Below are 111,520 nucleotides of genomic sequence, written 5' to 3' on the forward strand. Positions count from 1 at the left end.
CGCAGACAGTAGGGTCGCCTTTTCTTTGCTTACTTTCTTTTGGCGAAGCAAAAGAAAGTGAGTCCGCCGCCGGGCGGATATCCCGGCCTCGGAAAGCAAACAAGCCCAATTGCTACCATCGTCCCCAAATCCGAGCAAAGCCGAACAAAGATGCCCTCATACCCCTTCGACGCCATCCTCTTCGACTGCGACGGCGTCCTAGTAGATTCCGAACCCATCACCAACCGCGTCCTCGCCGAAATGCTCGGCGAACTCGGCTGGCATCTCACCACCGAAGAGTCGATGAACACCTTCACTGGCAAGGCCGTGAAGGACGAAACCGCGCTCATCGAATCCAAGACCGGCGTCAGGATCACCGAAGAGTGGCTCAAGGCATTCAGGGGTCGCCGCAACGAAGCTCTCGAGCGCGACCTGGAGGCCATTCCCCACGCCCCCGCGGCCATCCGCGAAATACACGCCGCGCTCGAGGGCCGCATTGCCTGCGCCTCAGGCGCCGATCGCCACAAGGTCGAGCTGCAACTGGCGAAGGTCGGCTTGCTCGACTGCTTCGAGGGCCGCATCTTCAGCGGGCACGAAATGCCGCGCTCCAAACCTCACCCCGATGTGTACCTGGCCGCGGCCGCCGCGCTCGGCGTCGATCCGAAGCGCTGCGCGGTGATCGAGGACACGGTCACCGGCGCAATGGCCGGCGTGGCCGCGGGTGCCACGGTGTTCGGCTACAGCACCGGCGAATCGGGCCACAGCGGCCCCGAGGCGCTGCGCAGCGTCGGTGCGCTGCAGGTGTTCAGCGACATGAAGCAACTGCCCGCGCTGTTGGCGGCTCATGGCTTACAGCCGGCCTGAAAAAAGAACGATAAAAAACCAAGCCCCTGTCGCGAGCAAGCCTGCCGGGTTTCTGCTGCAATGACAGCAAAGCAAGTCCACAAGGAGCCAGATCTCATGACTTCCGAGTACAAGACCGAGCAGCCCGACCGCGCCGAGATCGATGCGCTTGCGGGCCCCGCCGTGGTCGAGTTCGGCACCAACTGGTGCGGCATCTGCAAGGCTGCGCAGCCGAGCATCGCGCAGGCCTTTGCCAAGTACCCCCACATCAAACGCATCAAGGTCGAAGACGGCAGCGGACGTCCGCTAGGCCGTTCGTTCAACGTGCGGCTGTGGCCCACGCTGGTGTTCATGCGCGACGGCAAGCAGGTGGCCAAGCTGGTGCGGCCGGAAGACAGCCAATCCATCGCCGAGGCGCTCGCGCTCATCGACGCGCCCACCGCCTGACCGCGGCGGCTACTTTCCCTGCTGCCGAAAATCGCGCGGTGCGTACCCGGTCCATTGCAGGAAGGCGCGCGAAAAACTCTTCTCGTTCCTGAAGCCGACCGACAGCGCCACCTGCTTGATGGGGCGCGTGGTCCGGCGCAGCAGGTCCACCGCCATCTCGTGGCGCACCTCGTTCTTCAGCGTCTGCATCGACGTGCCTTCCTCGTGCAACTGGCGGTGCAGCGTGCGGTTCGACACGTTGAGCAGCGTGGCCAAGGCCTCCGCAGTGGTGGCCTCGCTGGCGCGTGAGCGCAGCAGTTCGCGCACGCGCTGACCGAGCAAGCGGTCGCGCCGGTACTGCAGCACGGTGAGCGGCAGCGCGCGCTTGAGCATGGTGCGCAGCGCACGTTCGTCGCGCTGCAGCGGCAGAGCAAGGTAGCGCTCGTCGAAGCTGAAGCTGGCCTCGGGCGCATCGAAGCGCACATCGGCCGTGAACATCAGCGGGTAGGCGTCGTGGTGCAGCGGCGCCGCGAACGGAAACGCGGCGTCGCGCAGCGGAATGCGCGAGTCGATGGCCCAGCAGACGTACCCGTGCAGGAAGCGCAGGGTGGTCACCAGGCAGAACTCGCGAAACGCGTCGTCCAGCGGGCGGTTCTCGGTAATGCGCAGCGTGGCCACGCCGCCGGACACTTCCAGTGCCAGCGTGATGTCGTCGGTCAGCAGGCGGTGGTGGCGGCACCAGCGCTTGATGGCCACTCCCAAGTCGGGCGAGGTCAGCGAGGCGCGGCACAGCATGCCGTAGCTGCCCCATGGCAGCCGCCGGGAGAACCAGCCCAGGGCCTCGTCGTCGAGTTCCTGCATCGCGTGGCCCGACAGGGCCTCGAACTGCCCGGCCGTCACGCGCGCGTCCGGTCGGGTCAGTTCACGCGGCGTGATCTGTGCCGCATGCAGGGCCCCCGCCGGATCGGCGCCGTAGCGCTCGTAGCCCCGCACGATGGCTCTCACAAAGGCCATCGGCGTGGCAGCGCGGGCAGGTCGGAGGACGGCGGGCGAAGTCATGGATGGGCGGATAAGACGTGGCGCAATATGCAACCATTGTGGCGCCAATTGCGGCGCCGCGAGGCGTAAGCTGCGTTTCTACCAAGCGCCAATCCGCGTGGGACAGCCTGCGCGCCGACCCCCTCAGAGGAGACAAGACACATGCACGATCCCGGCCTGAACTTCGACCTGGGCGAGACCATCGATTCGCTGCGCAGCGCCATCCAGGACTTTGCTGCCAACGAAATCGCTCCGCGCGCCGCGGACATCGACCGCGACAACCTGTTTCCGCACGACCTGTGGCAGAAGCTCGGCGAGCTCGGTCTGCACGGCATGACGGTGAAGGAAGAGTTCGGCGGTACCGAGCTGGGCTACCTGGCGCACATCGTGGCCATGGAAGAAGTCTCGCGCGCCTCGGCGTCGGTGGGCCTCTCTTACGGCGCGCATTCCAACCTGTGCGTGAATCAGATCCATCGCAATGGCAGCGACGCGCAAAAGAAAAAGTACCTGCCCAAGCTGGTGAGCGGCGAACACGTGGGCGCGCTGGCCATGAGCGAGCCCAACGCCGGCTCCGACGTGGTGAGCATGAAGCTCAAGGCCGAGAAGAAGAGCGGCTACTACGTGCTCAACGGCGGCAAGATGTGGATCACCAACGGCGGCGACGCCGACACGCTGGTGATCTACGCCAAGACCGAACCCGAGATGGGCGCGCGCGGCATGACGGCCTTCATCGTCGAGAAGGGCTTCAAGGGCTTTTCGGCCGGCACCAAGCTCGACAAGCTCGGCATGCGCGGCTCCAACACCTACCCGCTGTTCTTCGACAACTGCGAAGTGCCCGAAGAGAACGTGCTCGGCGGCGAAGGCATGGGCGCCAAGGTGCTGATGAGCGGCCTCGACTACGAGCGCGCGGTGCTCTCGGGCGGCCCCTTGGGCATCATGGCCGCCTGCATGGACGCGGTGCTGCCCTTCGTCCACGAGCGCAAGCAGTTCGGCCAGAGCATTGGCGAGTTCCAACTGATGCAGGGCAAGCTGGCGGACATGTATTCGACGTGGCAGGCCACGCGCGCCTATGTGTACGCCGTGGGCAAGGCCTGCGACCGCAACGACCACGCGCGCACCTTCCGCAAGGACGCCGCCGGCGCGATTCTCTATTCGGCCGAGAAGGCGACGTGGATGGCCGGCGAGGCGATCCAGGCGCTGGGCGGCGTGGGCTACACCAAGGACTTTCCGGTCGAGCGGCTGTGGCGCGATGCCAAGCTGTACGAGATTGGCGCGGGGACGAGCGAAATTCGCCGGATGCTGATCGGGCGCGAGTTGTTCGCGGAAACTGCGTAAGCTGTTTTTCTCCCTCCCCGGAGGGGGGGGGCAGGGGGGGGCAGGCGGCGTTCAAAGAAGCATTGCGCCGAACCAGCGCCGCTTGCCCCCATCCCCACCTTCCCCCAGAGGGGGAAGGAGCAAGACGAAACGGAGACAAGGACATGGATATGCAGAGCTACGACAAAGGCGCCACCAACGTCCCCCTCATCGAACAAACCATTGGCGACTTCTTCGACGACATGGTCGCGAAGCATCCCGATCGCGAGGCCCTCATCAGCCGCCATGAAGGCAAGCGCTTCACTTACCGCGAGCTGCAGGCCGAGTCCGGCAAGCTCGCCAGCGCATTGCTGAGCCTGGGCCTCGAGCCCGGCGACCGTGTCGGCATCTGGTCGCACAACAACGCACCCTGGGTGCTGATGCAAATCGCGACGGCCAAGGCCGGCCTCGTTCTCGTCAACATCAACCCGGCCTATCGCACGTCGGAGCTCGAATACGCACTGAACAAGGTCGGCTGCAAGGTGCTGGTGACCATGGCGCAGTTCAAGACCAGCGACTACCTCGGCATGCTGCGCGAACTCGGACCGAAGCGCTTGCCGCAGTTGCAGCACACCTTCTGGATCGACGGCAAGGCCGCGGCCGATGTCGAAGAGCCCGGCATGCAGCGTTTCAGCCAATTGCTCGCGAGCGGCGATGCGGCCGATCCGCGCGTGGCGCAGGTGCAGAAGACGCTCAAGGCCACCGACCCGATCAACATCCAGTTCACCAGCGGCACCACGGGCTTTCCGAAGGGCGCGACGCTCACGCACCGCAACATTCTGAACAATGGCTTCTTCATCGGCAAGTGCATGAAGCTCTCGCCGGCCGACAAGCTGTGCATTCCGGTGCCGCTGTACCACTGCTTCGGCATGGTGCTCGGCAACCTGGCCTGCCTCACGCACGGCGCGGCCATCGTGTACCCGAACGATGGGTTCGACCCGCTCACCGTGCTGGAGACCGTGCAGGCCGAGAAGTGCACCGGCCTGCATGGCGTGCCCACCATGTTCATTGCCGAGCTCGACCATCCGCGCTTCAAGGAGTTCGATCTTTCCACGCTGCGCACCGGCATCATGGCCGGCTCACCGTGCCCCATCGAGGTGATGAAGCGCGTGGTGAACGAGATGCACCTGAGCGAAATCACCATCGCCTACGGCATGACCGAGACCAGCCCGGTGAGCTGCCAGAGCAGCACCGACACGCCGCTGGACAAGCGCGTGTCCACAGTGGGTACGGTGCAGCCGCACCTGGAGATCAAGATCATCGATCCCGAGACCGGCGCCATCGTGCCGCGCGGCACGTCCGGCGAGTTCTGCACGCGCGGCTACTCGGTGATGCACGGCTACTGGCAAGACGAAGAGAAAACCCGCGAAGCCATCGACGCCGAGCACTGGATGCACACCGGCGACCTCGCCACCATGGACGCCGAGGGCTACGTCAACATCGTCGGCCGCATCAAGGACCTGGTAATTCGGGGCGGCGAGAACATCTACCCGCGCGAGATCGAAGAGTTCCTGTATCGCCATCCCAAGGTGCAGGACGTGCAGGTGGTCGGCTTGCCCGACAAGAAGTACGGCGAAGAGCTTTGCGCCTGGATCATCGTGAAGCCGGGCCAGACCGCGACCGAAGACGAGATCCGCGATTTCTGCAAGGGCCAGATCGCGCACTACAAGGTGCCGAGGTACATCCAGTTCGTCAGCGCGTTCCCCATGACGGTGACCGGCAAGATCCAGAAATTCAAGATCCGCGAAGCGATGGCGGAACAACTCGGCCTCGAACAAGAAAAGACAGCATGAGCAAACTCGAAACGAAATTGAATGCACGGTCGGCGGACTTTCAAGCCAACGCCGCCGCCATGCGCGCGCTGGTCGACGACCTGTACAAGCAGTTCGCGAAAGTGGAGCAGGGCGGCGGCGAGGCTGCGCGTGCCAAACACACGGCACGCGGCAAGCTGCTGCCGCGCGACCGCGTGGACGAGCTGCTCGACCCCGGCACGCCGTTCCTGGAGATTGCGCCGCTGGCTGCGCATGCGATGTACCTGGACAAGAGCGGCGCTGAGTCGGCACCGGGCGCAGGCCTCATCGCCGGCATCGGCCGCGTGAACGGCGTCGACTGCATGATCGTCTGCAACGACGCGACGGTGAAGGGCGGCACCTACTATCCGATGACGGTGAAGAAGCATCTGCGCGCGCAGGAGATTGCCGAGCAGAACCGCTTGCCCTGCATCTACCTCGTCGACTCGGGCGGCGCCAACCTGCCGAATCAGGACGAGGTGTTTCCCGACCGCGACCACTTCGGCCGCATCTTCTACAACCAGGCCAACATGAGCGCCCAGGGCATTCCGCAGATCGCGGTGGTCATGGGCTCGTGCACGGCAGGCGGCGCGTATGTGCCGGCGATGAGCGACGAGTCGATCATCGTGAAGAACCAGGGCACCATTTTCCTGGGCGGCCCGCCGCTCGTTAAGGCGGCCACCGGCGAGGTGGTCACGGCCGAAGACCTGGGTGGTGGCGACGTGCACACGCGTCTCTCGGGCGTGGTGGACCACCTGGCGCAGAACGACCTGCACGCTTTGGCGCTGGCACGTTCGGCGGTGGCCAATCTCAACGCAGCGGGAGCGGCGCAAGGCACTGAGAAGACCGAGGTGCACCCGCCCGCGTTCCCTCGCGAAGAACTCTACGGCGTGATCCCGACCGACACGCGCAAGCCCTTCGACGTGCGCGAGATCATCGCGCGCATCGTCGACGGCAGCGAATTCCACGAGTTCAAGGCCCGCTTCGGCGCCACGCTGGTCTGCGGCTTTGCCGAGATCGAGGGCATGCCGGTGGGCATCATCGCCAACAACGGCATCCTGTTCAGCGAATCGGCGCAGAAGGGCGCGCACTTCATCGAGCTGTGCTGCCACCGCAAGATCCCGCTGGTGTTCCTGCAGAACATCACGGGCTTCATGGTGGGCCGCAAGTACGAGAACGAAGGCATCGCGCGCCACGGCGCCAAGATGGTGACGGCCGTGGCTACGGCCAACGTGCCCAAGTTCACCATCATCATCGGCGGCAGCTTCGGCGCCGGCAACTACGGCATGTGCGGCCGTGCCTACAGCCCGCGCTTCCTCTGGATGTGGCCCAACGCGCGCATCAGCGTGATGGGCGGCGAGCAGGCCGCGAGCGTGCTGGCCACGGTGAAGCGCGACGGCATCGAGCTCAAGGGCGGCAGCTGGAGCAAGGAAGAGGAAGAGGCCTTCAAGGCGCCGATCCGCCAGCAGTACGAAGACCAGGGCCATCCCTACTACGCGACGGCGCGGCTGTGGGACGACGGCATCATCGATCCGGCGGATACGCGGCGCGTGCTGGCGCTGGGCCTGGCGGCTGCGCGCAACGCACCCATTCCAGAGCCGAAGTTCGGCATCTTCCGCATGTGACGAGGGACGCGGCATGAGCACTTTCACCAAGCTGAACCTCACGATCGAAGGCGCCATCGCACGCATTTGGCTCGATCAGCCCGATGCGAGGAATGCTTTCGACGATGTCGTGATCGCCGAGCTGACGCAGGCCTTCACCGAAGCCGGCGCCGCGCCGCAGGTGAAAGCCATCGTGCTCGGCGCCAACGGCCCGGCCTTCTGCGCGGGAGCGAACCTCAACTGGATGCGCCGCATGGCCGACTACACCCGCGACGAGAACGTCGCCGATGCGGGCAAGCTGGCCGAGATGTTGCGCACCATTGCCGAGTGCCCCAAGCCCACCATCGCGCGCGTGCAGGGCGATGTGTATGCCGGCGGCATGGGGCTTGTCGCCGCCTGCGACATGGCGGTGAGCGCCGACTCGGCGTGGTACTGCCTCAGCGAAGTCAAGATCGGCCTCGTGCCTGCGACCATCAGTCCGTATGTCTTGCGTGCGATGGGCACGCGCGCGTCGCAGCGCTACTTTCTCACGGCCGAGCGCTTCAGCGCGTCGGAGGCACATCGGATCGGCTTTGTGCATGAGGTGGTCGCTGCCGATGCGCTCGATGCCAAGGTCGAAGAGTTGCTGAAAGCACTCACCGGCGCCAGCCCGGCCGCGGTACGCGCGTGCAAGCAGCTGATTGCCGATGTGAATGGCCGCGAGATCGACGACGCGCTGATCGCCAAGACCGTGGAGGGCATCGCGGACATTCGCGCCAGCGATGAAGGCCGCGAAGGCGTTCAGGCTTTCCTGCAGAAGCGCAAGCCATCCTGGCTGGGCCACTGAGCGCATGCGATGAACGCGCTCGACATGCCCCAACTGCTCGCCCTGGCCGCGGCCATCGGCTGGGCCAGCGGCGTGCGGCTGTACCTCGTCGTGCTCCTGACGGGGCTCGCCGGCTACTTCGGATGGGTGCCGTTGCCGAGCGGCTTGCAGCTGCTCGCGCATCCGGTGGTCATCGCGGCCAGCGGGTTCATGGTGTTCATCGAGTTTTTCGCCGACAAGATTCCCGGCCTCGATTCCCTGTGGGATGTGGTGCACACCGCCATCCGCATTCCCGCCGGTGCGGCGCTCGCGGCCAGCGTGTTCGGCGCTGACCATGGCGTGATGGCCGTCGTGGCCGCACTCCTGGGCGGCGGCTTTGCGGCCACCGCGCATGCGGCCAAGGCCACGACGCGTGCGGCCATCAACACCTCGCCCGAGCCGTTTTCCAACGTGGGCGCATCGCTGGTCGAAGACAGCATGGTGCCCGCCGGGCTGTGGCTCGCGGTGGCGCATCCGCTGGTCTTTCTCGCGCTGTTCATCCTCGTGCTGGTGCTCAGCGTATGGCTCATCCGCAAGAGCTGGCGCTTTCTCAAGGCGCTGTTCACCCGCGTGGCCCGCATCTTCAGCGGCCGTCCCGATCCGGGCGTCACGCCTGCGTTTCAACTGAAAAAGAATCCTCCGGGAGACACTCCGAATGTTTAAAAAGATCCTGATTGCGAATCGCGGTGACCAGCCGCAAAGCGGCGCAGCGGCGAAGCCAAATCGCATGGCACGCGCAGCGTGCTCTGGCAATTTCACCGCGAAAGTCCACCATGTTTAAGAAGATCCTGATTGCGAATCGCGGTGAAATCGCTTGCCGTGTTGCCGCAACCGCGAGACGCATGGCGATCCGCACCGTGGCCGTCTACTCCGACGCAGATGCGCACGCCAACCATGTGCGCGCCTGCGACGAGTCGGTGCACCTTGGCGGCAGCGCGCCCAAAGACAGCTACCTGCGCTGGGAAAAGATCCTGGAAGCCGCCAAGGCCACGGGCGCCGAAGCGGTGCACCCGGGCTACGGCTTCCTGAGCGAGAACGAAGAGTTCGCGCAGGCCTGCGCCGACGCGGGCCTGGTCTTCATCGGCCCGCCGCCTTCGGCCATTAAGGCGATGGGCCTCAAGGCTGAATCGAAGCAGCTGATGGAAAAGGCCGGCGTGCCGCTGGTGCCCGGCTACCACGGCCATGACCAAAACCCCGCGCTGCTGCAGCGCGAGGCCGACCGCATCGGCTACCCGGTGCTCATCAAGGCCAGCGCGGGCGGCGGTGGCAAGGGCATGCGCGCTGTCGACCGTGCGGAAGACTTCGCGGCCGCACTCGCTTCATGCCAGCGCGAGGCGATCAACAGCTTTGGTGACGACGCGGTGCTGATCGAAAAGTACGTTCAGCGCCCGCGCCACATCGAGATCCAGGTGTTCGGCGACACGCACGGCAACTACATCTACCTGTTCGAGCGCGACTGCTCGGTGCAGCGGCGCCACCAGAAGGTGCTCGAAGAAGCGCCCGCACCCGGCATGACCGAGGCGATGCGCAAGCAGATGGGCGAAGCCGCCGTGGCTGCCGCGCGTGCCGTGAACTACGTGGGTGCGGGCACGGTCGAGTTCATCGTCGAGCAGCGTGAAGGCGGAGAGATGAACTTCTTCTTCATGGAGATGAACACTCGGCTGCAGGTGGAGCACCCGGTGACCGAGGCCATCACAGGTCTCGACTTGGTGGAGTGGCAACTGCGCGTGGCATCGGGCGAGACGCTTCCGGCAAAGCAGCAAGAGCTGCAGATCCACGGCCACGCCATCGAAGCGCGAATCTGCGCTGAGAACCCCGACAACAACTTTTTGCCCGCCACCGGCACGCTGCGCGTGTACCGCAAGCCGCAAGCCACGGCGTTCCAGCGCAGCCGCGTGCGCATCGACGATGGCGTGCGAGAAGGCGGCGAGATCTCGCCCTTCTACGACTCGATGATCGCCAAGCTGATCGTGCACGGCAGCACGCGCGCCGAGGCGCTGGCGCGGCTCGACGCGGCGTTGGCGCAGGTGCAGATCGTGGGCGTTTCGACCAACGTGCAGTTCCTGCGCGGCATTCTCGCGACGGAGTCGTTCTCGAAGGCCAACCTCGATACGGCGCTGATCGAGCGCGAGCGCGACGTGCTGTTCGACCGCGAAGCGCTGGGCCTGCCGCTGGCCGCCGCGGCCGCCATCACGCGCACGCTGATCACCGAACGGCCGACCGGCGCGCCCGATCCATTCGAGCGGCGCGACGGCTGGCGCTCCCATGGCGAATACCGGCGCCACTTCGACTTCGAGTTTCGCGGTGCCGAGCAGACCGCCTTGCTGACCTACAAGCGCGACGGCAGCCTGTGGCTCGAGGCGGGCGGCGTCCAAGGCCTGCTGACGGTTGGCCAATTTCCGTCGGGCGAGTTCGAGGTCGAATTTGCCGGCACGCGGCAGACCGTGGACGTGCATCTGGACGGTGCTACGGCCCATGTGTTCGCGTCGAAGGGCGCCACGAAGATCATCGCCATCGACCGCCTGGCCCACGCGGGCGACACCCATGCCGAAGGCGGCCGGCTCACGGCGCCGATGCCGGGCAAGGTGGTGTCTTTTGCGGTCAAGGCCGGCGACAAGGTCAGCTGCGGCCAGCCCTTGGCGGTGATGGAGGCCATGAAAATGGAGCACACCATTGCAGCGCCGGCCGACGGCACGGTGGAAGAACTGATGTTCTCGCCCGGCGAGCAGGTGACCGAGGGCGACGAGTTGCTGCGGATGGCCGCGGCGGCTTGACCGTATTGCGGGTCAGCCCACCACCACTTCGCTGATCTGCATCACGGGTGCGATATCGGTGTAGTTCTTGATGTCGCCAAGGATTTCCTTGGCATGCGGGCCGAATGCGGTTTGAAACGCCTCGGCCGAGTCGCAGAACACGTGGCACATGCCGACGTAGGTCGGCGGGGTTCCGGGCGCGCCGCCGGCCAACCCCTTGTCGATGGTGTACGACTTGCAGGCGTCGCCCATGCGCGCCTTCAAAAGCGGCATGTGCTTGTCGCGGTAGTAGGCGTGGTCGAACCTCGCGCCGTCGGTGTAGGGGTACATCACGCTGACTTTGATCATGCTTCGGTCTCCTGGTGTGCCTGGTCTTGGATGCTGGCGCACGAGCATAGAAGAAGGAACACAGTGCGACAAGCTGCGGGCCGTTCCGCGGCCCTAATAAGATTCGATTCATGAAAATCATCGTCTCTCTCACCGACAACCGCCCCGAACCGTGGATCGAAGGCCTCAAGGCCGAGCTGCCCGAAGCACAGGTCGAGGCCTGGCAGCCGGGCGCGGCCCAGGCCGACCATGCAGTCGTGTGGGTGCCGCCCCAGCAGCTGCTCGACGAGCAGCCGGGCCTGCGCGGCCTGTTCAACATCGGTGCCGGCGTTGACGCGCTGCTCAAGCTCAATGTGCCGGCGCACACGCGCATCGTTCGGCTCGACGATGCGGGCATGTCGGTGCAGATGGCGGAGTACGTCTGCCACACGCTGATCCGCCACTTTCGGGATTTCGATGCCTACGAAGCCGATGCGCGCGAAGGCCGCTGGAGCTATCGCAAGCCGAAGCTGCGGCGCGACTTTCCGGTCGGCATCATGGGGCTGGGCGTGCTCGGCGAACGGGTCGCGAAAGCCGTTGCGCAGTTCGAGTTTCCGGTGCTGGGCTGGAGCCGCTCGCCCAAGGCGATCGATGGCGTGAAGGTGTTCAGCGGCGAGGCGCAGTTCGACGAGTTCCTGTCGTCCACGCGCGTGCTCGTCAACCTGCTGCCGCTGACCGAAGCCACGCGCGGCATCCTCAACCGCCATACGCTCGGCAAGCTCAAGCCGGGCGGTTACCTCATCAGCATCGCGCGTGGCGCGCACATGGTCGAAGACGACCTGATCCCGATGCTCGACGCAGGTCAGCTCGCTGGCGCCACGCTCGACGTGTTCCAGGTCGAGCCGCTGCCGGCCGATCACCCGTTCTGGCGCCATCCAAAAATTGTCGTCACGCCGCACGCTTCGGCGCGCACGCTGCGGGAAGAATCCATCAGCCAGATCGCCGGGAAGATCCGCGCGATGGAGCAGGGCCTGCCGGTCAGCGGCGTGGTTGATCCGATCCGGGGCTACTGAAAGCGCGCTGGAACCGCCCACCTCGCACCGATGTTGCCATTGCCATGAATCCACCCGCCGTCACCCGCCATCTCGTCGTCCGCGGCCTCGTGCAGGGCGTGGGCTATCGCTGGTCAATGGTGCAGGCCGCACGGCGCCTGGGCGTGCGCGGCTGGGTGCGCAATCGGCGCGACGGCAGCGTGGAGGCGCTGGCCTGCGGACCGGCCTCGGCGGTCGAGTCGCTGATGGCGTGGGCCCGCAGCGGTCCGGACGGCGCGCAGGTGAGTGCATTGGAGGTGACTGAGGTCCCCGCGCCGGCCGAGCCGCCATCGGATTTCGTGCAGCGCGAAACGGCGTGAGCCGCGCCGCCAAGCACGCCGCGCGCAGACGGCCGACAATTGAAAGACGGCTTTTTTCTTTTCCGTGAAAACTCAGACACAGAGACATGCCATGAAGCTCCCCACCAAAGTCAAGATCGTCGACGTCGGCCCGCGCGACGGACTGCAGAACGAAAAGCAGCCGGTCTCGGCTGAAGTGAAGATCGGCCTCGTGCACCGCCTGCAGGACGCCGGCCTGAAAGAGATCGAGGTCACCAGCTTCGTGTCGCCCAAGTGGGTGCCGCAGATGGCCGACAACGCCGAGGTGATGCACGGCATCCAACGCAAGCCCGGCGTGCGCTACTCGGTGCTCACGCCCAACATGAAGGGCTTCGAGGCCGCCATTGCCGCGCCGCGCGAAGAATGGCCCGACGAGATCGTGGTGTTCGGCGCCGCGAGCGAGGCTTTCAGCCAGAAGAACATCAACTGCTCGATTGCCGAGAGCATCGAGCGCTTCGCACCTGTGGTGGCGGCGGCGCGCGAAAAAGGCATCGACGTGCGCGGCGCCATGTCGTGCACCGTCGGCTGCCCGTACGAAGGCGAGGTTGCACCTGAGCGCGTGGGCATGCTGGCGAAGCTGATGAAGGACATCGGCGTGCAGCGCGTTGACGTGGCCGACACGATCGGCGTGGGCACGCCGCGCAAGGTGCGGGCCGCCATCGAGGCCACGCTGGCGCACTTCGGCGTGGACCACATCTCAGGCCACTTCCACGACACCTACGGCCAGGCGCTGGTCAACACGCTGGCCTCGCTGGAGCTGGGGGTCTGGAACTTCCAGTCGTCCTCCGCCGGCCTCGGGGGCTGCCCCTACGCCAAGGGCGCGACGGGCAACGTGGCGACTGAAGACGTGGTTTACATGCTGCACGGCATGGGCATCGAGACTGGCATCGACCTGGACAAACTGATCGACGCGGGCGTGTACATCAGCGAGGCGCTGGGGCGCGAGCCGAACTCGCGGGCGTCGAAGGCGATCCGCACGAAGAGGGCTGGCTGATGAGCACGCTGACAACCGTGGGAGCCATGTGATGTGCGGCGCTGAACTTCATTCGCTGCCCGAAGGTGTGCAGCGTGTCTCGCGCATGCTGCAGGACGCTGGCCACCCCCATTCGCCGCGCATGCTCGACGATGCCTGCCGCACCGCGCAGCAGGCGGCGGACGCGCTCGGCATCCTGGTCGGGCAGATCGCAAAGAGCATCATCTTCCGGCGCAAGAGCGACGACGCGGCGGTGCTGGTCATCACCTCCGGCGACAAGCGCGTCGACGAGAAAAAGGTGGACGCGCTGGTCGGCAAGACCGGCCGCGCCGATGCCGAATTCGTGAAGGCGCGCACCGGCTTCACCATTGGCGGCGTGTCGCCGGTGGCGCATGCCACGCCACCCGTGGTGCTGATCGACCGCGAGCTGTTCCGTTTCGAGGAGATATGGGCCGCCGCGGGCCATCCGCACGCGGTGTTCCAGCTGCGCCCGCAAGACCTCGAGCAACTGACCGGTGCACCCGTGGCGGACGTGGTGTGAATTTCGATGCGGCGGAAACCCTGGCCGAGCGCGCTGTTGCCGTGCAGCGCGCAGCCGGCGACGTGCCATCGCCCTGCACCTCAGTCTGCCGCATGGACCGCCTGAGCGGTTTTTGCGAAGGGTGCCTGCGCACCATTCCGGAGATCGCGGGCTGGAGCAAGATGGAAGACGAGGCGCGGCGCGGCGTGTGGCACGCGATAGAGTTGCGGGCACGTGCCGGCATTTGGCGCGTCACCGAGGAATCAGGAGACACGCACGCATGAAGCACATCGACTTCTACCTGGACTTCATCTCGCCCTATGCGCACCTTGCCTTCGAGCATCTGCCCGAGGCGCTCGAAGGCCTGAGCTACAGCGTGGCCTACAAGCCGGTTCTGCTCGGTGCAATCCTCAAGCACCACGGGCAGCTTGGCCCGGCCGAGATTCCGGCCAAGCGCAGCTGGACCTACCGCCACGTGCTCTGGCTCGGCCATGCCAACGGCGTGCAGATTGAAATGCCTGCCTCGCATCCCTACAACCCGCTTCCGCACCTGCGACTTGCGCTCTCGACTTCGGAAGACGGCAGCATCAGCCGCCATGTGGCCGAGAACATCTTTCGCCACGTGTGGCGCGGCGGTGAAGAAGCAGGCGATGCCAGCCGACTGGCCGCTCTGGCCGCGCAGCTGACGCCCAAGCGCGACATGAACGGCGACGAGAACAAGGCGCTGCTCAAGCGCAATACCGATACGGCCCTACAACTGGGCGTGTTCGGCACCCCCACCTGCGTGGTCGACGGCCGGCTGTTCTGGGGCTTCGACGGGCTGGCGATGATGCGTGCCTACCTGCACGGCGACACGTGGTTCGATGGTCCGGCGTGGACCGGCGCCGATCAGCGCCCGTCCTTGCTGCGAAGCAGCAAAAACTGAGCAACCGGCCGATTTCTTACAAGCTGAAACGAGCCCCGCGGGTTTCACCTTAATTCGTAAGCGTCGGTTCAGTTTCGCGAAAGGCTCGGGTCAGTCGCGCCTCCAAGAATGCTTCACGGTCCCGAATGCCGGGACCGACACGAACGCATACACAGGAGACGACGCATATGGCAGCAACACTGGATTCGAGGGGGATGCCTCACCCGGCCCCCCGGCCCATGTCCGCGGAGGAAAAGAAGGTCATCTTCGCTTCCTCCCTTGGCACGGTGTTCGAGTGGTACGACTTCTACCTTTACGGATCGCTCGCTGCGATCATCGCGAAGCAGTTCTTCAGCGGCCTGGATGCCGGCGCGGCCTTCATCTTTGCACTGCTGGCGTTTGCCGCAGGCTTCCTGGTGCGGCCGTTCGGCGCCATCGTGTTCGGCCGGCTCGGCGACATGATCGGGCGCAAGTACACCTTCCTGGTCACGATCCTGATCATGGGCTTGTCGACGTTCATCGTCGGCCTGTTGCCCAGCTACGCGACCATTGGCGTTGCGGCGCCGGTGATCCTGATCGCACTGCGCATGCTGCAGGGCCTGGCACTCGGCGGTGAGTACGGCGGTGCTGCCACCTACGTGGCCGAGCACTCGCCGCACGGCAAGCGCGGCGCCTACACCTCGTGGATCCAGACCACCGCCACGCTCGGCCTGTTCCTGAGCCTGCTGGTGATCCTGGGTGTGCGCACCTGGCTCGGCGAACAGGCGTTCGGCGAGTGGGGCTGGCGCGTGCCGTTCCTGGTGTCGATCGCGCTGCTGGGCATCTCGGTGTGGATTCGCCTTTCGCTGAGCGAGTCGCCCGCGTTCCAGAAGATGAAGGCCGAGGGCAAGACCTCGAAGGCGCCGCTGTCCGAATCCTTCGGCCAGTGGAAGAACCTCAAGATCGTGATCCTGGCGCTGGTCGGCCTGACCGCCGGCCAGGCCGTGGTCTGGTACACGGGGCAGTTCTACGCGCTGTTCTTCCTGACGCAGCAGCTCAAGGTCGACCCCACGACCGCCAACCTGATGATCGCCGCCTCGCTGCTGATCGGTACGCCGTTCTTCGTGGTCTTCGGTACGCTGTCCGACAAGATCGGCCGCAAGCCGATCATCATGGCCGGCTGCCTCTTGGCCGTGGTGACCTACTTCCCGGTCTTCAAGATGATCACGGCCTACGCCAACCCCGACCTCGCCAAGGCGCAAGCCACGGCTGGCGTCACGGTGACGGCGGATCCCAAGTCTTGCTCGTTCCAGGGCAACCCTGTGGCCCGCGAGATCGACTTCCGCAGCTCTTGCGACATTGCCAAGCGCTACCTGGTGCAGAACTCGGTGAGCTATGACAACGTCGAAGGCGCGCCTGGTTCCAAGGCCATCGTCAAGATCGGCGACAAGACCATCGAAGCGCCGATCGGCAACGTGGTGAACCTGAAGTTCGACGAAGCCTCCGCCAAGGAGATCGCCGCCTTCAAGAAGGGCGTGGCCGAGGACCTGAAGGTGGCGGGCTATCCGGCCAAGGCCGACCCCGCGAAGATGAACAAGGTGATGGTCGTCGCGCTGCTGTTCTGGCTGGTGCTGCTGGTCACGATGGTCTACGGCCCCATTGCCGCGATGCTGGTCGAACTGTTCCCGACGCGCATCCGCTACACCTCGATGAGCCTGCCGTACCACATCGGCAACGGCTGGTTCGGCGGCCTGCTGCCGACCACCGCCTTCGCGATCGTGGCGACCACCGGCAACATGTACAACGGCCTCTGGTATCCGATCATCATCGCGGCAATGACGCTGGTCATCGGCACGCTGTTCATCCGGGAAACCAAGGACGTCGACATCTACGCGAACGACTGAACGCAGGTCCAGAAGGAGGGTGGCGCAAGCCGGCCCTCCGTTCAACAAAGGGGCTTCATGCCGTCGGCATGAGGCCCTTTTCTTGAACCCTCACATCCTCATCTTCAGGAGACAAACCAAATGTGGAAACTCGTAGTCGGCTTCGTCGTCTTTGCCGCCGTTGCTCTGTTCGTCATTTCCAAGGCCGGAGACAAGATCGACATGTCGGGCGAGAAGCACGGGGGCGATGCGGTGCACGAGCCTGCACCTGCACCCGCACCTGCGCCCGCCGCCGCACCCAAGTAAGCAACAGCGCAAGGCGCGGCGGGGCGCCAGCGCGGTCTTAGCGCTTGAACCGTCCGTCGCTGATGATCGCCAGGTCGGCGAAATCGATGCCCGAATGGTCCTGGGGGGAATAGCTCACCTCAAGCCCGCCAAGGTCGTAGGCGCGAAGGCTTTCGAGCGCCGCGAGCACCTTGGCGCGTGTCGGCTTGGGCCCGGCGCGGCGCAGCGCTTCGACCAGCACCTTGGCCGCGGCAAAGCCTTCGAGCGTGGCCGGTGAGAGTTCCGCGTGGCCCTTGGCCTGCGCCAGCGCAAGGGCCTCTTTGACCATGGGGTAGCTGATGGAGCGCTCGTTCGGGAACACCTGCGTCACGATCACGCCCTTGCTTGCATCCCCCAATTGCTTGATGAACCCCGAAGCGGCGTTGTTCGACAAGGTGACCACCTGCGCGGCCGACCCCGAGGCGCGCAGCGCCTTGATGCCGTCGACCACGGCCGCGCCCGAGCCGATCCACAGCACGGCCTGCGCATTGGCTTCCTTGATGGTCGGCACGATGGTCTTGTAGTCGGGCTTTTCGCGGTCCGCCGGCACGGTCACCACGGGCTTGGCCTGCGCCTTGGCAAAGCCGGTCATCGCGCCTTCCAGCGCGTCCTGCCCGAAAGAGTCGGTCACGTGCACCACCGCGATGCGGGCGATGCCGGTGGTGAGCAGGTGCTGGATGGCCTTCTCGGCCTCTCGCTGGTAGGTGGCGCGCACGTTGAACACGTGCTTTTGCACCGGCTTGTGCAGCACCATCGCGCCGGTGGAAGGGCCGATCAGGGCCACGTCGTATTTGTCGAGCCAAGGGATGATGGCTTGCGAATGCGGCGTGCCGCGGCTCATGAAGAGGGCCAGCACCTTTTTATCTTCGATCAGCACGCGGGCGTTCTCGCTGGCGCGCTTGACGTCGAAGGTGTCGTCCATGCGGAGAACCTCGATCTTTTCGCCATGGATGCCGCCTTGCGCGTTCACGGCGTCGATCACCAGTTGGGAACCGGCGATGGTTTCATTCACGCCCGCGGCCACCGAGCCGGTCAGGCCGGCAGTCTGGCCAATCAGGATCTGGGCGGGAGCGGCCGTCGTGGCCAGTGCCAGCAGGGCGGCGCAAAGCACATGCAGCTTGTTCATGGACATCTTCCAATGCAGTGAGACGTAAACAAAGGTGCTATTTGTTACATAAAGTGTCTTAAACGGAATCCGTACAAACCCCTGCGCGGCCGCAGACCATGTGACGGAGTGCACGAATACGTCACCAAGCTCTCCCTAGAATGTTTGCCCCACCCCCAAGGCACTCATGACACAGGGCTCCATTCGGATTCGCGGCGCACGCCAGCACAACCTCCAGAACCTCGACCTCGACATCCGCACTGGCGAGATGACCGTGGTCACCGGGCCCAGCGGCTCGGGCAAGTCGAGCCTCGTGTTCGACACCCTCTATGCCGAGGGCCAGCGGCGCTATGTGGAGACCTTCTCCGCTTATGCGCGCCAGTTCCTGGACCGCATGGACAAGCCGGCGGTCGACAAGGTGGAGGGCGTGCCGCCCGCCATCGCCATCGACCAGACCAACCCGGTGCGCTCCTCGCGCTCCACCGTCGGCACGATGACCGAGCTGAACGACCACCTGAAGCTGCTCTACGCGCGCGCGGCCCAGCTGTTCGACCGCGAGACCGCGCTGCTGGTGCGCCACGATTCGCCCGACAGCATCTATGCCGAAATTGCCGAGCGGGCGGCTGCGGCGGGCGATCCGCGGCTGGTCGTAACCTTTCCGGTCGAACTGCCGGCGGGCACCTCGGCGGAAGAAGTGACGCAGTGGCTATCGGCCAGCGGCTTCACGCGCGTGCAGTCGGAGCGCGAGGTGGCTACGCCCACCGGACCGCGCAAGGTGCTCGACGTGGTGGCCGACCGCTTCCGCATCTCGAGCGCCGAGCGTTCGCGCGTGGTCGAAGCGATCGAGGTCGCACTCAAGCGCGGCAGCGGGCGGGTCACGGTGCATGCGCTGGCACCCGATGAGGCCGCGCCGGCCGAAGTGTGGAAATTCTCCACCGGCCTGCACTGCCCCGAAAGCGACATTCGCTACGCCGACCCGATCCCGTCGATGTTCTCGTTCAACTCGGCCGTCGGCGCGTGCGACACCTGCCGCGGCTTCGGCCGCGTGATCGGCGTCGATCTGGGGCTGGTGATTCCGAACGACAAGCTGACCTTGCGCGCCGGCGCGATCAAGACCATCCAGACTCCTGCGTGGAAGGAGGCGCAGGACGACCTCATGCGCCACGCCGAGGCAGCCGGCATTCCGCGCGACACGCCCTGGAACAAGCTCACCGATGAGCAGAAGCACTGGGTGATCGAGGGCACGCCCAACTACAAGGAAGGCAACTGGAACAAGCAGTGGTATGGCGTGCGGCGCTTCTTCGGCTACCTGGAGAGCAAGGCCTACAAGATGCACATCCGCGTGCTCTTGTCCAAGTACCGCAGCTATACGCCATGCCCGGTGTGCAGTGGTGCGCGCCTGAAGCTTGACAGTTTGTTGTGGCGTATCGGCAGCAAGGAAGATGCGGATGCGGTGCTGGAGCCCGCCAAGCGCTTCATGCCGACAGGGGCCAAATGGACGCGGGCGCAGCTCGAATCACTGCCCGGCCTGTGCCTGCACGACCTGATGCTGCTGCCCATCGAGCGGCTGCGCCGCTTCTTCGACCGCGTGGGTATGACTCCCTCCCCCGCTGGGGGAGGGCAGGGGTGGGGGCAAGCGGCGCCCGCGAGCCTCGCCAGCTCGAAAGAGGCCGCGAGCCCCCATCCCAACCTTGCCCCGGAGGGGGAAGGAGCAAGAAGCGGGGAAGCGCAGGCCCTCAAGCTCCTCTTCGAAGAAATCACAACCCGCCTGCGCTACCTGCACGACGTCGGCATCGGCTACCTCACGCTCGACCGCCAGAGCCGCACGCTCTCGGGCGGCGAGGTGCAGCGCATCAATCTCACGACCGCGCTCGGCACCTCGCTTGTCAACACGTTGTTCGTGCTGGACGAGCCCAGCATCGGCCTGCATCCGCGCGACATGAACCGCATCACCGAGGCCATGCTTCGCTTGCGCGATGCCGGCAACACGCTGGTGGTGGTGGAGCACGACCCGGCCGTGATGCTCGCCGCCGACCGCGTGATCGACATGGGTCCCGGCCCCGGCATCCGTGGCGGGCAGATCGTGTTCGACGGCACGACGGATCAATTGCGCGACGCCGACACGCTCACCGGCCAGTACCTGGGCGGGCGCAAGAAGATCGGCATGGGTTTCAAGCGGCTGGTGAGCGAGAACACGCACCGGCTCATCCTGGAGGGCGTGCGCGAGCACAACCTCAAGAGCATCACGGTCGACTTTCCGCTCGCGCGCCTCGTGTGCGTGACCGGCGTCAGCGGCTCGGGCAAGTCCACGCTGATTCAGGACGTGCTGGCGCCCGCGCTCATGCGCCACTTCGGAAAGGCCACCGAAACGCCGGGCGCGCACGACCGCATGCTGGGCGCCGATCACCTCGGCGACGTGGTCTTCGTCGACCAGTCGCCCATCGGCAAGACGGCGCGTTCCAATCCCGCGAGCTACGTGGGTGCGTGGGACGCCATCCGCGAGATCTTCGCCACCGCTGCGCTGTCGCGCCAGCGCGGCTACACCGCGAGCAAGTTCAGCTTCAACTCCGGCGACGGGCGCTGCCCGACCTGCGGCGGCTCGGGCTTCGAGCACGTGGAGATGCAGTTTTTGTCGGACGTGTACCTGCGCTGCCCCGATTGCGACGGCAAGCGCTACCGGCCCGAGATCCTCGAAGTGAAGGTCGAGCGCAAGGGCAAGAGCTACAACGTGGCCGACGTGCTCGACCTCACTGTGGCGGAGGCAGCGGCGGTGTTCGAGGCTGACCGCGACGTGCTGCGCGTGCTGCAGCCGATCTCCGACGTGGGGCTCGACTACGTGAAGCTCGGCCAGCCCGTGCCCACGCTGAGCGGCGGCGAGGCGCAGCGCCTCAAACTCGCGGGCTTTCTGGCCGAAGCGGCGAAGAGCGCGACGGCGAGCAAGCAGTCGGTGGCGCGCCGGGGCACGCTCTTCCTGTTCGACGAGCCGACCACCGGGCTGCATTTCGACGACATCGCGCGACTGATGCGCGCGCTGCGCAAGCTGCTCGACGCGGGCCATTCGCTGATCGTGATCGAGCACAACCTCGACGTGATTCGGGCCAGCGACTGGTGCATCGATCTCGGCCCCGAAGGCGGCGAGGGCGGCGGCATGGTGGTGGCCGAGGGCACGCCCGAGCAGCTGCGCGAGAACCGCGCCTCGCTCACCGGCGCGGCCCTGGCCGACTACGAACTGGCCATCGGCCCCGAGGCCTACAAGGTGGCCGAACGCGCGGCGCGGCGATACATCGCCAACGCCAGGACGGCGCCCGGCAGCAACGCCATCGAGATCGTCAACGCGCGCGAGCACAACCTGAAGAACCTCAGCGTGAACATCCCGCGCGGCAAGTTCAGCGTGGTGACGGGCGTCAGCGGTTCGGGCAAATCGACGCTGGCCTTCGACATCCTGTTCAACGAGGGACAGCGCCGCTACCTCGAGTCGCTCAATGCCTATGCGCGCAGCATCGTGCAGCCGGCAGGCCGGCCCGAGGTCGACGCTGTCTACGGCATTCCGCCCACGGTCGCCATCGAGCAGCGCTTGTCGCGCGGCGGCCGCAAGAGCACGGTGGGTACCACCACCGAGGTCTGGCACTTCCTGCGGCTTCTGTACGTGAAGCTGGGCATCCAGCATTGCACGCACGACGGCGCGGCCGTGCAGCCGCAGACGCCCGACAGCATCGCTGCACAGCTGATGCGCAACTTCAAGGGCCAGCACATCGGCCTGCTCGCGCCGCTGGTGAGCAACCGCAAGGGCGTGTACACCGAGCTGGCCGACTGGGCGCGGCCGCGCGGATTTACCCACCTGCGTGTGGACGGCGAGTTTTTGCCGACCACGGGCTTCCCGCGCATCGACCGCTTCAAGGAACACAGCATCGAGCTGCCGGTGGCCAGCCTCGACGTGCTGCCCTCGAAGGAGAACGAACTGCGCGAGGCGCTGACCAAGGCGCTCGAACACGGCAAGGGCGTGGTGCACGTGCTGAGCCAGCTCGACGGCCTGAAGGCCGCGATGATGGCCGGCGTGTCGGCGAACGGCATCGGCCGCGTGAACGTGTTCTCCACGCTGCGCGCCTGCCCGGTCTGCAGCACCAGCTATGCCGAGCTCGACCCGCGCCTGTTCAGCTACAACAGCAAGCACGGCTGGTGCCCCGACTGCGTGGGCACGGGCGTCAAGCTCAGCAAGGACCAGCGCAAGGTCTTCGATGACTCAATTCGCGACGACGACAGCAAGGGCCGCGAGCAGACCTTTGCCGAGCCCGAAGTGGAAGACCTGGCCGACGTGGCGTGTCCGACCTGCGAAGGCACGCGGCTCAACGCGACGGCTCGCGCGGTGAGCTTCGGCGCCTCGCTGGCGGACGGCATGGGCGGCATCGGCATTACCGAGCTCGCACGCATGAGCGTGACCGAGGTGCGGCAGTGGTTCGAGGGGCTCGCGCTGACAGGCCGCGAAGCGGAGATTGCGCGCGACCTGGTGCCCGAGATCAAGAGCCGCCTCGAATTTCTCGAAGAGGTGGGCTTGGGCTACCTCACGCTCGACCGCGGCGCGCCGACTTTGAGCGGCGGCGAGGCGCAGCGCATCCGCCTGGCGGCGCAGCTTGGCAGCAACCTGCAGGGCGTTTGCTACGTGCTCGACGAGCCGACCATCGGCCTGCACGCGCGCGACAACCAGATATTGCTCAACGCGCTGCATAAGCTGGGCGACAAGGGCAACACGCTGGTGGTGGTGGAGCACGACGAAGACACCATCCGCCGCGCCGACCACATCATCGACATCGGCCCGAGCGCCGGCAAGCGGGGCGGCCGCCTCGTGGCGGAGGGCTCGGTGGCCGACATCCAGGCGGCGAGCGATTCGCAGACTGGCCGCTACCTGCGCGATGCCATCAAGCACCCCTTGCAAGCACGGCGTCTTGTCCCTCTGCCTCCCCTTCCGGGGGAGGGCCGGGGAGGGGGCACGACGGCCTCCAACAAGGCCTCTGGCCGTGCAAGCGCCGCCAGCCCCCACCCCAACCCTCCCCCGGGAGGGGAGGGAGCCAATGCCTGGCTCACCGTGCATGGCGCCGACCTGCACAACCTGCAGGACGTGACCGCCACGCTGCCGCTGCACCGCCTGGTGGTGGTCACTGGCGTGAGCGGCTCGGGCAAGTCCACGCTTGCGCGCGACGTGCTGCTGGCCAGCGTGCATGCCGTGGTGGTGCAGCGCATGACCAAGGCCGGCCGCGACGCCGACGCCGCGGGCAAGCGCCCCGCATGGTCTGGCTGCGATCGCGTCGAGGGCTACGAAACCATCGACCGCGTGCTCGAGGTCGACCAGACCCCCATCGGCAAGACGCCGCGCAGCTGTCCGGCCACCTATATCGGCTTCTGGGACACCGTCCGCAAGCTGTTTGCCGACACGCTCGAGGCCAAGGCGCGTGGTTACGGCCCGGCGCGCTTCAGCTTCAACACCGGCGAAGGACGCTGCCCCGGCTGCGATGGCGCCGGCGTGCGCACCATCGAGATGAGCTTTCTGCCCGACGTGAAGGTGCCTTGCGAGGTGTGCCACGGCGCGCGTTTCAACCCCGAGACGCTGGCCGTGAGCTGGCGCGGCAAGAGCATCGGCGATGTGCTTCAGATGGAGGTGGACGAGGCGGTCGAGTTCTTTGCCGCCATGCCCAACATCAGCCATCCGCTGCAATTGCTGAAGGACGTGGGGCTGGGCTACCTCACGCTGGGCCAGCCGTCGCCCACGCTCTCGGGCGGCGAGGCGCAGCGCATCAAGCTGGTGACCGAACTCAGCAAGGTGCGCGACGACGTCACGCGGCGCGGCCAGAAGGCGCCGCACACGCTCTACGTGCTCGACGAGCCGACCGTCGGCCTGCACATGGCCGACGTCGAGAAGCTGATCCACGTGCTGCACCGGCTGGTGAACGGCGGCCACAGCGTGGTGGTGATCGAGCACGACCTCGACCTGATCGCCGAGGCCGACTGGATCATCGACCTTGGCCCTGAAGGCGGCAACGCTGGCGGGCGCATCGTTGCGGCGGCTCCGCCGGAAGAGGTGGTGCGGCTGGGTACGCATACCGGTGTGGCCTTGGCCCAGGTGCTGGCGCGTTGATGCAGGCGGGCGCACAATGGCTTCGACCCCTGGCGCAGGCGCATCCTGAATCAGCCATGGTGGAGTAAACATGTGAGGGGATGAAGCGCCGTGCCGGGCTACGCAAGGAGCCATGTCATGACCCGCTTCATCGATGTTCACAGCCTGGTTCGCCTGGTGGACGAAACCGGCGTACCTGAATTTCTCGCGGCGCTGGCCGACGCGCTGCGCGACGACTTCATGCGATGGCGCGAGTTCGACAAGAAGGCGCGCGTCGCCAGCCACTCTCACCTTGGCGTGATCGAGTTGATGCCCGTGGCCGACGATGGCGCCTACGCCTTCAAATACGTGAACGGGCATCCGCACAACACGGCGGTCGGGCTGCCCACGGTGATGGCCTTTGGTGTTCTGGCCGAGGTCGATACCGGCTACCCAGTGCTGCTGTCGGAGCTCACGCTCACCACCGCGCTGCGCACCGCGGCCACCTCGGCCATGGCGGCACAGGCGTTGGCGCGGCCCGGTTCGCGCAGCCTGGCGCTGATCGGCAATGGTTCGCAAAGCGAGTTCCAGGCCTTGGCCTTTCATGCGCTGCTGGGCATCGAGGAGGTGCGCGTGTTCGACATCGATCCGCACGCCACCGACAAACTGGTGCGCCACCTGTCCGCCTGTACTTCGCTCGAAGTGGTGCGCGCCCATTCGATTGCCGAGGCCGTGCGCGGCGCGGACATCGTCACCACGGTCACGGCGCACCAGGGCCACGAGATCGTGCTTGCGCCTGAGATGATCGAGCCGGGCATGCACATCAACGCGGTGGGAGGCGATTCGCCCGGCAAGACCGAGCTGCATCCTGACGTGCTGCGCCTGGCGCGCGTCTTCGTCGAGTACGAACCGCAGACCCGCGTCGAGGGCGAGATTCAGCAGCTGCCGGCCGACTTTCCGGTGCACGAACTCTGGGAGGTGCTGCTCGGCAAGGTGCCCGGACGCGAGAGCGCGGACCAGGTCACGGTGTTTGATTCGGTCGGCTTCGCACTGGAGGATTACACCGCGCTGCGCTACATCCACCAGCTGGCCATCGAGCGCGGCATTGGCCAGCGGATTGCGTTGGTGCCCGAGCTCGATGACCCGAAGGATCTGTTCGGCATGACCGCTTCCGGCCGGCGCCGGGCGGTGCTGCGGCGTGCGGCATGATGGCGGCATGCTCACCATTTACAACGACCAGCACGCACTGCATCAAGGCAAATTCGAAATGTTCCGCGGCGAACTGGTGCCGTGTTTCGAGGTGCCCGCGCGCGTCGACCATGTGAAGCATGAGTTGGAGCGCCGCGGCCTGGGCGCGCTGCAAAGGCCTGAAGCTTTCGACGAGGCGCTGCTGGCCAAGGTGCATGCGCCGCGCTACCTGGATTTCATCGCCCATGCCTGGGACGAGTGGGTGGCACTCGATCCATCCAACGTGTCGCGCGATGCATTGCCTTCTTACTGGCCCGTGCGCGGCATGCGCACCGATGTGCTGCCCAAGAGCTTCCCCGCGCGCATGGGGCTGTTCGCGTTCGATGCGGGCACACCGCTCATGGCCGGCAGCTGGGCCGCCGCGCGCCACGGCGCGGCCTGTGCGTGGACCGCGGCGCAGCGCGTCATCAGCGGCCAGCGCGCCGCCTTTGCGCTCACGCGCCCGCCGGGCCACCATGCGGGCGCCGATTTCTTCGGCGGCTACTGCTTCATCAACAACGCCGCGGTGGCTGCACAGGCGCTGCGCGACGCGGGCGTGGAACGCGTTGCGGTGCTCGATGTGGACTACCACCACGGCAACGGCACGCAGGCCATCTTCTACGAGCGCAGCGACATTCATTTTGCGAGCCTGCATGGCGATCCGATGACCGACTACCCGTACTACCTGGGCCACGCCGACGAGCGCGGCGCCGGCGCGGGGCTCGGCTTCAACCACAACCTGCCGCTCGCGCGCGGCACCGACTTTGCCGCTTGGCGCGCGGCGCTGAAGACCGCGCTCGACGGCATCGCCGCGGTGCGCGCGGGCGCGCTGGTCGTGTCGCTTGGCGTCGACACGTTCGAGGGCGATCCGGTCGCGGGCTTTCGCCTCAAGAGCGACGACTACCTGCGCATGGGCGAAGACCTGGCGCGCGCCGGCTTGCCGACGGTGTTCGTTTTCGAAGGCGGCTATGCGGTGGCAGAGGTGGGTGTGAACGCGGTCAACGTGCTGGAAGGTTTCGGCCAGACCGCCGGCTGAGCCGCCTCGGCGACAGCAGTCGGGTGAGCACCGATTGCCGCAACGGGCGGGGCAGGGCCCAATGCGCGCTTTGTCCATGTTTCAGGAGTCAGTCATGTCCCGCCGTTCCCTTCTCTGTGCCGCCACGCTCGCCGCGTGCGGCCTTGCTTCTCCGCTGACGGCGTTGGCGCAGACCTTTCCCAGCAAGCCGATCAAGCTCGTCATCGCCTTTCCCGCAGGCGGCCCGACCGACATCACGATGCGCCAGCTCGCCGACAACGCGAGCAAGATCATCGGCCAGCCCGTGATCATCGACAACAAGCCCGGCGCCGGCGGCACGCTCCCCGCGCAGGCGCTGCAGACCGCACAGCCCGACGGCTACACCGTCGCGCAGATCCCGCTCGGCGTGTTCCGCCTCGGCTACACCACCAAGATCAACTGGGACCCGTTGAAGGACATCACGTACGTCCTCAACGTCACGGGTTATGCCTTCGGCATCGTGGTACCGGCCAACAGCCCGTTCAAGACCTGGGCCGACTTCGTGGCCTACGCCAAGGCCAACCCCGGCAAGCTCACTTACGGCTCGACCGGCAACCTGACCAGTCCGCACCTCACAACGGAAATCATTGCGCAGAAGGCCGGCATCGAGCTGCAGCATGTGCCCTACAAGGGCAGCGCGGACCTGATGCTCGCTGTGGTCAGCGGCCAGCTGATGGCTGCGGCCGACAGCACCGGCTTCGCGCCGCAGGTCGAGGCCGGCAAGCTGCGCGTGCTCAACACCTGGGGCGAGAAGCGCCTGGCCAAATTCCCCGACGCACCGACGCTGAAGGAACTGGGCTACGACATCGTGCAGAACTCGCCCTTCGGCATCGGCGCACCCAAAGGCACGCCGCCCGAGGTGGTGAAGAAGCTGCACGACGCGTTCAAGCAGGCGATGGAAGAGCCGAGTTATGTGGCTTCGCTGGGGCGCTACGACATGCTGCCGAACTACATGAGCTCGGCGACCTACACCAAGTTTGCGCAGGACACGGTGGTGAAGGAGAAGGTGGTTATCGAGAAGCTAGGGTTGGCGAAGGAACAGCCGAAGACGAACTGATCGCAAACAACTCCCCCACCAGCCGCTCCGCCAACTCCGGCTTCACGGGATCGGCGCCGAACACCAGCCGAAACACGATCGGTGCAATCAGGTGGTCGATCACCTGCTGCGCCTCGGGCGCGTGATCGCCGCGGGCGTGCGCCTGCTCGACCAGCGTCAGCGCTTCCTTGCGGCGGTTGCGCAGGCAATCGGTGTCCGAGTCGCCGTTGGCCAGCGCGGCCGCGGCTTTCAGCAGCGAGGTGTTGCAAGGGTTCGCGAGGTGCATGATGAGTTCCTTGGCCCAGGCGGTCAGGTCTTTGCGCAGCGAGCCCGTATCGGGCAGCGGCCGGTTGGGGTCCAGCCGGTGCGTGGCCGTTTCGGCCAACAGCCCCGACAGATCGCCCCATCGGCGGTAAATGCTGGAAGCGCTGACGCCAGCGCGCTCGGCCACGGCAGGCACCGTGACGCGTTCTCGCCCCTGTTCGGCCACCAACTCTTCGAGGGCGGTGCGCACCAGCGCCTGCACCTGCGCGCTGCGGCCGCCGGGCCGCTTGTTGGGAAGGACGACATCGTTCATGGTAAGGACTCTAACGCAAAGATATTTGCTTTAAAAGCGTGCAGGCATAGAATTGCAAAAGCAAAAATCGTTGCGTTAAGGATTGCAATGCCCTCCTCTTGTCCTGAACTTGCCGCTGCCACGGCCGGCGTTGCCGCCCGTTCCAAGCCGTGGCGCCTGCCGGTCGCCGTCGGTTTTCCGCTGTTGGCCACGGTGCTCTTCGCCTTCTTCTTCGCGGCGGCCGCGCCGTCGCCGCTGTTCGTGGTGTTCCAGCATGCCTGGGGCTTTTCGTCGTCGATGCTCACGGTCGCTTTTGCGATATATGCGATTGCGCTGCTGATCTCGCTGCTGGTGGCGGGTTCGCTGTCGGACCATGTCGGGCGCCGCCCGGTGGTGCTGGGGGCGTTGGTGCTCCAGGCGGTGGCGATGGGCTTGTTCCTGCTGGCGCATGACATCGGCGGGCTGATCGTCGCGCGTGTCGTCCAGGGCGTGGCCACGGGGGTCGCGAGCGGTGCGCTGAGCGCGGCCGTGGTCGAGGCCGCGCCGGCCTCGCGCAAGCGGTTGGGCGCGCTGATCACGAGCGTATCGCCGCTGGCGGGGCTCGCCGCGGGTGCGCTCTTGACGGGTATGGCGATACGCTTCACCGGGTATCCGGTGGCACTGGTGTTCGGTGTGCTGGCCGTGGTGTTCGCGCTGGGCGCGGCCGTGGTGCTGTGGATGCCGGAGACCGTCACACAGCGTGCAGGTGCGCTGGCTTCGCTGGTGCCGCGCATTTCGATCCCGCAGCAGGCCAGGGCCGAGTTCGTGCGCGGCTTGCCGGTGTTCATCGTGGTGTGGGCGATGGGTGGGCTGTATCTCTCGCTGGCGCCGTCGCTCATGCTGCATGTGTTCGGCATCGACAGCGGCGTGGTCAACGGCCTTACGGTGGCCGTGCTCTCCGGTGTCGGCGCCGTTGCGCCCACCTTGCTTGGGCGCTTCGCGGCGCCACGGCCGACCATCATCGGCATGGCCAGCATCACGGTCGGGGTGGGGCTGCTGCTGGCGTCGCTGCACACACGATCAGTGGCGCTGTTCTTCGTGGGCACGGCGGTAGTGGGCATGGGCTTCGGCGGCGCGTTCTCGGCGCTGGTGCAAACGCTGGCGCCGCTTGCCAGATCGCACGAACGCGGCGAGCTGTTCGCGGCCATCTTCGTGGTGAGCTACCTCGCGTTCAGCCTGCCCGCGATGCTGGCCGGCTTCCTGGTGGCACCGCTGGGGCTGCTGGCTACCGCCGAGGGCTATGCAGCGGTGCTGCTGTTGATCGCAGCCTTCGGCACCTGGAGCCAGTGGGCGGCGCTGCGGCGTCCCACGCGCAGCCTGCCGGTCAGCGAGTAGCGCGGGCCGAGAGAATGGCGCGCACCGCTTCGGCGAACCCCGCGCCGCGCTCGCCCTCGGTCACGTAGCGCGGCAGGTGCTCAAGCTGCTGCACGAAGCGCGCCACGTTCGCCACGCCGATGCTGTGGGCGAAGGTGCGGAACATCAGCTGGTCGTTGGTGGAGTCGCCCACGTAGGCCCAGCGGTCGATCTCGTCGTCGAGCGTGCGGCCCCAGAGTTCGCGCACGATCCAGCGCGCGCCCTCGAGCTTGTCGTTGTCGCCATACCAGCCGTTGATGTGGATGCTGCTCACGGTGGCGTGCATGCCTTCGCTGCGCATCAAGGCCACGACGTGGGCGATGGTCTCTTCGCTCAACTGCACGAACTCGCTGTGGTCGATGGCGATGTCGGTCTCGCGGCCCGGCGAGTCGGTGGCGCGCCGGGCGCCCGGAATCTCGCGCTCGATGCCCGCCAGCACCTGCTGCATCCGATCGAAATTGGCAGCGCGGGTTGCCGCGTCCTGCTGGTAGCGTTTTTGCAGCTTGCCGCCGGGCACGGGCAGCAGGGCGACGGCGCCGTTCTCCGCCACGATGGAGTCGACGGGCCATGCGGAAACGAAGGGCACGCTCCAGCCCACCGGGCGGCCGGTGATGGCCACGACGTGAAGGCCGGCCGCTTTCAGGTCGCCCAGCGCCTTCAGCGCATCGGGCGTGATGGCGCCTTCGGTGGTGAGCGTGTCGTCGATGTCGGTGAACACGCCGATCAGGTTGCTGCGCGCTGCCGCCGCCCACTGCGCCAGAGGCAGCAGATGATGGGGCGAAGAGGGCAGGGAGATCGGCTGGCGCATGCCTGGCTCAGCCGGCACTCTGCAGCGCCAACCCCGCATGCTCCCGCAGCGGATGGAAATGGATCTTGGGAAACCGCTCTTGCGCCAGCCGCACGTCGTAAGGCGAGGTGCACAGGAAGGCCAGGGTATCGGCCGCGTCTTTTGCCATGCGCTGCGGGTACGCGTGGACGAACTCGCGCAACTCGGCCGGCGAATCGGCCGTGATCCAGCGTGCACCGGTGTACTGGCAGCCTTCGAGCCGCACGTCGGCGTCGTACTCGGCCTTCAGCCGGTGCTGCACCACTTCGAACTGCAGTTGCCCGACGGCGCCCAGCAACATCGGCCCGCCGATCTCTGGGCGAAAAACCTGGATCGCGCCTTCTTCGCCAAGCTGGGCCAGGCCCTGCTGCAGCTGCTTGGTGCGCAGCGGGTTCTTCAGGATCACGGTCATGAAGAGTTCGGGCGCGAAGAACGGCAGGCCGGTGAACTGCAGGCTCGCACCGTCGGTGATGGTGTCGCCCAGCTGCACTCCGCCGTGCGTGGTGAAGCCCACGATGTCGCCTGCGTAAGCCTCTTCGACGGCCTCGCGCCGCTGGCTCATGAACGTGACCACGCTGGTGGGCCGCAGCTCCTTGGAGGTGCGCTGCACCTTGAGCTTCATGCCCGGCGTGTACTTGCCCGAGGCCATGCGCACGAAGGCGATGCGGTCCCGGTGATTGGCGTCCATGTTGGCCTGCACCTTGAACACCACGCCCGCGAAGTCCTTGTCCTCGGGCTGGATCTCCTTCACCACGGGCTGGCGGTTGACCATCGTGGTGCTGGTGCGCGACTGCGGCGAAGGCGCGAGGTCGACCAGCGCATCGAGCACTTCCATCACGCCGAAGTTGTTCACGCCGGAGCCGAAGAACACCGGCGTCTGCTTGCCGGCTAGAAAGGCCTCGCGGTCCCAGGTGGGCGAGGCGCCGGTGGCCAGCTCCATGCTGTCCATGGCGGATTCGAAATCGGCGCCGAAGCGCTTGGTGAGCGTGTCGCGTTCCGACAGCGGAATCGTCTCGAAGTCGTGCGGCAGCCGCTCGCTGCCCGACTCGAACACCGTCATTGCCTGCGTGCGCAGGTTCATGATCCCGCGGAACGACTTGCCCTGGCCCACGGGCCACGTCATTGGCACGCAGGGCATGCCCAGCTCGCGCTCCACCTCGTCCAGGATGTCGAGCGGCTCGCGCACTTCGCGGTCCATCTTGTTGACGAAGGTGATGATGGGCGTGTCGCGCTGGCGGCAAACCTCGATCAGCCGGCGCGTCTGCGATTCCACGCCGTTTGCGGCGTCGATCACCATCAGCGCCGAGTCCACGGCGGTGAGCACGCGGTAGGTGTCTTCCGAAAAGTCCTTGTGGCCGGGCGTGTCGAGCAGGTTGATCACGTGGTCGCGGTACAGCATCTGCATGACCGACGAGGCGACCGAGATGCCGCGCTGCTTCTCGATTTCCATCCAGTCGGAGGTGGCATGGCGCGAGGCCTTGCGCGCCTTCACCGAGCCGGCGATCTGGATCGCGCCGGAGAAAAGCAGCAGCTTTTCGGTCAGCGTGGTCTTGCCGGCGTCAGGGTGGGAAATGATCGCGAAGGTGCGGCGGCGGCGGGTTTCGGCAAGAAAAGACAAGGTGGGCAATCTGCAGGGGAATGCCCGATTTTAGAAGGGCGGTCCCGGGCCGCCCGCCCGAGCCGCCGAAAACGCCTTACTTGCGCTTGAGCATCTTGGTCACTTCGTCCACATTGGACTGGATGCGCTGGCGCACCAGTTCGAAGGCATCGGCCTGCGACTTGGCGGCGAGGTTGGCCAGTTCCTTGATGTCGTCGATGGCGCGCTGGAACGACTGGCGGCCGAGCTCGTCGAGCTTGGCGAGGTTGGCGAGGTTGGCCTTGGGGTCCTTGCCGGGCATCTCCTTGGCGGCGGTCTGCCACTCGGCGATGGCGCTCTTGATCATCTCGGTCTGCCGCTGCACCACGGTCTGCAGGCCCTGGTAGGACTTTTCGTTGGCCTGCATCAGCGCCTGGAGGTCCTTCTGGCCGCTCTCGAGCAGCTTGCTCGCGCCGCCGGTCAGGTTGAGCTCCTGCAGCCGGTCGGTCATGGCCTTGAGATTCTTCATTGGATTGAGCATGTCGGCGGCACCAGGGGCCTCCGTCTCGGTGCTGCTGTCAGTGGTTTTCTTCGCGGCGGCTTTCTTGGCAGTGGCCATGGTGCGGTATCTCCTGTGTCGGGTGGACGGGGGAATGACGAGGACCGGCCGGATGGCAAAAGTCCCTCGCCACGATACGCCGCACCGGCTCGGCCGCGGTGCCCGCGGCGACAAATTCGCCTGCGGGATTTCCCTTGGGCTACATCGGGGGCGCAAAGCCGTTGCGCCCCGCGGTCACGCGCAGCGCCGTGGGCGTGCCGTTCTTTTCCTGTGCATTGACCAGCACCTTGGCGCCGGGCACCAGCAGCGACTCTGTGCCGGGGCGGAAAGTCACGACAGGCACATCGGGCGGGACGACCACGGTCTTCTCGCCGCCCTTGTAGGTCAGCCGAAGCTGCTGCCCGCCGCGCACCGACTTTGGCGCCGCGGCCAGGTCGGCGACGGTGGCGTTGGTCATGGTGCTCTGTGGCAGCAGGTCCCATGGACGGTGGCCTTCGCCGGTACCGCGCGCGGCCTCCGGGAACACCACCACCTCGAGCGCTTTCTGCGTGCCATCGGCCTGCGGCATGGCGGCGGTGCCGATGAAGCTGCCCTGCTTGATGTCGCTCAGCTTGATGGGATAGACCTCCGACACCGTCATGTCGGCCGGCCGCGCGAGGCTGACGACCTCACCGCCGCGGTCTTGCACGACGAGGGTCTTTGCATCGACGCGAACGATGGTGCCGCGAATGCGCACCGGGTCGGACGCCGCCTGTGCGGAGGTGAGGACCGGCGCGCCGGCGGCCAGAAGGGCCGCCGAGGCCAGCAGGGCGGGGGAGATTCTTCTGAAGCGCATGAATGTAATTTCCGTGGTTTGAGGGCAAATCAATGTACGCCCCAGTGCCGAAAGGCGCTTTCCGGGATGCGGGATATCCGAGCGATTGGCTCGTTTTGCCCGCCCCGTCTACAATTCGCGGTTCCGAGGAGCGTTGCAGCGCCATCAGGCGTGAGGCTCGGACCACATCGCAACCACGCTCACCCGCTGTTCTCGCGGTGAGTCTTTTCCCCGAACGCAGTGGCACCTTTCAAACTAGCTTTGTTGGAGTTCTCATGAGCGCTGTTCTCAAGCCCACCCCCGTTTCCACCGCCGACCAGGCGATTGCCGACCTGTCGCTGGCCGCCTGGGGCCGGAAGGAAATCCGCATCGCGGAAACCGAGATGCCCGGCCTGATGGCCATTCGCGAAGAGTTCTCGAAGGCGCAGCCGCTCAAGGGCGCGCGCATCACGGGCTCGCTGCACATGACGATCCAGACCGCCGTGCTGATCGAGACGCTGCAGGCGCTCGGCGCCACCGTGCGCTGGGCTTCGTGCAACATCTTCTCGACGCAGGACCACGCCGCCGCCGCCATTGCCGCCGCCGGCACGCCGGTGTTCGCGATCAAGGGCGAGTCGCTGAAGGACTACTGGGACTACACCCACGCCATCTTCGACTTCGGACCCAAGGGTTCGAACGGCGAAGGCCCGAACATGATCCTGGACGACGGCGGCGACGCCACGCTGCTGATGCATCTGGGCCAGCGCGCCGAAAAAGACCTGGGCGTGCTCGCCAACCCGACCAGCGAGGAAGAACGCATTCTCTACGCGGCCATCAAGGCCAAGCTCGCTGTGGATGCGACCTGGTACACCCGCAAGTCGGCCGAGATCATCGGCGTGACCGAGGAAACGACGACCGGCGTGCACCGCCTGAACGAGATGAGCGCCAAGGGCACGCTGCTGTTCCGCGCCATCAACGTGAATGACTCGGTCACCAAGAGCAAGTTCGACAACCTCTACGGCTGCCGCGAATCGCTGGTAGACGGCATCAAGCGCGCCACCGACGTGATGATTGCCGGCAAAGTGGCCTGCGTGGCCGGTTACGGCGACGTGGGCAAGGGCTCGGCCCAGGCGCTGCGCGCGCTGTCGGCACAAGTCTGGGTCACCGAGATCGACCCGATCAACGCCCTGCAGGCCGCGATGGAAGGCTACAAGGTCGTGACGATGGAATACGCCGCCGACAAGGCCGACATCTTCGTGACCACCACCGGCAACAAGGACGTGATCCGCCACGAACACATGGTTGCGATGAAGGACCAGGCGATCGTCTGCAACATCGGCCACTTCGACAACGAGATCGACGTGGCGTCGATCGAGAAGTACGAGTGGGAAGAGATCAAGCCGCAGGTCGACCACATCAAGTTCCCCGACGGCAAGAAGATCATCCTCTTGGCCAAGGGCCGCCTCGTGAACCTGGGCTGCGGCACGGGCCATCCGAGCTTCGTGATGTCGTCGTCGTTCGCGAACCAGACCATCGCCCAGATCGAGCTCTTCACCAAGCCCGATGCCTACCAGGCCGGCAAGGTCTACGTGCTGCCCAAGCACCTGGACGAGAAGGTTGCGCGGCTGCACCTGAAGAAGGTTGGCGCCATGCTCACCGAGCTGACCGACGAGCAAGCTGCCTATATCGGCGTCGACAAGGCGGGTCCGTACAAGGCGGACACGTACCGGTACTGATGCGCGCTGATCAATTGCTCGTGGAACGCGGCTTTGCCGCTTCGCGCTCACAGGCCGTGCGGCTGATTGCCGGCGGCATGCGTTGGCGCGACGCGGGCACGGGCGACGCCTGGCGCTCGGTCGTGAAGAATCGCGACGAAGTGCCCGAATCGGCCGAAGTCGAACTCGACGACGCTGCGGAGGCCCGCTACGTCTCGCGCGGCGGACTCAAGCTCGAAGGCGCGCTGGCGGCCAGCGGCGTGGACCCATCGGGCAAGCTGTGCCTTGACGTCGGCCAGTCGACCGGCGGTTTTACCGATTGCCTGCTGCAGCGCGGAGCCGCAAAGGTGGTTGGCGTGGACGTGGGCCACGGGCAGTTGCATGCGCGGTTGCGCGAGGACGAGCGTGTTGTCGCCATCGAGGGCGTCAATGCGCGTGCGTTGTCGCCGGACGATTTGCAAGAGGAGGGCGAAGAGCCATCCGAGCTGCGCTTCGACCTGATCGTCGGCGATCTGTCGTTCATCTCGCAGACGCTGGTGCTGCCTGCCGTGGTGCCTTTCCTGGCCGGCGACGGACACCTGCTGATGCTGGTCAAGCCGCAGTTCGAACTGCAGCCGGGGCAGGTCGGCAAGGGCGGCATCGTGCGCGACGAGTCGATGTATGCGGTGGTCGAAAAGCGCTTGCGCGATGCCTGCGAGGCGCTCGACCTGCGGGTGCTGCAGTGGTTCGACAGCCCCATTGCCGGCGGTGATGGCAACCGCGAGTTTTTCATTCACGCCGTGCGCGCAGTTGGCGCGAACGGCTCTTGAGGAGACGCAGGTGCGCCTTCCACTCAGTTTCGAATTCTTTCCGACCAAGACGCCCGAAGGCGCGGTCAAGCTGCGCGCGGTGCGCCAGCAGCTGTATGCGCGCAAGCCCGAGTTCTGCTCGGTCACCTACGGCGCGGGCGGCTCCACGCACCAGGGCACTTTCGGTGCGGTGCGCGAGATCCTGTCCGAAGGCGTAGATGCCGCGAGCCACTTCTCGTGCATCGGTGCCACGCGGGCCACGGTGCGCGAGCAACTCGCCGAGCTCAAGGCCATGGGTGTGAAGCGCCTCGTGGCATTGCGCGGCGACCTGCCGAGCGGTTACGGCATCGGTGGCGAATTCCTGCATGCGAGCGACCTCGTGGCTTTCATCCGCGAAGAAACCGGCCGCGATTTCCACATCGAGGTGGCGTGCTACCCCGAGGTGCATCCGCAGGCGCGTTCGCCTGAAGCCGACATGCAGGCCTTCGCCGCCAAGGTGAAGGCCGGGGCCGACTCGGCGATCACGCAGTATTTCTTCAGTCCCGAGGCCTACTTTCGCTTTGTCGACGAGGCCCGCAAGCTGGGGCTCGACACGCCCATCGTGCCCGGCATCATGCCGATCACCAGCTCGACGCAGCTCATGCGCTTTTCGGATGCCTGCGGCGCCGAGATCCCGCGCTGGATCCGGCTGCGGCTGCAGGGCTTCGGCGATGACACGGCATCCATCAAGGCTTTCGGCCTCGACGTGGTGACCGAGCTTTGCGCGCGTCTGCGAGACGGCGGCGCACCGGCGCTGCATTTCTACACGATGAACCAGTCAACCGCGACGCTGGCTGTTTTGGAGCGCCTCGATTGAGGGAGGCGCGCGCAGGAGCAGCAAGTTCGCTGCGCGCGGCGTTTCGCGTCGCGCTTGTGGTGGCGACCTGCGCCATGGCCGGCTGTGCCATGCCTCCCGCAACCGAGGGCGGCCAGCCGGAGAAGGACGCCAAGCTCCTGCCGCTGCCGCGCCAGTTGGCTGTGCCGCCGGGCGCGCCGGCTCGATCGAGCGTGCCGTCGGTGCGCTACGACCTGGCCGTGTCGGGTAGCGGCGAGCTGGGGCCGGACGACGGCGTGCCTGGCGACGGGCCCCGCGAGATCTTCGAGCGCGGCGGGGCGTCCTGGTACGGCATTCCGTTCCACCAGCGCAAGACCGCGAGCGGCGAGCGCTTCGACATGATGGCCATGACCGCGGCCCACAAGACCTTGCCGTTCAATACCCGTGTCTGCGTGCGCAGCCTGGTCAACGGCAGCGAGGTGCTAGTGCGCATCACCGATCGTGGGCCGTATGCGCAGGGCCGCATCATCGACCTGAGCCGGGGCGCCGCCGAGCGCATTGGGCTGATCGGGCTTGGAATCAAGCAGGTTGCGCTGACGATCGTCGACCACGAGGGCATGCGCTGCGGGGGTGCCGAGGTCGAGGTGGCGGACGCGCAGGCGCCAGTGGCCTCCCCCTCACCTGGACGCCGCCAGGCGAAAGTGCCGCCGCGCGGCCGCCGATAAGCCCTGAAGAAGACCCGCAAGGGAGAGGCTAGCCCCCAGCGTCGAGCGAGAAGGCGGCGTGCCGATCCTGGGCCAGCCGCTCCACCAGCTGGGGCAGGGCGGCGGCCAGCAGCGGCTTCAGCGTATAGGGCGGATTGATCAGGAACATGCCGCTGGCCGGAAGGCCTGGGCGCTGCGTTTCGCCCGTGGGCGTGGTGGTCAGCTTGCTCGACTTGACCGTGAGCGTGGCGTGCAGCCAGGGCTTGCCGGCTTTGGTGGCCAGCGTTTTGAGCCGCCGCGGCAGGTCGTGCGCCTCGGGCCGCGGAATGATCGGGTACCAGATGGCGTAGGTGCCGGTTGCAAAGCGCTTGAGCGCCTCGGCCGCGAAGTCGAGCACGCGGCCGTAGTCGCTTTTGATCTCGTAGCTCGGGTCCATCAGCACCAGCGCACGGCGCGAAGGCGGCGGCAGGAACTTGGTGGCGCTGCCGAAGCCGTCTTCGCGCAGCACCGCGATCTGGCGACCCGCCTCAAGTTGCGCGATGTTCGCGTCCAGCGTGCGGGCATCGGTCGGGTGTAGCTCGAACAGCTTGAGCTTGTCGTGGTCGCGCAGCAGATGCTGCACGATAAAAGGCGAGCCGGGGTAGATGCGGGCGCCGCCCTTGGGGTTGAAGTCGTGGATCACGCTCAGGTAGCGCGCAATCGCATCGGCCAAGGGGGCTTCGGCTTCAGGTGTTGCTACCTTTTTGGTAGCTGACTTTGCAGCCGGAGCAGGGGCGGCAGGTGCTTTCTTCTCGGAAAGCAGGCGCAATATGCCTTCGGCCGCTTCGCCGCTAGTGCCGGCGTAGTCCCCGTCGAGCCGGTACAGGCCGGCGCCGGCGTGGGTATCGACCACGGTCAGCGCTGCTTCTTTTTCGAGCAGGTGGTCGAGTGTGGCAATCAGCACCGTGTGCTTGAGCACGTCGGCGTGGTTGCCGGCATGGAACGCGTGGCGGTAACTGAACATAGGGTCGATGGTAACGGCTTGGGCGGGTGGCGCGCTCAATTTGCCCGGATTGGCCGATTCTTCGTATAATCGCGGGCTTCGCAGCGTTTTTGTAGCCCCGCGGCGAAGATCAACTTCCCACCTAAGAGATTCCCGTCAGAGGAACGCCGACCGTGGAAAAGGGCTCGCCAAACCCTCTTTTCAAGAGAAAAACTCATGACCAAAACGTTCAGCGCCAAGCCCGCTGACGTGACGCACGAGTGGTTTGTGATTGACGCGACCGACAAGGTCCTCGGACGAGTAGCCAGCGAAGTTGCTCTCCGTTTGCGCGGCAAACACAAGGCCATTTACACGCCTCACGTCGATACCGGTGACTTCATCGTCATCATCAACGCCGCGCAACTGCGCGTCACCGGCGCCAAGTCGATCGACAAGGTGTACTACCGTCATTCGGGCTATCCCGGCGGTATCACGGCGACCAACTTCCGCGACATGCAATCCAAGCACCCGGGCCGCGCCCTGGAAAAGGCTGTCAAGGGCATGCTGCCCAAGGGCCCGCTTGGTTACGCGATGATCAAGAAACTCAAGGTGTACGGTGGCGCTGAGCACCCGCATACCGCCCAACAGCCCAAAGTGCTGGAACTGTAAGGAGCCTTGAGAATGATTGGTGAATGGAACAATGGCACCGGCCGTCGCAAATCGAGCGTCGCCCGTGTGTTTCTGAAAAAGGGCTCGGGCAAGATCACGGTCAACGGCAAGGACATCCAAGAGTTCTTCGGCCGCGAAACCTCGATCATGATCGCGAAGCAACCCCTGGTGCTGACCAACAACACCGAAACGTTCGACGTCATGGTCAACGTGGCTGGTGGCGGTGAATCGGGCCAAGCCGGCGCAACGCGCCACGGCATCACCCGTGCGCTGATCGACTACGACGCGAGCCTCAAGCCGGTGCTGAGCCAGGCTGGCTACGTCACGCGCGATGCACGTGAAGTCGAGCGTAAGAAGGTCGGTTTGCACTCTGCACGCCGCCGCAAGCAGTTCAGCAAGCGCTGATACTGTTCGCTACGGACAAGAGCCGCCTTCGGGCGGCTTTTTCATTGCAGCACCTTGGTAGTGGTGTGTTCGACCCCACTTTCCATGGGTGCTCGCTGCCGTCGTCCAGCCAGGAATGCGGCATTGCAGTAGCATTGGTTCATTGGCCGCATGTCCGGCCCCCCAAGGAGTTACCCCACATGAGCGCTGTTGCCGAAAACATCCAGACCCAGATGCCCGAACCGATTGTCTTCACCGACAGCGCGGCCGCCAAGGTGGCCGACCTGATCGCGGAAGAAGGCAACCCCGATCTCAAGCTGCGCGTATTCGTGCAGGGCGGTGGGTGCTCGGGCTTTCAGTATGGTTTCACCTTCGATGAAATCACGAATGAAGACGACACCACCATGACCAAGAACGGTGTGTCGCTGCTGATCGACGCCATGAGCTACCAGTACCTGGTCGGCGCTGAGATCGACTACAAGGAAGATCTGCAGGGCGCCCAGTTCGTGATCAAGAACCCGAACGCCACCAGCACCTGCGGCTGCGGATCGAGCTTCTCGGCCTGAGCCGGTCGTCCTTGCGTTCTTTGAAGAGCCGCCTTTGGGCGGCTTTTTGCTGGGCGCAGGGCCCACTCGCTCGGCTCAAGCGGGATAGATCGCGCCTAGGACGCGAGCGCCGAGCGCTCCCGTGACGCTGGCAAGGTTCCCTGCCTCGCGCCGCACAGTGCTGCGCGCCAGCCAGGCAAACGCCGCGGCCTCGACCTGCTGCGGCGGCAGGCCGTGCTTCGAGGAGGGGTCCACTTCAACGCCCGGCAGCAGCGCGCGCAAGCGAGCAAGCAGGTGGTCGTTCAAGGCGCCGCCGCCGCAAACAATCAGCACCTTGCTATTGTTTCCGTAGCTCAGGAGGTCGGCCGCGCACACGCTGGCAGTGAATTCGGCCAAGGTGGCCTGCACGTCGGCGGCCGCGGCGTTTGCCGCTGTGCCGAGGCACGCGGAAAGCCAGCTGGGGTTGAACAGGTCGCGTCCCGTGCTTTTGGGCGGCAGCTTCGCGAAAAAAGGCTCGGCCCGCAGCCGTGCGAGCAGTTCGGGAAGCACCTGTCCGCTGGCCGCCCATTGGCCGGCGTCGTCGAAGGGCTGGCCAGTGTGAAGCTGGCACCAGTGATCCATCAGGGCATTGCCAGGCCCGCAATCGAAGCCAAGCACGGCAGGATCTCCCGGCGCATCGGCGGGTGGCAGCAGGCTCAGGTTGGAAATGCCGCCGATGTTCAGCACCGCCACGGATTGGCCGGCCCGCGCGAAGAGTGCGCGGTGAAAGGCCGGCACCAGCGGGGCACCCTGGCCGCCGGCCGCGAGGTCGCGGCTGCGGAAGTCCGCCACCACCTCGATACCGGTCAACTCGGCCAACAGCGAGGGATTGTTGAGTTGCAGCGTGTAACCGACGCCATCGAATTCGGTGGGCCGGTGGCGCACCGTCTGACCGTGGGCGCCGAGAGCAGCGATCTTGCTGCCTGAAGTGCCGCCGTCCGCCAGGAGTTGGCCCACCACGCCGGCATAGATCCGGGCGAGGCCATTGCCGGCCAAGGCTGCGCGATGCAGTTCGTTGTCGCCGGGCGTGTTCAGAGCCAGCAGCTCGGCTCGCAGCGCGTCAGGAAAGGGGGCGGTGGCGTAGGCCTGCACGGACATGCGGCCGTGCGAGAAGTCGGCCAGTACGCCATCGACCCCGTCGAGCGACGTGCCGGACATCAGGCCGATGAACAGTTCGCCGGCGGCCATTGCTGAATAAGAGGGCGATCGCGACGAACGCCGTGCGCTGCGACTCAGTCCGCGCTGGCCTGGATGACCGAGAACGCGGCAGCCAGTTCGGTGCGGGCACCCACGGCGATGCGCTCGAAGGCGGGCCGCAAGGCCGCGGTGATGGGGGCGCCGCCCTCTTGGGCAATCGAGGCCGGATCCTGGTATTCGCCGTTCACGCGGAACTCGAAATGCAGGTGGGGGCCCGTCGCCCAGCCGGTGGAGCCCACTGCACCGATCGTCTGGCCCTGGCTGATGCTTTCGCCGGCCTTGACGTCGACCCGGCTCAGGTGGGCGTAAGCCGTCTGCTGGTTGTTGCGGTGCTTGATGATGACGATGTTGCCGTAGCCGTTCTGCGTGCCGGCGAAATCGACCGTGCCATCGCCGACGCTGCGAACCGCGGTGCCCGTTGGCGCCGCAAAGTCGATGCCGTTGTGCTGGCGCCAGCTGTTGAGAATCGGGTGCATGCGCATCGCGAAGCCGCTGGACACGCGCGAGAACTCGACCGGCGAGCTCAGGTAGGCCTTGCGCAGGCTGTCGCCGTTCGGGCGGTAGTAGCTGCCCTTCTGGCCCTGCGGCTGGAACCACACGGCCTGGTGCACCTTGCCGCCGCTCTCGAACTCGGCCGAGAGTACGCGGCCGCTGCGCAGCGCCTGGCCGTCGGCCTCGAAGGTTTCATAGACCACGGCAAAGCGGTCGCCCTTGCGCAGCGAGCGCACGTCGACGTCGCCCGCGAAGATGTCTGCCAGCTGGCTTGCCACGGCATCGGGAATGCGCGCGTCGTCGGTGGCCGCGAAAAGCGATGTGCGGATGCTGCCGCTGGCCAGGCGCGAACCCGGCGTCAGGGTGTCGCGCTCCGTGATGGCGGCAAAGCCGGTCGGCGTGCGCTCGATGACAAAGCGCTTGAAGCCGCCGTCACCATCGGGAATCCAGCGGGCACTCAGCTTCTTGAGCTGGTTTTCTTGCGTGGCTTCGGCCGTGATGGTGCGCCCAGCGCGCGCGAACAGCGCATTGCGGGCTTCGCTGCTTCCGCGCACGAACGCGGTGGCGGCGGGGTCGGAAATGCCCAGGCGCTTCAACAGGGCCTCGGCCGTGTCGCTGGACCGCGTGATGTCGGTGCGAAACAGCGTGAAGCTGAAGTTCTCGAGCGATTGGCTCTGTTCTGCGAAAGACAGCGGAGCGGTCGCTTCGAGGACCTGTTGGACCGGGAGGTCGGATGCATCGGGGCCCAGGGAGGCCACCGCCAGGGTTCCGGCGCTCAGCAGGACCGCCGCAATGGCCGCGGTGATCTGCTTGGGGTAGGTACGGAACGTATAGGCCACGCGAGAAGCGAGGAGCTCCTCGGCGGCAAGAATGCCGTTGATCAAACTTTGAATTCCAGCTCAGGTTCTGCAAATCCGCGCTGCAAAGCCCAGGATGGTCAGGGCGGCAGGACGGTGCGGAAAAAGCGCCGCTTAGAATCCGGCGCTTGAATAGTCGGGCTGAGTATAGCTTCGGCAACCTGAAAATCAGCCAAAAAGCCTATGAATCCCGAATCTGTTACATCCAATGGCCTGTCCGATGGTGTAAGACGAGCGCTCGAAATATCCCTCCGCGGTGCCGACGAGCTCCTGCCCCAGGACGAGTGGGTGCGCAAGCTGCAGCACTCCGAAGCCACCGGAACGCCGTTGCGTATCAAGCTGGGGCTGGACCCCACCGCGCCGGATATCCACATTGGCCATACGGTTGTCCTCAACAAGATGCGGCAGCTTCAGGACCTGGGGCACCGGGTCATCTTCCTGATCGGCGACTTCACGACCACCATTGGCGACCCGTCGGGCCGCAACAGCACCCGCCCGCCGCTGACGCGCGAGCAGATCGAAGCCAACGCCCAGACCTACTACCGGCAGGCCAGCCTGGTGCTGGACCCCGAAAAGACCGAGATCCGCTACAACTCCGAGTGGAGCGACCCCCTGGGCGCTCGCGGCATGATCCAGCTGGCGGCCAAGTACACGGTGGCGCGGATGATGGAGCGTGACGACTTCAGCAAGCGCTTCAAGGCCGGCCAGTCGATCTCGGTGCACGAATTCCTCTACCCGCTCATGCAAGGCTACGACTCCGTGGCGCTCAAAAGCGACCTTGAGCTGGGCGGGACCGACCAGAAGTTCAATCTGCTCGTTGGCCGGCATCTCCAGCAGGAATACGGTCAAGAGCCGCAGTGCATACTCACTATGCCGCTGCTGGAGGGGCTTGATGGCGTCGAAAAGATGTCCAAGAGCAAGAACAACTACATCGGAATCAGCGAAGACGCCAACACCATGTTCGCCAAGGTGCTGTCGATCTCCGATGAGCTGATGTGGCGCTGGTACACGCTGCTGAGCTTCCAGTCGCTGGCGCAGATCGAGGCGCTCAGGGCGGAGATCGCGGGCGGGCGCAACCCGAAGGATGCGAAGGTGGCGCTGGCCAAGGAAATCACTGCGCGCTTCCACAGCGCGGCGGCGGCCGATGCGGCCGAGCAGGATTTCATCAACCGCAGCAAGGGCGGTGTGCCCGACGACATTCCCGAGGTGTCGCTGCAAGGCGCCCCGCTGGGCATTGCGCAACTGCTCAAGCAAGCGGGATTGGCTCCTTCGACCTCGGAGGGTAATCGGCTGATCGACGGAGGGGGCGTGCGCGTGGACTCCGTGGTGATCAGCGACAAAGCGCTCAAGCTGGCCGCGGGCCGCTATGTGGTGCAGGTCGGCAAGCGCAAGTTTGCGCGCGTGACGGTCGGCTGACGGACGGGGGAGCGGCGCCAGGCAGCGCCGCGGACCTCATCGGACCTCGATGGTGACGCGCCGGTTGCGCGGTTCGTCCACCTCGTCGGCGGTGGGAACGGCGAGTTCGCGCTCGCCGCGGCCCACAGCCTCGATGCGCTTCGCAGGGAACTGCCGCTCCACGAAGATCTGCGCCACTTCTTGTGCGCGGCGCTGCGAGAGCATGTCGTTCTGCTCGAGCGCGCCCTTGGTGTCGGTATGCCCGGTCACCACGATGTCGCTGCCGCTGCGGGTCTGCGCTGCAGCCAATGCTTCGTTCACGATTTGCTGCGACGTTGGCGTGAGCCGGGTGCCGCCCACGTCGAAATACAACGTGTAGCGCTGGGGCGGGGGTGGCTGCATGTCGAACAGGAACTTGTTCTCGGCATGCACCTTGGCCGGGTCGACCTGGTCGACTACCGGAGCGCCGGACGCGCCGACCGAGGCGGTGGCGCGCTGGTAGGGCTTGGAAAGAATCTCTTCGCCGTCCTTGACGCGTACCGCCACGGCAGAAGGCTTACCGTCCGCCTGGGGCAGCAGCACCACGCGGGTACCCGGTGCCGCACAAGCGGCGAGCAACGCCGTGATCGCCACGGCAAGAGAGGAGAGGGCGCGGGTCTTCAACACATTCATGGCTGGCCGTCGGCCTGGACGATGAAATCGGTGCCGCGGATGCCGATCGTGGCGGTTTGCGTTTCCACGCGGATCGCGTCGGGATTGGTCTTGCCGATGAGGCCGGTGATCATGCGCATCGAACCGCGCAGCAGCGAAACGAGCACGCCACCTTCATGCGTCGTGGAATTGAAATGGAATTCCTTCAAGTCCAATCGAGAAGACGGCCCGACCATCAGGGTGGTGTCGTCGCGCAGGACCACCGAGGCGGATGAGTCCGGACCCGTCACGATACGATCGACGGCGGCCAGTGCATCGCCCGCGCTGGCCGTTCGGCTCGTGCCGGCGGCGCTCAGTAGTTGAACGTTGCCGCGTACCGACTTAACGAATCCCGCCTGGGGCTCGGCGACGGGCTTGGCAACTGGCGGGCTCGAAGGACTCTGTGCTTGGGCGAACGCCGCTGCGCCACACAAGGCGAGCCCTCCCATGACGCTCGAGAATTTTTTCATCACATCACCCTCTCTGCGAATGTCTCGCGGTGAGACAAATATTAAAACGCGTGCGTACGCATAGAGCCTACCCCAGATAATCCAACAGCCAGATGTGGCCTTTTGCCTCATTTTTGCTGTCTTTATCGCTTGACGATTTTCGCCGCGCATGATCCTTACGCCCAAGACGCTGCTTCGCGTTTCCGTTGCCGTTGCCCTCGTCACGATTCTGCTCAAGGGACTGGCGGGCTACCTGACCAACTCGATGGGCTTGATCTCGGATGCCATGGAGTCGTTCGTCAATCTTGCCAGCGCCATGTTCGCGCTGGCCATGGTGACCATTGCCGCTCGGCCTGCTGACGAAGACCATCCCTATGGCCACCACAAGGCCGAATATTTCTCCTCGGGTTTCGAAGGCATCCTGATCGTCGGCGCTGCGGCGGCCATTCTCTGGGTTTCGGTGCAACGCCTGCTTTCTCCCGAGCCCCTCGAACAGCTGGGTTGGGGCTTGAGTCTTTCGGTCGTCAGTTCGGGCTTCAATGCGGCCCTTGCCTTCGCGCTGTTTCGCGCAGCTCGGTCGCACCGGTCAATTGCACTGGAGGCCGATGCGCGGCATCTCATGACCGACGTATGGACCTCGGCGGGGGTGGTGATCGGCATCGTGGCCGTGCACTTCAGCGGCTGGCTCTGGCTCGACCCGCTGCTGGCCATCGGCGTGGCGCTCAACATCGTGCGTGAAGGCGTCAAGCTGGTGTGGCGCTCATCGCAAGGGCTGATGGACGAAGCTCTCGACCCCGAGACCATCGCCACGCTGCGCACCACGCTCGACCAGTTCGCCGCCCGCCTGCCCGAAGGCGCGCGCGTGCGCTTCGACGACATGGTGACGCGGCGCGCAGGCCAGCGCCGCTTTGCCGACCTGCACATGCACGTGCCTGGCGATTGGACCCTGCAGCACGCAGCCGCCCTGCGCGACGAACTCGAGCAGACGCTGATGGATGCCGTGCCCGGATTGCGCGTGACCATCCAGTTGCTGCCGCTGGGCATGGAAGCCCGCGCCACCCAGATGGAGGGACAGGCATGAAGGCCGTGGTCCAGCGCGTGGCCAGCGCGCGTGTCGACATTGCCGGCCAGACCGTGGGTGCCATCGACGGCGGCCTGCTGGTCCTGCTCTGTGCCGAGCGCGGCGATGTGGATGTGCTGGCCGATCGCATGCTCGCAAAGCTGTTGAAGCTGCGCATCTTTTCAGATGACGCCGGCAAGATGAACCGCAGCGTGCAGGACATCGGCGGCGGCCTTCTCGTGGTGAGCCAGTTCACGCTGGCGGCCGACGTGAGTGGCGGCAACCGACCCAGCTTCACGCAGGCAGCGGCGCCCGACGAAGGGCGGCGGCTCTACGAGTACTTTGTGGCCAAGGCCCGCGCTGCGCACCCGGTGGTGGCCACGGGCGAATTCGGCGCCGACATGCAGGTTCACTTGGTCAACGACGGACCCGTGACCATTCCGCTGCAGATGCTGGCGTAGCGCTGCCCTCAGGTGCGCTCGAGCACGGCTTCCCAGAGCACCTTCGGCTCTTGGTAGCGGTGCACCGTGAGTTCCTCCAGATGCAGCATGCGCCAGCCGTGGGCAAAGAGCCGTTCCACCGCGGTGCGGTCGAAGAATCGCTTGGGTACGCCGTCCACCAGATAAAAGGAATCCTTTCCGTCGGGCGGAGGCCCGCTGGCGCCATGGCGGAAGTCGTTCACCGAATTCAGCCTGCAGAGCAGCACGCCGCCCGGGCGAAGCACGCGGTGGATCCGCCTTTCCAGGGCGAGCGTCTCGTCCCAGGCGAAGTAATGCAGCGAGAGGCTCGCGACCACCACGCCCACGCTGCCTTCCGCGTCCCCCGCGGGTAGCGGGAAGGGCGCCTCACGGAAGTCGCCGCAGTGGAACTCCGCGCCTTGCGGCACTCGAATCCGCGCGGCCGCCACGGATTCGGCCGACAGCTCGATGCCGACCACCCGCAAACCTGCGCCGACCAGCACGGCGCTGTCGGGGCCAGTGCCGCAACCCAGTTCGAGCACCGGGTCCGGTCCCGCGCGCTCGGCGACCAGCGGAAGCCAGCGCTGCAGCCACGGGTCGTTGGGCGCCGCAGCCGCAGTCATCTACCGCCCGTACGGATTGCGGATGCCGAGGCCCGCCAGGATTTCGATCTCGCGCGCTTCCATTTCCTCGGCGTCGGCTTCGCCGGTTTCGTGGTCCCAGCCCTGCGCGTGCAGCGTGCCGTGAACCAGCAGGTGCGCGTAGTGCGCGGACAGCGTTTTGCGCAGTTCTTTCGCCTCGCTGGCGACCACCGGCGCGCACAGCACCAGGTCGGCCATCACCATCGGGCTTTGCGCATAGTCGAAGGTCAGCACGTTGGTGGCGTAGTCCTTGCCGCGGAATTCGCGGTTCAGGCGCTGGCCCTCCTCGGCGTCGACGATGCGTACCGTGATCTCGCCGTCCACCTCCAGCGCATGGCGGATCCAGCGTGCCACGCTGTGGCGCGGCAACGCGGCGCGGTGCCGCTCGATCCCCTTGAAGCGCGGCGCGAATTGCAGCGAGAGAGAAAGCTGGGCCAGTGCCATGTCAGTGCGCTCCCGCACGTTTGCGCTGCCCGTCGTAGGCATCGACGATCTTGGCGACCAGCGGATGCCGCACCACGTCGGCACTGGTGAAGTGCGTGATCGCGATGCCGTTCACGCGCCGCAGCACGCGCTCGGCGTCGATCAGCCCGCTCAGTTGCTGCTTGGGCAGGTCGATCTGGCTCACGTCGCCGGTCACCACCGCCTTGGCGCCAAAACCAATGCGCGTGAGAAACATCTTCATCTGCTCGACCGTGGTGTTCTGCGCCTCGTCCAGGATCACGAAGGCGTTGTTCAGCGTGCGCCCGCGCATGAAAGCCAGAGGTGCAATTTCGAGCGCGTTGCGTTCGAAGGCCTTCTGAACTTTGTCGTAGCCCATGAGGTCGTAGAGCGCGTCGTACAGCGGGCGCAGATAGGGGTCGACCTTCTGCGTCAGGTCGCCCGGCAGAAAGCCGAGCCGCTCGCCGGCCTCCACCGCCGGGCGCGTAAGCACGATGCGCTGCACCGCGGCGCGCTCCAGCGCGTCCACGGCGCAGGCCACGGCGAGATAGGTCTTGCCGGTGCCAGCCGGTCCGATGCCGAAGGTGATGTCGTGCTTGGCGATGTTGTCGAGATACAAGGCCTGCGTGGGCGTGCGCGCGCGCAGGTCGGCGCGGCGCGTGACCAGCATCGCCGCATCCTCGTCGCCGTCGATCATCGTGCCGTCGCCTGCGAGCGTCAGCTGCACCACGGCGGGGTCGATGGAGCGCTGGGCAATTTCGTACAGTGCCTGCAGCACGTCCATTGCTCGCTGCGCAGGGGCCTTGGGCCCCTCGACCTTGAACTGTTCGTGGCGGTGCGCAATCTTCACGCCCAGCGCTTCCTCGATGCGGCGCAGGTGCGCGTCCAGAGGTCCGCACAAGTGGCCGAGGCGCGAATTGTTCAGTGGGGTAAAGGTGTGTCGCAGAATCACGCGGTATCCATTTCCATCTTTTTGGCAGCCCTATGCAAGACCAGCCATGCTCGAAAAAACGCAATCCAAAGCGGGGAACACCGCGGAACCGGCTTTGCCGGGCCGCCGGTGTTGCCCCTTTGAGGGGGGAGGCGGCTACACGAAGTGAGCAAGCAACGGGGGTGGGCCAATGATAGGCAAACTCACCGGCGTACTGGCCGAACGCAACCCGCCGCAGGTGGTGGTGGACTGCAACGGCGTCGGCTACGAGGTCGATGTGCCGATGAGCACGTTCTACAACCTGCCTGGCACCGGAGAGCGTGTTTCACTGCTCACTCACTTCGTGGTGCGCGAGGACGCGCAGATTCTCTACGGTTTCGGCACCGCCGAGGAGCGTGCGGCTTTTCGCCAGCTCATCAAGATCACCGGCGTGGGTCCGCGCACGGCGCTCGGCCTGCTCTCGGGCATGAGCGTGGGCGAGCTGTCGCAGGCCATTACCACGCAGGAGCTCGGCCGGCTCGTGAAGATCCCGGGCATCGGCAAGAAGACCGCCGAGCGCCTGCTGCTCGAACTCAAGGGCAAGCTCGGCGCCGACATCGGCCTGCCCGCGCATGCCGCCTCCGACGCGCAGGCCGACATCCTCCAGGCGCTCATTTCGCTGGGCTACAGCGACAAGGAAGCCGCACTCGCGCTGAAGGCATTGCCCAAGGATGCGACGGTGAGCGAGGGCATCAAGCTGGCGCTGAAGGCGCTGGCGAAGTAGGTCGAAGGCGCGGGAGCCGGTCATGCCCAATTGCGATTTTTATGCGACGAAGGAAGACCACGAAGGCTTGCTCACGTGGCTTTTCGCGGAAGAGAGCTGCGACGTGTATGAACTTGCGTCCGACTTCGAGCAGCCACTGAAGTGCTTCCGCTCTGCGGCGGAGGTGCTGGCGCAATTCGAGCGCAGCTACGCCAACGGCAGAAAGTGGCGCTCCGTGCACCTGCAGCTGTATGTGCGGGGCGCGGGACCCGTCTTCATGCCCCGACGCGTGGCGCTGGACCCGCAGGCTTGTGGCGGCGCCACCTTCCGCTACAACGCCGATGGATGGGGCCTGGTGCAGCTTTACCTGAGCTCCGCTTCCGCGGGTGACGTGCGGCTGGAAGACTCGCACACCAATCACAACTCGCTCACGCGCGCGCAATTGTGGGCGGACACAGCGGACGGTCTGGGCGCGATCGAGGATTGGGACTTCGCAAAGATCACGTCCTTTTCATCCAGGTTCAATCGCGAGATCCGGAAACGCGGTGTCGCCAAGGTCGGTAGCCGGGCCGTGTTCCCGGGCGCGCTGAAGCTGTGGGACATCGGCGCGGCCATGGGGCCGTACAAGCCCGGCGAGTACACGCTCCAGCGAGCGGAAACGTAGCGCCCGCGGCGGTACTCAGGGGTGGATCTTCTCGCCCCTGGCGAGCATTTCGACGAACTGCGAAATACGCCGCGCCCGGGTCTCGGGCTTCTTTGCGCCCTGCGTGCGGAACAGCACCGAATAGCGGTTGCGTGAATCGAGCTTGGCAAAGAAGGCTGCGGCCTTGGGATTTGCGTCGAGGGCGGCCTGCAGGTCCGGTGGCACGGTAGCGACGCTCTGGGCGTCGTAGGCCACATCCCAGCGGCCGTCGGCGCGGGCGCGGTCAACCTCGGCCAGGCCGGCAGGCTGCATCCGGCCTTCCTGGATCAGCTTCAGCGCCTTGTCGCGGTTGATCTTCGACCAGGTGCTGCGCAACGTGCGCGGGGTGAAGCGCTGCAGAAAGTGCTTGTCGTCTTCCGCCTTGCGCTGCCCGTCGATCCAGCCGTAGCACAGCGCAACCTCGAGTGCCTCTGCGTGGTTGACCGACGCGATGCCGCTGTCCTTCCTGGCCATTCGCAGCCATACGCCGGCTGCGGCGGCATGGTGTCGCTTGAGCCACCGCTCCCATGAGGCGGCGGTGGTGCATTCGACGGGCGTGTCGTGCGGAACGCGCTCGGCCGCCATCGCTTTCTTTGCCCTTGTACTTGCGCGTGCCGTGCTCACGGCACCCACCAGTAGCGCAGCGCATGAAAGTAGATCGGCGCCGCGAAGATCACCGAGTCGAGCCGGTCGAGCATGCCGCCATGGCCTTCGATCATCGAGCCCCAGTCTTTCACGCCGCGGTCGCGCTTGATGGCCGACATCACCAGACCGCCGAAGAAGCCCATGAGGCAGATGGTGAGCGCCATCAGCGCGGCCTGCCAGGGGTTGAACGGCGTGGCCCAGTAGAGCGCGGCGCCCAGGGCGGTGGCGCTGGCCACGCCGCCGACCAGGCCTTCCCAGGTCTTGGAGGGCGAGAGTTCGGGCGCCACCTTGCGTTTGCCGAAGAGCTTGCCCCACACGTACTGCAGCACGTCGCTGCCCTGAACCACGATCACGAGAAATGCAATCAGCAGCAGGTTGCGGCCTTCGAAACCGGGGATCTGCAGCGTGAGAAGCGCGGGTACGTGGCTGATGCAGAACACGCAGATCATCAGGCCCCACTGGATCTTCGAGGTGCGTTCCAGAAAGCGCTGCGTGTCGCCGCCCACCGCTGCAAGAATCGGCAGCACGAGAAAAGCGTAGACCGGAATGAAGATCGAATAGAGCCCGTACCAGTCGATCCACACCAGGAAATATTGCACCGGCAGCCCGATGTAGAAGGCCGCAGCAATCGCATGATGGTCGCCGCGCCGCGTGTAGGCCAGGCTGATGAACTCGCGCAGCGCGTAGAAGGAGATCAGGTAGAAGAGCACGATTACGCCGCCCTTGCCGAAAGCGAAGGCAACGCCGATCACCGCCACCATCAGCCACCACGCGTTCACTCGCGCATTGAGGTTGTCGATCACCGAGTTGGGCTGGCCTTGCGCCACGCGCCACTTGAGCAGCGCGCCAATGGTCGAGGCAAGAATCAGCACGCCGGCAACACCGCCGAACAATTGCAGCGTGGTCTGGGTCGAGGGCGAGATGTTCATGGCGTCGTGGTGGCTGCTTTTTCTTGTTCCGGCACGCGGTCGTATTCGGGGCGCAGGTCGAGCATGGCGGCGCGTGCGCGCGCGATGAAGCTGGCCTTGTCTTCGCCCTCGGCCAGCTGGATGGGCGCGCCGAAGCGGACCGTGCAGGCGAGTGGAATCGGCACCAGCGTGCCCTTGGGCAGCACACGCTTCAGGTTCTCGATCCACACCGGCACCAGACGCACGTTGGGGCAGGCGCGCGCCAGGTGATAGAGGCCGCTCTTGAGCGGCAGCAGGATCTCGTCGCCGGTGTTGCGCGTGCCTTCGGGAAACATGATGAGCGAGTCGCCGCCCTCCAGCGCCTCCTTCATCTGATCGACCGGGTTGCCGCCCTGGCCCGAGCCGTCGCGCCGGATCATGAGTGCGTTGAACACGTCCGCGCCGATGAACTGCCGTACCTTGGAAGCCATCCAGTAGTCCTGCCCGGCCACGGGCCGCGTCAGTGCGCGTAGGTCGGGCGGCAGCGTGGCCCACAGCAGCACGAAGTCGCCATGGCTCGTGTGGTTGGCGAAGTACAGCGTCTGCTCGGCCTTGGGCGTGGTGCCGCTCCAGATGGCGCGCACGCCGGTCAGCAGGCCGGCCGCGCCGATGATCAGCTTGCCTGCGACGATGGCGAGCGCGCGGCGCAGCGCCGTGCTTTCGGGCGGCCGCTCTTTTTCGTTGATGTTGTTGTTTTCTTCAGTCACGACAGGTCCTGTGTCATCAAGGCAAGGAGAAACATCGCGCTCTGGCAAACCACGACGATGGCATGGCGCTGCATGAGCTGCCGGGTGCCTTGCACGCGGTCATCGAGGGGGCGGAGGGCAGCGGGCGTGTTTGCGTTGCGCAGGCCGAGCCGCTCGAGCGCGCTGTCGAGCGCATCCAGCGAAACGATGGCGCCGCGTGCTAGGTCGCCGAACAGGGTCTGGTCGAGCCGCAGCCTGAACGCGAAATAGCGCTCGAGTGCGCCCAGCACCGCCACCGCGCCAAAGCTCATGGCGGCGGTGGTCGAGAGCGAGCGCATTGTGAGCGCAAGCACCAGCGCTGCAATGCACATGAGTGCAAAACCCCATACTGCCAGCACCGCTGCGGCGCGCAGCAGCCCGGCCAGCGCCGCGCAGGTGGCGCGTTCGTTGTCAGTCATGTGGCGGCGCTCCTGGCACAGTGGTGGCCAGCGGCTCGAGCGAGACCCGCCAGGCCGGGCGCAGCACGATTTGCGGCCGGGCGAGGCGTACCGTGTCCTCGGCTTGCGCCAGACCGCCCGCCGAGCCGTAGCGTCCCAGCCATGCAATGACCGCCGCGGCGCTGCGCGAAAAGCCCAGCGCGCAGCACACCCATACCGGTGCGCCTTCGGGATTGAGGCGCTGGCCTTCGATGACCGCCGCGGCACGTTGCAGCCGCACGGTCGGCGGCACCGTCAGGTCGAGGATCGGCACACAGCGCGCATGCGGCACACCTGCGGTCGTCTGCAGCTCGGCGCAAAGGCTCACGAGCCGGGGCTTGCCGGCAGCGATCCATTCCGCCGTCGTCGGCAAGCGGCCAAGACGCAGGCCCGGCACCACTTCAACCGATGCTGGCAGCTTGTGCGTCCAAAGCCACGCATTGACGGCCGCGCCCAGCCGGTAGGGCGCAAAGAGCCAGCGCGCAGCCCAGCCCATGCGGCCGCAGCTGTTCATCTGGAAACCTCGGGCGCCTAAGCCGATGTAGTTGAGCGCCACCAGCGCCAGAGAAGCCGCGGGCCAGGCGAGCCACAGCCACACACCGCCGCCATACAAGGCAGCCGCAAGAATCAGCGCCGCGCCGGCGGCATAGAAACCCGCGAGCTTCAAGCGCTGCGCATCGCGCGTGCATTGCCAGGCGCGCCGCATCGATACCGTACGCGCGAGCGGCCACAGCCAGACACAGAACACGCCGAGTAGCGCGCCCGTGGGAATGTCGATGAAATGGTGCTGCCAGGTCGTGAGTACCGAGGCACAGATGGCGAACGCCCACACGTGCAGCACCAGCCTTGCCCAGGCGGCGCGAACGAATTGCCGGTACCAGTCCCACAGAATGACCGCCAGCGCAATATGCAGCGAAGGCGCCTGGTTGTAGGGCTGGTCGAAGCCGCGCAAGGCATTGAAAAGGAATGCCGGTGCGCCTTCCACCGCCGGCTGTCCGAAGCTGAAATGCAGCGGCCAAAGGACGAAGCAGGTGCAGGCGATGAGCGTGGCGCTCACCAGCCGCAGCGCATGCCGGTCGAGCGTGTGCTTGCTGCGCGCAAGAAAGAGCGAGAGCGCGTAGAAGACGTTGATCGTCCAGTACGGAAAAATGGTCCAGGCCCAGAAGGGCAGCTGCCGCTCCCATTCGAAGGCCATCGAAGGCACCTGCGCGCGCGTGGTGGCCCACCAGTTGGCAAGGCCGTAGGTCGCATAGAAGAGCGGCCCCAGGAACACCAGCCACGGGGCGGCCCGCTTCCAGGGGCGCTGCGCCAGCCACTCCTTCATTTCGCGCCAAGCCCCGAGGTCATGCCACCCGCACCGCAAGCGAGACGGTGAAGATGCCCCACTCGTCGACGCGCTGGTCGATCTTGCGGAAACCGGCTTCTTCCACCAACTGGTCCATCTCGGCCTGCGTGCGGCGGCGCATCACCCAGGCCTCACCCTGGCGGTGGCTGGTGAGCGCGCGCGCAATCATCTCGAGCTGCGGATGCCAGGGCTGGCCGGTGTAGACCAGGTAGCCGCGGTCTTCCACCGCGTCGCCCACGCCCGCAAGCGAGCGCCGCACCATCTCGTTGTCGGGGAACAGCTCGTAGAGGCCCGACACCACGGCCAACGTGGGGCGCGGCGTCACGGTGGCCAGGCTGATGCGGTCGAAGGCATCGGCCTGCACGAACTGCGCCACGTCTTCCAGTCCTTTCTCGGCGATCAGCGCGCGGCCGTCGCGCACGTTGATGTCGCTGTAGTCGCGCAGCAGGATCGAGCTGGCCTTCACGGGGCTCGCAGCCACCGCGTCGAGCACGTAGCGGCCATGGCCGGCCGCGATGTCCATCACGCGCACCTCGCGGTGCATTTCGGCCAGGCGTTCCATTGCGATGCGGATCAGCTCCTCGACATGGATCTTGCGCTGCCGGATGCCGCGCCACCCGATCGAGTTCAGGTAGGTGTTGTCGATGGAGCGGCCCAGCGGGCCCTTGCCTTGCGGGTGGTTGCGGTAGACATAGTCGAGCGTGCTGCCCGAATCGAAACCGGTGGCATGGCCCAGCGCGACGCCGCTCGACAGCTTGCCGCCGATGCGCAGGCCGGCGCGCGTCATGGCCCAGTAGGCGCCGCGCGGCGACATTGGCGCCAGCGGCTCCGCCAGCGCGCGAGACTCGTCCGCGGTGTTGCCGCTGAGGTGCGCCGCGCGCAGGTCGACCGGCGTGGGCGGCTGGTCGAACAGCTGCAGAATGAATTCCCGAATCGCTTGCACCGCCGGTGCGCGGTCCTTCTCGCCCAGCGTGTCGTGAAAGAAGCCCGGCAGTTCCATCTTGGTCTTGATGGCGCTGCCCAGCCGCTCGAAGAACTGGTGCTGTGGCTTGTGGTGCACCACCCAGTCCGCGCCCGAGATCAGCAGCTGCACCGGCAAGGTGATGGCATTGGCATCGGCCACCACGCGGTCGGCCGCTTCATAGAGGCCGAGCAGGATGTTGACGGCAATCGGGCGCGAGATCAGCGGATCGCTCTCGTAGCTGGCGATGCGCTCCGGGTCGTGCGTGAGGAACTTCGCCTTCACATAGCTGTTGACGAAGAACAGGCCGCGCAGCTTGTGCATCAGGCCCAGCCCAGCGCGCGCGAACGGCACGTAGAGCTTGACCTTGAAGGCGGGCGAGGCCAGCGTGAGCCCGCGCACCTTGGGCGCGTAGTCATGCGCCCAGGTGGAGACCAGCACGGCTCCCACGCTTTGCGCAATCACGTGGACGTCGTGCTCCGCCACGCCGTGCGCGCTGCCGATGTGCTGGACGAAGGTCTGCACGTCGCGCACGGAGGTCGCAAAGCTCGGGCTGTAGCCGCGCTGGCCCGGCGAGCGCCCGTGGCCGCGCGCGTCCCAGGCAAAGAAGTCGAAATCGGGCAGGTCGAGTTCGTCGACGAGGTGCGCCATGCGCGCACCATGCTCGTGGCCGCGGTGGAACAGAACGATGGCGCCGCGGCGCGCTTTGCCGGTGGCCGGCCAGTGCCGGTAGAAGAGCGATTCGCCGTCGTGCGTGCGGAACTGGCGCTCTTGCGGAATGCGTGGGTTGGTGTTGGTGTTTGTGTCGGTCATCGAATCCCTGTCGCTATTGGCTATTGTTTTGTTCGTTGTATTCAGGTTTATGCGGCCTCGGCCAGCGCGCGCCGGATGCGGTTGACCACCGTCCAGGCCACCAGCACGGCAAGAAGGGGCATCAGCCACGCCGACCAATCCGGCAGGGGCCAGCCCAGCGCCACATAGAGGCCAAGCGCGCCGAAAACGAAGGCGCGGTCGCTCTTGCCGAGCGGCCCGTCGTAGCGGCGCGAAGCCCCCACCGTGAGGCCCAGCGCGCCGGCGAATTCGCTCAAACCCGCGAGCACGATCACCGTGCCGACCCAGAACGGGCTGAACGGCTGCACAAGCGCAAACGGCAGGTACAGCGCGGCGTCGGAGACCACGTCGGTCAGTTCGTTGAGGAAGGCGCCGAGCTTGCTTTGCTGCCCATGCTCGCGCGCCAGCATGCCGTCGATGGCGTTGAAAGCCATGCGCACGAACATCCAAGCCGGAATCAGCGCGAAGGCAGCCAGCGAGGGAGCGGCAAAGAACAGCCAGAGCCCGAGTGCGACCGACACCGCGCACGCGGCCAGGGTGACCTGGTTCGCTGTGATGCCCATGGCATGCAGGCGGCCGACGAGCGGCCGCAGCAGCGCCTGGAACCGAGGCTTCAGTTCGTAGATCGACACCCTTGGCTTCCCCTCGTTTGTTATATGGCCGAAGCATTCTGCCAGTGAGCAGGCACTAAACTCACAAACGCAAAACCCTCTCCCATGACCATTCAGACTGACGACTTCGCGCCCGCGCCCCCACGCGTGGTGTCCGCCGCCCCCGCTTCGCCCCAGGAAGAGGCCATCGAGCGGGCGCTGCGTCCCAAGCTGCTCGATGAATACGTCGGGCAGGCCAAGGTGCGCGAGCAGCTCGAAATCTTCATTGGCGCCGCCCGCAAGCGCAAGGAAGCGCTCGATCACGTGCTGCTCTTCGGCCCGCCCGGCCTCGGCAAGACCACGCTGTCGCACATCATCGCGGCCGAGCTGGGCGTGAACCTGCGCCAGACGTCCGGCCCGGTGCTCGAAAAGCCCAAGGACCTGGCGGCGCTTTTGACCAACCTCGAGCCGAACGACGTGCTCTTCATCGACGAGATCCATCGCTTGAGCCCGGTGGTCGAGGAAATCCTCTATCCCGCGCTAGAGGACTACCAGATCGACATCATGATCGGCGAAGGCCCCGCGGCGCGCAGCATCAAGCTCGATTTGCAGCCCTTCACGCTGGTGGGCGCCACCACCCGCGCCGGCATGCTCACCAATCCGCTGCGCGACCGCTTCGGCATCGTGGCGCGGCTGGAGTTCTACACGCCGGAAGAACTGGCGCTCATCGTGCGTCGCAGCGCCGGGCTGCTCAAGGTGGAGACCGACACGGCTGGCGGCTTCGAGATTGCGCGCCGTTCGCGCGGCACGCCCCGCATCGCCAACCGCCTGCTGCGGCGCGTACGCGACTACGCCGAGGTGAAGGGCAACGGGCGCATCACCGAAGAGATCGCCCACAAGGCGCTCGCCATGCTCGACGTCGATCCGCAAGGCTTCGACCTGATGGACCGCAAGCTGCTGGAGGCCGTGATCCACCGCTTCGACGGCGGCCCCGTGGGGCTGGACAACGTGGCGGCCAGCATCGGCGAGGAGCCGGGCACCATCGAGGACGTGATCGAGCCCTACCTCATTCAGCAGGGCTACCTGCAGCGCACGCCGCGCGGCCGCATCGCCACATTGGCGGCCTACCGCCATCTCGGTGTGGCGCCGCCCTCGAGCCGCTCCGACGGCCAAGACCTATTTGGAGTTTGAAACCATGCACACGCATGATCTGAGTGCTTGGCAGCACGACCACCACTTTGGCGCAGGCAACGAATCGGCCGAGCGCAGCACCCGCCACGTGATGTGGATCACCATCGCCGCGATGGTGGTCGAGATCGGCGCCGGCTGGTGGTTCAACTCCATGGCCCTGCTGGCCGACGGCTGGCACATGAGTTCGCACGCGCTGGCCATCGGTTTGAGCGCTTTCGCCTATGCGGCCGCGAGGCGCTACGCACGCGATCCGCGGTTCGCCTTCGGCACCTGGAAGATCGAGGTACTGGGCGGCTTTGCCAGCGCGCTGATGCTGCTGGGCGTTGCGGCGCTGATGGTGGTGGGCTCCATCGAGCGGCTTCTCTCGCCCTCGGCCATCCACTACCGCGAAGCCGTGGCGGTGGCCGTGCTCGGGCTGGTGGTCAACCTGGTCTGTGCGCGGCTGCTGGGATCGGCGCACCATCACGGGCATGGTCACGACCATGGGCACGGGCACGGCCATGCGCACCACGATCACGGCCATGGCCACGACCTGAACCTGCGCTCCGCCTACCTGCACGTGGTGGCCGATGCCGCCACCTCGGTGCTCGCCATTGCCGCGCTTCTCGGCGGCTGGTTCTTCGGCTGGGCCTGGCTCGACCCGGCCATGGGCATCGTCGGCGCGGTGCTGGTGGCCGTCTGGGCCAAAGGCCTGCTCAAGGAAACCGGCCGCGTGCTGCTCGACCGCGAGATGGACCACCCCGTCACGGCCGAGATCCGCGAAGGCGTGGAAACCATGCTGGCCGATTCGGAAACCCGCGTGGCCGACCTGCACGTGTGGCGCGTGGGCCGCGAGGCCTATGCCTGCGCGCTCACGGTGGTGACGCATTCCGCCACGCTCTCGGCCGACGAGGTGCGCGCCTGCTTTTCGATGCACGAGGAAATTCGCCACTCGACCGTGGAAATCCAGCGCTGCGCCCCTTGAGTCGGTTGCAGCGCATTGCCTCCGGGCCACGCGTCACCGGAATGTCACTGGAACGCCATCGCGCCGTCATGCATTGGTGGGAGCCTACCCGTCCATGCAACGCGACGATGCTTTCCTCCGCGCATGGCGCGACACCGCGACCCGGGCTTCTGATCCGGAGGACGATGATCTTGCGCGGCCGCCGCTGCGCTTTCGCACCCTCTGGATCTCCGACCTGCACCTGGGCACCCCCGGCTGCCAGGCTCGCGCGCTGCTCGATTTCCTGAAGCACACCGAGTGCGAAACGCTGTTCCTGGTCGGCGACATCATCGACGGCTGGCAGCTCAAGCGCCACTGGTACTGGCCGCAAGCGCACAACGACGTGATCCAGAAGCTGCTGCGCAAGGCACGCAAGGGCACCCGCGTGATCTTCATTCCGGGGAACCATGACGAGTTCGCGCGCAAGTACCTGCACCACAACTTCGGCGGCATCGACGTGGCCGAAGAGTGGATCCACGAGACCGCCGACGGCCGCAAGCTCTGGATCATTCACGGCGACCTGTTCGACGGTGTGATCCAGTGCGCCAAGTGGCTCGCGCATGTGGGCGATTCGCTCTATGAATTCACGCTCAAGCTCAACCGCCACCTCAATTCGCTGCGAGCGCGCATGGGGCTGCCGTACTGGTCGCTTTCAAAGTACCTCAAGGGCAAGGTCAAGCGCGCCGTGAGCTACGTGGGCGACTTTGAAAACGCCGTCGCGCGCGAGGCCCGCAAGCGCGGTGTGCAGGGCGTGGTCTGCGGCCACATCCACCATGCCGAGATGCGCGATATCGACGGCATCCTCTATTGCAACGACGGCGACTGGGTCGAAAGCCTCACGGCGTTGGCCGAGCATGCCGACGGCACGCTGGAGATCATCGACTGGGCGCAGCATATGCCGGTGCCCGCGAAGACGGGTGCGCCACGCGAAGCCGTGGCCGCCTGAGCGGTCGAGGCCGCTGCGGCGCCAAGGCGCCTGGGACATGAGAAGCGCCGCATCTCCCCTCGCGCAATTTCGCGGTGGTGGTCCGCCGCTCACCGACGTGTCGTGTCGAGTAATGTCACGGGCGGGCTGTCGTTGCCCCATGCGCCGCGAATGAAGGTGAGCACCGCGGCTACGTCGGCCGCGTCGAGCGCCTGCCCGAAGGGCGGCATGCCGTAGGGGCGCGGATTGCCTTGGGTGGAGGGCAGGTAGCCGCCGTGCGCAATCACCTGGATCAGGTTGGCCGTTTGCGCCATGTTCACGGCCCGGTTGCCCGCCAGTGGCGGAAAGGCGCCCGGCTCGCCCTGGCCCTGGTCCCCGTGGCAATAGGCGCAGCGCTGGTCATAGATCTTCTGGCCGCGGGCCATGGTGCCGGCATCGCGGCGCGTGGCGTTGGTGACGGTGCGCATCACCGGTTGCGCCGTTACACCGGGCAGGTCTTTCAGGTAGCTGGCTATCGCGCCCAGGTCGGCGTCGCTCAGGTATTGCGTGCTGCGAAACACGACCTCGGCCATCGGTCCCATGACCGCACCGCGTGGCGCGACGCCGGTCTTCAGCAGCGCGACCACGTCGGCCGTGGGCCAGTCGGACACGCCGGCCTCGTGCGGGTCGGCGAGCGAGGGCGCGTACCAGTTCTGCACCGCGATCAGCCCGCCCGAGAGGCCCAGGTTCGCCTGCGTGGCGCCCAGTGAATCGCGGCTGCCGTGGCAGGCGATGCAGTGGCCCAATCCGCCGACCAAGTAGGCGCCGCGGTTCCATTCGGCCGGCTTGCCCGCATTGGCGACGAAAGTCTCGGGCTTGAAAGAGAGGGCCCGCCACACCGCCAGCGCGGCCTGCGTGTCGTAGGGAAAACGCAGCCGGTGCGAGAGGTTGGGCGTCGGGGCCGGCGGCACGCTGCGCAGGTAGGCGTAAATGGCATCGGAGTCTTCGCGCGTCACCTGCGTGAAATTCGGATACGGGAACGCGGGGTAGAGCAGGCGGCCATCCTTGCTGCGGCCGTTGTGCATGGCGCGCCAGAAATGCGCACTGCTCCAGCTGCCGATGCCGGCTTTGGCATCTGGCGTCAGGTTGCTCGAATAAACCGTGCCGAAGGGCGTCTCGATCGGCAATCCTCCCGCATAGGCCTGTCCGCCGCGCGTGGTGTGGCAACCGGCGCAGTTGCCGGCCAGCGCGAGGTAGCGCCCGCGCTCGATCAGCTGGGGCGTGGCATTGAAGGCTTCCGGCTGCTCCGGCAGCGGATCTTCGCCGCGCAGGTTGAGCGCGACGATTCCCGCCGCCGCGGCGCCGAGCAAAAGGACCAATGCAAGCAGCGTCCAGCCGAGGTAGCGCATCTTCCGCATCTTCCTCATGGCCGCCTCACTTCGGCATGCCGCCGCACGACATCGGCAGCGCAGCGGGCAGGGACGTGGCGGGCTTCGGGTCCGCAGGCATGGGCTGCACCGCAAGCCAGCTGGCCACGGCATTGATGTCGGCCGTGGTCATGCGGCGGCCGATGTCTGCCATGCAGTCGGGAGCGAGTGCATGCCGCTCGCTGGTGAGCCAGGCGCCGAGTTGCGAAGACACATAGAGCCGGGGTAGGCCGAGCAGGCCCGGAATCGCTGGCTGCACGCCGGTGAGCGCGGCGCCGTGGCATTCCACGCAGGCCGGAATGCGGCGGGTGGCATCGCCTTCGAGCGCCAGCTGGCGGCCGCGCGCCAGCTGCGCGGGCGGTGCGTCGTTCACGGGCGGCACGGGCGGGTAGGGCAGGTTCAGGCCCGCGAAGTACTCGGCCATTTCCATCAGGTAGGCATCGGAGAGGTGCTGCACCATGTAGGTCATGTCGGTGTTGAAGCGCCGCCCGTCGCGAAAGCTCCGCAGCTGATTGAAAAGGTAGCCCGCGGGCTTGCCGGACAGGCGCGGAAAGTAGCCCGCGTTGGTGGTCGCGCCTTCTCGCCCGTGGCAGGCGATGCAGGCGGCCACGCGACGCTCGATGTCGCCGCGGGAAGATGGGGCAGGCGCGGGTGGCGTCGCCGCGATGGCAGCGATCCCGTGGCCGAGCAGCAGGAGCAGCGCCATGACTGCAATGCGGTGGACGGACTTCCTCATGTGCCGGCCGCGAAATGCGCGAGTGCCAGCAGCCCCGCAATGAGCAGCAGCACCACGGCCAGCGCGACGCCGATCAGTGGCAGCACGCCGATTTGTTCGGTGCGCCGGTCGGCATCCGCGCGGCGGCCGCCAAGCCCGATGAAACTCCAGAGAACGGCCCGCAGTGCGCGCAAGAAATTGGACATGCACCGACTGTGCCGCAACCGGGCCGGAAAAAACAGATGCAGATCCGAGCCGAATCATCGGAGCAGATAAAGTCTCCCCCGAATGAGGTACGTCCTGAAATGAAGCGCTACGAAGCCTTGGCCGCCGACATCGAGGCGTCGATCCGCCACGGTACGCTGAAGCCGGGCGATCGCTTGCCTTCAGTGCGGCATACCGGCGAGAGCCGGGGTGTGAGCCCATCCACGGTGTTCCAGGCCTACTACCTGCTGGAAGCCCGCGGCCTGGTGCGCGCGCGGGACCGCTCGGGCTACTACGTCACGGGCGGCGCGCTGCGCGATGCGCCGCCCGAGGCCAACATCGTCTCGCGCCCGGCGGAGGGGCCCAAGTCTCTGGACGTGAGCGACCACGTGTTCGGCATCCTCGAGGCCAGCATGTCGCGCAAGGTGGTGCCCTTCGGCTCGGCTTTTCCGAGCCCCCTGCTGTTTCCGCTTGCGCGGCTGGGCCAGTTCATGGCCGCGAGCTCCAAGTCGCTCGATCCATGGAGCACCGTGGACGACCTCACGCCAGGCAGCGCGGCACTGCGCAGGCAGATCGCGCTGCGCTACCTCGGCGACGGCATGCAGGTGCCGGCCGATGAAATCGTCATCACCAACGGCGCGATGGAGGCGCTCAACCTGTGCCTCGCCGCGGTCACTCGCCCGGGTGATTCGGTGATCGTCGAGTCGCCCACCTTCTACGCGGCCCTGCAGGCGCTCGAGCGCATGGGCCTGCGCGCCATCGAAGTGCCGACGCATCCCGGCGAAGGCATCGACCTGGCTGCGCTGGAACTCGCCATTGCAGCGCACCGGCCCAAGGCCTGCTGGCTGATGACCACGTTCCAGAACCCGCTCGGCAGCCTGATGCCTGTCGCCAAGAAGAAGGCACTGGTGGAACTGTTGGCGCGCCACATGTTGCCGCTGATCGAGGACGACGTGTACGCAGAGCTCTACTTCGGCGACCGGCGCCCGCCGCCGGCCAAGGCCTTCGACACGCAGGGGCTCGTGCTGCATTGCTCTTCATTTTCGAAGTGCCTGGCACCGGGCTACCGCATCGGATGGGCATCGCCTGGGCGCTTCACACGCAACGTGGCACGGCTGAAGCTGACGACCACGCTCAGCACCTCGGTCCCTGCGCAGCTGGCCCTGGCGACCTACCTGGAGAAGGGCGGCCTCGACAAGCACCTGCGCAAGCTGCGCCAGCAACTGGCGGTGCAGCAGGCGGTTTTCGCGCAGGCGGTGGGCCATTACTTTCCGGCGGGCACGCGCGCCACGCGGCCGTTGGGCGGGTATTTCTTGTGGGTCGAGTTGCCGGCGCATGTGAATGCGCTCGAAATCCATGCCCAGGCACTGGAACTCGGCATCAGCGTGGCGCCAGGACCGATCTTTTCGGCCACGCGCGGCTTTGGGCATTGCCTGCGGCTGAACTATGGGCATGCCTGGGACGGGCATGCCGAAAAGGCGGTGCAGACGTTGGGGCGACTGGTGGCTGCGGCGGCCGCCGATGGCCCGGCGCGCGAGAAAATCGTTGCGTGACGCTCGATCTTTTTTCCGATGCCGAACTGCCGCGGGGTAACGAGGCGATCGGCCCTGGTGCATTTGTGCTGCGTGGCTTTGCGCTGCCCTTCGTGGACGATCTTCTGCCCGCGTTGCATGAGGTCGAACAGCGCGCAGCCTTTCGGCATCTCGTGACCCCCGGCGGCCTCACCATGTCGGTGGCGATGACCAACTGCGGCCGCCTGGGCTGGATCTCGGACCGGCGGGGCTATCGCTATGCCGAGCTCGATCCCGAAACGGGCCGGCCGTGGCCTCCGATGCCGGCGGTGTTCGAGCGTCTGGCACAAGCTTCTGCTGCCGAAGCGGGATTCGAGGGGTTCGAGCCCGATGCATGCCTGGTCAACCGCTACGAGCCCGGCACGCGCCTGTCGCTGCATCAGGACAAGGACGAGCGGGACTACGGCGCGCCCATCGTCTCGGTATCGCTCGGCATGCCGGCCACCTTTCTTTTCGGTGGGCTCGCGCGCAGCGACAAGGCCGCGCGCATTCCGCTGGTGCACGGCGATGTCGTGGTGTGGGGCGGCCCCGACAGGCTGCGCTATCACGGCGTGTTGCCGCTCGAGGACAGGCCGCATGCGCTGCTGGGCCGGCGCCGCATCAACCTCACTTTCCGCAAGGCAGGTTGAGCAGGACGGCCTACATTTCGCTCAAGTCAAGCGGATGACTTGTCCTGCTTTTCTGTGCACAACTCTGTGGGTTGTCTGAGGACCCGGGTCGCCAAAGCGAGCAACGGCGCGGGTTCGCACCACATTGCCTGCTGAATGGGCACTGGCCTTTTTGGCGCAAAAAATCGGCTGGCAGAGACTGGAAAATTGGGCGCCGGGAAAACAAAAAAGCCTTGCAAGTCATTGACTCGCAAGGCTTTTTGATGATGTTGGTGGCTCTTCACGGACTCGAACCGCGGACCTGTGGATTATGATTCCATCGCTCTAACCGACTGAGCTAAAGAGCCGTTCGGGCAGTTTTGCTCCGAGCCCAAGATTATAGCGCAGGCCGCGGGGCCCCAATCAAGTCCGGCAGGTCCAATGCGGTGTCTTTTTGCGACGCTCAACCCCGAAGCAGGCCGCCATCCGTACAAGCACGGGTGAAAATCCGCCGATGTCTGCGCTCCCCCGCGCCCCTTCCACCAAAGCCGCCACCGAGCGCGACGCCATGCCCGACGACCAGCTGATGCTGGCGTACGCGCAGGGCGACGGCGCGGCGTTCGATGTGCTTTATGCGCGCCACGAGGGCGGGCTGTTTCGCTTCGTCAAGCGGCTGCTCGGCGCCAAGCTCGCCGCGCAGGCCGACGAAGTGTTCCAGGACACCTGGGTGCGCATCATCTCCGCGCGCGACAGCTTCTCGCCCCAGGGTGCCGCGTGGCGCACCTGGGCCTTCACCATCGCGCACAACCTGGCCATGGACCGGCTGCGCGTGAGCGGGCGCGAAGTGGCGCTCGACGCGCATCCCGACGACGGCGACGCCGCGGTCCCCGCGCTCGACCGCGGCGTGCGCGGCGCGGCTCTCGATGCAGCGGCGCATCCTTCGGCTGAAGAGCTTGCGTTCTGGCGCGCCGCCGGCCGGCGCCTCTTGGCCTGCCTCGACGAATTGCCGGCCGAGCAGCGCGCCGCCTTCCTGCTGCACCATGAAGACGGGTTGACCGTCGAGGCGCTTGCGGCCAGCCTGGGGATCGGCTTCGAGACCGTGCGCAGCCGCTTGCGCTACGGGCTGCAGAAATTGCGCGGTTGCATGGAACGTTATCTATCGGTGCTGGAGCAGCGCGCATGAGCAGCGACGACAACAAAACTGCGCAGTCGGCTGGAGACGACGGCGCGCTGCGCGACCCCATGTTGCGCCGTGCGTTGGATCATGCGCCGGACCATGACGCGCTGCCCGATCCGCGCACGCGCGACGCGATCCGGAAGATGGCGCACAACCTCGCGACCGTGCCCGCGACACCGCCCGCGGCGGCCGCGCCGTGGTGGCGCCGGCTTTTCGGTGGTGGCGGTGAAACGCATGCCCGCATGCCGTGGAATGCCGCCTTTGCCACCGTGCTCGTGGCCACTTTCGTCACCGTGCTCTGGCACCGCGAGCCGGTGCCTGATGCGCGGCTCGACGGAGAAGCCAGGGTTGCCTCCGCGCCTCCTGCCGCGTCCGTTTCGGCGCCGGCCGCTGTTCCTCCTGCGCCAGCCCCGGCTCCGGCTCCGGCGCAGCCTCCGACCGAAGCGGCGCGAGACGCGGTGAGCGGGGGGGCGCCCCAGCGAAGAGAGGACCCGGTGCGCCGAACGGCGCCAGCACCAGTGCCCTCCGACAAGCCGACCGCGCCTGCACCGGTCATTGCGGCTGCACCTCCGCCTCCGTCGGCTCCCGCAGTCGTGCAGCCATCGCCAGCTCCGATGGCGGAGCAATCCGCACCCGCGCCACGCGCGTTTCCGCGCACCGAGGAGCGACACGAAGAAAGCGAACCGGAAAACCGGCAGCGAAGAAGCCGCGATGCCGCAGGCGCGCCGCCGGCTGCGGCCATGGCACCAGCCGCTCCCCCGTCGCCTCGCGAGTCGGCCGACAGCAGCGCTTCTCCGGCGCTATCAGCCGCTCAGCGCAGCGCCAACTCCAGTACCGAGGCTTCCGGCGCCTTGCGCCAGGCGCCCGCTGCCCGCGCGCCCGCACCCGCTTCCGCCGCGGCCAAGGCCAAGGCCAGCGCGGACGACGCATCGGCGTTCTCCGCGCTGGACCAATGGACCTCGTTGAACCTGACGCGTGCCGGGCAGGGCTCGCGACAGGCGCGCGGCGATACGGAGGGGCTTGCGGCACTGGTGAACGCCGTCGCACGCTCGGCCACGGCGCCGGGCGCCGAACTGGCCGCGCCCGTCGAGGCGCGGCTGGAGCTATACCGGGGCGCCACGCTGCTCGCGGTGCTCGAGATCTCCGGCGACCAGGTGCGCTGGACACCACAAGCGGGGACGGGTGGCGGTGCATCGGTCGGCACGCCGCCGGCGTCGACCCTCGCCGCGTTGCGGGCGCTGCTCGTGCGCCAGTAGCGCCTCGGCGGGTGCGCTGCGCCCGCCTTCACACGAAGCGATCAGGCGTTCTTGAAATCCGGCGGGCGCTTGGCCAGGAAGGCGTCCATGCCTTCCTTCTGGTCGGCCGTGGCAAACAGCGCATGGAACAGCCGGCGCTCGAACATCACGCCGTCGGAGAGTCCGCTTTCGAAAGCGCGGTTCACCGACTCCTTGGCCGCCATCACCGCGATCTGCGAGTAGCCGGCAATGATCAGCGCCGCGCCGAGCGCCTCGTCGGCCAGCTTTTCGAAAGGCACCACGCGGCTCACGAGGCCCGCGCGCTCGGCCTCGGCCGCATCCATTATGCGGGCGGTGAGCGCCATGTCCATGGCCTTGCTCTTGCCCACCGCGCGCGGCAGGCGCTGCGTGCCGCCGGCGCCGGGTATCACACCGATCTTGATTTCGGGCTGGCCGAACTTGGCGTTGTCGGCCGCGATGATGAAGTCGCACATCATCGCGAGCTCGCAGCCGCCGCCCAGCGCAAAGCCGCTCACGGCCGCGATCACCGGCTTGCGGATCGAGCGGATGGTTTCCCAGTTGCGCGTGATGTAGTCGCCCTTGTAGGTGTCGATGAAGCTGTACTTGGCCATCGCCGCAATGTCGGCGCCGGCCGCAAACGCGCGTTCGCTGCCCGTCAGGATGATGCAGCCGATCGCGTCGTCAGCATCGAAGGCCTTGAGCGCGGTGCCCAATTCCGTCATGAGCGCATCGTTCAGCGCGTTGAGCGCCTTGGGGCGGTTGAGGGTGATGATGCCGACCTTGCCTGCTTCGGTCCGCACTTCGATGTTTTCGTAGCTCATGGGTGTCTCCGGGAGAAGAAAAAAACGCGGTTCACTATACCCAGCCTGGGCGGGACACGCAGCTCAGCGCCGTGCGCCCGGCATGAGCCAGCCCGCGACCTTCGCCGCGTCGTGCAGGAACAGCCGCCAGGTGGTGGCGCCTTCGGGGCGCACCAGCGGCAGCCGGAGCAGCTTGCGGTCGCGTGCCACCAGCGCGGTGCAGCGCGCGGCGTCGCCGAGATAAAGCGCCAGGTCGTCGAGCTTGGCGATGCGCCAAGCCTGAGCAGGCCTTTGCTGGCCTTTCTTGCCGACCGCCGGCAACTCCACGCCGATCCATTCGTCGTGTGCCGAGAAGCCCGCCTTTTCGGCCGCGCCGCCGCGCAGCACCACCTTGACCTGGACGCTGCCGTTGGCCTCCGCCACACGCAAGCCCAGGGCCTGCGCCGGTTGCGAAGGGTCTTCGAGCGCTGCAACGCCGTGCGCGCGCAGCAGCTCGGAGAGCGGCAGCTCGTCGGTCGAATGAACCCACTGCGCCAGCTCATCCGCATACGATCGGCCGCCAACGGCTTCGAGCGCGGCTGCCACGTCGGCCTCGCTGATGGGGCCGCCGCCGCTTTGCATCCACAGCTGGCGCATTACATCGTCGAGCGTGCCATTGCCTTCGCGGCGCAGCGTGAGGTCGAAGCACAGCGCCACCAGCGCGCCCTTGGTGTAGTAGCTGACGGTGCTGTTGGGCGTCTGCTCGTCCTGCCGGTAGTACTTGACCCACGCGTCGAAGCTCGCGTCGGCCACCGGCTGCACCAGCCGGCCCGGCGTCTGCAGCACCTGGTTGATGGTCTTGTTGAGCAGGCGCAGATAGCCCGCGTCGTCGATGCGCCCGGCGCGGCGCAGCAGCAGGTCGTCGTAGTAGCTGGTGAAGCCCTCGAAGAACCACAGCATGTGCGTGTAGTTCTCGCGGCCGTAATCGTAGTGCGCAAACTCCGCGGGCCGCATGCGCTTGACGTTCCAGGTGTGGAAGTACTCGTGGCTGATGAGTCCCATCAGCGTGGTGTAGCCCTCGGGCTGCTTCTTGGCGCTGAGCTGCGGCAGGTCGCGCCGGTTGCAGATGAGCGCGGTGGAATGTCGGTGCTCGAGCCCGCCGTAGCCGTCGTCCACTGCGTTGAGCATGAACACGTAGCGGTCGATCGGCGGCTTGGGGCCGCCGCGCTTGCCGACTTTGTCGCCGTGCCAGAAGCGGATCTCGGCTTCGCAGATAGCCTGCGTGTCGGCGATCAGGCGCTCGCCGTCGAAAGAGGCCGCGGCTCCTGCGATGACGAAGCGGTGCGGCACGCCGCATGCTTCGAATTCGGCGCTCCAGAAGGCGCCCATCTCGACCGGGCTGTCGGCCAGCTCGTCGTAGCCGGCAGCCAGGTAGCGGCCGAAGCCGTGCTTGTCGGTTTTTGAAGGCACCAGAGCGGTGGCGCAGGACCAGCGCGTGCCGTCGGCCGAAAACGAAGGCGCAATGATCTCCAGCGCGTGCGGCGCGTCCGTCTGGCCTTCGACCCGCAGGCAGAGGCTCGTGCCATTGAAGAAGCCGCGCTCGGCGTCGAGCCAGGCGGTGCGCACGGAGTTGTCGTAGGCGCAGACCTGGTAATGCAGCACCAGCGGCTGGCCCGGTACGCAATCGATCTGCCAGCTGCACTTGTCGAGTTGAGTCAGCGCGGGCTTGCGGCGCCCCTGCGTGGCACGCAGGCCCTGCAGGTTCTTGGCGAACTCGCGCACCAGGTAGCTGCCCGGAATCCACACCGGAAGCGCCACGCGCTGCTGGGCGGAGGGCGACTCGATGGTCAGGGTGACGGTGAAGAGGTGCGCGTGCAGGTCCGCGCATTCGACGCGATAGCGCACTGCGGCGGCCGGCGCAGACACTGCGCGCCGCGAGACGGCTGGGGCGGCCATCAGTTCTTGGAAGCGGTGAGTTGCTTCTCGACCTGCTCCGCGGGAATGGCGCCCGGGGCGCGGGTGCCGTCGCTGAAGATCAGCGTGGGCGTGCCGGTGATGTTGTACTTGCGGCCGAACTCCACGTTGCGCTGCAGCGCGGCCACGTCGCAGCTGGCGGCCGCAGTGGCGGGCTTGGCGCTGGTTTCCATCCAGTCGCCCCAGGCCTTGCCCTTGTCCTTGCTGCACCAGATGTCGCGCGACTTAACGGCCGAATCGGGCCCGAGCACGGGGTACAGGAACAGATACACGGTCACGTTGTCGACCGTCTTCATGTCTTTTTCGAAGCGCTTGCAGTAGCCGCAGTTCGGGTCTTCGAACACCGCCAGCTTGCGCTTGCCGTTGCCGCGCACGATCTTGATGGCGTCGTTCACGGGCAGCTTGTCGAAAGAGACTTCGCTGAGCTTCTCGATGCGCTCCTCGGTCAGGTTCTTGCGCGCCTTCACGTCGATGAGATTGCCTTGCAGCAGGTAGTTGCCCTGCTCGTCGGTGTAGTAGATCTGAAAGCCGTTCACGCGCACTTCATAGAGGCCCGGCAGCGGTGACTTGGTGACCTCGTCGATGGCCGGGAACTGCGGAATGCGAGCCGGAAGGTTCTTGCGGATCTCGGCTTCGCCGGCCAGGGCCGTGGCGGCCGCGCCCAGCGTGCAGGCGGCGAGAAGAAGGTTGCGTGCGAGTTTCATGGAAAGTCCGGTCGATGGATTCAAGCCTTCAAGCCCATCGCCTGGTTGGCGATCCAATGCTTGAGGAGGCGCGTGCGGTCGAAGCCGCGCATGCCCCAGTTGCGCAGCGCAGGCAGCGGACCCATGCTGTGCGAAAAAAGTTGCTGCAGGCCGTCGGTAGCGAGGCTCATCTGAAGCACGTCGGCGCGGCGCGCACGCTCGTAGCGTCGCAGCAGACGCGGGTCGCCCACGCTGCGCCAGTATTCGCGCTGCTTGATGACGTCGGCCAGCATGGCTGCGTCGGCGAGGCCCAGGTTGAGGCCCTGACCCGCAAGTGGATGCACCGTGTGCGCGGCATCGCCGGCCAGCGCCCAGGTTTGCGATTGAGCTGTACCCTTGATCTGCGGCATGGTGCCCGTCCAGCGGTCGGCGATGGCGCGCGACAGCGGCCAGGCGGCGCGCTCGCTCGTGAGCTGAAGCGGGCCCAGCACGCCGTGGCTGGCTTCGCTCACGGCTGCGTTGAATTCATCGGCACTCTGCGCCAGCAGCGCGGGGGCGCGAAGCTGGTCGACGGACCACACCAGCGCGACCGAACGGCTCTGCAGGCCGCCCATCGGCAGCAGCGCGAGCACCTCGCCCTTGTCGTTGAACCACTGGTGCGCAACGCCGTCGTGCGACTGCGCCGCTTCGAGCCGCGCCGCAATCGCGTGCTGCGGATAACGGGTGACGGCGTAGCTCACGCCGAGCGCGTCGCGCGTGGCGCTGGCCTTGCCCTCGCACACCACCGTGAGCGGCGCGGCAACGGGTTCGGACACCACCTCGACCTGGGGCTGGAAGCGGACGGCATCGGCCAGCTGCTGCTCGAGCGCCGGCACGTCGACGATCCAGGCGAGTGCGTCGACCTTCTGGCGCACGGCGCTGAACTGCACGCGTCCGCCTTCGTCGCCGTTCACGAGCATTTCGCGCACGGGCGTGGCATGCGCCGCATCGGGCCAGGCACGCAGCGATTCGAGCAGGGTGCGAGAGGCGGTGTTGAGCGCATAGGCCCGGATGTCTTCCTTGGCGGCCGCGGCGGGCGGAACCACCAGCGCAACCCGCACGCGCTCGCGCGCCAGCAGCAGGGCCAACGTGCGGCCGACGATGCCGGCGCCGCGTATGCAAACTTCAGGGGAAAGGGCCATCGGGCCATTGTAAGAACTCTGCCCACCACCAGGACGATGCGGGACAATCGCTGCCGAATTCCAAGGAACCCCACGTGCCACAGCCAGTTTTCGACCTCCTAGCGACCATTGCGCGCCTGTTCGTCTACCCCGTCAAATCGTGCGCTGGGGTCGAGCTCCCCGAGGCGCTGCTGACCGAAACCGGCCTGGAGTTCGACCGCGCCTGGATGGTGGTCGACGCAAAGGGCGAGTTCGTCACCCAGCGGCAGCTGCCCCGCATGGCGCTCATCCGGCCGCAGATGAAGCACATGGAAGTCGTGCTCCGCGCGCCGGGGATGCTGGCCCTGCACCTGGCATTCGACCGGGTCGAGGAGCCGGTGCGCGTTCGCGTCTGGAAAGACGAAGTGGCCGCCTACGACATGGGCGACATTGCCGCCCAGTGGTTCAGCGACTTCCTGTCCGAGCCGGGCAAGCCGCAGGCACTGCGGCTGGTGCGCTTCGATCCCGAGCAAAAGCGCCTGTCGAATCTGCAATGGACCGGCGGCGTGGAGGCGGAGAACCAGTTCTCCGACGGCTATCCGCTGCTGGTGGCCAGCGAGGGCTCGCTGGCCGAACTCAACGAGCGGCTGGCCGCCGCGGGCCACGACGCGGTCGGCATCGAGCGCTTCCGGCCGAACATCGTGCTGGCCGGTATCGAGTCGCACGACGAGGACCGGGTCGATGCGCTGCACGTCACGACGAACGAAGGCGAGGCCGAGCTCAAGCCGGTCAAGCCTTGCACCCGCTGCCCGGTTCCCGACATCGACCCGGCCACGGCCGTGAGCAGCCCCGAGGTCGGCGACATGCTGCGCACCTACCGCGCCGATGCGCGCGTCGACGGGCGCATCACCTTCGGCATGAACTGCGTCGTGCTGAAGGGCGTGGAGCACATGCTCAAGGTCGGGCAGGCCGTGGGCGCAAACTACCGCTTCGAATAGGCGGGAAAGGCGCGGCGCCTCAGAAGCTCACGCCAGCAATCAGCATGATGTTGGCGTAAGGGGTGCATTCGCCGGTTCGCACGATGGCGCGCGCCGTTGCGCTGCGGCGCTTGAACTCCTCGTGCGAAACAGTCTTCGGAGCGATGCCGAGCGACTGCGGATACCAGGCGGGCAGGGCTTTTGCGCCGCTCAGCGCCTCGTCGGCCACCACCACGCCTTCGACCTGCATCTCGGACAGCACGGCCTGCAACACGTCGGTGAGCAGCGGCACGCCGCGCGTCACGGCCAGGTCGATGCGCCGCGGTCCGTCGGGAATCGGCAAGCCGGCATCGCCGATCACCAGCACGTCGCCATGGCCCATCGAGGCGATGACCTGCGAGAGGTCGGAGTTGAGCAAGGCGGTACGTTTCACAGCGCGATCCAGTCGGGAGGCATGGGGCTCTGCAGCACGGCATCGCGCTGTGGAATGGAGGGTTGGGCGCCGGGTTGCTGGATGCACAGCGCAGCCGCTCGAATGCCCAGGCGAACGGCTTCGTCGAATGGCTGACCTTCGCCGAGTGCAACCGCCAGCGCGCCCAGGAAGGTATCGCCGGCAGCGGTGGTGTCGACTGCCTGCACTTTGGGCGCTGGATGGTGGCGCGCGCCATTTGCATCGATGGCCACCGCGCCGCGCGCGCCCAGCGTAACAACCACGCGCGCAATGCCCTTGGCGCGCAGGGCCTGGCCGGCCAGTGCTGCTTCCTGCGGGCTGTCGGCCGCCTGACCGCACAGCGCGTGGGCCTCGATCTCATTGACGACCAGCGTGTCGATGCGTGGCCACAGCGGCTCGGCGATGGGTTGCACGGGCGACGGGTTGAGCAGCACCTTGCAGCCTGCGCCATGTGCCACCGAGATGGCGCGCGTCACCTGGTCCATCGGCGTTTCGAACTGCGTCACCAGGAAGGCCGCGCCCTGCAGGTGCTGCCGCAGCGCAGCCTCGTCGATCTCGATCTGCGCATTGGCGCCGGGGACTATCACGATGCGGTTCTGGCCGCTGTCTTCCACCAGGATCAGCGCCGTGCCCGTGGGTTCGGCGCTGGCGGTGCGCAGCGCGGCGGTGTCGATGCCGTCCTGAGTGAGCGCTTCACGCAGTGCCCGCCCATGCGCGTCGTTGCCGACGCAGCCGATCATGGCCACCCGGCCGCCTTCGCGCGCGCAGCTCACGGCCTGGTTGGCGCCCTTGCCACCGGGAATGTGCGCGATCGAACGGCCCAGCAGGGTTTCGCCCGCGGCCGGCGCATGCGGCACGCGCAGCACGATGTCCATGTTGAGGCTACCGAGCACCACGATGCGCGGCGGCTCGCCGGCGTTGGAAGAAGAAAGAGGCTTTGAACTCACGGGGCGCGGGACTTTCGGTTTTCCTGGGACGAAGGTTCGGACGCAGAAGAAGGAGCGGAAGGTGCGGCGGCTTCGCGGAAGCTCGCATGGCGCGCGGTCGAGGCGCGCACGCGCAGCTCGGGCTGCAGCACCACCTTGCGTGCATCGCGCCGCTTGCCGCCCACGCGCTCCAGCAGCATGTCGACCGCCAGCGCGCCGATGCGTTCCTTGGGCTGCGCCACGGTGGTGAGCGGCGGGCTGGTGTAGGCCGAGAGTTCGATGTCGTCGAAGCCGACGATCGAAAGGTCATCGGGCACGTGCACGCCGCTTTCATGCGCAGCGCGCAGGGCGCCGATGGCCATCAGGTCGTTGCAGACGAACACGGCCGAGGGCGCCTGCTCGGTGCGCAGGATGGCGTGCATCGCCTCGTACCCGCCTTGGCTCGTGAAGCCGCCGCGCCACAGCAGCGTGTCTGCATTCGGTGTCACGCCACCTTCGGCCAGCGCCATGCGCCAGCCCTCGATGCGTTGCTCGCTCGGCATCACGCCCACCGGTCCGCCGATGCAGGCAATGCGCTTGTGGCCGAGCGACAGCAGGTGGCGCACCGCGAGAAGGCCGCCCTGCATGTGGGCCGTTTCCACCAGGTCGCAGGCCGGGTCGGCAATCTCGCGGTCGACCAGCACGGTGGGAATGCGCAGGCCGTGCAGTTGCGTGACGAGCGAGTCGTCGTCGCCGGCACCGGTCGACACCACGATCAATCCGTCGATGCGGCGCTCGGCCAGCACCTGCAGGTACACGCTCTGGCGGCGGGGCTCGTCGTCGGTGTTGCACAGCACCAGCGTGTAGCCGGCACCAAAGCAGCGGTCTTCCACAATGCGCACGATCTCGGCGAAGTAGGGGTTCGAGCTGTTCGGAATCAGCATGCCGAGCGTCGACGTCGTGTTGCTCTTCAGACTGCGCGCCATCGCGTTGGGCACGTAGCCGAGTTCGCGGATCGCCTCTTCCACGCGCTCGCGCCCCTTGGCGCTCACATGGCGCGTGTCGTTGACCACATGCGAGACGGTGGTAACCGAAACCCCCGCGCGCAGCGCGACGTCCTTGATGGTGGCCATGGTGTGTTCCCCTTGTTTGCAGCTTCAGGCCAGACGGCGGTCCGCACGACGCTGGCGCAAGGTGTCGATGATCACCGCAACCACGATCACCGCGCCGGTGATGATGCGTTTGCTCGGCTCGCTGGCACCCACCTGCGCGAGACCGGCCTCGAGCACCGCGATGATCAGCACGCCAAAGAAGGTGTTGACCACCGAGCCGCGTCCGCCCATGAGGCTGGTGCCGCCGATCACCACGGCTGCGATCACCTGCAGCTCGATGCCGACGCCGGCATTGGGGTCGGCCGCTTCGAGCCGTGCCGACTGCATCAGCCCCGCCAGCCCGGCCAGGAGGCCCGTGGCGGCAAACACGATGATGCGGATCGGCCGCGGATCGATGCCCGCGAGCCGCATGGCTTCTTCGTTGGTGCCGATGCCCACCACGTGCCGGCCGAAGACCGTGCGCGTGAGCACCAGCTGGCCGACGGCCACCAGCACCACCGCCAGCACGAAAGCCGCGGAGATGCCGCCGACCCATGGCGCCGCAAGGCCCGAGATGGCGTCGCCCACGTACTGCGTGCGCGAATCGGTTACCAGGTAGGCACCGCCGCGCACCGCTTCGAGCATGCCCAGCGAGACGATGAAGCTCGGCAGCCGCCATGCGACCGAGACGGCACCCGTCACGGTGCCGCATACCAGACCCGTGGCAAGGCCCAGCGCGGCAGCGGCCGGCACCGAGAGCTTCCACTGGAGGATGGCTGCGGCCGTCACCGCTGCGCTGAGCGCAAGCACCGAGCCCACCGAAAGATCGATGCCCGCAATGATCAGGACGAAGGTCATGCCGACCGCCATCACCGCGAGCGCCGGAATTTCGTTGGCAATGGAGATGAAGGTTTCGCGCGTGAAGAAGTATTCGCTCAGCGCGCCAAAGAGCGCGATCATGCCCACGAGTACGACGGTCAAGCCAAGGTAGGTGCCCAGCTGGCCCTTGAAAGCGGAGGGCGGAGCGGATGTCGTGGCGGAAGTAGCAGCGGCTGCGTTCATGGTGTCTCGGCGATGGCCGCTTGGGCCGGATTCGAATCGGAAACGGCGGAACCCGCCATCGGGGTCGTCGCGGCGGCGGTGCGTCCTGCCGCGTCGGTGAATGCCGCGGCGAGCAGCGATTGCTCGCTCCACTGGCCGCGCTCGAACACCGCGACCAGCCGGCCGGCGCTCATCACGCCGATGCGGTCGCACATGGCCATCAGCTCGCGCAGGTCGCTCGACACCATCAAGAGCGCCTTGCCAGCATCGGTCATGCGGTCGAGCTCGGTATAGAGATCGGCACGCGCGCCCACGTCCACGCCGCGCGTGGGTTCGTCGAGCAGCAGCACGTTGCATTCGCGATGCAGCCAGCGTGCGAACACCACCTTCTGCTGGTTGCCGCCGCTCAGCGTGGCAACCGGTTGCTCGATGCTGCGCGAGCGGATGCGCAGCAGTTCGACCAGGCGCCGCGCAATGCCGCGCTCCCTGGCGCGCTGGAGCCAGCCCGCGCGAGAGATCGCGCCCAGGTCGCTCAGCGTGGCGTTGACGCGGATCGATTGCGCAAGCAACAGCCCCTGCGATTTGCGGTCTTCGGTGACCAGACCGATGCCTGCGCGGATTGCCTGCATCGGCGAGCGCCAGCCCTTGCGGGCCCGCTGCACCGGCTGCGCGTTGGATGCGCCGTCGTAGAGAAGAATTTCACCGCGGTCGGCGCGGTCGGCGCCGAACAGCAACCGCACGAGTTCGGTCCGGCCGGAGCCAACCAGGCCAGCCAGGCCCATGACTTCGCCTGCGCGCAGGTCGATGTCGACATCCCGCACGACCTGTGCGCGGCCGATGCCGCGCGCGCTCAGCAGCACCGGGCCCGCCACGCGGCGGTCGCGCCCTTCGTGCTCGTGCACCGCACGGCCCACCATGCGTTGAACCAGCTCGGATTCACGCACGCCGGCCATGGCGCGCACGTCCACCAGGCGGCCGTCGCGCAGCACCGCCACGCGGTCCGCAATGCGCTGCAGCTCTTCAAGGCGGTGCGACACGTAGACGATGGCCACACCACGCGCCTTCAGCAGTTCGATCTGCTCGAAGAGATGCGAGGTCTCGCGCGGCGTGAGCATGGCGGTGGGTTCGTCCAGCACCAGCACGCGCGTGTCGTCCTGCAGGTTGCGCGCAATCTCGACCATCTGCTGCTGGCCGATGCCAAGCCGCGCCACGGGCGTGGCCGGGTCGATGTTCTGCATGCCGATCTTCGCGAGCTGGCGCGCGGCCAGCTCATGCAATCTGCCGCGGCGGATCCAGCCGATCTGGTTGGGCAGCCGGTCGAGCAGCAGGTTCTCGGCCACCGACAGCGTGGTGACCAGCCCCAGCTCCTGCATGACCATGCGCACTCCCAGGCGTTCGGCGTCGCGGCGCGATGCGGGCTGGAACGGCACGCCGTCGAGCACCATCTGCCCGCGCGTCGGTTGCACCAGCCCGCAGACAATTTTCGACAGCGTGCTCTTGCCGGCGCCGTTCTCGCCCGTGAGCGCGAGCACTTCGCCGGCGTTCAGCACCAGCGAAACATCGTCGAGCACCGGCGCCGCATAGTCCTTGCCTAGCCCGCCCAGAGTGAGCACGGGGGCGGCAAGACCTGTATTCATGACGACGGCGGATGCGTTCAACGTCGGCTCTTTTTCTTCTTCAGGGGCTTACTTGGGCGATGACTTGGTGACCAGCACCACGTCGGTCTTCACTTCGGCGGGCATGCTCGACTGGGGCTTCTTCTCGGCCAGCGCCTTGAGCGCGGTCTCGATGCCGAACACCGCCTGCTTGGCCGCGAACTGGTCGGCCGTGGCAAGAACGCGGCCATCATTCAGCATCGGCTTGATGGCGCCGATGTTGTCGTAGCCCACCACCAGCACCTTGCCGGTCTTGCCCGCGGCCTTGACGGCAGCGACCGCGCCGAGCGCCATGCTGTCGTTGCCCGCGAGCAGAGCCTTGAGGTCGGGGTGCTCGCGCATCATGCCGGCGGCCACGGTGTTGCCCTTGTCGATTTCCCATTGGCCCGACTGCACGCCCACTACCGTCACGCCGGCGGCCTTCATCGCATCCTGGTAGCCGAGGGTGCGCTGCTGTGCATTGAAGGTCGTCGAAACGCCTTCGATGATGCCGACCTTGTCGCCCGCCTTCAGGCTCTTGGCCAACTCGTCGCCGACCAGCTTGGCGCCGGCGCGGTTGTCGGGACCGACAAAAGGCACCTGAATGGCCTTTTCCTTGAGCGCGGCGGTGTCGAACTGATTGTCGATGTTGACCACCAGGATGCCGCGGTCGATGGCGGCCTTGACCACCGGCACCAGCGCCTTCGAATCGGCCGGCGCGATGACCAGCGCGTTGATCTTCTGCGCCATCATCTGCTCGACCATCTTGATCTGGGCGGCCGTGTCGGTCTCGTCCTTGATGCCGTTGGCCACCAGGGTGTACTCCGAGGCATGCGCCTTCTGGTGCGCCTTGGCGCCGTCTTCCATCGTGCGGAAGAATTCGTTGGCGAGCGACTTCATGACCAGCGCGACCTTGGGCTTCTCCTGCGCGAGGGCGGGCGAGGCGGCAAGGGCGCCCAGCAGCGTCAGGGCGGCTGCACTCTGCAGCGTACGGCGGGTGAACTTCATGGGTGTTGTCTCCTGAGAGGGTTGAGCGGTGCGCCGGTCTCTTGCCGGGGATGCCGATGTTAACCAACGAAAACGTTTGCGCAAACGTTTGCTAATCCGGTTTTACCCTGAGCACGTTTTCCGCATCAAGAGCCCCACCCCAGCCAGCTAAACCGCGTTCCCAAACCGCGTCCCTTAAAATCGCCGGTTACCCAAGAGGACCCCCCATGAGTTTGCAATGCGGCATCGTCGGCCTGCCCAACGTCGGTAAATCCACTCTTTTCAATGCGTTGACCAAGGCCGGCATCGCAGCGGAAAACTATCCGTTCTGCACCATCGAGCCCAACGTGGGCGTGGTGGAAGTGCCCGATCCGCGTCTCGCGCAGCTCAGCGAGATCGTGAAGCCCGAGCGCGTGGTGCCTGCCATCGTCGAGTTCGTCGACATTGCCGGCCTGGTGGCCGGTGCCAGCACGGGCGAGGGCCTGGGCAACAAGTTTCTTGCGCACATCCGCGAAACCGACGCCACGGTGAACGTGGTGCGCTGCTTCGACGACGAGAACGTGATCCACGTGGCCGGCAAGGTCGATCCCATCTCTGACATCGAAGTGATCCAGACCGAACTCTGCCTGGCCGACCTGGCCACGGTCGAGAAGGCCTTGCACCGCCACACCAAGGTGGCGCGATCCGGCGACAAGGACGCACAAAAGCTCGTCGCCCTGCTCGAGCGCTGCCAGGCCGCGCTGAACGAGAACACGCCGGTGCGCGCGCTCGAGTTCACGAAGGAAGAGCAGCCGCTGGTGAAGTCGTTCACGCTCATCACCGCCAAGCCCGCGATGTTCGTGGGCAACGTGGCGGAAGACGGCTTCGAGAACAACCCGTACCTGGATCGCCTGCGCGAATACGCCGCCAAGCAGGGCGCGCCCGTGGTCGCCATCTGCGCCAAGATCGAAGCCGACCTGGCCGAGATGGATGACGAAGACAAGAAGATGTTCCTTGCCGAAATCGGCCAGGACGAGCCGGGCCTCAACCGCCTGATCCGCGCGGCCTTCAAGCTCCTTGGCCTGCAGACCTACTTCACGGCCGGCGTGAAGGAAGTGCGCGCCTGGACCATCCACATCGGCGATACCGGCCCCCAGGCGGCCGGCGTGATCCACGGCGATTTCGAAAAGGGCTACATCCGCGCCCAGACCATCGCCTTCGAGGACTACATCGCCTACAAGGGCGAACAGGGCGCGAAGGACGCGGGCAAGATGCGTTCGGAAGGCAAGGAATACGTCGTCAAGGATGGCGACGTGATGAACTTCCTTTTCAGCTCGTGAAGCCTCGCATGCTTACCGTCCACCACCTCAACAACTCGCGTTCCCAGCGCGTGCTCTGGCTGCTCGAAGAACTCGCGCTGCCCTACGAAATCGTCCATTACCAGCGCGATCCGCAAACCATGTTGGCGCCCGCTTCGCTGCGGGCCGTTCATCCGCTTGGCAAGTCGCCAGTGGTGACGACGGACGACGGGCTTGCGTTGGCGGAATCGGGCGCGGTGATCGAGACGCTGATCGAGCGCCATGGCAACGGCCAACTGGCGCCAGCGCCGGGCACGCCGGAGGCCGTGCGCTTTCGCTACTGGCTGCATTTCGCAGAAGGCTCGGCCATGTCGCCCTTGCTGCTCAAGCTGGTGTTCGACAAGATCGAGAACGGCAAGATGCCATTCTTCGCGAAGCCGATCGCCAGGATGATTGCCGGCAAGGCCAAGGCGGCCATCGTCACGCCGAACATCGAGAGCCACCTGAACTTCATGGAAGCCGAGCTCGGCAAGAGCGAGTGGTTTGCCGGCAATGAATTCACGGGCGCCGACATTCAGATGAGCTTCCCGGTCGAAGCCGCGCAGGCGCGTGGCGGCCTCGATGCGAAGCGGCCCCGGCTGATGGCCTACCTCGAGCGCATTCATGCGCGCCCGGCCTACCAGCGCGCACTGGAACGCGGCGGCCCTTACGGCCTGCTAAGTTGAAACAGCAGCAACTGCATCACGACGGAAACACGTAGAGCAGCGCGACCGTCATGGTGACGTAGCGCAGGAATTTTCCGATTGCCATGTAGCCGAGGCATGGCCAGAAGGGCAGCTTGAGCCAGCCCGCCACCGCGCACAGCGGATCGCCCACGATCGGCAGCCAGCTCAACAGGCAGGCCTTCGGGCCAAGCCGTTCCAGCCAGCCCAATACGCGCACATGATGTTTCGAGTGCGAGTATTTGTCGGCCACCTTGTGCGCGCCATAGCCTATCCACCAGTCGACCGCGCCGCCTAGCGTGTTGCCCACGGTGGCCACCGCAATGGCCGACCAGAACATCTCGGGGTTGAGCTTGAGCAGGCCGAAAAGAATGGGCTCGGAGCCCACCGGCAACAGCGTGGCCGAGACGAAAGCCGCAATGAACAGCGTGGAAAGTCCGAACTGCGGAAGTGCGAGCAGTGCGAGAAGAGCGTCGAGCCAGGCTTGCATAAGGTGAAATGAGTCGACGCAGTATAGGCAGCGCGCTTTCAAATCACGGTCAGAAAAAGCGCCGTGCACAAGGGTGTTTGCGCCGGTACCCCGGGCGCAAATCGTTTCAGCCGACAAAACGGCGCGTGGCTACAATCGTGCCTCATTTTTCAGCAGCCGAACGCGCGACACTTTTCTCCCATGACCTTGCAAATCGGCACCCACACGCTGAAGAACCGGCTGTTCGTCGCGCCCATGGCCGGCGTGACGGACCGGCCCTTCCGCATGCTGTGCCGCGAGCTCGGCGCGGGCTACGCGGTCAGCGAGATGGTGACCTCGCGCAAGGAACTGTGGAACACGCTCAAGACATCGCGCCGCGCCAATCATGATGGCGAGCCCGGCCCCATCGCGGTGCAAATTGCCGGCACCGATGCGGCCATGATGGCCGAGGCCACGGTCTACAACATAGAGCGCGGCGCGCAGATCATCGACATCAACATGGGTTGCCCGGCCAAGAAGGTCTGCAACAAGTGGGCCGGCTCCGCGCTGATGCGCGACGAGCCTCTGGCACTCGAGATCGTGCGCGCCGTGGTCGATGCGGCCCAGCCCTTCAACGTGCCGGTCACGCTCAAGATGCGCACCGGCTGGAGCGAAGAGCACCGCAACGCGGTGAAGCTCGCGCGCGATTTCGAATCGGCGGGCGTGCAGATGCTCACCGTGCACGGGCGCACGCGCGAGCAGGGCTACAAGGGCAATGCTGAGTACAACACCATTGCCGCCGTGAAGGCCGCAGTGCGCGTGCCCGTGGTGGCCAATGGCGACATCCGCTCGCCCGAGAAGGCGCGCGACGTGCTCGCGGCCACTGGCGCCGACGCGGTGATGATCGGCCGCGCAGCGCAGGGCCGGCCCTGGATCTTTCGCGAAATCGCGCATTTCCTGGATACCGGCACGCACCTTGCACCGCCCCTGGTCGCCGAAGTTCGCCGCCTGCTGCTCGACCACCTCGTGGAGCACTACGCGCTCTACGGCGAGTTCAGCGGCGTGCGCACGGCGCGCAAGCACATTGGCTGGTATGTGCGTACGCTGCCGGATGGCGAAGCCTTCCGCGCTCAGATGAACGCCATCGAAGACTCGGCCGCGCAACTGCGTGCGGTCAGCGATTATTTCGACGGGTTGGCGGACCGCATGGACCGCATGCCCGTACACCAGGCGGCCGAAGAGCTGTCAGGTGAAGAGGAGGCGGCCTGCGCCGCTGATTGAGAGAGAAGAAGAGAAGAAAAAGCATGAGCAAGAAACACATCGAGGACTGCGTTCGCACCAGTCTGGACAGCTACTTTCGCGATTTGCGCGGCACCGAGCCCGACGGCATGTACGAGATGCTCGTGCGGGTGGTCGAGAAGCCTCTGCTCGACGTCGTGATGACGCGTGCCGAGGGCAACCAGTCGAAGGCTGCGCAATGGTTGGGCCTGAATCGCAACACGCTTCGCAAGAAGCTGGTTGAACACAAACTTTTGAAATAACTCCACGGCATATTCCATGGCCCAGACCGCACTCATCTCCGTCTCCGACAAAACCGGCATCCTCGAATTCGCGCAAGCGCTGCATGGCCTTGGCATCAAGCTGCTGTCCACCGGCGGCACCGCCAAGCTGCTGGCCGACGCCGGCCTGCCCGTGACCGAAGTGGCCGACCACACCGGTTTTCCTGAAATGCTCGACGGCCGCGTGAAGACGCTGCATCCCAAGATCCATGGCGGCCTGCTCGCGCGGCGCGACCTGCCGGCGCACGTTGCGGCCATCAAGGAACACGGCATCGACACCATCGACCTGCTTGTGGTCAATCTTTACCCGTTCGAAGCCACAGTGGCCAAGGCCGGTTGCACGCTCGAGGACGCCATCGAGAACATCGACATCGGCGGCCCGGCCATGGTGCGCAGCGCGGCCAAGAACTGGAAGGACGTGGGCGTGCTGACCGACGCCTCGCAGTACCCCCTGGCATTGGCGGAGCTCCAGGCCGGCGGCAAGCTCAGCGACAAGACCAAGTTCGCTTTCTCCGTGGCTGCGTTCAACCGCATTGCCGACTACGACGGCGCCATCAGCGACTACCTCTCGGCCATCGACTTCGACGCCAGCATCGGCCAGCCTGCGCCTACGCGTTCGCTGTTCCCGGCGCAAAGCAACGGCCGCTTCGTGAAGGTGCAAGATTTGCGCTATGGCGAGAACCCGCATCAGCAGGCCGCGTTCTATCGCGACCTGTATCCGGCGCCCGGCTCACTCGTGTCCGCAAAGCAGCTGCAGGGCAAGGAACTCAGCTACAACAACATCGCCGATGCCGACGCCGCATGGGAATGCGTGAAGAGCTTCGACGTGCCGGCCTGCGTGATCGTGAAGCATGCCAACCCCTGCGGCGTGGCTGTTGGCAAGGATGCGGCCGAAGCCTACGGCAAGGCCTTCAAGACCGATCCGACCTCGGCCTTCGGCGGCATCATCGCCTTCAATCGTCCGGTTGACGGCGAAACCGCGCAGGCCATTGCCAAGCAGTTCGTCGAAGTGCTGATGGCACCGGGCTACACGCCTGAGGCGCTGGAGGTGTTCCAGGCGACCAAGGCCAAGCTCAACGTGCGCGTGCTCGAGATCGCATTGCCCAAAGGCGGTGCCACTGATTGGGACAACGGCCGCAACGCGATCGACGTGAAGCGCGTCGGCTCGGGCCTCCTGATGCAGACCGCCGACAACCACGAGCTTTCGGCCAGCGACCTCAAGGTGGTGAGCAAGAAGCAACCCACGCCCGAGCAGCTGCAAGACCTGCTGTTCGCATGGAAGGTTGCAAAGTACGTGAAGAGCAACGCCATCGTGTTCTGCGCCGGGGGCATGACCATGGGCGTGGGCGCGGGCCAGATGAGCCGCCTCGATTCAGCGCGCATCGCGAGCATCAAGGCCGAGCATGCGGGCCTGTCGCTGAAAGGCACCGCGGTGGCCAGCGATGCCTTCTTCCCGTTCCGCGACGGACTCGACGTGGTGGTCGATGCCGGCGCGAGCTGCGTCATTCAGCCGGGTGGCTCGATGCGCGACCAGGAAGTGATCGACGCCGCCGACGAGCGCGGCGTGGTCATGGTGCTGTCGGGCGTGCGCCACTTCCGCCACTGACACTCGCGCCCGCAGGCGATCGGATCAACGAGGCTGCGAGGCCTTGAAGATCTGCCTTGCGGCTTCGATGGTGGCGGCGATGTCTTCATCGCTGTGCGCGGCGCTCACGAAGCCTGCTTCGTAAAGCGCCGGCGCGATGTACACGCCGCGGTCCAGCAGGCCGTGGAACAGCGCGTTGAATTTCGCGTTGTCTGTGGTCATCACCGTGGCGTAGTTCTGCGGCAATTCGTTCATCAGGAAGAAGCCGAGCATGCCGCCCTCGCTATCGGCGTTGAAGGGCTGGCCTTCGGCCGCGGCGGCAGCCTTGAGGCCTTCGACCAACGACTGCGTTTTCTTCGACAGCGCTTCATAGAAGCCGGGCTTGGCGATTTCCTTCAGCGTTGCCAAACCGCAGGCCGTGGCCACCGGGTTGCCCGAAAGCGTACCGGCCTGGTAGACCGGCCCGAGCGGCGCGAGCTGTTCCATGATGGCGCGCGGGCCGCCGAAGGCCGCGAGCGGCATACCGCCGCCGATGACCTTGCCGAGCACCGTGAGGTCGGGCGTGATGCCCAGCACGCCTTGCGCGCCGTGCAGGCCGACCCTAAAGCCAGTCATCACTTCGTCGAACACCAGCAGTGCGCCATGCTGCGTACAAAGGTCGCGGCAGCGTTTGGCGAATTCGGGCGTCGCGCGCACGAAGTTCATGTTGCCGGCAATCGCCTCGATCATCAGGCAGGCGATGTCGTTGCCGTGCAGCGCAAAGGCCTCCTCGAGCTGCGCGATGTTGTTGTACTCGAGCACCAGCGTGTGCTGCGTGACCTCGGGCGGCACGCCGGCCGAGGTGGGATGGCCGAAGGTGGCGAGGCCGGAGCCCGCCTTCACCAGCAGCGCATCGGCGTGGCCGTGGTAGCAGCCTTCGAACTTGATGATGTGCTTGCGGCCAGTGGCTCCGCGTGCGAGGCGCAGCGCGCTCATGGCGGCTTCGGTGCCCGAGCTCACCAGCCGCACCATCTCCATCGACGGCACAAGGGCGAGGATGGCTTCCGCCAGTTCGATCTCGCGCTCGGTCGGTGCGCCGTACGAAAAGCCTTCCAGCACGGCCTTCTGCACCGCCTCGACCACGGCCGGATGGCCGTGGCCCAGAATCATGGGCCCCCAGGAGCCGATGTAGTCGATGTAGCGCTTGTCGTTGGCGTCCCAGAAGTAGGCGCCCTCGGCACGGCGGATGAAGCGCGGCGTGCCGCCCACGGCCTTGAAGGCGCGAACCGGTGAATTGACGCCGCCGGGAATGACGGCGCGGGCGCGCTCGAAAAGAATGTCGTTTTGATCAGCGTTTGGCATCAATGTCTGGTGTCGTGAGGGGGCAGGGCAAAGTCGGGGGGAGCGCCGGGGTCTTCATCGTCGTCTTCTTCGTCTTCCGGCTCGGCCCAGAACAGGCGGTCCGGAAGCACGTGGCCCATGCCGGGCCGAAAGCCCGCGTCCAGGCAGCGGTCCATGTACGCCAGGGCCTCGGTGGTGGCTGCCACCAGGTCGGTGCCGCTTGCCAGCAGGGCGGCCAGCGCGGCTGACAAAGTGTCGCCAGCGCCAGCAAAGACGGCCTCGAGTCGCTCGTATTTTTCGTTGGCAAGCACTGACTGCGGTGATGCCAGCACGTTGTCGATGAACTGGTCGGGCAGCACCATGCCGGTCACCAGCGTGTAGGGCACGCCGAACTCGCCGGCAGCCTTGGCGATGTCCCGCGCACCGGGCGGACGCTCGCCGCTCCAGTCGGGAAGCAGCCATCGCCAGAGGGTGCTGTGGTTTCCAACCAACACTGTGGTCTGGGGCAAAAGTAACTCTCGAAAAGCGTCGAGATAGGGCTCGATCAGGTTCTCGTCCCACCACGAGAGATTGGGCATGTACGCCACCAGCGGCACCTCCGGATAGTCGGAGGCGGTCTCGGCGATGGTGCTCAGGGCGTCGGGGCTGCCGACGAAACCCACCTTGATGAGCTGGACTTCCACGTCTTCGAGGATGGCGCGCGCCTGCTCGGCAATGGCTTCCTCGTCGAAGGCGAAATGGTCGAATATCTCGGCCGTGTCGCGTGCGTAGGCGCCCGTGACCACTGGCAGCATGTGTGCGCCCACCGACGCCATGGCCAGCGCATCGGCCCCCAGGCCGCCCGCGCCGCTGGGATCGCTGGCATTGAATACCAGCACGCAGGGCGGATTCAGGTCCCGTTCGGCCACTTCTTCGGCCTCCGGCGGAGGGTCGTTAAGATTGCCCGGTTTGCGGGTGTTGTCTGCGGAATGTAAGTAAATGGTCATACGCGGGCCGAAATCGCCTCAATGGTGGCATAGGCGCGACGTTTACCGCCCGCCAGTGAGATACGCATAGATACACTCGTTGCATTTAATGAACAAGGACTTTAAGCTCCGATGAATACGAAAACTTGGATGTGCCTGATTTGTGGGTGGATCTATGACGAAGCGGTGGGTGTACCGGAAGACGGGATTGCGGCAGGCACGGCCTGGGCCGATGTCCCGATGAACTGGACCTGTCCTGAGTGCGGTGCACGCAAGGAAGACTTCGAAATGGTTGAAATCTGAAGCATGGCATAGGGCTACGCGATCTGCGCCGATGTACGGTGCGGCGGGCATCCAAGTCTCATCTCAGCAGGAGTGTGTGCAATGGGGCCGAATGGATCAGGTTACAAGGTGCTTGTCATCGATGACAGCAATACGATCCGGCGCAGTGCCGAAATATTTCTGAAGCAAGGCGGACACGAGGTTCTTCTTGCGGAGGACGGCTTCGACGCGCTCTCGAAGGTCAACGACCACAAGCCGCACCTCATTTTCTGCGACATCCTCATGCCGCGCCTGGATGGCTACCAGACCTGCGCCATCATCAAGCGCAACGCTCAGTTCGCCAACGTTCCGGTGGTGATGCTTTCCTCGAAAGACGGCGTCTTCGACAAGGCCCGCGGCCGCATGGTCGGATCGCAAGACTACCTGACCAAACCTTTCACCAAAGACCAGCTGCTGCAGGCCGTGCAGCAGTTTGGCATCGTTCAACAGGAAGTGCAGTAATGCCCATTCGAAAAATCCTCGTCGTCGACGACTCCAAGACGGAACTGATGTTCCTGTCCGACCTGCTCCAGAAGAACGGCTTTGCCGTCAAGACCGCCGAAAACGCCGAAGACGCCATGCGCCGTCTCGAAGAGGATCAGCCCGACCTGATCCTCATGGACGTCGTCATGCCCGGCCAGAACGGCTTCCAGCTCACGCGCGCCATTGCCCGCGACCCGCAGTACGCCGCCATCCCGATCATCCTGTGCACCAGCAAGAACCAGGAAACCGATCGCGTCTGGGGCATGCGACAGGGCGCCCGCGACTACATCGTGAAGCCGGTCAACACGGCCGAGCTGATGTCCAAGATCAGCGCGCTGGCCTGAACGGAAGACAGCCGAGTCCATGGCGAATCGCGACGCTCTTCGAGCCTTCCAGTCCCGGCTTGCAAGCCGCCTGCAGGCTGCCCGCACGACCGGCGTTGCCGCCACGTGGCTCGCGGTAGAGGCGGGCGAGGGCAAGTACCTCTTTCCACTGGGCCATGCGGGCGAAATCTTCCCCTGGACGCCGCCCCAGCCTGTGCCCTACACGGAACCCTGGTTCCTCGGCGTTGCCAACCTGCGCGGCGGCCTTTACGGCGTGGTGCAGCTGTCGGCATTCGCCTCGGGCAAGTCCGATGGCCTCGCGGCCACCGAGGCGGCCCGCATGCAATCGCGGCTCGTTGCGTTCAACGAGCTGCTCGAAGTCAACTGCGCTTTGCTGGTCGACCGACTGGCGGGGTTGCGAGGGGCCGAGGCCTTCACGGCCGCGGAACCTCCGGGCGCAGAAGCACCTGCCTGGCTTGGGCATCTTTACACCGATGCGGCGGGTGAGCGCTGGCAGGAAATCAACCTGCAGGCACTCTCGCAGCAACCCCAGTTTTTGAGTATTGGCGCCTAGTGCATCCGCACAGCCACAAGACAACCACCTGAAGGACCGACCGTGAGCTCGATCGCTGACAAGTTCAAGAAATTACTGCCCGCGAACAGTGGCAACGACAACGCCCGTGTCGATGGCTCCGGTTCCACCATATCGCTCGACGATGTCGACACGGTGCAGGTGCCGGACGAGAAGACCGTTCGCCTGGCCCGAAAACAAGGCCACACGCCCGACGCGCCACCGCCCACCGGCTTTGCCGACGGCGCCACGCTGATCGGCGAGGCCGCCAACGAGGCCGACGCCGCATCGGCCGAAGCCCAGGCGCAGGCCCCCGCGGGGCGAGGGGGCTCCAGCCCCGCGCGCCAGCAGCGAATCCTGGCGATCATGCTGGCGGTCGTGGTGCTGCTGCTGTTGCTGGTGGCCGGCTCCGCGATTCTTCGCGCCGAGCGCCTCGCGCAGCAAGTGGCCGCCACCGGCCAGTCGCTGATGCAGTCGCAGCGGCTTGCAAAGTCGATCTCGCAGGCTCTCGTCGGCAGCGCGCCCGCGTTCGTCGAAGTGAAGGACAGCGCCGACGACCTCTCGCGCCGCGTGCAAGGCCTCACCAACGGCGACGATGCCCTGCGCCTCGAACGTGTGGGCAACCAGTACGACGAGGACATGGCCAAGATCAATCCGCTGGTCGCCCGTGCCGATGCCAGCGCCAAGGCCGTGCTGGCCCAGCGCCAGATCCTGACCCAGGTGGGTGCCGCCTTGCGCGACATCAACCAGCAGTCGTCCGCGCTGCTCGAAATGACGGAAACCGTGGCATCTCTCAAGATGCAGCAGAACGCCACGCTGCCTGAAATCTCGGCCGCCGGCCAGCTCGTGATGCTGACCCAGCGCATCGGCAAGTCGACCAACGAATTCTTCACTGTCGAAGGCGTGAACCCCGACGCCGTGTTCCTGCTCGGCAAGGACTTGAACACCTTCCAGGAAACTACGCGCGGCCTGCTCGACGGCAATGCGCAGCAGCGTTTCCCCGGCTCGAAGGACCCGCAAACGCGCCAGCAGCTCGAAGCCATTCTCAAGACCTACGAGCAGATGCGGACGCAGGCTTCCGCCATTCTGGGCAACCTTCAGGGCCTGGTGGCTGCGCGCGAAGCGCAGGCTTCCATCTTGACCGACAGCGAGCCCCTGCGTAAGTCGCTCGGCGAGCTGCAAGACAAGCTGTCCGCCCGCACTGGCCTGGGCGCCGGAACGATCGTGATGCTGTTCGTGCTCTCGCTGGCCGCCCTGGCACTTGCCGGCGCCATCGGTTTCGTGCAGGTGCGCGAAGGCCGTGAACGCGCAGCCGTCGCCGAACGCGAACGTCTTGCGGCCGAGCAGGCCAGCGATGAGGCCGGCCGCGTCAACAACGCCAACCAGGCCGCCATTCTTCGGCTGATGAACGAACTGCAGACAGTGGCCGAAGGCGACCTGACGCAGGAAGCCACCGTGACCGAGGACATCACCGGCGCCATTGCCGACTCGGTGAACTACACGGTGGAAGAACTGCGTTTGCTGGTGGGCAACGTGCAGAACACGGCAACCCGCGTGGCGCAGACGACGTCGCAGGTGGAAAGCACCTCGACCGAACTGCTGGCCGCTTCGACCGAACAGCTGCGCGAAATTCGCGAAACCGGCCAGTCGGTGCTGACCATGGCCGAGCGAATCAACGGCGTGTCCACGCAAGCGCAAGAGTCCGCCACGGTGGCGCGCCAGTCGCTGCAAGCTGCGTCCTCGGGTCTGCAGGCCGTGCAGAACGCCATCGGCGGTATGAACTCCATCCGCGACCAGATCCAGGAAACCTCCAAGCGCATCAAGCGCCTGGGCGAATCCTCGCAGGAGATCGGTGAAATCACCGAACTGATCTCGGACATTACCGAACAGACCAACGTGCTGGCACTGAACGCCGCCATCCAGGCCGCATCGGCCGGTGAAGCCGGTCGCGGCTTCTCGGTGGTGGCGGAAGAAGTGCAGCGGCTGGCTGAACGTTCCGCAGACGCCACGCGCCAGATCTCGGCGCTGGTGAAGGCCATTCAGACCGACACGCAGGATGCCGTGGGCGCCATGGAGCGCTCCACGCAGGGTGTGGTCGAAGGGGCCAAGCTGTCCGACAATGCAGGTACCGCCCTGACCGAGATCGACCGCGTGTCGCGCCGCCTTGCGGACCTCATCGAGCAGATCTCGCAGTCCGCGTCCCGCGAAGCCGATTCGGCCAACGTGGTGGCTGCCAACATCCAGCACATTTTTGCGGTGACCGAGCAGACCGGTGAAGGTACCCGTACCACGGCCCAGCAGGTGCGTGAGCTTTCGCAGATGGCGGAAGAACTGCGCCGCTCGGTCGCCCGATTCAAGATTGCCTGACAAAAGTTAAGAACGGCGAGCATCCAACGTGTCGATTCAATCCCCTGCCACGGCCCCCATTGCCGGCAACGTGCCGGCCACCGAAGACCTCGGGCCGCTGGCCTGGGTGCTGGGAGAAATTCAGAAATCCCTCGATGGTGTGGGCAAGTCGTTGCGGCGCTTCGTGCGCGACGTGGGCAGTGCCTCGGATCTCGAGAGCGGCCCGCTGCAAATGGCCCGCCAGCAACTGCACCAGTCCGTCGGCGCGCTTCAGATGGTGGGCAACAACGCCCCCGCGCTGGTGCTCGGCTCCATCGAGTTCGCGGTGCAGGGCTTCATTGCCGAACCGCAGCGCTGCACCGACAGCGCGGTCCTGAAGATCGAGCGCGCCGGCTTTGCCGTCGTCGATTTTCTCAACGCACTGCTGGCCGGCAAGGCCGTGTCGTCTGTCGCGCTGTTCCCGCAATACCGCGACGTGCTCGAACTGGTCGGCAACGAGCGCGTGCATCCCGCGGATCTCTGGAGCGTTGCCTGGCGCTGGGTCGAAGTGCGACCCGCGCTGACCCAGGCCGCGCTGGCCTATGACCCGGCCGTGCGTTCGCGGCTCGACCGCGAGGTGCTCCAGCTGGTCAAGACCGGCGACCCGCAGGCTGCGCGCCGGCTTCAGGCGCTGTGCCTGGGGCTCGGACGCGGAGCGCTGCTGCCCCGTGTTGCAAGTTTCTGGACCCTGGCCGCCGGCTTTTTCGAAGGCCTGGCGCTTGAGCTGATTCCCGCCGATTCCTACGTCAAGCGCGCTGCCTCGCGCGTGCTGCTGCAATACGCCACGCTGGCGCGCGGCGACAGCACCGTCTCGGACCGACTGGGCCAGGACCTGTTGTTCTTCTGCGCGCAGGCCGTGCCCGCCGCCGGCTCCGACGAAGCCGCCACGCTGCGCACCGTGCGCGCCGCCTGGGGCGTCGCTGGCGAGCCGCGTGTCGATTACAGCGTCGAGCAGTTCGGCCGCTTCGATCCACTGGTGCTGGCGCAAGCCCGCAAGCGCATCGAAACCGCCAAGGAAATGTGGTCGGCGCTTTCGGGCGGCGACGTCACTCGCACGCGCCAGGTGGCCGACACCTTCGCGCAGCTCGGCGAGTCGCTGCAGAAGCTGCACCCGCCCATCCTGCCGATGGTGGAGGCACTGACGAATGCCGTCGAAGCCTCGGTGCGTTCCGGTCAGGCGCCGGATACCGAGCTTGCGATGGAAGTCGCCACTTCGGTGCTCTACCTCGAAGCCGCGCTTGAAGACCTTGATCCGAGCGACCCGCAGCTCACCTCCCGCACGCTTCAGCTGGCAGGCCGCATCGAGCGCGTGCGCGAAGGCGGACATTCGGAGCCGCTCGAGCCCTGGATGGAGGACCTTTACCGACGCGTGAGCGATCGCCAGACCATGGGCACAGTGGTCGACGAACTCCGCAGCCACCTGAGCGAACTCGAAAAATCGCTCGACCAGTATTTCCGCCGGCCCGCAGAGAAGGGCCTGCTGCGCACCGTCCCCACCCAGCTGCTGCAGATGCGCGGCGTGTTCTCGGTGCTTGGCCTTGAGCAGGCCGCCCACACCGTCCAGCGCATGCGCGACGACGTGGAGCAGATGCTGGTGGGCAACGCATCGCCAGTGGAAGAGATGCAGAGCTTCGACGCGCTCGGCAACAACCTGGGCGCACTCGGTTTCCTGATCGACATGCTGGGCTATCAGCCCACGCTGGCCAAGCGCCTGTTCGTGTTCGACCAGGAAGCCGGCGAACTCAAGCCGCTGATGGGCCGACAGGCCACCGACGCCCCCACCGCGGACGTCGCGGCACCGGGCGCTGCCGCCACCCCCGGCGATGGTGTGCTCAGCATCGAGGAAGTCGACGCCCAGATTGCCTCCAAGCTTGCCGCCCTCGCCACGCCCAACCGCAAGGCGAAGGTCTCGCCCATCGAGGAATTCAGCCGCAAGGCCGACAGCTGGACCAACAAGATCACCGGTCCCTCGGCGCTGCCCGACACCGAGGTCACCGAGCTCGAAGAAGACGACCTGCAGAACATCTTCCTCGACGAAGCGCGCGAGGTGGTGCAAAACGGCCTGGCCGCGATCGACGAGCTCGGCAGCCACCCGGACGACACCGAGGAACTCACCATCCTGCGGCGTGCCTTCCACACGCTGAAGGGTAGCTCTCGCATGGTCGGCCTGACCGACTTCGGCGACGCCGCCTGGTCCCTGGAGCAGGTGCTCAACACCTGGCTCGCCGACCAGCGCGACGCCACGCCCGATCTGCTCGTCGGCACCCGCAAGGCAATGGAAGAATTCAGCCAGTGGGTCGAAGCGATTGCTTCGGGCTCGCAGCACGGCTGGAAGTCTTCGCACTTCAGCCGCGTGGCCGATGCCCTGCTGGCCGGGGAGCCCGTGCCCGCCATGCCGTCGCGCGTTGCCGATGCGGAAGCCCTGGCTGTGGCCGCGCGCCACATTGCCGCGGAGCCGCCGGCGGTTGCCCTGCTTCCATTGCCGGAGCTCCCGGAGCTGCCCGATCTTTCGCTCACCGCCGCGGCACCGGAGCCCGCACCCGCTGCCGCGTTCGAGTGGCCGCCCACGCAGGCACCCGAGGAGGCCGCCAAGCCTGAACCCGAAGACGACTTCACGTCGACCGACTTCCTCGACTTCGAATCGAAGCCGCTGCCGGCCGACGAGCCTTCCTGGTCCGATCTCGACAAGTTCGACTTCCCCGAGATTGCCAAGGCAGAGCCGGCCGCGTCGTCCCCGCCCGAAGCCGCCGATGAGCCGGTGATCGAGCCCGCGGCCGAACTGCCCTCCCTCGATGGACTCCCCGATCTTCATTGGGCGCCCGAGCCGGCGCCAGTGGTGGCAGAAGAGCCCACGCCGGTTGCCGCGGAGCTCCCGCCGGCCGAAGAGATCGTGGAAGCGCCAGTTTTGCAGCTGCAGCCCGAAGAGCCCGCGGTGGCCGTGGCCGAAGAAGTTCCCGCCCCGGCCGAGCAAACGGCTCCTGCCATGGCCGAAGAATCTCCGCAGCCCGAACCGCAGGAAACCGCCGAAGCGGTGGAGTCTGTGGAATCTTTGGAAGTGGCTGCCGCATCGAGCGCCGAAGACCAAGTCAAGGTCATCGGCCCGCTACGCATCGGCATCGCGCTCTACAACGTCTACCTCAACGAGGCCGACGAGTGGTCCAGGCAACTGGCGACCGAAGTCGGCGAGTGGGCGCTCGAATCCCATGAGCGGCTGTCCGATTCGACCATCGCGCTGGCGCATTCGCTGGCCGGCAGTTCGGCCACGGTCGGCTTCCACAGCCTCTCCGGCATGGCGCGACTGCTCGAAGCCGCGCTGCAGCATCTGCAGATGCAGGGCAGTGGCTCGCGTGAACAGGGCGTGGTGCTGGTTGCCGCTGCCGACGAGCTGCGCCGCCTGCTGCATCAGTTTGCAGTCGGCTTCCTGCGCGAACCTTCTGAAGGCACGCTTCAGGCGCTGCGCGACATCGCCGCCGCGCCCATGCCGGTCGAAGCCGCGGCTCGCATCGAAACCCGTCAGCACCAGCAGGTGATGGCGTCCGACGGCATGGCCGACGTGGCACTGGACGATTCCGAAGACGCCATCGACATGGCCGACGCGGTCGACGTCGACCTGTTCCCGATCTTCGAGGAAGAAGCGCAGGAACTGCTGCCGCAGTTGGGCCAGGCGTTGCGCCAGTGGGCGCATCACCCCGACGACAACGCACCGCGCGCCTCCGTGCTGCGCACGCTGCACACGCTCAAGGGCAGCGCTCGGCTGGCCGGCGCCATGCGCCTTGGCGAGCGCGCGCACCGCATGGAATCCGAGATCGAGGCCCTGGGCAGCCAGGGCGGCGCCGATCGGATCGAGATCGAAAAGCTGCTCACGCGCCTCGACGCGCTGCAGGCCACTTTCGACGCACTGCGTGCCGCGGACGATGCCACGCAGGCCGAAGTCGCCCAACTGGTGGCCGCGGCATCCGCCACCTCGCCAGGCGTCCAGCTGGTGCAGGTCCCAGCTGAGTCCGGGGTGTCCGCCAACGACGAAGTAGCAGCCGCTGCCGACGACAGCGAAGGCTCCGTGCCCGCGACGGAAACGGCCGCCGTGCCGATGCTCCTGCCGCGCCCCGCGCCCGCGCTGCTCACGCCGACCCGCGCAGTGTCGGGCCAGGCGGTGCGCATCCGCACCCAACTGCTCGACCGCCTGGTGGCGCAGACCGGCGAGGTCATCATCACCCGCTCGCGCCTGGAGGCCGAGCTGGGCCAGCTGCGCGGTTCGCTCTCCGACCTGACCGGCAACCTGGACCGTCTGCGCCAGCAATTGCGCGACATCGAGGTGCAAGCCGAAAGCCAGATGCAGTCTCGCCTCGCGCAGGCCAAGGATTCGCAGCAGAGCTTCGACCCGCTCGAGTTCGACCGCTTCACCCGCGTGCAGGAACTCACGCGCATGATGGCCGAGTCGGTGAACGACGTGGCCACCGTCCAGCGCACGCTGCAAAAGACGGTGCAGGCGACCGAAGACGACCTCAGCGTGCAGGCGCGCCAGACGCGCGAACTGCAGCGCGGCCTGCTGCGCACGCGCATGGTGGAGTTCGAGGGCATCTCTGACCGCCTCTACCGCGTGGTGCGCCAGGCGTCGAAAGACACCGGCAAGCAGGTGCGCCTGGACATCGTTGGCGGCTCCATCGAAATGGACCGCGGCGTGCTCGACCGGATGACGCCTGCCTTCGAGCACTTGCTGCGCAATTGCGTGGCGCACGGCATCGAGGAGCCGGCGGCGCGTGAAAAGGCTGGCAAGGACGCCAACGGCCTGATCGTGATCGACCTGCATCACGAAGGCAACGACGTCTCGGTGAGCTTCCGCGATGACGGCGCCGGCCTGGACCACGCGCGCATTGCCGAGCGTGCCCGCACGCTGGGTCTGCTGGCAGCGGACCAGGAACTGTCGCCCGAAGAGGCGACCGAGCTGATCTTCAAGCCAGGCTTCTCCACCGCCGGGCAAGTGTCCGAGCTGGCAGGCCGCGGCATCGGCATGGACGTGGTGCGCGCGCAGATCGCGGCGATCGGCGGCCGCATCGAAACGCACAGCACGGCCGGGCAGGGCACCACCTTCAAGCTGGTGCTGCCGCTCACCACCGCGGTGACGCACGTGGTGATGCTGCGCGCCGGCGACGTGTCGATTGGCGTGCCGTCCAATCTGGTGGAGCTGGTGCAGCGCGTGAGCAGCACCGAGCTCGAAGCCGCCTACCTGCACAACAGCCATCCGTTCGGCAGCGAACAGGTGCCGTTCTACTGGGCTGGCGCACTGCTGCAGGCTTCGGCTCGCAGCGAGCACCCCACCAGCAAGAACAACACCGTCGTGATCGTGCGAAGCGCGGCGCAGCGTGTGGGCCTGCACGTGGACGAAGTGCTGGGCAACCAGGAAGTCGTGGTCAAGAACCTCGGGCCGCAGCTCGCGCGCCTGCCGGGTCTGGCCGGCATCTCGGTGCTGGCTTCTGGCGCGGTGGCCCTCATCTACAACCCGGTGGCGCTGGCCGCGGTGCATGGCGAACAGGCCCGCCTGCGCCAGGCTGCCGCACTGGCAGCACCCGCGCACGGCGCCTCCACCGGTGCCGAGCAGGGCGGTGTGCCGCACGAACCGTTGCCGGTTCTGGCGCCGCCGGTGCCGCAGGTTCCGCTGGTGCTGGTGGTCGACGACTCCATCACCGTGCGCCGCGTCACGCAGCGCCTGCTGCAGCGCGAAGGCTATCGCGTGTCGCTTGCGGCCGACGGCCTGCAGGCGCTCGAGCGGCTCCAGCAGGAGCGCCCGGCCGTGGTGCTGTCCGACATCGAGATGCCCCGCATGGACGGCTTCGACCTGGCACGCAACATCCGCGCGGACGACTCCATGGCGGGTCTGCCGATCATCATGATCACCTCGCGCATTGCCGAGAAGCACCGCGACTACGCCCGCACCCTGGGTGTGAACCACTACCTCGGCAAGCCCTACTCGGAAGAGGAACTGCTGCGCCTGGTGCGTGCGTACACGAGCGAGCCGGCGCTGGCTGCCGCCGCCTGACGCTGCGGCGTTCACCCAGAAACAAAGGGGCCTTCGGGCCCCTTTGTCATTTTTGCAGCGCCTTGGCCCGGGCCACGCCGTAGCGCTGCAGCGTCTTCTCGCGCGCCTCGGCGTGGTCCACCACCGGCTTCGGGTAGTTCTCGCCCAGCTTGATGCCTGCCGCTTCCAGTTCCACTGGCGAAGCCGTCCAGGGCGCGTGGATCACCGCATTCGACAGCCCCGCAAGCTGCGGAAGGTAGCGCCGGATGAACTTGCCTTCGGGGTCGAAGCGCTCGCTCTGCGTCACCGGGTTGAAGATGCGGAAGTAGGGCTGCGCGTCGCAGCCGCTGGAGCTGGCCCACTGCCAGCCGCCGTTGTTCGACGCCAGCTCGAAATCGTTCAGGTGCAGCGCAAAGTAGCGCTCGCCGCGCCGCCAGTCCAGCCCCAGGTCCTTGCAGAGAAAGCTCGCCACCACCATGCGCAGCCGGTTGTGCATGTAGCCGCTCTGGTTGATCTGCAGCATGGCGGCGTCCACCAGCGGGTAGCCCGTGCGGCCCTGGCACCAGGCCTCGAACAGCTGGTCGGCATGCTTGCCGTGGTGCCACTGGATCTTGTCGTATTCGGGTCGGAAGCTCTTCGATTCGCCGCCCGAATGCACGTGCGGAAAGTGCGCCAGGATCTGGAAATAGAACTCCCGCCATATCAGTTCGCTGAGCCAGGTCGCCGCACCCGCATCGCCCTGCAGCGAAAGCTGGTGCGCCACCTCCGCCAGCTGCCGAACCGACACCGTGCCGAAGCGCAGGTGCACGCCCAAATAGCTCGGCCCCCGGACGGCCGGAAAGTTGCGAGCCGCGTCATAGCGATCGATGCGCTGGAAAAAATCTTCGAACAGCGCCGCCGCGCCGCTGGTGCCGGTCGGGATCTCGAGCTCCGAAAGATTGCTTTTCTGAAAGCCGATTTCCTCCAGCGTCGGCACCGCCCCCCGGTAGGCTTCGGGCGGTGGCGCCAGCGCGTCGGCGTGGGCACGAACCGGATAAGACTTGAGAAAAAACGAATCCACCTTGGCCAGCCACGCCCGCTTGTAGGGCGTGAACACGGTGTAGGGCTGGCCCGTCTTGTTCAGCAGCTCGTCGCGGTCGAAAACGGTGGAATCCTTGAAAGTGTGAAAGCTCACGCCCGCGTTGGCCAGGGCGCCGAGCACCTGGGCGTCGCGCGCCAGGGCGTCGGGCTCGTCGTCCCGGTTGGCAAAGACGGCTTGCACGTCCAGTTCGTGCGCCAGCGCCGGAATTTCATCGACCGCGGCGGCGTGCCGCACGATCAAACCGCCGCTGAGCGCCTGCAGCTCGGCGTCGAGTTCCAGCAGCGAATCGCGGATGAATTCCACCCGCCGGTCGACCCGGGGGAGGGGGTCCAGAATCGCCCGGTCGAACACGAAAACGCACACCACCTGCCGGCAGGCCCTGAGGGCCTGGTAGAGCGCCGCGTTGTCGTCCACGCGCAGGTCGCGGCGAAACCACATGAGCCCTTTGGGATAGGTCTTGTCGACGGCCAGTAAAATCGGCGGCATATGGCTGCCGATTCTGCCCCGATGAACCTCACGCATCATTTCCTGATTGCGATGCCGGGGATGGAAGATAAAACTTTCAACCGCAGCGTCGTCTACCTCTGCGAGCACAGCGAGCGCGGTGCGCTGGGCCTTGTCATCAACAAGCCCAGCGACCTCAACCTCAAGGAGCTGTTCGAGAAAATCGAACTCCACCTTGTGCGCCCCGAACTGGGCAACGCGCCCGTCTTTCAGGGCGGGCCGGTGCAGACCGAACGCGGCTTCGTGCTGCACGAGCCGGTGTTCTCCCATGCCGAAAAGCCCGAGGAATCGGTCTATGCCTCGACCATGACCATTCCCGGCGGGCTCGAAATGACCACTTCCAAGGACGTGCTGGAGGCCCTGGCCACCGGCGCCGGGCCGCGCAAGGTACTGGTTTCGCTCGGCTATTCGGCCTGGGGCGAGGGCCAACTGGAGTCCGAACTGGCCGAAAACAGCTGGCTCACCGTGATCGCCGACCCGGCCGTGATCTTCGATACCCCGGTCGAGCAGCGTTACGACAAGGCGCTGATGCTGCTGGGCCTGGAAGCGTGGAAGCTCTCGCCGGAAGCGGGGCACGCGTGATGGCCGCTGCCATGCCAGACGCTTCCGAACCCTCCGCTTCCTCTTCTTCAGTTCCCGTTCCTGTTGCCGTTCCCGCGCACTTCCAGAGCTTCCTGGCTTTCGACTTCGGCCTGAAGCGCACTGGCGTTGCCAGCGGAAACCGGCTGCTGGGCACCGCCACCCCCCAGGCCACCATCAAGGCCGAGGGCGATGCCCGCTTTGCGCTGGTGGAGGCCCGCATCAAGGAATGGCAGCCCGACGCACTGGTGGTCGGCGTGCCCTACCACCCCGACGGCGCCCCCCACGAGAACACCCGCCGCGCGCAGAAGTTCGCGCGCCAGCTGCGCGGGCGCTTCAATCTGCAGGTGTTCGAGGTCGACGAGCGCTACAGCACCACCGAAGCGCTGGCCTCCGGCGCCCGCGACGCCGATGCCGCCTCCGCCTGCATCATCCTGGAACAATTTTTGAGGAGCATCCCGTGAGTTCAATACCCGATGCCGAAGCGCTCTACAAGGAGCTGCTGAAAGGCGTGAAGGCGCTGATGCGTCCCGAGACAAAACTGGTGGGCATTACCTCCGGCGGCGCCTGGCTGGTCGAGCGCCTGCAGAAAGACCTGGGCCTGAGTGGCGCCCCCGGCGTCATCTCATCGGCCATGCACCGCGACGACTTCGCGCGGCGCGGCCTCTCGGCCAGTGCGCAGACCGCGCTGCCCTTCGACGTGAACGGCGCCGACGTGTTGCTGCTCGACGACGTGCTCTACACCGGCCGCACCATCCGCGCCGTGCTCAACGAGCTGTTCGACTTCGGCCGCCCGGCCTGCGTGCGGCTTGCCGTGCTGGTCGATCGCGGCGGGCGCGAACTGCCTGTGGCGGCCGATTTCGCGGCCGCGAAACTCACGCTGCCCAACACGCAGCTGCTTGCGCTGGCCCGCGCCAACGACGGCGCCTTCAGCCTGAAAGTCGAGGAGAACCGCTGATGCTCTACAAGCGAAATCCGCAACTCAACAAGAACGGCGAACTCATTCACCTGCTGTCGATCGAGGGCCTGCCCAAGGACATAGTCACGCACATCCTCGACACCGCCGCCAACTTCACCAGCGTGAGCGATCGCGAGGTCAAGAAGGTGCCGCTCTTGCGCGGCAAGAGCGTGTTCAACCTGTTCTTCGAGAACAGCACCCGCACCCGCACCACCTTCGAGATCGCTGCCAAGCGCCTGTCGGCTGACGTCATCAACCTGGACATTGCGCGCTCCTCGGCCACCAAGGGCGAGTCGCTGCTCGACACCATCGCCAACCTGAGTGCGATGGCGGCCGACCTGTTCGTGGTGCGGCACAGCGAGTCTGGCGCGCCCTACCTCATCGCGCAGCACGTGGCGCCGCACGTGCACGTGGTGAATGCCGGCGACGGCCGCCATGCGCACCCTACGCAGGGGCTGCTCGACATGTACACGATCCGCCACTACAAGAAGGATTTTTCGAACCTGACGGTGGCGATCGTGGGCGACGTGCTGCATTCGCGCGTGGCGCGCTCCGACATTCATGCCCTCACCACGCTGGGCTGCGCCGAAGTGCGCGTGGTCGGCCCCAAAACTCTCGTGCCCGGCGACATGGCCGGCATGGGCGTGCGCGTGTGCCACACGCTCGAAGAGGGCATCAAGGACTGCGACGTCATCATCATGCTGCGCCTGCAGAACGAACGCATGAGCGGCGCGCTGCTGCCCTCGTCGCAAGAGTTCTTCAAGACCTACGGCCTTACGCCCGAGAAGCTGCAATTGGCCAAGCCGGATGCCATCGTCATGCACCCAGGGCCGATCAACCGCGGCGTGGAGATCGACTCTGCCGTGGTCGACGGAAAGCAGAGCGTGATCCTGCCCCAGGTCACCTTCGGCATTGCCGTCCGCATGGCAGTGATGAGCATCGTCGCAGGAAACGAAGCATGAGCAGAACACTGATTACCAACGGCCGCGTCATCGACCCGGCGTCGGGTACCGACAAGAAAGCCGACATAGCCATTGCCGACGGCAAGATCGCCGGCATCGGCGGCATTCCGGCTGGCTTCAAGGCCGACCGCACCATCGACGCCGCGGGCTGCATCGTGGCACCCGGCTTGGTCGACCTGGCGGCGCGCCTGCGCGAGCCCGGCTACGAACACGAAGGCATGCTCGAAAGCGAAATGGCCGCCGCCATCGCAGGCGGCGTGACCAGCGTCGTGTGCCCGCCCGACACCGACCCCGTGCTCGACGAGCCCGGCCTGGTCGAGATGCTCAAGTTTCGCGCCGAAAAATTGCAGGGCGCGCGCCTGTTCCCGCTCGGCGCGCTCACGCGCGGCCTGGCCGGCGGCGTGCTCACCGAAATGGCCGAGCTCACTGAAGCCGGCTGCATCGGCTTCAGCCAGGCCGACGTGCCGCTTGCCGACACCCAGGTGCTGCAGCGCGCGCTGCTCTACGCAAGCACCTTCGGCTACACCGTGTGGCTGCGGCCGCAAGACCGCGACCTGGGCAAGGGCGTGGCCGCCAGCGGCCCGCTGGCCACGCGCCTGGGCCTTTCGGGCGTGCCGGTGTCAGCGGAAACCATCGCCATCTTCACCATCGTCGAACTCATGAAGAGCACCGGCGCGCGCGTGCACCTGTGCCGCATTTCCAGCGCTGCGGGCGTGGCGCTGGTGCGCGCGGCCAAGGCGCAAGGCCTGCCGCTCACCTGCGACGTCAGCATCAATTCGCTGCACCTGGCCGATACCGACATCGGCTTTTTCGACAGCCGCGCGCGCCTCAATCCGCCGCTGCGCCAGCAGGGCGACCGCGACGCGCTCTCGGCCGGGCTGGCCGACGGCACCATCGACGCGCTGGTGTCCGACCACACGCCCGTCGAGGCTGATGCCAAGACCCTGCCCTTTGCCGAAGCCGAACCCGGCGCCACCGGGCTCGAACTGCTGCTGCCGCTCGCGCTGCAATGGGGCGAGCGCAGCGGTGCCGGGCTGTCGCGCGCGCTGGAGGTCATCAGCTCTGCGCCGGCAAAGCTGCTGACGGCCGCCGATGCGGCCACCGGCATCGGCCGGCTCTCCGAGGGCGGCGTGGCCGACCTGTGCGTCTTCGACCCGGCCATCGAGTGGCAGGTGCAGCCTGAGGCGCTCAGGAGCCAGGGCAAGCACACGCCGTTCGCGGGCTACCCGCTGCAGGGTCGCGCGCGCCACACCCTGGTCGCTGGCCGCATCGTCCACGGCTGATTGAAAAGAGGGCCCGCATCTCGATGGTTCATTCACTGAAGGCTTGCTGGCGCCTACTGCATGCGGTGGGACACGCGCTCGGCGGCTGGTGGACGATCCGCTTCACTTTTCCGAGCCTCTCGCCGCAAGAGCGCAACCGGCGCGTGCAGCAGTGGTCGCGGCGCCTGCTGGAGATCATGGGCGTCACGCTCAAGGTGCAGGGCAACCCACCGGGCGATGGGCCAGTGCTGCTCATCTGCAATCACCTCTCGTGGCTCGACATCACGGCCATCCACGCCGCCTGCCACGTGCGCTTTGTCTCCAAGTCGGGCGTGAAGCACTGGCCGCTCATCGGCACGCTCTCCACCGGCGCGGGCTCGCTCTACATCGAGCGCGAGCGCCGGCGCGACGCAATGCGCGTGGTGCACCACATGACCGAGGCGCTGCAGGGTGGCGATCGCATCGGCGTGTTCCCCGAAGGCACCACCAGCGACGGCAACGGGCTGCTCCCCTTTCACGCCAACCTGTTGCAAGCCGCCATTTCTTCCGGTGCACCCGTGCTGCCCGCCGCGCTGCGCTTTGCCGACGCGGCCACCGGCCAGACCAGCCAGGCGCCGCGCTACATCGACGACGACAACCTGCTGACTTCGTTATGGAACACGCTGCGCGCGCCGCCGCTGCTGGCCATCGTGCGCTTTGGCGAACCGCAGCCCTCGCTCGGGCGCGAGCGCCGCGCGTGGGCCCTGGCGCTGCGTGAAGACGTGCAGCAGCTGCGCCACGACACCCACTGACTCAGCCGTGCGCAGCGGCAAGGGCGCGCAAAAAAAAAGCGCTCCGGAGGAGCGCTTAACGACGCACGAATGCGCCGTGAGGAGGAACCTGCGTTCGTTTCGTATTGCTCTTGTTCTTCAGAGGATGCCGAAGACCTTCAGGCCGATGATCACGACCAGTGGCACTCCGCAGAGCCAAAGGATGATGCTTTTCATGATCGGGGTCTCCGTTGTGTGGATAGGCCTCTACATTGGCGGGGCCCGCAGCCACGGCTTGCGGGAGAAACCAGTCCGTACGCGTGGGTGGGTGCCTACAGCTTCCAGAAACCCACGGCAACTTGTTGGAAAGTGCTGTTATTAAGTAAGCATTGGCGAGAAAAGCACCCAGCAGTAAGTCCTAAGCACGCCAGCAACACTACTTGCCAAGGGGCTGTGCAACCGCACTGAAATTCGGCGCCCATAATCCGCCTGCGACACGCCAGAGTCGCGTCAAACCCACGGCTCCGGGCCTTCAGGAAGCGAGCCAGCCATATTGCATTTCTGGCTTTTTACGGGACGACATCATGAGCGTGATGCAGATGTTTCTACCGGCTTCTGAACCTGCGCGCAGCGAGGCCCTGGCGCAGTTTCTAAAAACACACCACATACCGCGGCGCCTCGTGAGAGGCCTTGGGCATAGAGATCTGGGCGAGCAGACCGGACCTGCCGCACTGGTCGGTCCACCGCAACGCCAGATGCAGGCGTCGCAGGACTCGAAGACGCAGGCTTCGCCGGAAGGTTGACGGGCTTTTCGCGCTTCGGCGCAGGCAAGGCTTTCGCGGCGAAGGGTTCGCCGTCCAGCGGCATCAGCTGCGGACTGGCATAAGAACTTTCCTTCTTTTCCCACGGAATCAGCTGTTCGATCGGCTGCGGATGCGCAGCCCATCCAACGGCAACAACCAGCACGGCCGTCGCCCACTGGAACACGACGAACAGTCGATGCACCACGCGGCCCAAGCGCCTTGAAATTGTCATCGCGGCATTGCCCATCATCGCCCCTTGCAGCCTCGCCAGAAATCGTAGATGGCTGCGGCGATGACCAGAACCACCGCGTTGAGCATGATCCATTCGAGTACGTCCATGGGGCCGCCTTTCGATTGAGTGCATCGATAGGCTAAGGCGGCAAAGGTGCGGGCGCGAGGGGCATTTGTCATGTCGCAGCGGGCTTTTTGACAGGTACTGGGATGCAGGGGGAGACGCCGCGTCTAAGGGAAGTGCGCCATCCATGTGGATGGTGATAGGATGGCGTATGCCATCCAAAACCGCAATCGCACCTCCAACCGCCAAGACGCCGGAGTCCGAGAAGATCACCATCAACATGGGCTTCGTCGATCTGGGCAATATCGACCTGCTCGTGGCGGAAGGCTTCTATTCGAACCGCACGGACTTCATTCGCACGGCCATCCGTACCCATCTTTCGACCCATGCCGACGTGCTGCGCCAGGCCGTGACACGCAAGATGCTGGTGCTGGGTCTGCAGAGTTTTTCGGTCGCAGACCTCGAGGCCGCCCGCGCCGCTGGCGAGAAACTCCAGATTCGGGTGCTTGGCCTTGCCGTCATAGATCCGAACGTCAGTCCCGCGCTCGCCAGCGCGACCATCGACTCGCTGACCGTGCTCGGCGCGCTTCACGCATCCCCGGCTGTCAAGGCGGCGCTGGCAGGACGCATCCGCTAGTTTTTTCTCTACCCAATTTCCCGGACCAATCAATGAATCCACTTTTCGCGGGCCTGATGGACAAGGCCGCCCATCTCACCCGCCACGGGCGCTTGGCCGAAGCCACCCAGGCCATTCAGCGCGCACTGCGGAGCGGCGCAGGGCCGCAGCCGGCAGCGCCCGACGGATCGCACTTGTCCAAGGCCGACTCAGACGTCATCGAGGTCGAAGCCCGAGTGATCGACGAGGAGCGCCCAACGCAGTCGCCCCGGGCGACAGAGGGCACCGAACAATGGGTCAAGGGCACGTTCGCGCACCAGGGCCGCACCATCGACTACATGCTTTTCGTTCCGGTGCCAGCCGCAGAGCAGCGCGAGTCGCCGCAGCCACTGATCGTGATGCTTCACGGGTGCACCCAGAACGCTACCGACTTCGCCGCCGGCACGCGCATGAACGAGCACGCACGTGCCTGCGGCGCGATGGTGCTCTATCCCGAACAGGCGCAAAGGGCCAATGGCCAGAAATGCTGGAACTGGTTCAAGTCCCAGCATCAGCAACGCGACCGGGGCGAACCCGCGTTGTTGACTGCGCTGACCCAACACATCACGCAGCAGCAGCACGCAGACCGTCACAGGGTCTACGTGGCAGGCCTGTCCGCAGGGGGCGCCATGGCCGATGTCCTCGGTCATTGCTATCCCGATGTCTACGCCGCCGTGGGCGTGCATTCCGGTCTTCCGCACGGTGCCGCGCATGACGTGGCGTCGGCCTTGAGCGCGATGCGAACAGGCGCAGCGCGGGGTTCCTCCGGTGCAACAGCAAAGCGGCCGCCGACCATTGTTTTTCATGGCGACGCGGACACGACCGTTCATGCCAACAACGGGCTGGCCATCCTCGCGGGGGCGATCCCGGGAGAGGTCAAGGACGGCCAATCGCCATCGGGCCGGCGCTTCACGCGAACGCTCTATCCCGCGTCCCAAGCCTGCGGAGATTCCGAGCATTGGCGTCTTCACGGCACGGGCCATGCGTGGTCGGGTGGCAGCGCGCACGGCAGCTATACGCAGCCCGAAGGCGTCGACGCGAGCCGCGAGATGCTTCGGTTCTTCCTCGCCCATCGATTGGGCGACAACCGCCATGGCGGGCAGCCTGTCTAGGCAGCGCCTGGATGGCTAATTGCCTTGCTGCCGGTTACAAATGCGAAGGCTTGCTGGTGTTCGGCAGGAATCGAAAATCGGGCTGTATCCCGCATGAATGCTTGATTTCACTCAGAGAACGTATGGGTGTGCCGACAGATCTACCAGCCGAATTCCCCGCTGGACCGGATGTTGCAGTTCTGACACACGAGCTTGCCTGCCCGACTGCCGGAAGACTCAAACGGTGGCGAACTGCATGTGAGGCATGCGAACAGAACCTCGCAGCTGTTCCGATCTGACGTTGGTTTCGCCGTCAATACAGACGGTCAGAGCCAAGGGGTTGACTCTCGATTGTGATCGCTAGTGCAAAGCTCCTCTGCTGTCCTAGGTCGCAACCGCCATCGAAGCACCCCAAGCACTCAAGATCGCCTTCTTTGACCTCACTTGCCATCATCCAGCACGATTCGGCAGGCTGAGGTCTGTCTACAGGCATGCGCGCCCGCTGTTGTCCCGCACCTCCCCAGCCTCCGTGTTTAATCGTGGCTCCGAAATATCAGAGATGCCTGATGAAGTACACGCTTGCGCAGACGATGAATCGTTCACTTCGGTGGTTACTCGCCCTCGGTGCAGCCGCTGCCGTCGGTGTCCAGGGGACGTACCTGTACAAATTTGGCCCAGGTGCTTGGCTTACGCTGTCCAGCGACCCCGCCGTTTGGGGTCAATATGGTGACTACATCGGCGGCCTCCTGAATCCGATTTTTTCGTCTCTGGCATTCGGCGGTTTGGTCGTCACCATCGTCCTGCAGGCTCGACAGATTGACGAGGCCAGGCGGAGCTCCGAGCTTGAGGAAATGCAGCGCGTGCAGTCCACCATCGCTGGCCGGATCGACCACCTACTGACGTCGCAGGTCATCGTGAACACCAACGAGTACAAGAACCTTCACCGGTTCGCGGATAACCCTCAGACAGTATTCGAGTTGGTGGCCTCATTGGGCACCATGGTCCTGAGCGTGCCGGAAGAGGGCGAGACGAACTGGTTGAAGTGGGCTTGGGACGACATAACTGCCGAAGGGCTGAAGAAGGCCCTCGATGCGCAGACGGTGCCGTTACGGCTCGAATTTGAGTCACTGAGCTATATGCTGCTGCAGTATGAGATGCATCAGGGTTCGCAGGTCGTCATGGACTTTTACAAGTACAGGTTCACGGCGGTTCTTGTGTGGCTCGACGCGCTCGGCTTGCTCAACGTGCACCATCAGGTCCAGAAGTTCTTCAACCCGAAGGAACACCGGCCACACATGAAGCCCGAGACAAAGTGATGTTCAACGTGCTGATCGACACGTGTATCTGGCTTGACCTCGCCGACAAGCCGCAGCAGACGGCTCTAATGGCGCCGCTTGAAGGGATACTGGCCTATGGCGGCATCAACCTACTGGTGCCAAGGATCGTGCTTGAGGAGTTCAAAAAGAACCGGGGGCGCGTCGCTGAGAAGAGCAACAAGGGCTTAAACACGCACCTCAATCTCGTCAAGGATGCTGTGCGCCGCTCAAAGGACGACAAGAGGAAGAAGGATCGCATCCTCGCGTACCTCGGTGACCTTGGGCGAAAGGGGGCAGAGGTCGGGGGTTCGGCCAAGAAGACGCTTGATCGCATTCAGGAGATTCTCGAGGCGTTCCCGATCATCGAGACCAGTGACGCCGCTAAGATCAAGGCAGCTGACCGTGCGCTACAGCGTAAGGGGCCGTGCCATCAAGACAAGAATTCGATGGCCGATGCGCTGATCATTGAGACGTACTTTGAGACGGTGAAAGCGGGTGCGCCGCGCGAGCGGTTCGCTTTCGTCACGCACAACAAGCATGACTACGGCGCTGTTGCCGGCGACGATCGTTTGCCTCACGCCGACATCGCTTCAGGATTCAGCAAGATCAGGTCGATGTACTTCACGAATTTGAACTCGTGCCTGCACAAGATCAACCCTGAATTCGTCAGCGAGATTCTGTACATGGACTCATTTGAGGAAGAGCCCAGACCGTTGTCTGAGGTGATGTGGTGGATCGACCGCCTGACTACTCAAGTCTGGCACAACCGTCACAAAGGCCGCGAGTACCTCATTAATCAGGGCCGGACCAAGATCGTCACTCGTGCGGAGTGGGGCGCAACGCCTGGTCGAAACACCGGCGACATGATCGTCGACGATATATGGAAGGGCGCGCTCAAGGCCGCAAAGGAGGCCGAAAAGGAGCTTGGCACGAACAACATCGGGCCGTACAGTGACTTTGAGTGGGGAATGATCAGCGGGAAGCTTTCGGCCCTGAGGTGGGCGATGGGTGACGATTGGGACAATCTCGACACGTGACCCACAAGTGAGCGCCATGATTCCTTGTTGGTGTCGAGTCTGTTGGAGCCGGTGTCTACCGGCAAAAATGATGGTATTCCGCTGCGATGGGATCGCTACCGACTGAGACAGGATGAACAAAGAAAAACCCGCCACGCCTTGGAGCGTGCGGGGTTTCTGATGTGGGGTGAGACGCCGTGAACCGGGTCCTTGGTGCCTTCGACAGGAATCGAACCTGTATCTGAGTCTTAGGAGGACCCCGTTCTATCCATTGAACTACGAAGACGGAGGGCGGCCCTGACTTTACCAGTTCGGGGCGGCTCCGGCTTGTCGACTGCCTGAGCCGCCGAGTGGCCTGCTGCTGCTGCTCAGCGCAGGCCGATGCGCGAGGCGTGCCAGCGCAGCACGTCGGCGCGCAGCGGGTCTGATGCCTCGATGCGGTTGGCGCGCACTTGGAGGGCGCGCATCTGCTCAACTTCGTCGATGACCTTGCCGGGGCTCAGCAAGGCCTGAACGAGCACGCTGGCCTCTTCGGCAAATGCCTTGAGCGCGCCAGCCAAGCCACCACCAAATGCGCTCGCGCCGGACGATCGTTCAAGGGTAGGCATAAAAAACTCCTGCGTTAGATGGATAGGCTGAATTGCCCTCCATTTTAGGGTTTACCCGAATTCCCCTCGGCAAGGCCAAAAAGACCGCGTACTGCCTGCCGCTCCGCGTGGCTTTGCCCAAGTGCGGGGGTCGCATTGGATCGCCGTTCCCGCTTGATCGCCCACCATGCGGCACGGGGTTACCCCAAGACAAAATCTTGAAAAAGTTGACCATGGTCAAGCAAGCGAAGTTCCTCCAGCGCGCACCATCTGCCCTGTTCGCACCTCGGCTCAGATTCATTAAAAAAAGAGCGCACATACACAGGAGACAACAGGATGAAGAACTTCTTTTCGCGCACCCGCGCTTGTCGGGCCAAAGTCTTCACCGCAGCCATGATGGCGCTCGCGGTGGCCACGCCAGCCTTCGCATGGGAGCCCACCAAACCGGTGGAGTTCGTGATTCCCGCGGGCACCGGCGGAGGCGCCGACCAGATGGGTCGGCTGCTGCAGGGCATCGTCATCAAGTACAAGCTCATGAAGGAGCCGCTGATCGTCGTCAACAAGTCGGGCGGCGCTGGCGCCGAGGGCTTCCTGGCGATCAAGGAAGCCAAGGGCGATCCGCACAAGATCGTCATCTCGCTATCCAACCTGTTCACCACGCCGATGGCCACGGGCGTGCCCTTCAACTGGAAGGACATGACGCCGGTCGCGATGATGGCGCTCGACCAGTTCGTGCTGTGGACCAATGCCGAGCAGCCGTACAAGAACGCCGCGGAATACATCGCGGCGGCCAAGGCGGCGGGGCCGAGCAAGTTCAAGATGGCGGGCACCGGCTCCAAGCAGGAAGACCAGATCATCACGGTGGCGCTCGAGAAGGCCACTGGCACCAAGTTCATCTACGTGCCGTTCAAGGGCGGCGGCGAGGTGGCGGTGCAGCTGGTGGGCGGTCACGTGCAATCCACCGTCAACAACCCGATCGAGGCCGTGGCTCAGTGGCGCGCGGGCAAGCTGCGTGCGCTGTGCGTGTTCGATGACGAGCGCATGCCGTTCAAGGCCAAGGTGACCGACACGCAGTCGTGGAACGACATTCCCACCTGCAAGGAAGCTGGCGTTCCCACCAAGTACACCATGCTGCGCGGCATCTTCATGCCCCCGGGCGTAACCCCCGAGCAGCGCGCGTTCTACGTCGACCTGCTGACCAAGATCGCCGCCACGCCGGACTGGAAGGAGTACATGGAGAAGGGTGCCTTCAACCCGACCTTCATGAGCGGCGACGCGTTCACCAAGTGGCTCACCGAAGCGGAAGCCACGCACCGCACGTTGATGAGCGAAGCCGGCTTCCTGGCCAGCAACAAGTAACGACGACGACAACGGCGGCAATCGAGCGCGCTGCAGAGCTTTTCGACTGAAGAAACTGCCGCCGCACGGGCGGCGGGCGGGGCGCTGCGTTCTCGTTTTTTTGACGGCACATACACACACACGAACGATGGGGACTCCATGGAGCACGATGAGATTTCCGATGGTGCACCGCGCAGGGGCGTAGCAACCAACGTGGTAGAGGCGGTGGTTGCGCTGGTCCTGCTGGTGATAGGGCTGGTGGTGATCTACGAGAGCCAGAGGCTGGGCTCGGGCTGGACCAGCGACGGTCCTGGCGCGGGGTATTTCCCGTTCTACATCGGCGTGATCATCACCATCTCAGGTGCCGGCATCTTGTACCAGGCGCTGCTCGGCAAGGACAAGAAGACAGAGGTCTTCGTCGACACGGTGCAGCTCAAGCGCGTGCTCTCTGTGCTGGTGCCGGCCACTATCTATGTGGCGGCCATTTCGCTGCTCGGCCTGTACGTGGCTTCGGCGATCTACATCGCGCTGTTCATGGTGTTCTTGGGCAAGTACTCGTGGGTGAAGAGCGTCATTGCGGCGCTGGTCGTCAACACGGTCTTCTTCTGCATGTTCGAGGTGTGGTTCAAGGTGCCGCTGTTCAAGGGCGCCCTCGATCCTCTTCGTTTTCTCGGCTACTGAATCTCACGGAGCAAATGCGAAATGGATGAAATCAGTGCCCTGATGCAGGGCTTCTCGGTGATCCTCACACCCATGAACATCGGCTTGATGTTCGTCGGCATCATTCTTGGGGTGTTGATTGGCGTGCTCCCAGGCTTGGGCGGCGCCAATGGGGTGGCAATCTTGCTGCCGCTCACGTTCACGATGTCGCCCACCTCGGCGATCATCATGCTGTCGTGCATCTACTGGGGTGCGTTGTTCGGTGGAGCCATCACATCCATCCTGTTCAACATTCCCGGCGAGCCATGGTCGGTGGCCACTACCTTCGACGGCTATCCGATGGCGCAGCAGGGCAACGCGGGCGCCGCGCTGACTACCGCGTTTACGTCGTCGTTCGTCGGGGCGCTGCTGGCGGTGATCATGATCACCTTCCTCGCGCCGCTGGTGGCCAAGTTCGCGCTCAAGTTCGGGTCGCCCGAATTCTTTGCGGTGTATCTGCTTACCTTCTGCAGCTTCGTGGGCATGGGCAAGGGGTCACCGTTCAAGATCCTCGCGTCGATGGCGCTCGGCTTTGCATTGGCCAGCGTAGGCATGGACACGGTCACGGGCCAGCTGCGGCTCACGTTCGGCCAGTCCGAGCTGATGCGCGGCTTTGACTTTCTGATTGCGGTGATCGGCCTGTTCGGCATCGGCGAGATTTTGCTGTCGATGGAAGAGGGCCTCAAGTTCTCGGGCAAGACAGCGAAGATCGATCCAAAGGTGGTGCTGCAAACGTGGAAGCAGCTGCCGCAATACTGGGTGACGTCGCTGCGCAGCTCGCTCATCGGCATCTGGATGGGCATTACGCCAGGCGGCGCCACGCCGGCTTCGTTCATGGCCTACGGCCTGGCCAAGAAGATGTCCAAGCGCGGCTCTAAGTTCGGCACCGGCCAGATGGAAGGCGTCGTGGCGCCCGAGACCGCGGCGCACGCGGCCGGCACCAGCGCGCTGCTGCCAATGCTGGCGCTCGGCATCCCGGGTTCGCCCACTGCCGCTGTGCTGCTGGGCGGCCTCTTGATCTGGGGCCTGCAGCCCGGACCGCTGTTGTTCGTCGAGCAGAAGGACTTCGTCTGGGGCCTCATCGCCAGCATGTACCTGGGCAACATCGTCGGCCTGATCGTGGTGCTGAGCACGGTGCCGCTGTTCGCATCGATCCTGCGCATTCCGTTCTCGATCATTGCGCCGGTGATCATCGTGATCTGCGCCATTGGTGCCTACACCGTGCACAACGCGATGCTCGACATCTGGTTCATGCTCGGCTTTGGCGTGGTGGGGTATCTGTTCAAGAAGCTCGACTTTCCACTGGCGCCGCTGGTGCTGGCCCTGGTACTCGGGGACAAGGCGGAAGACTCGTTCCGCCAGGCCATGCTGGTCTCCCAAGGCGACGTGATGATCATGTTCTCGAACCCGCTGGTCGGTGGCATCACCACGCTGGCGCTCCTGCTGCTGTTCTGGCCGCTGATCTCCAAGGCGCTGGCTTTCATCAAGCCAAAGAAGCCGGACGAGTTCGCCGTCGAGCGCCCTGTCGACTGAACGGAACGGAACTCACCATGCCAGTGATTGCACTCACCCAGGAAATGGGCTCCCTTGCCAAGGACGTGTCGCTCAGGCTCGCCGAGCAGCTCGGCCTCGAGGCCATGCGCCACGAGACGATCGAGCGCGTGGCCGACCGCATGCAGGTGCCGA

Annotated in this window: 108 protein-coding genes, 2 tRNA genes and 1 riboswitch (1 of these 111 cut by a window edge); of the genes, 66 read left to right on the forward strand and 44 right to left on the reverse strand. The window is 65.8% G+C overall.

Annotated elements, in window-relative coordinates:
• Positions 1–150: 150 nt before the first annotated feature.
• Positions 151–843, forward strand: coding sequence for an HAD family hydrolase (locus J2X92_RS07890; protein WP_307574758.1), 693 nt, complete (start codon positions 151–153; stop codon positions 841–843).
• Between the two features lie 96 nt (positions 844–939).
• Positions 940–1,269, forward strand: a complete 330-nt coding sequence (locus tag J2X92_RS07895; RefSeq protein ID WP_307574760.1) for a thioredoxin family protein — start codon at positions 940–942, stop codon at positions 1,267–1,269.
• A 9-nt stretch (positions 1,270–1,278) separates the two neighbouring features.
• Here the strand turns inward: J2X92_RS07895 and J2X92_RS07900 are convergent, their stop codons facing one another.
• Entirely contained in the window at positions 1,279–2,307 is a 1,029-nt protein-coding gene (locus J2X92_RS07900; protein WP_307574762.1) for an AraC family transcriptional regulator, read from the reverse strand.
• 141 nt (positions 2,308–2,448) lie between these two features.
• Between J2X92_RS07900 and J2X92_RS07905 the strand changes: the two genes are divergently transcribed.
• From J2X92_RS07905 to J2X92_RS07930, 6 genes are all read left to right on the forward strand, one after another.
• On the forward strand, positions 2,449–3,621 hold the full coding sequence (locus tag J2X92_RS07905) for an isovaleryl-CoA dehydrogenase (RefSeq protein WP_307574764.1): 1,173 nt from the start codon (positions 2,449–2,451) through the stop codon (positions 3,619–3,621).
• Positions 3,622–3,764: 143 nt separating this feature from the next.
• Entirely contained in the window at positions 3,765–5,432 is a 1,668-nt protein-coding gene (locus J2X92_RS07910; protein WP_307574765.1) for an AMP-binding protein, read from the forward strand.
• A complete protein-coding gene (locus tag J2X92_RS07915; RefSeq protein WP_307574766.1) occupies positions 5,429–7,054 on the forward strand; it encodes a carboxyl transferase domain-containing protein in 1,626 nt (541 codons plus the stop codon). Before J2X92_RS07910 ends, J2X92_RS07915 begins: the two co-directional genes overlap by 4 nt.
• Positions 7,055–7,067: 13 nt before the next feature.
• Positions 7,068–7,859, forward strand: a complete 792-nt coding sequence (locus J2X92_RS07920) for an enoyl-CoA hydratase/isomerase family protein (protein WP_307574768.1) — start codon at positions 7,068–7,070, stop codon at positions 7,857–7,859.
• Between the two features lie 9 nt (positions 7,860–7,868).
• Positions 7,869–8,540, forward strand: coding sequence for a DUF4126 domain-containing protein (locus J2X92_RS07925; protein WP_055808470.1), 672 nt, complete (start codon positions 7,869–7,871; stop codon positions 8,538–8,540).
• A 110-nt stretch (positions 8,541–8,650) separates the two neighbouring features.
• Positions 8,651–10,651, forward strand: a complete 2,001-nt coding sequence (locus J2X92_RS07930; protein ID WP_307574771.1) for an acetyl/propionyl/methylcrotonyl-CoA carboxylase subunit alpha — start codon at positions 8,651–8,653, stop codon at positions 10,649–10,651.
• 12 nt (positions 10,652–10,663) lie between these two features.
• On the opposite strand, the gene J2X92_RS07935 is transcribed toward J2X92_RS07930, so the two are convergent.
• Entirely contained in the window at positions 10,664–10,978 is a 315-nt protein-coding gene (locus J2X92_RS07935; protein WP_055808255.1) for an EthD family reductase, read from the reverse strand.
• A 110-nt stretch (positions 10,979–11,088) separates the two neighbouring features.
• Here J2X92_RS07935 and J2X92_RS07940 point away from each other — a divergent pair, with 110 nt between their 5' ends.
• The 8 genes from J2X92_RS07940 to J2X92_RS07975 all read left to right on the forward strand — a co-directional run bounded on the left by J2X92_RS07940 (position 11,089) and on the right by J2X92_RS07975 (position 16,930).
• On the forward strand, positions 11,089–12,009 hold the full coding sequence (locus J2X92_RS07940; protein WP_307574773.1) for a 2-hydroxyacid dehydrogenase: 921 nt from the start codon (positions 11,089–11,091) through the stop codon (positions 12,007–12,009).
• Between the two features lie 44 nt (positions 12,010–12,053).
• A complete protein-coding gene (locus J2X92_RS07945) occupies positions 12,054–12,347 on the forward strand; it encodes an acylphosphatase (protein WP_307574774.1) in 294 nt (97 codons plus the stop codon).
• A 91-nt stretch (positions 12,348–12,438) separates the two neighbouring features.
• On the forward strand, positions 12,439–13,359 hold the full coding sequence (locus tag J2X92_RS07950) for a hydroxymethylglutaryl-CoA lyase (RefSeq protein WP_307574776.1): 921 nt from the start codon (positions 12,439–12,441) through the stop codon (positions 13,357–13,359).
• 31 nt (positions 13,360–13,390) lie between these two features.
• Positions 13,391–13,879, forward strand: a complete 489-nt coding sequence (locus J2X92_RS07955) for a YbaK/EbsC family protein (RefSeq protein ID WP_307574778.1) — start codon at positions 13,391–13,393, stop codon at positions 13,877–13,879.
• On the forward strand, positions 13,876–14,142 hold the full coding sequence (locus J2X92_RS07960) for a DUF1289 domain-containing protein (protein ID WP_307574780.1): 267 nt from the start codon (positions 13,876–13,878) through the stop codon (positions 14,140–14,142). Before J2X92_RS07955 ends, J2X92_RS07960 begins: the two co-directional genes overlap by 4 nt.
• Positions 14,139–14,783, forward strand: coding sequence for a 2-hydroxychromene-2-carboxylate isomerase (locus J2X92_RS07965; protein ID WP_307574781.1), 645 nt, complete (start codon positions 14,139–14,141; stop codon positions 14,781–14,783). Before J2X92_RS07960 ends, J2X92_RS07965 begins: the two co-directional genes overlap by 4 nt.
• A gap of 167 nt (positions 14,784–14,950) precedes the next feature.
• A complete protein-coding gene (locus tag J2X92_RS07970; RefSeq protein ID WP_093016965.1) occupies positions 14,951–16,645 on the forward strand; it encodes an MFS transporter in 1,695 nt (564 codons plus the stop codon).
• A 120-nt stretch (positions 16,646–16,765) separates the two neighbouring features.
• A complete protein-coding gene (locus J2X92_RS07975; RefSeq protein WP_307574783.1) occupies positions 16,766–16,930 on the forward strand; it encodes a hypothetical protein in 165 nt (54 codons plus the stop codon).
• Between the two features lie 37 nt (positions 16,931–16,967).
• Here J2X92_RS07975 and J2X92_RS07980 read toward each other — a convergent pair whose 3' ends face one another.
• Positions 16,968–18,074 carry an ABC transporter substrate-binding protein gene (locus J2X92_RS07980; RefSeq protein WP_307574785.1) on the reverse strand — a complete coding sequence of 369 codons (1,107 nt, stop codon included), beginning with the start codon at positions 18,072–18,074 and terminating at the stop codon, positions 16,968–16,970.
• Positions 18,075–18,240: 166 nt separating this feature from the next.
• Here J2X92_RS07980 and uvrA point away from each other — a divergent pair, with 166 nt between their 5' ends.
• The 4 genes from uvrA (at position 18,241) to J2X92_RS08000 (ending at position 27,476) form a co-directional block, all read left to right on the forward strand.
• Positions 18,241–24,180 carry an excinuclease ABC subunit UvrA gene (uvrA, locus tag J2X92_RS07985; RefSeq protein WP_307574786.1) on the forward strand — a complete coding sequence of 1,980 codons (5,940 nt, stop codon included), beginning with the start codon at positions 18,241–18,243 and terminating at the stop codon, positions 24,178–24,180.
• Between the two features lie 117 nt (positions 24,181–24,297).
• Entirely contained in the window at positions 24,298–25,347 is a 1,050-nt protein-coding gene (locus J2X92_RS07990; protein WP_307574787.1) for an ornithine cyclodeaminase, read from the forward strand.
• Positions 25,348–25,354: 7 nt separating this feature from the next.
• Positions 25,355–26,401: a histone deacetylase family protein gene (locus J2X92_RS07995; RefSeq protein WP_307574788.1), complete on the forward strand. Its 1,047-nt coding sequence runs from the start codon at positions 25,355–25,357 to the stop codon at positions 26,399–26,401.
• Positions 26,402–26,495: 94 nt separating this feature from the next.
• Entirely contained in the window at positions 26,496–27,476 is a 981-nt protein-coding gene (locus J2X92_RS08000; protein ID WP_307574789.1) for a Bug family tripartite tricarboxylate transporter substrate binding protein, read from the forward strand.
• Here J2X92_RS08000 and J2X92_RS08005 read toward each other — a convergent pair.
• Positions 27,430–28,032 carry a TetR/AcrR family transcriptional regulator gene (locus J2X92_RS08005; RefSeq protein ID WP_307574790.1) on the reverse strand — a complete coding sequence of 201 codons (603 nt, stop codon included), beginning with the start codon at positions 28,030–28,032 and terminating at the stop codon, positions 27,430–27,432. The two genes, J2X92_RS08000 and J2X92_RS08005, sit on opposite strands and share 47 nt — an antisense overlap.
• An 87-nt stretch (positions 28,033–28,119) precedes the next feature.
• Here J2X92_RS08005 and J2X92_RS08010 point away from each other — a divergent pair, with 87 nt between their 5' ends.
• Positions 28,120–29,385, forward strand: coding sequence for an MFS transporter (locus tag J2X92_RS08010; protein WP_307574792.1), 1,266 nt, complete (start codon positions 28,120–28,122; stop codon positions 29,383–29,385).
• Here J2X92_RS08010 and J2X92_RS08015 read toward each other — a convergent pair.
• The 4 genes from J2X92_RS08015 to J2X92_RS08030 form a co-directional block, all read right to left on the reverse strand.
• Positions 29,375–30,211, reverse strand: a complete 837-nt coding sequence (locus J2X92_RS08015) for an HAD-IIB family hydrolase (protein WP_307574793.1) — start codon at positions 30,209–30,211, stop codon at positions 29,375–29,377. The two genes, J2X92_RS08010 and J2X92_RS08015, sit on opposite strands and share 11 nt — an antisense overlap.
• 7 nt (positions 30,212–30,218) lie before the next feature.
• Entirely contained in the window at positions 30,219–31,847 is a 1,629-nt protein-coding gene (locus J2X92_RS08020; RefSeq protein WP_055808275.1) for a peptide chain release factor 3, read from the reverse strand.
• Positions 31,848–31,923: 76 nt separating this feature from the next.
• Positions 31,924–32,424: a TIGR01841 family phasin gene (gene phaP / locus J2X92_RS08025; protein WP_307574794.1), complete on the reverse strand. Its 501-nt coding sequence runs from the start codon at positions 32,422–32,424 to the stop codon at positions 31,924–31,926.
• Positions 32,425–32,563: 139 nt separating this feature from the next.
• Positions 32,564–33,199: a hypothetical protein gene (locus J2X92_RS08030; protein ID WP_307574795.1), complete on the reverse strand. Its 636-nt coding sequence runs from the start codon at positions 33,197–33,199 to the stop codon at positions 32,564–32,566.
• A gap of 119 nt (positions 33,200–33,318) precedes the next feature.
• Positions 33,319–33,387, forward strand: a riboswitch (S-adenosyl-L-homocysteine riboswitch).
• 66 nt (positions 33,388–33,453) lie between these two features.
• Between J2X92_RS08030 and ahcY the strand changes: the two genes are divergently transcribed.
• The 4 genes from ahcY (at position 33,454) to J2X92_RS08050 (ending at position 37,199) form a co-directional block, all read left to right on the forward strand.
• Positions 33,454–34,893 (forward strand): adenosylhomocysteinase, encoded by a 1,440-nt coding sequence (gene ahcY, locus J2X92_RS08035; protein WP_307574796.1) that lies wholly within the window; start codon positions 33,454–33,456, stop codon positions 34,891–34,893.
• Positions 34,893–35,681 (forward strand): TlyA family RNA methyltransferase, encoded by a 789-nt coding sequence (locus J2X92_RS08040; protein ID WP_307574798.1) that lies wholly within the window; start codon positions 34,893–34,895, stop codon positions 35,679–35,681. Before ahcY ends, J2X92_RS08040 begins: the two co-directional genes overlap by 1 nt.
• A gap of 10 nt (positions 35,682–35,691) precedes the next feature.
• Complete coding sequence (metF, locus tag J2X92_RS08045) at positions 35,692–36,516, forward strand: methylenetetrahydrofolate reductase [NAD(P)H] (protein WP_307574800.1); 825 nt, start codon at positions 35,692–35,694, stop codon at positions 36,514–36,516.
• A gap of 89 nt (positions 36,517–36,605) precedes the next feature.
• A complete protein-coding gene (locus tag J2X92_RS08050) occupies positions 36,606–37,199 on the forward strand; it encodes a septal ring lytic transglycosylase RlpA family protein (protein WP_307574801.1) in 594 nt (197 codons plus the stop codon).
• Positions 37,200–37,227: 28 nt separating this feature from the next.
• On the opposite strand, the gene J2X92_RS08055 is transcribed toward J2X92_RS08050, so the two are convergent.
• Positions 37,228–38,181, reverse strand: a complete 954-nt coding sequence (locus J2X92_RS08055) for a 23S rRNA (adenine(2030)-N(6))-methyltransferase RlmJ (protein WP_307574803.1) — start codon at positions 38,179–38,181, stop codon at positions 37,228–37,230.
• A 195-nt stretch (positions 38,182–38,376) separates the two neighbouring features.
• Between J2X92_RS08055 and rplM the strand changes: the two genes are divergently transcribed.
• The 3 genes from rplM to erpA all read left to right on the forward strand — a co-directional run bounded on the left by rplM (position 38,377) and on the right by erpA (position 39,758).
• Positions 38,377–38,808: a 50S ribosomal protein L13 gene (rplM, locus tag J2X92_RS08060; RefSeq protein ID WP_028259766.1), complete on the forward strand. Its 432-nt coding sequence runs from the start codon at positions 38,377–38,379 to the stop codon at positions 38,806–38,808.
• A 12-nt stretch (positions 38,809–38,820) separates the two neighbouring features.
• Positions 38,821–39,213 carry a 30S ribosomal protein S9 gene (gene rpsI / locus J2X92_RS08065; RefSeq protein ID WP_093016926.1) on the forward strand — a complete coding sequence of 131 codons (393 nt, stop codon included), beginning with the start codon at positions 38,821–38,823 and terminating at the stop codon, positions 39,211–39,213.
• Between the two features lie 179 nt (positions 39,214–39,392).
• Positions 39,393–39,758 (forward strand): iron-sulfur cluster insertion protein ErpA, encoded by a 366-nt coding sequence (gene erpA / locus J2X92_RS08070; protein ID WP_007827949.1) that lies wholly within the window; start codon positions 39,393–39,395, stop codon positions 39,756–39,758.
• Between the two features lie 75 nt (positions 39,759–39,833).
• On the opposite strand, the gene J2X92_RS08075 is transcribed toward erpA, so the two are convergent.
• Both J2X92_RS08075 and J2X92_RS08080 read right to left on the reverse strand, forming a co-directional pair.
• Positions 39,834–40,964 (reverse strand): anhydro-N-acetylmuramic acid kinase, encoded by a 1,131-nt coding sequence (locus tag J2X92_RS08075; protein WP_307574811.1) that lies wholly within the window; start codon positions 40,962–40,964, stop codon positions 39,834–39,836.
• 44 nt (positions 40,965–41,008) lie between these two features.
• Complete coding sequence (locus J2X92_RS08080; protein ID WP_307574813.1) at positions 41,009–42,349, reverse strand: peptidoglycan DD-metalloendopeptidase family protein; 1,341 nt, start codon at positions 42,347–42,349, stop codon at positions 41,009–41,011.
• 156 nt (positions 42,350–42,505) lie between these two features.
• Between J2X92_RS08080 and tyrS the strand changes: the two genes are divergently transcribed.
• Entirely contained in the window at positions 42,506–43,738 is a 1,233-nt protein-coding gene (gene tyrS / locus J2X92_RS08085; RefSeq protein WP_307574814.1) for a tyrosine--tRNA ligase, read from the forward strand.
• A gap of 36 nt (positions 43,739–43,774) precedes the next feature.
• On the opposite strand, the gene J2X92_RS08090 is transcribed toward tyrS, so the two are convergent.
• Positions 43,775–44,389 carry an OmpA family protein gene (locus J2X92_RS08090; protein ID WP_307574816.1) on the reverse strand — a complete coding sequence of 205 codons (615 nt, stop codon included), beginning with the start codon at positions 44,387–44,389 and terminating at the stop codon, positions 43,775–43,777.
• A complete protein-coding gene (locus tag J2X92_RS08095) occupies positions 44,386–44,877 on the reverse strand; it encodes a FecR family protein (RefSeq protein ID WP_373424805.1) in 492 nt (163 codons plus the stop codon). The genes J2X92_RS08090 and J2X92_RS08095 overlap by 4 nt, the downstream gene beginning before the upstream one ends.
• Before the next feature lie 148 nt (positions 44,878–45,025).
• Here J2X92_RS08095 and J2X92_RS08100 point away from each other — a divergent pair, with 148 nt between their 5' ends.
• A complete protein-coding gene (locus J2X92_RS08100; RefSeq protein WP_307574819.1) occupies positions 45,026–45,937 on the forward strand; it encodes a cation diffusion facilitator family transporter in 912 nt (303 codons plus the stop codon).
• Positions 45,934–46,377 (forward strand): D-aminoacyl-tRNA deacylase, encoded by a 444-nt coding sequence (gene dtd / locus J2X92_RS08105; RefSeq protein ID WP_307574821.1) that lies wholly within the window; start codon positions 45,934–45,936, stop codon positions 46,375–46,377. Before J2X92_RS08100 ends, dtd begins: the two co-directional genes overlap by 4 nt.
• An 8-nt stretch (positions 46,378–46,385) precedes the next feature.
• Here dtd and J2X92_RS08110 read toward each other — a convergent pair whose 3' ends face one another.
• Genes J2X92_RS08110 through J2X92_RS08120 form a run of 3 tightly spaced genes read right to left on the reverse strand, consistent with a single transcriptional unit; the run spans position 46,386 to position 48,408 of the window.
• On the reverse strand, positions 46,386–46,997 hold the full coding sequence (locus tag J2X92_RS08110) for a class I SAM-dependent methyltransferase (RefSeq protein ID WP_307574822.1): 612 nt from the start codon (positions 46,995–46,997) through the stop codon (positions 46,386–46,388).
• The gene (ybeY, locus tag J2X92_RS08115; RefSeq protein ID WP_307574823.1) at positions 46,998–47,459 is read right to left on the reverse strand and encodes an rRNA maturation RNase YbeY; all 462 of its coding nucleotides are present in this window, start codon (positions 47,457–47,459) and stop codon (positions 46,998–47,000) included.
• A gap of 1 nt (position 47,460) precedes the next feature.
• Positions 47,461–48,408 (reverse strand): PhoH family protein, encoded by a 948-nt coding sequence (locus J2X92_RS08120; RefSeq protein WP_307574825.1) that lies wholly within the window; start codon positions 48,406–48,408, stop codon positions 47,461–47,463.
• 169 nt (positions 48,409–48,577) lie between these two features.
• Here J2X92_RS08120 and ruvA point away from each other — a divergent pair, with 169 nt between their 5' ends.
• Positions 48,578–49,150, forward strand: coding sequence for a Holliday junction branch migration protein RuvA (ruvA, locus tag J2X92_RS08125; RefSeq protein ID WP_307574827.1), 573 nt, complete (start codon positions 48,578–48,580; stop codon positions 49,148–49,150).
• A 22-nt stretch (positions 49,151–49,172) separates the two neighbouring features.
• On the forward strand, positions 49,173–49,793 hold the full coding sequence (locus tag J2X92_RS08130) for a hypothetical protein (RefSeq protein ID WP_307574829.1): 621 nt from the start codon (positions 49,173–49,175) through the stop codon (positions 49,791–49,793).
• A 15-nt stretch (positions 49,794–49,808) separates the two neighbouring features.
• Here J2X92_RS08130 and J2X92_RS08135 read toward each other — a convergent pair whose 3' ends face one another.
• The 7 genes from J2X92_RS08135 to J2X92_RS08165 are packed head-to-tail and all read right to left on the reverse strand — an operon-like array spanning position 49,809 to position 56,334.
• Positions 49,809–50,396, reverse strand: a complete 588-nt coding sequence (locus J2X92_RS08135; protein WP_307574831.1) for a YdeI/OmpD-associated family protein — start codon at positions 50,394–50,396, stop codon at positions 49,809–49,811.
• A gap of 35 nt (positions 50,397–50,431) precedes the next feature.
• Positions 50,432–51,385, reverse strand: coding sequence for a phosphatidate cytidylyltransferase (locus J2X92_RS08140; protein WP_307574832.1), 954 nt, complete (start codon positions 51,383–51,385; stop codon positions 50,432–50,434).
• Positions 51,382–52,110, reverse strand: coding sequence for a lysophospholipid acyltransferase family protein (locus J2X92_RS08145; RefSeq protein WP_307574833.1), 729 nt, complete (start codon positions 52,108–52,110; stop codon positions 51,382–51,384). Before J2X92_RS08145 ends, J2X92_RS08140 begins: the two co-directional genes overlap by 4 nt.
• A complete protein-coding gene (locus tag J2X92_RS08150; protein ID WP_307574834.1) occupies positions 52,107–52,547 on the reverse strand; it encodes a hypothetical protein in 441 nt (146 codons plus the stop codon). Before J2X92_RS08150 ends, J2X92_RS08145 begins: the two co-directional genes overlap by 4 nt.
• Complete coding sequence (locus tag J2X92_RS08155) at positions 52,540–53,889, reverse strand: phosphatase PAP2/dual specificity phosphatase family protein (RefSeq protein WP_307574836.1); 1,350 nt, start codon at positions 53,887–53,889, stop codon at positions 52,540–52,542. The genes J2X92_RS08150 and J2X92_RS08155 overlap by 8 nt, the downstream gene beginning before the upstream one ends.
• 19 nt (positions 53,890–53,908) lie before the next feature.
• Complete coding sequence (locus J2X92_RS08160) at positions 53,909–55,684, reverse strand: bifunctional alpha/beta hydrolase/class I SAM-dependent methyltransferase (protein WP_307574838.1); 1,776 nt, start codon at positions 55,682–55,684, stop codon at positions 53,909–53,911.
• A gap of 47 nt (positions 55,685–55,731) precedes the next feature.
• Positions 55,732–56,334 (reverse strand): CDP-alcohol phosphatidyltransferase family protein, encoded by a 603-nt coding sequence (locus J2X92_RS08165; RefSeq protein ID WP_307574839.1) that lies wholly within the window; start codon positions 56,332–56,334, stop codon positions 55,732–55,734.
• An 84-nt stretch (positions 56,335–56,418) separates the two neighbouring features.
• Here J2X92_RS08165 and ruvB point away from each other — a divergent pair, with 84 nt between their 5' ends.
• The 3 genes from ruvB (at position 56,419) to J2X92_RS08180 (ending at position 59,411) form a co-directional block, all read left to right on the forward strand.
• On the forward strand, positions 56,419–57,483 hold the full coding sequence (ruvB, locus tag J2X92_RS08170) for a Holliday junction branch migration DNA helicase RuvB (protein WP_307574840.1): 1,065 nt from the start codon (positions 56,419–56,421) through the stop codon (positions 57,481–57,483).
• A 4-nt stretch (positions 57,484–57,487) separates the two neighbouring features.
• Positions 57,488–58,447: a CDF family Co(II)/Ni(II) efflux transporter DmeF gene (gene dmeF, locus J2X92_RS08175; protein ID WP_307574842.1), complete on the forward strand. Its 960-nt coding sequence runs from the start codon at positions 57,488–57,490 to the stop codon at positions 58,445–58,447.
• 94 nt (positions 58,448–58,541) lie between these two features.
• The gene (locus J2X92_RS08180; protein ID WP_307574843.1) at positions 58,542–59,411 is read left to right on the forward strand and encodes a UDP-2,3-diacylglucosamine diphosphatase; all 870 of its coding nucleotides are present in this window, start codon (positions 58,542–58,544) and stop codon (positions 59,409–59,411) included.
• A gap of 89 nt (positions 59,412–59,500) precedes the next feature.
• On the opposite strand, the gene J2X92_RS08185 is transcribed toward J2X92_RS08180, so the two are convergent.
• Genes J2X92_RS08185 through J2X92_RS08195 form a run of 3 tightly spaced genes read right to left on the reverse strand, consistent with a single transcriptional unit; the run spans position 59,501 to position 61,717 of the window.
• Positions 59,501–60,796, reverse strand: a complete 1,296-nt coding sequence (locus J2X92_RS08185) for a c-type cytochrome (protein ID WP_373424806.1) — start codon at positions 60,794–60,796, stop codon at positions 59,501–59,503.
• A gap of 7 nt (positions 60,797–60,803) precedes the next feature.
• Complete coding sequence (locus J2X92_RS08190; RefSeq protein ID WP_307574845.1) at positions 60,804–61,532, reverse strand: c-type cytochrome; 729 nt, start codon at positions 61,530–61,532, stop codon at positions 60,804–60,806.
• Positions 61,529–61,717 carry a DUF2970 domain-containing protein gene (locus J2X92_RS08195; RefSeq protein ID WP_307574846.1) on the reverse strand — a complete coding sequence of 63 codons (189 nt, stop codon included), beginning with the start codon at positions 61,715–61,717 and terminating at the stop codon, positions 61,529–61,531. Before J2X92_RS08195 ends, J2X92_RS08190 begins: the two co-directional genes overlap by 4 nt.
• 99 nt (positions 61,718–61,816) lie before the next feature.
• Here J2X92_RS08195 and J2X92_RS08200 point away from each other — a divergent pair, with 99 nt between their 5' ends.
• The gene (locus tag J2X92_RS08200; protein ID WP_307574848.1) at positions 61,817–63,268 is read left to right on the forward strand and encodes an aminotransferase-like domain-containing protein; all 1,452 of its coding nucleotides are present in this window, start codon (positions 61,817–61,819) and stop codon (positions 63,266–63,268) included.
• Positions 63,265–63,915 carry a DNA oxidative demethylase AlkB gene (gene alkB / locus J2X92_RS08205; protein ID WP_307574850.1) on the forward strand — a complete coding sequence of 217 codons (651 nt, stop codon included), beginning with the start codon at positions 63,265–63,267 and terminating at the stop codon, positions 63,913–63,915. The genes J2X92_RS08200 and alkB overlap by 4 nt, the downstream gene beginning before the upstream one ends.
• A 249-nt stretch (positions 63,916–64,164) precedes the next feature.
• On the opposite strand, the gene J2X92_RS08210 is transcribed toward alkB, so the two are convergent.
• A tRNA-Met gene (locus J2X92_RS08210) sits at positions 64,165–64,241 on the reverse strand.
• A gap of 146 nt (positions 64,242–64,387) precedes the next feature.
• On the opposite strand from J2X92_RS08210, the gene J2X92_RS08215 reads away from it, so the two are divergent.
• The gene (locus J2X92_RS08215) at positions 64,388–65,056 is read left to right on the forward strand and encodes a sigma-70 family RNA polymerase sigma factor (protein ID WP_307574852.1); all 669 of its coding nucleotides are present in this window, start codon (positions 64,388–64,390) and stop codon (positions 65,054–65,056) included.
• Positions 65,053–66,306, forward strand: a complete 1,254-nt coding sequence (locus tag J2X92_RS08220; protein ID WP_307574854.1) for a hypothetical protein — start codon at positions 65,053–65,055, stop codon at positions 66,304–66,306. Before J2X92_RS08215 ends, J2X92_RS08220 begins: the two co-directional genes overlap by 4 nt.
• A 41-nt stretch (positions 66,307–66,347) precedes the next feature.
• Here J2X92_RS08220 and J2X92_RS08225 read toward each other — a convergent pair whose 3' ends face one another.
• The 4 genes from J2X92_RS08225 to J2X92_RS08240 form a co-directional block, all read right to left on the reverse strand.
• The gene (locus J2X92_RS08225) at positions 66,348–67,127 is read right to left on the reverse strand and encodes an enoyl-CoA hydratase (RefSeq protein ID WP_307574856.1); all 780 of its coding nucleotides are present in this window, start codon (positions 67,125–67,127) and stop codon (positions 66,348–66,350) included.
• A gap of 63 nt (positions 67,128–67,190) precedes the next feature.
• Positions 67,191–69,041, reverse strand: a complete 1,851-nt coding sequence (locus J2X92_RS08230; protein WP_307574858.1) for a M61 family metallopeptidase — start codon at positions 69,039–69,041, stop codon at positions 67,191–67,193.
• Positions 69,041–69,763 (reverse strand): DsbC family protein, encoded by a 723-nt coding sequence (locus tag J2X92_RS08235; protein ID WP_307574861.1) that lies wholly within the window; start codon positions 69,761–69,763, stop codon positions 69,041–69,043. The genes J2X92_RS08230 and J2X92_RS08235 overlap by 1 nt, the downstream gene beginning before the upstream one ends.
• A gap of 20 nt (positions 69,764–69,783) precedes the next feature.
• Positions 69,784–70,923, reverse strand: coding sequence for an FAD-dependent monooxygenase (locus J2X92_RS08240; protein ID WP_307574862.1), 1,140 nt, complete (start codon positions 70,921–70,923; stop codon positions 69,784–69,786).
• A 74-nt stretch (positions 70,924–70,997) separates the two neighbouring features.
• Here J2X92_RS08240 and J2X92_RS08245 point away from each other — a divergent pair, with 74 nt between their 5' ends.
• A complete protein-coding gene (locus tag J2X92_RS08245) occupies positions 70,998–71,879 on the forward strand; it encodes an MOSC domain-containing protein (protein WP_307574863.1) in 882 nt (293 codons plus the stop codon).
• Positions 71,880–71,898: 19 nt separating this feature from the next.
• On the opposite strand, the gene rbsD is transcribed toward J2X92_RS08245, so the two are convergent.
• Genes rbsD through J2X92_RS08275 form a run of 6 tightly spaced genes read right to left on the reverse strand, consistent with a single transcriptional unit; the run spans position 71,899 to position 77,988 of the window.
• On the reverse strand, positions 71,899–72,291 hold the full coding sequence (gene rbsD, locus J2X92_RS08250) for a D-ribose pyranase (RefSeq protein WP_307574864.1): 393 nt from the start codon (positions 72,289–72,291) through the stop codon (positions 71,899–71,901).
• A complete protein-coding gene (rbsK, locus tag J2X92_RS08255; RefSeq protein ID WP_307574866.1) occupies positions 72,288–73,256 on the reverse strand; it encodes a ribokinase in 969 nt (322 codons plus the stop codon). The genes rbsD and rbsK overlap by 4 nt, the downstream gene beginning before the upstream one ends.
• Entirely contained in the window at positions 73,253–74,347 is a 1,095-nt protein-coding gene (locus tag J2X92_RS08260) for a LacI family DNA-binding transcriptional regulator (RefSeq protein ID WP_307574868.1), read from the reverse strand. Before J2X92_RS08260 ends, rbsK begins: the two co-directional genes overlap by 4 nt.
• Before the next feature lie 24 nt (positions 74,348–74,371).
• A complete protein-coding gene (locus J2X92_RS08265) occupies positions 74,372–75,367 on the reverse strand; it encodes an ABC transporter permease (RefSeq protein WP_307574870.1) in 996 nt (331 codons plus the stop codon).
• Positions 75,364–76,983, reverse strand: a complete 1,620-nt coding sequence (locus J2X92_RS08270) for a sugar ABC transporter ATP-binding protein (protein WP_307575285.1) — start codon at positions 76,981–76,983, stop codon at positions 75,364–75,366. The genes J2X92_RS08265 and J2X92_RS08270 overlap by 4 nt, the downstream gene beginning before the upstream one ends.
• Positions 76,984–77,031: 48 nt before the next feature.
• The gene (locus J2X92_RS08275) at positions 77,032–77,988 is read right to left on the reverse strand and encodes a sugar ABC transporter substrate-binding protein (RefSeq protein ID WP_307574871.1); all 957 of its coding nucleotides are present in this window, start codon (positions 77,986–77,988) and stop codon (positions 77,032–77,034) included.
• 206 nt (positions 77,989–78,194) lie between these two features.
• Between J2X92_RS08275 and ychF the strand changes: the two genes are divergently transcribed.
• Entirely contained in the window at positions 78,195–79,286 is a 1,092-nt protein-coding gene (gene ychF, locus J2X92_RS08280) for a redox-regulated ATPase YchF (protein ID WP_307574872.1), read from the forward strand.
• A gap of 8 nt (positions 79,287–79,294) precedes the next feature.
• Complete coding sequence (locus J2X92_RS08285; RefSeq protein ID WP_307574873.1) at positions 79,295–79,969, forward strand: glutathione S-transferase; 675 nt, start codon at positions 79,295–79,297, stop codon at positions 79,967–79,969.
• A 16-nt stretch (positions 79,970–79,985) separates the two neighbouring features.
• Here J2X92_RS08285 and J2X92_RS08290 read toward each other — a convergent pair whose 3' ends face one another.
• Positions 79,986–80,456 (reverse strand): YqaA family protein, encoded by a 471-nt coding sequence (locus J2X92_RS08290; RefSeq protein WP_055808356.1) that lies wholly within the window; start codon positions 80,454–80,456, stop codon positions 79,986–79,988.
• A gap of 180 nt (positions 80,457–80,636) precedes the next feature.
• Here J2X92_RS08290 and dusB point away from each other — a divergent pair, with 180 nt between their 5' ends.
• Genes dusB through purH form a run of 3 tightly spaced genes read left to right on the forward strand, consistent with a single transcriptional unit; the run spans position 80,637 to position 83,579 of the window.
• Positions 80,637–81,695: a tRNA dihydrouridine synthase DusB gene (gene dusB / locus J2X92_RS08295; RefSeq protein WP_307574874.1), complete on the forward strand. Its 1,059-nt coding sequence runs from the start codon at positions 80,637–80,639 to the stop codon at positions 81,693–81,695.
• A gap of 23 nt (positions 81,696–81,718) precedes the next feature.
• Positions 81,719–81,955, forward strand: coding sequence for a Fis family transcriptional regulator (locus J2X92_RS08300; RefSeq protein WP_007838304.1), 237 nt, complete (start codon positions 81,719–81,721; stop codon positions 81,953–81,955).
• A gap of 16 nt (positions 81,956–81,971) precedes the next feature.
• The gene (purH, locus tag J2X92_RS08305) at positions 81,972–83,579 is read left to right on the forward strand and encodes a bifunctional phosphoribosylaminoimidazolecarboxamide formyltransferase/IMP cyclohydrolase (protein WP_307574876.1); all 1,608 of its coding nucleotides are present in this window, start codon (positions 81,972–81,974) and stop codon (positions 83,577–83,579) included.
• Positions 83,580–83,603: 24 nt separating this feature from the next.
• Here purH and hemL read toward each other — a convergent pair whose 3' ends face one another.
• Positions 83,604–84,899: a glutamate-1-semialdehyde 2,1-aminomutase gene (gene hemL, locus J2X92_RS08310; RefSeq protein WP_307574878.1), complete on the reverse strand. Its 1,296-nt coding sequence runs from the start codon at positions 84,897–84,899 to the stop codon at positions 83,604–83,606.
• Positions 84,899–85,864: a bifunctional hydroxymethylpyrimidine kinase/phosphomethylpyrimidine kinase gene (thiD, locus tag J2X92_RS08315; protein WP_307574880.1), complete on the reverse strand. Its 966-nt coding sequence runs from the start codon at positions 85,862–85,864 to the stop codon at positions 84,899–84,901. The genes hemL and thiD overlap by 1 nt, the downstream gene beginning before the upstream one ends.
• 111 nt (positions 85,865–85,975) lie before the next feature.
• Between thiD and J2X92_RS08320 the strand changes: the two genes are divergently transcribed.
• The 6 genes from J2X92_RS08320 to J2X92_RS08345 all read left to right on the forward strand — a co-directional run bounded on the left by J2X92_RS08320 (position 85,976) and on the right by J2X92_RS08345 (position 95,960).
• Positions 85,976–86,146, forward strand: coding sequence for a rubredoxin (locus tag J2X92_RS08320; protein WP_007838397.1), 171 nt, complete (start codon positions 85,976–85,978; stop codon positions 86,144–86,146).
• Positions 86,147–86,227: 81 nt separating this feature from the next.
• On the forward strand, positions 86,228–86,626 hold the full coding sequence (locus J2X92_RS08325; protein ID WP_307575286.1) for a response regulator: 399 nt from the start codon (positions 86,228–86,230) through the stop codon (positions 86,624–86,626).
• Entirely contained in the window at positions 86,626–86,991 is a 366-nt protein-coding gene (locus tag J2X92_RS08330) for a response regulator (RefSeq protein WP_307574882.1), read from the forward strand. Before J2X92_RS08325 ends, J2X92_RS08330 begins: the two co-directional genes overlap by 1 nt.
• A gap of 19 nt (positions 86,992–87,010) precedes the next feature.
• Complete coding sequence (locus J2X92_RS08335) at positions 87,011–87,544, forward strand: chemotaxis protein CheW (protein WP_307574883.1); 534 nt, start codon at positions 87,011–87,013, stop codon at positions 87,542–87,544.
• A 42-nt stretch (positions 87,545–87,586) separates the two neighbouring features.
• Positions 87,587–89,908, forward strand: a complete 2,322-nt coding sequence (locus J2X92_RS08340; protein ID WP_307574885.1) for a methyl-accepting chemotaxis protein — start codon at positions 87,587–87,589, stop codon at positions 89,906–89,908.
• Between the two features lie 28 nt (positions 89,909–89,936).
• Positions 89,937–95,960 carry a hybrid sensor histidine kinase/response regulator gene (locus J2X92_RS08345; protein WP_307574887.1) on the forward strand — a complete coding sequence of 2,008 codons (6,024 nt, stop codon included), beginning with the start codon at positions 89,937–89,939 and terminating at the stop codon, positions 95,958–95,960.
• Positions 95,961–96,006: 46 nt separating this feature from the next.
• Here J2X92_RS08345 and J2X92_RS08350 read toward each other — a convergent pair whose 3' ends face one another.
• Positions 96,007–97,506 (reverse strand): cryptochrome/photolyase family protein, encoded by a 1,500-nt coding sequence (locus J2X92_RS08350; protein WP_307574889.1) that lies wholly within the window; start codon positions 97,504–97,506, stop codon positions 96,007–96,009.
• Between J2X92_RS08350 and J2X92_RS08355 the strand changes: the two genes are divergently transcribed.
• Genes J2X92_RS08355 through J2X92_RS08380 form a run of 6 tightly spaced genes read left to right on the forward strand, consistent with a single transcriptional unit; the run spans position 97,507 to position 102,076 of the window.
• A complete protein-coding gene (locus J2X92_RS08355; RefSeq protein WP_307574890.1) occupies positions 97,507–98,106 on the forward strand; it encodes a YqgE/AlgH family protein in 600 nt (199 codons plus the stop codon). It abuts the gene before it with no gap.
• A complete protein-coding gene (gene ruvX / locus J2X92_RS08360) occupies positions 98,106–98,567 on the forward strand; it encodes a Holliday junction resolvase RuvX (RefSeq protein ID WP_370878401.1) in 462 nt (153 codons plus the stop codon). The genes J2X92_RS08355 and ruvX overlap by 1 nt, the downstream gene beginning before the upstream one ends.
• Complete coding sequence (pyrR, locus tag J2X92_RS08365; RefSeq protein ID WP_307574892.1) at positions 98,564–99,061, forward strand: bifunctional pyr operon transcriptional regulator/uracil phosphoribosyltransferase PyrR; 498 nt, start codon at positions 98,564–98,566, stop codon at positions 99,059–99,061. Before ruvX ends, pyrR begins: the two co-directional genes overlap by 4 nt.
• Positions 99,061–100,023 (forward strand): aspartate carbamoyltransferase catalytic subunit, encoded by a 963-nt coding sequence (locus J2X92_RS08370; RefSeq protein WP_093016831.1) that lies wholly within the window; start codon positions 99,061–99,063, stop codon positions 100,021–100,023. The genes pyrR and J2X92_RS08370 overlap by 1 nt, the downstream gene beginning before the upstream one ends.
• Positions 100,020–101,306, forward strand: a complete 1,287-nt coding sequence (locus J2X92_RS08375; RefSeq protein WP_307574894.1) for a dihydroorotase — start codon at positions 100,020–100,022, stop codon at positions 101,304–101,306. Before J2X92_RS08370 ends, J2X92_RS08375 begins: the two co-directional genes overlap by 4 nt.
• Before the next feature lie 23 nt (positions 101,307–101,329).
• A complete protein-coding gene (locus tag J2X92_RS08380; RefSeq protein WP_307574896.1) occupies positions 101,330–102,076 on the forward strand; it encodes a lysophospholipid acyltransferase family protein in 747 nt (248 codons plus the stop codon).
• Between the two features lie 540 nt (positions 102,077–102,616).
• On the opposite strand, the gene J2X92_RS08385 is transcribed toward J2X92_RS08380, so the two are convergent.
• Positions 102,617–103,087: a hypothetical protein gene (locus tag J2X92_RS08385; protein WP_307574897.1), complete on the reverse strand. Its 471-nt coding sequence runs from the start codon at positions 103,085–103,087 to the stop codon at positions 102,617–102,619.
• 256 nt (positions 103,088–103,343) lie between these two features.
• Between J2X92_RS08385 and J2X92_RS08390 the strand changes: the two genes are divergently transcribed.
• The 4 genes from J2X92_RS08390 to J2X92_RS08405 all read left to right on the forward strand — a co-directional run bounded on the left by J2X92_RS08390 (position 103,344) and on the right by J2X92_RS08405 (position 107,231).
• Positions 103,344–103,769, forward strand: coding sequence for a CopG family transcriptional regulator (locus tag J2X92_RS08390; RefSeq protein ID WP_307574898.1), 426 nt, complete (start codon positions 103,344–103,346; stop codon positions 103,767–103,769).
• A 32-nt stretch (positions 103,770–103,801) separates the two neighbouring features.
• On the forward strand, positions 103,802–104,899 hold the full coding sequence (locus tag J2X92_RS08395; protein WP_307574899.1) for an extracellular catalytic domain type 1 short-chain-length polyhydroxyalkanoate depolymerase: 1,098 nt from the start codon (positions 103,802–103,804) through the stop codon (positions 104,897–104,899).
• A 545-nt stretch (positions 104,900–105,444) separates the two neighbouring features.
• Positions 105,445–106,194 carry a hypothetical protein gene (locus J2X92_RS08400; protein ID WP_307574901.1) on the forward strand — a complete coding sequence of 250 codons (750 nt, stop codon included), beginning with the start codon at positions 105,445–105,447 and terminating at the stop codon, positions 106,192–106,194.
• Positions 106,194–107,231 carry a PIN domain-containing protein gene (locus J2X92_RS08405; protein WP_307574903.1) on the forward strand — a complete coding sequence of 346 codons (1,038 nt, stop codon included), beginning with the start codon at positions 106,194–106,196 and terminating at the stop codon, positions 107,229–107,231. The genes J2X92_RS08400 and J2X92_RS08405 overlap by 1 nt, the downstream gene beginning before the upstream one ends.
• A gap of 190 nt (positions 107,232–107,421) precedes the next feature.
• Here J2X92_RS08405 and J2X92_RS08410 read toward each other — a convergent pair.
• A tRNA-Arg gene (locus J2X92_RS08410) sits at positions 107,422–107,496 on the reverse strand.
• 82 nt (positions 107,497–107,578) lie between these two features.
• Complete coding sequence (locus tag J2X92_RS08415; RefSeq protein ID WP_307574904.1) at positions 107,579–107,818, reverse strand: hypothetical protein; 240 nt, start codon at positions 107,816–107,818, stop codon at positions 107,579–107,581.
• Between the two features lie 315 nt (positions 107,819–108,133).
• On the opposite strand from J2X92_RS08415, the gene J2X92_RS08420 reads away from it, so the two are divergent.
• From J2X92_RS08420 to J2X92_RS08435, 4 genes are all read left to right on the forward strand, one after another.
• Positions 108,134–109,156 carry a Bug family tripartite tricarboxylate transporter substrate binding protein gene (locus J2X92_RS08420; protein WP_307574905.1) on the forward strand — a complete coding sequence of 341 codons (1,023 nt, stop codon included), beginning with the start codon at positions 108,134–108,136 and terminating at the stop codon, positions 109,154–109,156.
• Positions 109,157–109,294: 138 nt separating this feature from the next.
• Positions 109,295–109,816 (forward strand): tripartite tricarboxylate transporter TctB family protein, encoded by a 522-nt coding sequence (locus J2X92_RS08425; RefSeq protein WP_307574906.1) that lies wholly within the window; start codon positions 109,295–109,297, stop codon positions 109,814–109,816.
• 21 nt (positions 109,817–109,837) lie between these two features.
• Positions 109,838–111,367 carry a tripartite tricarboxylate transporter permease gene (locus J2X92_RS08430; protein ID WP_307574907.1) on the forward strand — a complete coding sequence of 510 codons (1,530 nt, stop codon included), beginning with the start codon at positions 109,838–109,840 and terminating at the stop codon, positions 111,365–111,367.
• 17 nt (positions 111,368–111,384) lie between these two features.
• Positions 111,385–111,520: the beginning of a cytidylate kinase family protein gene (locus J2X92_RS08435; RefSeq protein WP_307574908.1), read on the forward strand. It continues 701 nt past the right edge of the window; the window shows 136 of its 837 coding nt (coding positions 1–136); its start codon is at positions 111,385–111,387; its stop codon lies off the right edge, out of view.

The organism is Variovorax paradoxus (genome assembly GCF_030811855.1).
In the GTDB taxonomy this organism is placed as follows: Bacteria; Pseudomonadota; Gammaproteobacteria; order Burkholderiales; family Burkholderiaceae_C; genus Variovorax; species Variovorax paradoxus_L.

Excerpts from the sequence above, each read along its gene's own strand:
- J2X92_RS08155 (WP_307574836.1), bottom strand. The coding sequence starts at position 53,889 with ATGAAGGAGTGGCTGGCGCAGCGCCCCTGGAAGCGGGCCGCCCCGTGG.
- J2X92_RS08000 (WP_307574789.1), top strand. The coding sequence starts at position 26,496 with ATGTCCCGCCGTTCCCTTCTCTGTGCCGCCACGCTCGCCGCGTGCGGC.
- J2X92_RS08050 (WP_307574801.1), top strand. The coding sequence starts at position 36,606 with ATGCCTCCCGCAACCGAGGGCGGCCAGCCGGAGAAGGACGCCAAGCTC.
- J2X92_RS07910 (WP_307574765.1), top strand. The coding sequence starts at position 3,765 with ATGGATATGCAGAGCTACGACAAAGGCGCCACCAACGTCCCCCTCATC.
- phaP (WP_307574794.1), bottom strand. The coding sequence starts at position 32,424 with ATGGCCACTGCCAAGAAAGCCGCCGCGAAGAAAACCACTGACAGCAGC.
- purH (WP_307574876.1), top strand. The coding sequence starts at position 81,972 with ATGGCCCAGACCGCACTCATCTCCGTCTCCGACAAAACCGGCATCCTC.
- J2X92_RS08285 (WP_307574873.1), top strand. The coding sequence starts at position 79,295 with ATGCTTACCGTCCACCACCTCAACAACTCGCGTTCCCAGCGCGTGCTC.
- J2X92_RS08110 (WP_307574822.1), bottom strand. The coding sequence starts at position 46,997 with ATGACTGCGGCTGCGGCGCCCAACGACCCGTGGCTGCAGCGCTGGCTT.
- J2X92_RS08095 (WP_373424805.1), bottom strand. The coding sequence starts at position 44,877 with ATGAAAAAATTCTCGAGCGTCATGGGAGGGCTCGCCTTGTGTGGCGCA.
- J2X92_RS07945 (WP_307574774.1), top strand. The coding sequence starts at position 12,054 with ATGAATCCACCCGCCGTCACCCGCCATCTCGTCGTCCGCGGCCTCGTG.
- ahcY (WP_307574796.1), top strand. The coding sequence starts at position 33,454 with ATGAGCGCTGTTCTCAAGCCCACCCCCGTTTCCACCGCCGACCAGGCG.
- J2X92_RS07915 (WP_307574766.1), top strand. The coding sequence starts at position 5,429 with ATGAGCAAACTCGAAACGAAATTGAATGCACGGTCGGCGGACTTTCAA.
- J2X92_RS08055 (WP_307574803.1), bottom strand. The coding sequence starts at position 38,181 with ATGTTCAGTTACCGCCACGCGTTCCATGCCGGCAACCACGCCGACGTG.
- J2X92_RS08420 (WP_307574905.1), top strand. The coding sequence starts at position 108,134 with ATGAAGAACTTCTTTTCGCGCACCCGCGCTTGTCGGGCCAAAGTCTTC.
- J2X92_RS08265 (WP_307574870.1), bottom strand. The coding sequence starts at position 75,367 with ATGAACGCAGCCGCTGCTACTTCCGCCACGACATCCGCTCCGCCCTCC.
- J2X92_RS07935 (WP_055808255.1), bottom strand. The coding sequence starts at position 10,978 with ATGATCAAAGTCAGCGTGATGTACCCCTACACCGACGGCGCGAGGTTC.
- J2X92_RS08010 (WP_307574792.1), top strand. The coding sequence starts at position 28,120 with ATGCCCTCCTCTTGTCCTGAACTTGCCGCTGCCACGGCCGGCGTTGCC.
- dmeF (WP_307574842.1), top strand. The coding sequence starts at position 57,488 with ATGCACACGCATGATCTGAGTGCTTGGCAGCACGACCACCACTTTGGC.
- J2X92_RS08160 (WP_307574838.1), bottom strand. The coding sequence starts at position 55,684 with ATGACCGACACAAACACCAACACCAACCCACGCATTCCGCAAGAGCGC.
- ruvB (WP_307574840.1), top strand. The coding sequence starts at position 56,419 with ATGACCATTCAGACTGACGACTTCGCGCCCGCGCCCCCACGCGTGGTG.
- J2X92_RS07890 (WP_307574758.1), top strand. The coding sequence starts at position 151 with ATGCCCTCATACCCCTTCGACGCCATCCTCTTCGACTGCGACGGCGTC.
- J2X92_RS08075 (WP_307574811.1), bottom strand. The coding sequence starts at position 40,964 with ATGGCCGCCGGCGAACTGTTCATCGGCCTGATGTCCGGCACGTCGCTC.
- J2X92_RS08040 (WP_307574798.1), top strand. The coding sequence starts at position 34,893 with ATGCGCGCTGATCAATTGCTCGTGGAACGCGGCTTTGCCGCTTCGCGC.
- J2X92_RS08240 (WP_307574862.1), bottom strand. The coding sequence starts at position 70,923 with ATGGCCCTTTCCCCTGAAGTTTGCATACGCGGCGCCGGCATCGTCGGC.
- J2X92_RS08195 (WP_307574846.1), bottom strand. The coding sequence starts at position 61,717 with ATGTCCAATTTCTTGCGCGCACTGCGGGCCGTTCTCTGGAGTTTCATC.
- J2X92_RS08270 (WP_307575285.1), bottom strand. The coding sequence starts at position 76,983 with ATGAATACAGGTCTTGCCGCCCCCGTGCTCACTCTGGGCGGGCTAGGC.
- J2X92_RS08355 (WP_307574890.1), top strand. The coding sequence starts at position 97,507 with ATGGCTGCCGATTCTGCCCCGATGAACCTCACGCATCATTTCCTGATT.
- J2X92_RS08200 (WP_307574848.1), top strand. The coding sequence starts at position 61,817 with ATGAAGCGCTACGAAGCCTTGGCCGCCGACATCGAGGCGTCGATCCGC.
- J2X92_RS08380 (WP_307574896.1), top strand. The coding sequence starts at position 101,330 with ATGGTTCATTCACTGAAGGCTTGCTGGCGCCTACTGCATGCGGTGGGA.
- dtd (WP_307574821.1), top strand. The coding sequence starts at position 45,934 with ATGAAGGCCGTGGTCCAGCGCGTGGCCAGCGCGCGTGTCGACATTGCC.
- ruvX (WP_370878401.1), top strand. The coding sequence starts at position 98,106 with ATGGCCGCTGCCATGCCAGACGCTTCCGAACCCTCCGCTTCCTCTTCT.
- J2X92_RS08300 (WP_007838304.1), top strand. The coding sequence starts at position 81,719 with ATGAGCAAGAAACACATCGAGGACTGCGTTCGCACCAGTCTGGACAGC.
- J2X92_RS07955 (WP_307574778.1), top strand. The coding sequence starts at position 13,391 with ATGTGCGGCGCTGAACTTCATTCGCTGCCCGAAGGTGTGCAGCGTGTC.
- J2X92_RS07965 (WP_307574781.1), top strand. The coding sequence starts at position 14,139 with ATGAAGCACATCGACTTCTACCTGGACTTCATCTCGCCCTATGCGCAC.
- J2X92_RS07970 (WP_093016965.1), top strand. The coding sequence starts at position 14,951 with ATGGCAGCAACACTGGATTCGAGGGGGATGCCTCACCCGGCCCCCCGG.
- J2X92_RS08395 (WP_307574899.1), top strand. The coding sequence starts at position 103,802 with ATGAATCCACTTTTCGCGGGCCTGATGGACAAGGCCGCCCATCTCACC.
- J2X92_RS07925 (WP_055808470.1), top strand. The coding sequence starts at position 7,869 with ATGAACGCGCTCGACATGCCCCAACTGCTCGCCCTGGCCGCGGCCATC.
- J2X92_RS08335 (WP_307574883.1), top strand. The coding sequence starts at position 87,011 with ATGGCGAATCGCGACGCTCTTCGAGCCTTCCAGTCCCGGCTTGCAAGC.
- erpA (WP_007827949.1), top strand. The coding sequence starts at position 39,393 with ATGAGCGCTGTTGCCGAAAACATCCAGACCCAGATGCCCGAACCGATT.
- J2X92_RS07975 (WP_307574783.1), top strand. The coding sequence starts at position 16,766 with ATGTGGAAACTCGTAGTCGGCTTCGTCGTCTTTGCCGCCGTTGCTCTG.
- J2X92_RS08275 (WP_307574871.1), bottom strand. The coding sequence starts at position 77,988 with ATGAAGTTCACCCGCCGTACGCTGCAGAGTGCAGCCGCCCTGACGCTG.
- J2X92_RS08230 (WP_307574858.1), bottom strand. The coding sequence starts at position 69,041 with ATGGCCGCCCCAGCCGTCTCGCGGCGCGCAGTGTCTGCGCCGGCCGCC.
- J2X92_RS08185 (WP_373424806.1), bottom strand. The coding sequence starts at position 60,796 with ATGAGGAAGATGCGGAAGATGCGCTACCTCGGCTGGACGCTGCTTGCA.
- J2X92_RS08215 (WP_307574852.1), top strand. The coding sequence starts at position 64,388 with ATGTCTGCGCTCCCCCGCGCCCCTTCCACCAAAGCCGCCACCGAGCGC.
- J2X92_RS08330 (WP_307574882.1), top strand. The coding sequence starts at position 86,626 with ATGCCCATTCGAAAAATCCTCGTCGTCGACGACTCCAAGACGGAACTG.
- J2X92_RS08425 (WP_307574906.1), top strand. The coding sequence starts at position 109,295 with ATGGAGCACGATGAGATTTCCGATGGTGCACCGCGCAGGGGCGTAGCA.
- ruvA (WP_307574827.1), top strand. The coding sequence starts at position 48,578 with ATGATAGGCAAACTCACCGGCGTACTGGCCGAACGCAACCCGCCGCAG.
- J2X92_RS08180 (WP_307574843.1), top strand. The coding sequence starts at position 58,542 with ATGCAACGCGACGATGCTTTCCTCCGCGCATGGCGCGACACCGCGACC.
- J2X92_RS08150 (WP_307574834.1), bottom strand. The coding sequence starts at position 52,547 with ATGACTGACAACGAACGCGCCACCTGCGCGGCGCTGGCCGGGCTGCTG.
- J2X92_RS07895 (WP_307574760.1), top strand. The coding sequence starts at position 940 with ATGACTTCCGAGTACAAGACCGAGCAGCCCGACCGCGCCGAGATCGAT.
- J2X92_RS08005 (WP_307574790.1), bottom strand. The coding sequence starts at position 28,032 with ATGAACGATGTCGTCCTTCCCAACAAGCGGCCCGGCGGCCGCAGCGCG.
- J2X92_RS08100 (WP_307574819.1), top strand. The coding sequence starts at position 45,026 with ATGATCCTTACGCCCAAGACGCTGCTTCGCGTTTCCGTTGCCGTTGCC.
- J2X92_RS08375 (WP_307574894.1), top strand. The coding sequence starts at position 100,020 with ATGAGCAGAACACTGATTACCAACGGCCGCGTCATCGACCCGGCGTCG.
- J2X92_RS07920 (WP_307574768.1), top strand. The coding sequence starts at position 7,068 with ATGAGCACTTTCACCAAGCTGAACCTCACGATCGAAGGCGCCATCGCA.
- J2X92_RS08350 (WP_307574889.1), bottom strand. The coding sequence starts at position 97,506 with ATGCCGCCGATTTTACTGGCCGTCGACAAGACCTATCCCAAAGGGCTC.
- J2X92_RS08015 (WP_307574793.1), bottom strand. The coding sequence starts at position 30,211 with ATGCGCCAGCCGATCTCCCTGCCCTCTTCGCCCCATCATCTGCTGCCT.
- J2X92_RS08385 (WP_307574897.1), bottom strand. The coding sequence starts at position 103,087 with ATGATGGGCAATGCCGCGATGACAATTTCAAGGCGCTTGGGCCGCGTG.
- J2X92_RS08320 (WP_007838397.1), top strand. The coding sequence starts at position 85,976 with ATGAATACGAAAACTTGGATGTGCCTGATTTGTGGGTGGATCTATGAC.
- J2X92_RS07990 (WP_307574787.1), top strand. The coding sequence starts at position 24,298 with ATGACCCGCTTCATCGATGTTCACAGCCTGGTTCGCCTGGTGGACGAA.
- J2X92_RS08135 (WP_307574831.1), bottom strand. The coding sequence starts at position 50,396 with ATGGCGGCCGAGCGCGTTCCGCACGACACGCCCGTCGAATGCACCACC.
- J2X92_RS08235 (WP_307574861.1), bottom strand. The coding sequence starts at position 69,763 with ATGAAACTCGCACGCAACCTTCTTCTCGCCGCCTGCACGCTGGGCGCG.
- J2X92_RS08325 (WP_307575286.1), top strand. The coding sequence starts at position 86,228 with ATGGGGCCGAATGGATCAGGTTACAAGGTGCTTGTCATCGATGACAGC.
- J2X92_RS07905 (WP_307574764.1), top strand. The coding sequence starts at position 2,449 with ATGCACGATCCCGGCCTGAACTTCGACCTGGGCGAGACCATCGATTCG.
- rpsI (WP_093016926.1), top strand. The coding sequence starts at position 38,821 with ATGATTGGTGAATGGAACAATGGCACCGGCCGTCGCAAATCGAGCGTC.
- J2X92_RS07950 (WP_307574776.1), top strand. The coding sequence starts at position 12,439 with ATGAAGCTCCCCACCAAAGTCAAGATCGTCGACGTCGGCCCGCGCGAC.
- J2X92_RS07900 (WP_307574762.1), bottom strand. The coding sequence starts at position 2,307 with ATGACTTCGCCCGCCGTCCTCCGACCTGCCCGCGCTGCCACGCCGATG.
- J2X92_RS08130 (WP_307574829.1), top strand. The coding sequence starts at position 49,173 with ATGCCCAATTGCGATTTTTATGCGACGAAGGAAGACCACGAAGGCTTG.
- thiD (WP_307574880.1), bottom strand. The coding sequence starts at position 85,864 with ATGACCATTTACTTACATTCCGCAGACAACACCCGCAAACCGGGCAAT.
- rplM (WP_028259766.1), top strand. The coding sequence starts at position 38,377 with ATGACCAAAACGTTCAGCGCCAAGCCCGCTGACGTGACGCACGAGTGG.
- J2X92_RS08290 (WP_055808356.1), bottom strand. The coding sequence starts at position 80,456 with ATGCAAGCCTGGCTCGACGCTCTTCTCGCACTGCTCGCACTTCCGCAG.
- J2X92_RS08220 (WP_307574854.1), top strand. The coding sequence starts at position 65,053 with ATGAGCAGCGACGACAACAAAACTGCGCAGTCGGCTGGAGACGACGGC.
- J2X92_RS07930 (WP_307574771.1), top strand. The coding sequence starts at position 8,651 with ATGTTTAAGAAGATCCTGATTGCGAATCGCGGTGAAATCGCTTGCCGT.
- tyrS (WP_307574814.1), top strand. The coding sequence starts at position 42,506 with ATGAATCCCGAATCTGTTACATCCAATGGCCTGTCCGATGGTGTAAGA.
- J2X92_RS08400 (WP_307574901.1), top strand. The coding sequence starts at position 105,445 with ATGAAGTACACGCTTGCGCAGACGATGAATCGTTCACTTCGGTGGTTA.
- J2X92_RS07980 (WP_307574785.1), bottom strand. The coding sequence starts at position 18,074 with ATGAACAAGCTGCATGTGCTTTGCGCCGCCCTGCTGGCACTGGCCACG.
- J2X92_RS08190 (WP_307574845.1), bottom strand. The coding sequence starts at position 61,532 with ATGAGGAAGTCCGTCCACCGCATTGCAGTCATGGCGCTGCTCCTGCTG.
- uvrA (WP_307574786.1), top strand. The coding sequence starts at position 18,241 with ATGACACAGGGCTCCATTCGGATTCGCGGCGCACGCCAGCACAACCTC.
- J2X92_RS07995 (WP_307574788.1), top strand. The coding sequence starts at position 25,355 with ATGCTCACCATTTACAACGACCAGCACGCACTGCATCAAGGCAAATTC.
- J2X92_RS08225 (WP_307574856.1), bottom strand. The coding sequence starts at position 67,127 with ATGAGCTACGAAAACATCGAAGTGCGGACCGAAGCAGGCAAGGTCGGC.
- dusB (WP_307574874.1), top strand. The coding sequence starts at position 80,637 with ATGACCTTGCAAATCGGCACCCACACGCTGAAGAACCGGCTGTTCGTC.
- J2X92_RS08430 (WP_307574907.1), top strand. The coding sequence starts at position 109,838 with ATGGATGAAATCAGTGCCCTGATGCAGGGCTTCTCGGTGATCCTCACA.
- J2X92_RS08090 (WP_307574816.1), bottom strand. The coding sequence starts at position 44,389 with ATGAATGTGTTGAAGACCCGCGCCCTCTCCTCTCTTGCCGTGGCGATC.
- J2X92_RS08390 (WP_307574898.1), top strand. The coding sequence starts at position 103,344 with ATGCCATCCAAAACCGCAATCGCACCTCCAACCGCCAAGACGCCGGAG.
- J2X92_RS07940 (WP_307574773.1), top strand. The coding sequence starts at position 11,089 with ATGAAAATCATCGTCTCTCTCACCGACAACCGCCCCGAACCGTGGATC.
- J2X92_RS08140 (WP_307574832.1), bottom strand. The coding sequence starts at position 51,385 with ATGAACATCTCGCCCTCGACCCAGACCACGCTGCAATTGTTCGGCGGT.
- J2X92_RS08415 (WP_307574904.1), bottom strand. The coding sequence starts at position 107,818 with ATGCCTACCCTTGAACGATCGTCCGGCGCGAGCGCATTTGGTGGTGGC.
- ybeY (WP_307574823.1), bottom strand. The coding sequence starts at position 47,459 with ATGGCACTGGCCCAGCTTTCTCTCTCGCTGCAATTCGCGCCGCGCTTC.
- J2X92_RS08370 (WP_093016831.1), top strand. The coding sequence starts at position 99,061 with ATGCTCTACAAGCGAAATCCGCAACTCAACAAGAACGGCGAACTCATT.
- J2X92_RS08030 (WP_307574795.1), bottom strand. The coding sequence starts at position 33,199 with ATGCGCTTCAGAAGAATCTCCCCCGCCCTGCTGGCCTCGGCGGCCCTT.
- J2X92_RS08405 (WP_307574903.1), top strand. The coding sequence starts at position 106,194 with ATGTTCAACGTGCTGATCGACACGTGTATCTGGCTTGACCTCGCCGAC.
- hemL (WP_307574878.1), bottom strand. The coding sequence starts at position 84,899 with ATGCCAAACGCTGATCAAAACGACATTCTTTTCGAGCGCGCCCGCGCC.
- ychF (WP_307574872.1), top strand. The coding sequence starts at position 78,195 with ATGAGTTTGCAATGCGGCATCGTCGGCCTGCCCAACGTCGGTAAATCC.
- J2X92_RS08260 (WP_307574868.1), bottom strand. The coding sequence starts at position 74,347 with ATGGCCACCATCAAGGACGTCGCGCTGCGCGCGGGGGTTTCGGTTACC.